General features: G+C 74.7%; 104 protein-coding genes, 4 tRNA genes and 1 pseudogene (2 of these 109 only partly in view). 35 read left to right on the top strand and 74 right to left on the bottom strand.

Translation table 11 applies throughout. The annotated features are described in order from the left end of the window. Both CELF_RS19410 and CELF_RS04970 read left to right on the top strand, forming a co-directional pair. Positions 1-2, top strand: a 2-nt sliver of a protein-coding gene (locus CELF_RS19410; RefSeq protein ID WP_013770152.1) for a trypsin-like peptidase domain-containing protein. Its footprint begins 1855 nt before the window's first position; only 2 of the gene's 1857 nt are visible here; its start codon lies off the left edge, out of view; the stop codon is cut by the window's left edge — 2 of its three bases fall inside, at positions 1-2. A gap of 43 nt (positions 3-45) precedes the next feature. Further along, entirely contained in the window at positions 46-1113 is a 1068-nt protein-coding gene (locus tag CELF_RS04970; protein ID WP_013770151.1) for a phosphotransferase family protein, read from the top strand. 80 nt (positions 1114-1193) lie between these two features. Here the strand turns inward: CELF_RS04970 and rplA are convergent, their stop codons facing one another. The 5 genes from rplA to CELF_RS04945 form a co-directional block, all read right to left on the bottom strand. Next, the gene (rplA, locus tag CELF_RS04965; protein ID WP_013770150.1) at positions 1194-1913 is read right to left on the bottom strand and encodes a 50S ribosomal protein L1; all 720 of its coding nucleotides are present in this window, start codon (positions 1911-1913) and stop codon (positions 1194-1196) included. Between the two features lie 153 nt (positions 1914-2066). Beyond that, the gene (gene rplK, locus CELF_RS04960; protein WP_013770149.1) at positions 2067-2498 is read right to left on the bottom strand and encodes a 50S ribosomal protein L11; all 432 of its coding nucleotides are present in this window, start codon (positions 2496-2498) and stop codon (positions 2067-2069) included. Between the two features lie 90 nt (positions 2499-2588). After that, the gene (gene nusG / locus CELF_RS04955) at positions 2589-3410 is read right to left on the bottom strand and encodes a transcription termination/antitermination protein NusG (RefSeq protein ID WP_013770148.1); all 822 of its coding nucleotides are present in this window, start codon (positions 3408-3410) and stop codon (positions 2589-2591) included. A gap of 88 nt (positions 3411-3498) precedes the next feature. Further along, on the bottom strand, positions 3499-3762 hold the full coding sequence (secE, locus tag CELF_RS04950) for a preprotein translocase subunit SecE (protein WP_013770147.1): 264 nt from the start codon (positions 3760-3762) through the stop codon (positions 3499-3501). A 126-nt stretch (positions 3763-3888) separates the two neighbouring features. Then, positions 3889-3961: transfer RNA gene (locus CELF_RS04945), tRNA-Trp, on the bottom strand. Positions 3962-4151: 190 nt separating this feature from the next. On the opposite strand from CELF_RS04945, the gene CELF_RS04940 reads away from it, so the two are divergent. The 4 genes from CELF_RS04940 (at position 4152) to CELF_RS04925 (ending at position 8831) form a co-directional block, all read left to right on the top strand. Further along, positions 4152-5384, top strand: coding sequence for a pyridoxal phosphate-dependent aminotransferase (locus CELF_RS04940; RefSeq protein ID WP_013770146.1), 1233 nt, complete (start codon positions 4152-4154; stop codon positions 5382-5384). A gap of 108 nt (positions 5385-5492) precedes the next feature. Continuing rightward, positions 5493-7022, top strand: coding sequence for a sensor histidine kinase (locus CELF_RS04935; protein ID WP_013770145.1), 1530 nt, complete (start codon positions 5493-5495; stop codon positions 7020-7022). Then, a complete protein-coding gene (locus CELF_RS04930; protein WP_013770144.1) occupies positions 7019-7696 on the top strand; it encodes a response regulator transcription factor in 678 nt (225 codons plus the stop codon). The genes CELF_RS04935 and CELF_RS04930 overlap by 4 nt, the downstream gene beginning before the upstream one ends. A gap of 94 nt (positions 7697-7790) precedes the next feature. Beyond that, positions 7791-8831: an adenosine deaminase gene (locus CELF_RS04925; RefSeq protein ID WP_041553349.1), complete on the top strand. Its 1041-nt coding sequence runs from the start codon at positions 7791-7793 to the stop codon at positions 8829-8831. A gap of 108 nt (positions 8832-8939) precedes the next feature. On the opposite strand, the gene CELF_RS04920 is transcribed toward CELF_RS04925, so the two are convergent. Together CELF_RS04920 and CELF_RS04915 are read right to left on the bottom strand one after the other, a co-directional pair. After that, positions 8940-10064, bottom strand: coding sequence for a UDP-N-acetylmuramate dehydrogenase (locus CELF_RS04920; protein WP_013770142.1), 1125 nt, complete (start codon positions 10062-10064; stop codon positions 8940-8942). A gap of 9 nt (positions 10065-10073) precedes the next feature. Continuing rightward, complete coding sequence (locus tag CELF_RS04915) at positions 10074-11339, bottom strand: MFS transporter (RefSeq protein ID WP_013770141.1); 1266 nt, start codon at positions 11337-11339, stop codon at positions 10074-10076. A gap of 301 nt (positions 11340-11640) precedes the next feature. Between CELF_RS04915 and CELF_RS04910 the strand changes: the two genes are divergently transcribed. Beyond that, positions 11641-12702, top strand: coding sequence for a LacI family DNA-binding transcriptional regulator (locus CELF_RS04910; protein WP_013770140.1), 1062 nt, complete (start codon positions 11641-11643; stop codon positions 12700-12702). A 49-nt stretch (positions 12703-12751) separates the two neighbouring features. Here CELF_RS04910 and CELF_RS04905 read toward each other — a convergent pair whose 3' ends face one another. The 6 genes from CELF_RS04905 to CELF_RS04880 form a co-directional block, all read right to left on the bottom strand. Further along, the gene (locus tag CELF_RS04905) at positions 12752-14170 is read right to left on the bottom strand and encodes a hypothetical protein (protein ID WP_013770139.1); all 1419 of its coding nucleotides are present in this window, start codon (positions 14168-14170) and stop codon (positions 12752-12754) included. A 215-nt stretch (positions 14171-14385) separates the two neighbouring features. Then, positions 14386-14817: a MaoC family dehydratase gene (locus CELF_RS04900; protein WP_013770138.1), complete on the bottom strand. Its 432-nt coding sequence runs from the start codon at positions 14815-14817 to the stop codon at positions 14386-14388. Beyond that, entirely contained in the window at positions 14814-15263 is a 450-nt protein-coding gene (locus CELF_RS04895) for a MaoC family dehydratase N-terminal domain-containing protein (RefSeq protein WP_013770137.1), read from the bottom strand. Before CELF_RS04895 ends, CELF_RS04900 begins: the two co-directional genes overlap by 4 nt. Before the next feature lie 114 nt (positions 15264-15377). After that, the gene (gene rpmG, locus CELF_RS04890; protein ID WP_013770136.1) at positions 15378-15548 is read right to left on the bottom strand and encodes a 50S ribosomal protein L33; all 171 of its coding nucleotides are present in this window, start codon (positions 15546-15548) and stop codon (positions 15378-15380) included. 84 nt (positions 15549-15632) lie between these two features. After that, positions 15633-15706, bottom strand: a tRNA-Met gene (locus tag CELF_RS04885). A 69-nt stretch (positions 15707-15775) separates the two neighbouring features. Beyond that, positions 15776-15848 (bottom strand) — tRNA-Thr (locus tag CELF_RS04880). Between the two features lie 152 nt (positions 15849-16000). Between CELF_RS04880 and CELF_RS04875 the strand changes: the two genes are divergently transcribed. After that, positions 16001-16462: a hypothetical protein gene (locus CELF_RS04875; protein ID WP_013770135.1), complete on the top strand. Its 462-nt coding sequence runs from the start codon at positions 16001-16003 to the stop codon at positions 16460-16462. A 67-nt stretch (positions 16463-16529) separates the two neighbouring features. Here CELF_RS04875 and CELF_RS04870 read toward each other — a convergent pair. Next, positions 16530-16611: transfer RNA gene (locus tag CELF_RS04870), tRNA-Tyr, on the bottom strand. Between the two features lie 184 nt (positions 16612-16795). Between CELF_RS04870 and CELF_RS04865 the strand changes: the two genes are divergently transcribed. Beyond that, a complete protein-coding gene (locus tag CELF_RS04865; RefSeq protein WP_013770134.1) occupies positions 16796-17293 on the top strand; it encodes a YajQ family cyclic di-GMP-binding protein in 498 nt (165 codons plus the stop codon). A gap of 59 nt (positions 17294-17352) precedes the next feature. Here CELF_RS04865 and CELF_RS04860 read toward each other — a convergent pair whose 3' ends face one another. Both CELF_RS04860 and htpX read right to left on the bottom strand, forming a co-directional pair. Then, positions 17353-18501: an FAD-dependent oxidoreductase gene (locus CELF_RS04860; RefSeq protein WP_013770133.1), complete on the bottom strand. Its 1149-nt coding sequence runs from the start codon at positions 18499-18501 to the stop codon at positions 17353-17355. Between the two features lie 128 nt (positions 18502-18629). Further along, positions 18630-19511, bottom strand: coding sequence for a zinc metalloprotease HtpX (gene htpX / locus CELF_RS04855; protein WP_013770132.1), 882 nt, complete (start codon positions 19509-19511; stop codon positions 18630-18632). A gap of 142 nt (positions 19512-19653) precedes the next feature. Between htpX and CELF_RS04850 the strand changes: the two genes are divergently transcribed. From CELF_RS04850 to CELF_RS04840, 3 genes are read left to right on the top strand one after another with little or no spacing between them, the layout of a single operon-like run. Next, a complete protein-coding gene (locus CELF_RS04850) occupies positions 19654-20499 on the top strand; it encodes an ABC transporter substrate-binding protein (RefSeq protein WP_013770131.1) in 846 nt (281 codons plus the stop codon). After that, the gene (locus CELF_RS04845) at positions 20496-21395 is read left to right on the top strand and encodes an amino acid ABC transporter permease (RefSeq protein ID WP_013770130.1); all 900 of its coding nucleotides are present in this window, start codon (positions 20496-20498) and stop codon (positions 21393-21395) included. The genes CELF_RS04850 and CELF_RS04845 overlap by 4 nt, the downstream gene beginning before the upstream one ends. Further along, entirely contained in the window at positions 21392-22156 is a 765-nt protein-coding gene (locus tag CELF_RS04840; RefSeq protein ID WP_013770129.1) for an amino acid ABC transporter ATP-binding protein, read from the top strand. Before CELF_RS04845 ends, CELF_RS04840 begins: the two co-directional genes overlap by 4 nt. Before the next feature lie 68 nt (positions 22157-22224). On the opposite strand, the gene CELF_RS04835 is transcribed toward CELF_RS04840, so the two are convergent. Continuing rightward, the gene (locus CELF_RS04835) at positions 22225-23610 is read right to left on the bottom strand and encodes an FAD-dependent oxidoreductase (RefSeq protein ID WP_013770128.1); all 1386 of its coding nucleotides are present in this window, start codon (positions 23608-23610) and stop codon (positions 22225-22227) included. Positions 23611-23782: 172 nt separating this feature from the next. Here CELF_RS04835 and rarD point away from each other — a divergent pair, with 172 nt between their 5' ends. Then, a complete protein-coding gene (rarD, locus tag CELF_RS04830; protein WP_013770127.1) occupies positions 23783-24793 on the top strand; it encodes an EamA family transporter RarD in 1011 nt (336 codons plus the stop codon). Between the two features lie 72 nt (positions 24794-24865). Here the strand turns inward: rarD and CELF_RS04825 are convergent, their stop codons facing one another. The 5 genes from CELF_RS04825 to CELF_RS04805 form a co-directional block, all read right to left on the bottom strand. Next, the gene (locus tag CELF_RS04825) at positions 24866-26110 is read right to left on the bottom strand and encodes a S8 family serine peptidase (RefSeq protein ID WP_013770126.1); all 1245 of its coding nucleotides are present in this window, start codon (positions 26108-26110) and stop codon (positions 24866-24868) included. Further along, positions 26107-27453 (bottom strand): type VII secretion protein EccB, encoded by a 1347-nt coding sequence (eccB, locus tag CELF_RS04820; protein WP_013770125.1) that lies wholly within the window; start codon positions 27451-27453, stop codon positions 26107-26109. Before eccB ends, CELF_RS04825 begins: the two co-directional genes overlap by 4 nt. A gap of 10 nt (positions 27454-27463) precedes the next feature. Further along, positions 27464-28807 (bottom strand): type VII secretion integral membrane protein EccD, encoded by a 1344-nt coding sequence (eccD, locus tag CELF_RS04815; RefSeq protein ID WP_013770124.1) that lies wholly within the window; start codon positions 28805-28807, stop codon positions 27464-27466. 136 nt (positions 28808-28943) lie between these two features. Next, the gene (locus CELF_RS19405; protein ID WP_013770122.1) at positions 28944-30206 is read right to left on the bottom strand and encodes an RDD family protein; all 1263 of its coding nucleotides are present in this window, start codon (positions 30204-30206) and stop codon (positions 28944-28946) included. Between the two features lie 67 nt (positions 30207-30273). Then, the gene (locus tag CELF_RS04805) at positions 30274-31662 is read right to left on the bottom strand and encodes a hypothetical protein (protein ID WP_013770121.1); all 1389 of its coding nucleotides are present in this window, start codon (positions 31660-31662) and stop codon (positions 30274-30276) included. A 320-nt stretch (positions 31663-31982) separates the two neighbouring features. Between CELF_RS04805 and CELF_RS04800 the strand changes: the two genes are divergently transcribed. From CELF_RS04800 to CELF_RS04780, 6 genes are all read left to right on the top strand, one after another. Next, positions 31983-32294 (top strand): WXG100 family type VII secretion target, encoded by a 312-nt coding sequence (locus CELF_RS04800; RefSeq protein ID WP_013770120.1) that lies wholly within the window; start codon positions 31983-31985, stop codon positions 32292-32294. A gap of 31 nt (positions 32295-32325) precedes the next feature. Beyond that, positions 32326-32610, top strand: a complete 285-nt coding sequence (locus CELF_RS04795) for a WXG100 family type VII secretion target (protein WP_013770119.1) — start codon at positions 32326-32328, stop codon at positions 32608-32610. A 110-nt stretch (positions 32611-32720) separates the two neighbouring features. Continuing rightward, positions 32721-33227 (top strand): hypothetical protein, encoded by a 507-nt coding sequence (locus CELF_RS21125; protein ID WP_013770118.1) that lies wholly within the window; start codon positions 32721-32723, stop codon positions 33225-33227. 122 nt (positions 33228-33349) lie between these two features. Then, complete coding sequence (locus CELF_RS04790; protein ID WP_083835687.1) at positions 33350-34519, top strand: S8 family peptidase; 1170 nt, start codon at positions 33350-33352, stop codon at positions 34517-34519. Further along, complete coding sequence (locus CELF_RS04785; protein WP_013770116.1) at positions 34512-35969, top strand: hypothetical protein; 1458 nt, start codon at positions 34512-34514, stop codon at positions 35967-35969. Before CELF_RS04790 ends, CELF_RS04785 begins: the two co-directional genes overlap by 8 nt. Before the next feature lie 229 nt (positions 35970-36198). Further along, the gene (locus CELF_RS04780; protein ID WP_013770115.1) at positions 36199-40176 is read left to right on the top strand and encodes a type VII secretion protein EccC; all 3978 of its coding nucleotides are present in this window, start codon (positions 36199-36201) and stop codon (positions 40174-40176) included. Positions 40177-40313: 137 nt separating this feature from the next. Here the strand turns inward: CELF_RS04780 and CELF_RS04775 are convergent, their stop codons facing one another. From CELF_RS04775 to CELF_RS04685, 19 genes are all read right to left on the bottom strand, one after another. Next, a complete protein-coding gene (locus CELF_RS04775; RefSeq protein ID WP_013770114.1) occupies positions 40314-41078 on the bottom strand; it encodes a PP2C family protein-serine/threonine phosphatase in 765 nt (254 codons plus the stop codon). 142 nt (positions 41079-41220) lie between these two features. Next, entirely contained in the window at positions 41221-43209 is a 1989-nt protein-coding gene (locus CELF_RS04770) for an RDD family protein (protein ID WP_013770113.1), read from the bottom strand. Positions 43210-43431: 222 nt separating this feature from the next. Next, positions 43432-44436, bottom strand: a complete 1005-nt coding sequence (locus CELF_RS04765) for a polyprenyl synthetase family protein (RefSeq protein ID WP_013770112.1) — start codon at positions 44434-44436, stop codon at positions 43432-43434. A gap of 88 nt (positions 44437-44524) precedes the next feature. Next, positions 44525-46267 carry an NADH-quinone oxidoreductase subunit NuoN gene (gene nuoN, locus CELF_RS04760; protein ID WP_013770111.1) on the bottom strand — a complete coding sequence of 581 codons (1743 nt, stop codon included), beginning with the start codon at positions 46265-46267 and terminating at the stop codon, positions 44525-44527. Continuing rightward, the gene (locus CELF_RS04755; RefSeq protein WP_013770110.1) at positions 46264-47802 is read right to left on the bottom strand and encodes an NADH-quinone oxidoreductase subunit M; all 1539 of its coding nucleotides are present in this window, start codon (positions 47800-47802) and stop codon (positions 46264-46266) included. The genes nuoN and CELF_RS04755 overlap by 4 nt, the downstream gene beginning before the upstream one ends. 16 nt (positions 47803-47818) lie before the next feature. After that, complete coding sequence (gene nuoL, locus CELF_RS04750) at positions 47819-49819, bottom strand: NADH-quinone oxidoreductase subunit L (RefSeq protein ID WP_013770109.1); 2001 nt, start codon at positions 49817-49819, stop codon at positions 47819-47821. 10 nt (positions 49820-49829) lie between these two features. Continuing rightward, the gene (gene nuoK, locus CELF_RS04745) at positions 49830-50129 is read right to left on the bottom strand and encodes an NADH-quinone oxidoreductase subunit NuoK (RefSeq protein WP_013770108.1); all 300 of its coding nucleotides are present in this window, start codon (positions 50127-50129) and stop codon (positions 49830-49832) included. After that, positions 50126-51103, bottom strand: a complete 978-nt coding sequence (locus tag CELF_RS04740; RefSeq protein WP_013770107.1) for an NADH-quinone oxidoreductase subunit J — start codon at positions 51101-51103, stop codon at positions 50126-50128. The genes nuoK and CELF_RS04740 overlap by 4 nt, the downstream gene beginning before the upstream one ends. Then, the gene (gene nuoI, locus CELF_RS04735; RefSeq protein ID WP_013770106.1) at positions 51100-51951 is read right to left on the bottom strand and encodes an NADH-quinone oxidoreductase subunit NuoI; all 852 of its coding nucleotides are present in this window, start codon (positions 51949-51951) and stop codon (positions 51100-51102) included. Before nuoI ends, CELF_RS04740 begins: the two co-directional genes overlap by 4 nt. Next, positions 51944-53281: an NADH-quinone oxidoreductase subunit NuoH gene (gene nuoH / locus CELF_RS04730; protein ID WP_013770105.1), complete on the bottom strand. Its 1338-nt coding sequence runs from the start codon at positions 53279-53281 to the stop codon at positions 51944-51946. Before nuoH ends, nuoI begins: the two co-directional genes overlap by 8 nt. Then, positions 53278-55917: an NADH-quinone oxidoreductase subunit G gene (locus CELF_RS04725; RefSeq protein WP_013770104.1), complete on the bottom strand. Its 2640-nt coding sequence runs from the start codon at positions 55915-55917 to the stop codon at positions 53278-53280. Before CELF_RS04725 ends, nuoH begins: the two co-directional genes overlap by 4 nt. Next, entirely contained in the window at positions 55914-57254 is a 1341-nt protein-coding gene (nuoF, locus tag CELF_RS04720) for an NADH-quinone oxidoreductase subunit NuoF (RefSeq protein WP_013770103.1), read from the bottom strand. Before nuoF ends, CELF_RS04725 begins: the two co-directional genes overlap by 4 nt. Next, positions 57254-58180: an NADH-quinone oxidoreductase subunit NuoE gene (gene nuoE / locus CELF_RS04715; RefSeq protein ID WP_013770102.1), complete on the bottom strand. Its 927-nt coding sequence runs from the start codon at positions 58178-58180 to the stop codon at positions 57254-57256. The genes nuoF and nuoE overlap by 1 nt, the downstream gene beginning before the upstream one ends. Beyond that, positions 58180-59523: an NADH-quinone oxidoreductase subunit D gene (locus CELF_RS04710; protein ID WP_013770101.1), complete on the bottom strand. Its 1344-nt coding sequence runs from the start codon at positions 59521-59523 to the stop codon at positions 58180-58182. The genes nuoE and CELF_RS04710 overlap by 1 nt, the downstream gene beginning before the upstream one ends. Next, positions 59520-60317, bottom strand: coding sequence for an NADH-quinone oxidoreductase subunit C (locus tag CELF_RS04705; RefSeq protein ID WP_013770100.1), 798 nt, complete (start codon positions 60315-60317; stop codon positions 59520-59522). Before CELF_RS04705 ends, CELF_RS04710 begins: the two co-directional genes overlap by 4 nt. Continuing rightward, positions 60314-60865: a NuoB/complex I 20 kDa subunit family protein gene (locus CELF_RS04700; RefSeq protein WP_013770099.1), complete on the bottom strand. Its 552-nt coding sequence runs from the start codon at positions 60863-60865 to the stop codon at positions 60314-60316. The genes CELF_RS04705 and CELF_RS04700 overlap by 4 nt, the downstream gene beginning before the upstream one ends. Before the next feature lie 54 nt (positions 60866-60919). Beyond that, entirely contained in the window at positions 60920-61282 is a 363-nt protein-coding gene (locus CELF_RS04695; RefSeq protein ID WP_013770098.1) for an NADH-quinone oxidoreductase subunit A, read from the bottom strand. A gap of 54 nt (positions 61283-61336) precedes the next feature. After that, positions 61337-62662, bottom strand: coding sequence for a geranylgeranyl reductase family protein (locus CELF_RS04690; RefSeq protein WP_376698503.1), 1326 nt, complete (start codon positions 62660-62662; stop codon positions 61337-61339). A gap of 230 nt (positions 62663-62892) precedes the next feature. Then, a complete protein-coding gene (locus tag CELF_RS04685; protein WP_013770096.1) occupies positions 62893-63588 on the bottom strand; it encodes a demethylmenaquinone methyltransferase in 696 nt (231 codons plus the stop codon). 113 nt (positions 63589-63701) lie between these two features. Between CELF_RS04685 and CELF_RS04680 the strand changes: the two genes are divergently transcribed. Next, positions 63702-65045: an isochorismate synthase gene (locus tag CELF_RS04680; protein ID WP_013770095.1), complete on the top strand. Its 1344-nt coding sequence runs from the start codon at positions 63702-63704 to the stop codon at positions 65043-65045. 255 nt (positions 65046-65300) lie between these two features. Here CELF_RS04680 and CELF_RS04675 read toward each other — a convergent pair whose 3' ends face one another. The 5 genes from CELF_RS04675 to CELF_RS04655 form a co-directional block, all read right to left on the bottom strand. Continuing rightward, positions 65301-66998, bottom strand: a complete 1698-nt coding sequence (locus CELF_RS04675; RefSeq protein WP_232014305.1) for a trypsin-like peptidase domain-containing protein — start codon at positions 66996-66998, stop codon at positions 65301-65303. A 102-nt stretch (positions 66999-67100) separates the two neighbouring features. Further along, positions 67101-68969: a 2-succinyl-5-enolpyruvyl-6-hydroxy-3-cyclohexene-1-carboxylic-acid synthase gene (gene menD, locus CELF_RS04670; RefSeq protein WP_013770093.1), complete on the bottom strand. Its 1869-nt coding sequence runs from the start codon at positions 68967-68969 to the stop codon at positions 67101-67103. Continuing rightward, positions 68966-69949, bottom strand: coding sequence for an o-succinylbenzoate synthase (locus CELF_RS04665; RefSeq protein WP_013770092.1), 984 nt, complete (start codon positions 69947-69949; stop codon positions 68966-68968). The genes menD and CELF_RS04665 overlap by 4 nt, the downstream gene beginning before the upstream one ends. 65 nt (positions 69950-70014) lie before the next feature. After that, the gene (locus CELF_RS04660) at positions 70015-70563 is read right to left on the bottom strand and encodes a TetR/AcrR family transcriptional regulator (protein WP_013770091.1); all 549 of its coding nucleotides are present in this window, start codon (positions 70561-70563) and stop codon (positions 70015-70017) included. Next, complete coding sequence (locus tag CELF_RS04655; protein WP_013770090.1) at positions 70560-70886, bottom strand: DMT family transporter; 327 nt, start codon at positions 70884-70886, stop codon at positions 70560-70562. Before CELF_RS04655 ends, CELF_RS04660 begins: the two co-directional genes overlap by 4 nt. Before the next feature lie 124 nt (positions 70887-71010). Between CELF_RS04655 and CELF_RS04650 the strand changes: the two genes are divergently transcribed. Then, positions 71011-71997, top strand: coding sequence for a 1,4-dihydroxy-2-naphthoyl-CoA synthase (locus tag CELF_RS04650; RefSeq protein ID WP_013770089.1), 987 nt, complete (start codon positions 71011-71013; stop codon positions 71995-71997). A 43-nt stretch (positions 71998-72040) separates the two neighbouring features. On the opposite strand, the gene CELF_RS20345 is transcribed toward CELF_RS04650, so the two are convergent. The 3 genes from CELF_RS20345 to CELF_RS04640 all read right to left on the bottom strand — a co-directional run bounded on the left by CELF_RS20345 (position 72041) and on the right by CELF_RS04640 (position 74705). Next, a complete protein-coding gene (locus CELF_RS20345; protein ID WP_013770088.1) occupies positions 72041-72196 on the bottom strand; it encodes a hypothetical protein in 156 nt (51 codons plus the stop codon). A gap of 260 nt (positions 72197-72456) precedes the next feature. Further along, positions 72457-73554 carry a DUF3048 domain-containing protein gene (locus CELF_RS04645; protein ID WP_232014303.1) on the bottom strand — a complete coding sequence of 366 codons (1098 nt, stop codon included), beginning with the start codon at positions 73552-73554 and terminating at the stop codon, positions 72457-72459. A gap of 68 nt (positions 73555-73622) precedes the next feature. Beyond that, positions 73623-74705: a DUF3048 domain-containing protein gene (locus tag CELF_RS04640; protein ID WP_013770086.1), complete on the bottom strand. Its 1083-nt coding sequence runs from the start codon at positions 74703-74705 to the stop codon at positions 73623-73625. A 131-nt stretch (positions 74706-74836) separates the two neighbouring features. On the opposite strand from CELF_RS04640, the gene menE reads away from it, so the two are divergent. Together menE and CELF_RS04630 are read left to right on the top strand one after the other, a co-directional pair. Beyond that, positions 74837-76147 carry an o-succinylbenzoate--CoA ligase gene (gene menE, locus CELF_RS04635; protein ID WP_013770085.1) on the top strand — a complete coding sequence of 437 codons (1311 nt, stop codon included), beginning with the start codon at positions 74837-74839 and terminating at the stop codon, positions 76145-76147. Then, positions 76144-77013, top strand: a complete 870-nt coding sequence (locus CELF_RS04630) for a 1,4-dihydroxy-2-naphthoate polyprenyltransferase (protein ID WP_013770084.1) — start codon at positions 76144-76146, stop codon at positions 77011-77013. The genes menE and CELF_RS04630 overlap by 4 nt, the downstream gene beginning before the upstream one ends. 24 nt (positions 77014-77037) lie before the next feature. Here the strand turns inward: CELF_RS04630 and CELF_RS04625 are convergent, their stop codons facing one another. Then, positions 77038-77352, bottom strand: coding sequence for a DUF4229 domain-containing protein (locus CELF_RS04625; RefSeq protein WP_041553345.1), 315 nt, complete (start codon positions 77350-77352; stop codon positions 77038-77040). A 50-nt stretch (positions 77353-77402) separates the two neighbouring features. On the opposite strand from CELF_RS04625, the gene CELF_RS04620 reads away from it, so the two are divergent. Further along, a complete protein-coding gene (locus tag CELF_RS04620; RefSeq protein WP_013770082.1) occupies positions 77403-77741 on the top strand; it encodes a PLDc N-terminal domain-containing protein in 339 nt (112 codons plus the stop codon). A 47-nt stretch (positions 77742-77788) separates the two neighbouring features. Here the strand turns inward: CELF_RS04620 and ccsB are convergent, their stop codons facing one another. The 6 genes from ccsB to CELF_RS04590 are packed head-to-tail and all read right to left on the bottom strand — an operon-like array spanning position 77789 to position 83496. Next, a complete protein-coding gene (ccsB, locus tag CELF_RS04615; protein WP_013770081.1) occupies positions 77789-78829 on the bottom strand; it encodes a c-type cytochrome biogenesis protein CcsB in 1041 nt (346 codons plus the stop codon). Further along, positions 78826-80676 carry a cytochrome c biogenesis protein ResB gene (gene resB, locus CELF_RS04610; RefSeq protein ID WP_013770080.1) on the bottom strand — a complete coding sequence of 617 codons (1851 nt, stop codon included), beginning with the start codon at positions 80674-80676 and terminating at the stop codon, positions 78826-78828. Before resB ends, ccsB begins: the two co-directional genes overlap by 4 nt. A gap of 1 nt (position 80677) precedes the next feature. Continuing rightward, entirely contained in the window at positions 80678-81610 is a 933-nt protein-coding gene (locus tag CELF_RS04605; RefSeq protein WP_013770079.1) for a cytochrome c biogenesis CcdA family protein, read from the bottom strand. Then, positions 81607-82221 carry a TlpA family protein disulfide reductase gene (locus CELF_RS04600; RefSeq protein ID WP_013770078.1) on the bottom strand — a complete coding sequence of 205 codons (615 nt, stop codon included), beginning with the start codon at positions 82219-82221 and terminating at the stop codon, positions 81607-81609. The genes CELF_RS04605 and CELF_RS04600 overlap by 4 nt, the downstream gene beginning before the upstream one ends. Then, positions 82218-82889: a histidine phosphatase family protein gene (locus CELF_RS04595; protein ID WP_013770077.1), complete on the bottom strand. Its 672-nt coding sequence runs from the start codon at positions 82887-82889 to the stop codon at positions 82218-82220. The genes CELF_RS04600 and CELF_RS04595 overlap by 4 nt, the downstream gene beginning before the upstream one ends. A gap of 49 nt (positions 82890-82938) precedes the next feature. Next, positions 82939-83496 (bottom strand): MarR family winged helix-turn-helix transcriptional regulator, encoded by a 558-nt coding sequence (locus tag CELF_RS04590; protein WP_013770076.1) that lies wholly within the window; start codon positions 83494-83496, stop codon positions 82939-82941. A gap of 100 nt (positions 83497-83596) precedes the next feature. On the opposite strand from CELF_RS04590, the gene CELF_RS04585 reads away from it, so the two are divergent. Then, entirely contained in the window at positions 83597-84157 is a 561-nt protein-coding gene (locus CELF_RS04585; RefSeq protein ID WP_013770075.1) for a YceI family protein, read from the top strand. Between the two features lie 140 nt (positions 84158-84297). On the opposite strand, the gene CELF_RS04580 is transcribed toward CELF_RS04585, so the two are convergent. Continuing rightward, the gene (locus CELF_RS04580) at positions 84298-85008 is read right to left on the bottom strand and encodes a redox-sensing transcriptional repressor Rex (protein ID WP_013770074.1); all 711 of its coding nucleotides are present in this window, start codon (positions 85006-85008) and stop codon (positions 84298-84300) included. A 50-nt stretch (positions 85009-85058) separates the two neighbouring features. Beyond that, entirely contained in the window at positions 85059-85349 is a 291-nt protein-coding gene (locus CELF_RS04575; RefSeq protein WP_013770073.1) for a glutaredoxin family protein, read from the bottom strand. 62 nt (positions 85350-85411) lie between these two features. Between CELF_RS04575 and CELF_RS04570 the strand changes: the two genes are divergently transcribed. The 3 genes from CELF_RS04570 to CELF_RS04560 all read left to right on the top strand — a co-directional run bounded on the left by CELF_RS04570 (position 85412) and on the right by CELF_RS04560 (position 87839). Next, entirely contained in the window at positions 85412-86296 is an 885-nt protein-coding gene (locus CELF_RS04570; RefSeq protein ID WP_013770072.1) for an HAD family hydrolase, read from the top strand. A 53-nt stretch (positions 86297-86349) separates the two neighbouring features. Next, complete coding sequence (locus CELF_RS04565; RefSeq protein WP_041553817.1) at positions 86350-86871, top strand: GNAT family N-acetyltransferase; 522 nt, start codon at positions 86350-86352, stop codon at positions 86869-86871. 167 nt (positions 86872-87038) lie between these two features. Then, on the top strand, positions 87039-87839 hold the full coding sequence (locus CELF_RS04560) for a DUF899 family protein (protein ID WP_013770070.1): 801 nt from the start codon (positions 87039-87041) through the stop codon (positions 87837-87839). Between the two features lie 69 nt (positions 87840-87908). Here CELF_RS04560 and CELF_RS04555 read toward each other — a convergent pair whose 3' ends face one another. Together CELF_RS04555 and arfA are read right to left on the bottom strand one after the other, a co-directional pair. Next, positions 87909-89018: an arabinan endo-1,5-alpha-L-arabinosidase gene (locus tag CELF_RS04555; protein ID WP_013770069.1), complete on the bottom strand. Its 1110-nt coding sequence runs from the start codon at positions 89016-89018 to the stop codon at positions 87909-87911. Position 89019: 1 nt separating this feature from the next. After that, a complete protein-coding gene (arfA, locus tag CELF_RS04550) occupies positions 89020-90528 on the bottom strand; it encodes an arabinosylfuranosidase ArfA (RefSeq protein WP_013770068.1) in 1509 nt (502 codons plus the stop codon). Positions 90529-90847: 319 nt separating this feature from the next. Here arfA and CELF_RS04545 point away from each other — a divergent pair, with 319 nt between their 5' ends. From CELF_RS04545 to CELF_RS04525, 5 genes are all read left to right on the top strand, one after another. Further along, on the top strand, positions 90848-92194 hold the full coding sequence (locus CELF_RS04545) for an ABC transporter substrate-binding protein (RefSeq protein WP_013770067.1): 1347 nt from the start codon (positions 90848-90850) through the stop codon (positions 92192-92194). Positions 92195-92273: 79 nt separating this feature from the next. Beyond that, positions 92274-93245, top strand: coding sequence for a carbohydrate ABC transporter permease (locus CELF_RS04540; RefSeq protein WP_013770066.1), 972 nt, complete (start codon positions 92274-92276; stop codon positions 93243-93245). Between the two features lie 16 nt (positions 93246-93261). Continuing rightward, positions 93262-94170 carry a carbohydrate ABC transporter permease gene (locus tag CELF_RS04535; protein ID WP_013770065.1) on the top strand — a complete coding sequence of 303 codons (909 nt, stop codon included), beginning with the start codon at positions 93262-93264 and terminating at the stop codon, positions 94168-94170. Positions 94171-94173: 3 nt separating this feature from the next. Then, the gene (locus tag CELF_RS04530; RefSeq protein WP_013770064.1) at positions 94174-95496 is read left to right on the top strand and encodes an arabinan endo-1,5-alpha-L-arabinosidase; all 1323 of its coding nucleotides are present in this window, start codon (positions 94174-94176) and stop codon (positions 95494-95496) included. Between the two features lie 8 nt (positions 95497-95504). Then, complete coding sequence (locus CELF_RS04525; RefSeq protein ID WP_145965420.1) at positions 95505-96254, top strand: YesL family protein; 750 nt, start codon at positions 95505-95507, stop codon at positions 96252-96254. Positions 96255-96266: 12 nt separating this feature from the next. Here the strand turns inward: CELF_RS04525 and CELF_RS04520 are convergent, their stop codons facing one another. The 6 genes from CELF_RS04520 to CELF_RS04500 form a co-directional block, all read right to left on the bottom strand. Then, the gene (locus CELF_RS04520; protein WP_013770063.1) at positions 96267-97541 is read right to left on the bottom strand and encodes a HipA domain-containing protein; all 1275 of its coding nucleotides are present in this window, start codon (positions 97539-97541) and stop codon (positions 96267-96269) included. Continuing rightward, positions 97538-98068: a helix-turn-helix domain-containing protein gene (locus CELF_RS19400; protein ID WP_013770062.1), complete on the bottom strand. Its 531-nt coding sequence runs from the start codon at positions 98066-98068 to the stop codon at positions 97538-97540. The genes CELF_RS04520 and CELF_RS19400 overlap by 4 nt, the downstream gene beginning before the upstream one ends. 142 nt (positions 98069-98210) lie before the next feature. After that, positions 98211-99272, bottom strand: a complete 1062-nt coding sequence (locus CELF_RS04510) for a LacI family DNA-binding transcriptional regulator (protein WP_013770061.1) — start codon at positions 99270-99272, stop codon at positions 98211-98213. A gap of 231 nt (positions 99273-99503) precedes the next feature. Beyond that, positions 99504-99602, bottom strand: a complete 99-nt coding sequence (locus CELF_RS19900) for a 30S ribosomal protein bS22 (RefSeq protein WP_003792170.1) — start codon at positions 99600-99602, stop codon at positions 99504-99506. A 202-nt stretch (positions 99603-99804) separates the two neighbouring features. Continuing rightward, positions 99805-100026, bottom strand: coding sequence for a helix-turn-helix domain-containing protein (locus CELF_RS04505; protein ID WP_013770060.1), 222 nt, complete (start codon positions 100024-100026; stop codon positions 99805-99807). A gap of 159 nt (positions 100027-100185) precedes the next feature. Further along, complete coding sequence (locus CELF_RS04500) at positions 100186-101388, bottom strand: acetoin utilization protein AcuC (RefSeq protein WP_013770059.1); 1203 nt, start codon at positions 101386-101388, stop codon at positions 100186-100188. A gap of 208 nt (positions 101389-101596) precedes the next feature. Between CELF_RS04500 and CELF_RS04495 the strand changes: the two genes are divergently transcribed. Together CELF_RS04495 and CELF_RS04490 are read left to right on the top strand one after the other, a co-directional pair. Next, the gene (locus CELF_RS04495; protein WP_013770058.1) at positions 101597-102973 is read left to right on the top strand and encodes a TrkH family potassium uptake protein; all 1377 of its coding nucleotides are present in this window, start codon (positions 101597-101599) and stop codon (positions 102971-102973) included. Continuing rightward, positions 102966-103662: pseudogene (locus tag CELF_RS04490) on the top strand (potassium channel family protein). Before CELF_RS04495 ends, CELF_RS04490 begins: the two are co-directional and overlap by 8 nt. Before the next feature lie 92 nt (positions 103663-103754). Here the strand turns inward: CELF_RS04490 and yjfF are convergent. The 8 genes from yjfF to CELF_RS04450 all read right to left on the bottom strand — a co-directional run. After that, the gene (gene yjfF / locus CELF_RS04485; RefSeq protein WP_013770057.1) at positions 103755-104780 is read right to left on the bottom strand and encodes a galactofuranose ABC transporter, permease protein YjfF; all 1026 of its coding nucleotides are present in this window, start codon (positions 104778-104780) and stop codon (positions 103755-103757) included. Beyond that, a complete protein-coding gene (locus tag CELF_RS04480) occupies positions 104780-105817 on the bottom strand; it encodes an ABC transporter permease (RefSeq protein ID WP_013770056.1) in 1038 nt (345 codons plus the stop codon). The genes yjfF and CELF_RS04480 overlap by 1 nt, the downstream gene beginning before the upstream one ends. Next, the gene (locus CELF_RS04475; protein ID WP_013770055.1) at positions 105814-107451 is read right to left on the bottom strand and encodes a sugar ABC transporter ATP-binding protein; all 1638 of its coding nucleotides are present in this window, start codon (positions 107449-107451) and stop codon (positions 105814-105816) included. The genes CELF_RS04480 and CELF_RS04475 overlap by 4 nt, the downstream gene beginning before the upstream one ends. 101 nt (positions 107452-107552) lie before the next feature. Then, positions 107553-108560, bottom strand: a complete 1008-nt coding sequence (locus tag CELF_RS04470) for an ABC transporter substrate-binding protein (RefSeq protein ID WP_013770054.1) — start codon at positions 108558-108560, stop codon at positions 107553-107555. A 241-nt stretch (positions 108561-108801) separates the two neighbouring features. Beyond that, positions 108802-110862 carry a beta-galactosidase gene (locus CELF_RS04465; RefSeq protein ID WP_013770053.1) on the bottom strand — a complete coding sequence of 687 codons (2061 nt, stop codon included), beginning with the start codon at positions 110860-110862 and terminating at the stop codon, positions 108802-108804. Then, on the bottom strand, positions 110859-113135 hold the full coding sequence (locus CELF_RS04460) for a beta-galactosidase (protein WP_013770052.1): 2277 nt from the start codon (positions 113133-113135) through the stop codon (positions 110859-110861). The genes CELF_RS04465 and CELF_RS04460 overlap by 4 nt, the downstream gene beginning before the upstream one ends. A gap of 107 nt (positions 113136-113242) precedes the next feature. Beyond that, the gene (locus CELF_RS04455; RefSeq protein WP_013770051.1) at positions 113243-114184 is read right to left on the bottom strand and encodes a carbohydrate ABC transporter permease; all 942 of its coding nucleotides are present in this window, start codon (positions 114182-114184) and stop codon (positions 113243-113245) included. Continuing rightward, positions 114181-114389 carry the final stretch of a carbohydrate ABC transporter permease gene (locus tag CELF_RS04450; RefSeq protein WP_013770050.1) on the bottom strand. 742 nt of this gene lie beyond the right edge of the window, so the window shows 209 of its 951 coding nt (coding positions 743-951); its start codon lies off the right edge, out of view; its stop codon occupies positions 114181-114183. Before CELF_RS04450 ends, CELF_RS04455 begins: the two co-directional genes overlap by 4 nt.

The raw sequence follows: 114389 nt of genomic DNA, 5'->3' as shown, positions 1-114389 counted from the left end.
AGCCGGCACCGCCGACGACCGACGAGCACACGAGGAGCCCCGACCATGACCGTCCTGGCCGAACCGCACGGCGTCGACCGCGCCCCGCTCGCCCGCGTCATCGCGCTGCGTCCGAGCACCGGCCGGCACGCCGCCGCCGGATCTCCGGAGACGGCCGGTCTGGCGCCGACGGCTCCCGTCCCGACCGTGCACCGCGCCGTGTCGGCGGGGCACGCGACGACCGCGACGGTGACGACGCTGCCGGCGTCGCCCCGTCCCGTGGGGGCGGTCGCACCCGCGGCCGCCCCCACGGGCCAGGTCACGTCGGACGCGCGCCACCGGGAGGGGGCGCACGCCGAGGTACCGGTCGCACGGTCGCTCGTGCGCGAGCTCGAGGAGGTGGCGGCCGCGATGCACGACCACGGGCCGCTCCCGAGCCTGCGGGTGGAGCTGCGCCAGCTCCTGTCCGCGTGGGGTGCGGCGCTCGTGCGGCTGCACCGCACGCCGCTGACCTCGGCCGTCCCGCTCGCCGAGCTGCCGTGGGTGCTGCGCGAGCCGCTGCCACGGTGGCTCGCCGACCTGCCCGGCGACGTCGGACCGGTGTGGGCCGCACGTGCCCACCCGGGCGTGCTGCGGGCGGTCGACGAGGCACGGCGGTCCTGGTCAGCGGTCCAGTGGACCCACGGCGACGCGACCGGCGACGAGGTCGTGGTGACCCGCAGCCGCGGCGTCGCGCGGGCGGTGCTCCTCGGCGTGGCGGACCGGTCGTCGCCCGACGGGACGCTCCCTCCCGCGCCGGCGCACCGCAGCGGACGCGGCGACCCGCGGTGGGACGTCGCGACCGCGCTCGACTGGCTCGCGCTCGCGCTCGGTCCGGCGCTCGACCCCGCGTGGGGGCTGGACCCGGTGGCGAGCTTCGTCGCGCAGTACCGCGAGCTCGGCGGGGACGCGCTCCCGACGCGCGCGACCGCCGTGGCCCGCACGCTGAGCTCCGCGGTCGAGTGGACCGCGCAGCTCACCCTCGGCGCGGAGCCCACGGACGAGGAGCGCGCGTGGCTCGTCGGGCTGTGGCAGCGACCGCTCGAGCTCGTCGCCCGGACCCGTCCGGCGTCGTCGGCGACGCGCTCGTCCTGACGTCCGCGGCGGCACGTCGCCCGGAACGACGAAGGCCCGATCCGCAGGGGGGATCGGGCCTTCGTCGTGCGAGGGACGCGTCAGGCGGCGTCGTCCTCGGACGTCAGGTTCCGGGTCTTGTTCTGGTCGAGCAGGATGCCGGGGCCGTTCGTCGTGGAGATCGTGGCCTTCGTGATGTAGCGGCCCTTCGACGCAGACGGCTTGAGACGCAGGATCTCCTCGAGCGCCGCGGCGTAGTTCTCCACCAGGTTGGTCTCGGAGAACGACGTCTTGCCGATGATGAAGTGCAGGTTCGCGTGACGGTCCACGCGGAACTCGATCTTGCCGCCCTTGATGTCGGACACGGCCTTGGCCACGTCCATCGTCACGGTGCCGGTCTTCGGGTTCGGCATGAGGCCACGCGGACCCAGGACCTTGCCCAGGCGGCCGACCTTGCCCATGAGGTCCGGGGTCGCCACGGCCGAGTCGAAGTCGGTGTAGCCGGCGGCCACCTTCTCGATCAGCTCGTCGCCACCGACCTCGTCGGCGCCGGCCGCGCGGGCCTGCTCGGCGCGCTCACCGGTCGCGAAGACCAGGACGCGCGCGGTCTTGCCCGTGCCGTGCGGCAGGTTGACCGTGCCACGGACCATCTGGTCCGCCTTGCGCGGGTCGACACCGAGGCGGAAGACGACCTCGACGGTCGCGTCGTACTTCGTGGTCGACGTCGCCTGCGCCAGCCGGACGGCCTCGAGCGGGCTGTAGATGCGCCCGGCCTCGATCTTCTCGGCGGCGTTGCGGTACGCCTTGCTGTGCTTCGCCATCTGCTTCTCTCTTCTCAGCAGTCGTGGTCCGTCGGGCCGCACAGGGCCCTGCCACTGCACTTCGACACGTCACGAGGTCTCGGACGTGGGGTGCCGGTCGGCGCGGACGCCGACCGGCGGGGTGAGGACGTCAGCCCCCGAGCTCGCGCTCGGTCAGCCCTCGACCTTGATGCCCATGGAGCGGGCCGTCCCGGCGATGATCTTCTCCGCCGCGGCGAGGTCGTTCGCGTTGAGGTCCTCGAGCTTGGTGCTCGCGATCTCGCGCACCTGCTCGGCCGTCAGCGTCGCGACCTTGACCGTGTGCGGCGTCGGGGAGCCCTTGGCGACCCCGGCGGCCTTCTTGATCAGCTCGGCGGCCGGCGGCGTCTTCGTGATGAAGGTGAACGAGCGGTCCTCGTACACCGTGATCTCGACGGGGATGACGTTGCCGCGCTGCGCCTCGGTGGCCGCGTTGTACGCCTTGCAGAACTCCATGATGTTGACGCCGTGCTGACCCAGCGCCGGACCGATCGGCGGCGCGGGCGTCGCGGCGCCGGCCTTGATCTGGAGCTTGATCAGGCCGGTGACCTTCTTCTTGGGGGGCATGAAGCCGTCCCTCTCTTGTTCGTGGGCCGACGCCGTGGGCGATGACCCGGTTGCAGTGCCGCCCCACGGTGCGGGGCGACAGCGTCAGCGTCAGATCTTGGCGACCTGGCTGAACGACAGCTCGACCGGGGTCTCCCGGCCGAAGATCGAGACGAGCACCTTGAGCTTCTGGTTCTCGGCGTTGATCTCGGAGATCGTCGCGGGCAGCGTGTCGAACGGGCCGTCCGTGACGGTGACCGACTCGCCGACCGTGAAGTCGACCTGGATCTGCGCGGCGCTCTTAGTCGCGGCGGCCGCGGTCGCGGGGGCCTTGGCCTGCAGCGACGGCGCGAGCATCGAGAAGACCTCGTCGTGCGTGAGCGGCACCGGCTGGTGCGTGTGGCCGACGAACGACGTGACGCCCGGCGTGTGACGCACGGCGCCCCACGACTCGTCGGTCATCTCCATGCGGACGAGGACGTAGCCGGGGATCCGGACGCGCTTGACGACCTTGCGCTGCGCGTTCTTGATCTCGACGACCTCCTCCATGGGGACCTCCACCTGGTAGATGAAGTCCTCCATGTTGAGGCTCTGCGTGCGGTTCTCGAGGTTCGCCTTCACGCGGTTCTCGTAGCCGGCGTACGAGTGGATGACGTACCAGTCGCCGGGCTGCCGGCGCAGCTGCGCCTTGAACGCCGCGACCGGGTCCTCGTCGGGGTCCGGGCCCTCGTCCTCGACGGCCTCGTCCTCGACGCCGTCGGTCTCGTCGGCGGGCTCGGCGTCGACCTCGGCGGCGTCGACCTCGACGGTCGCGTCGTCGTCGGCCGGAGCGACCTCGTCACCCGCGGTGCCCTCGACCGCCTCGACCGACGCGAGGGCGTCCTCGAGCTCCGTCTCGGCACCCGGGGTGGGCTCCTGCGACTCGTGCGACACGTGCGAACCTGCTTTCTCCAGCGTGCGGGGCTTGCGGGCGGTGCGGCGGACCTCTCCACCGCGCGGCGGCCACCCGGCCGCGGGGCGGTCAGCCCCCGAAGACCCAGAAGGTCAGCTTGCCGATGCCGAGGTCGACCACCGTGACGAAGGCCATCACGACCGCGACGAACACGAGGACGACCGTCGTGTACGTGATGAGGTCGGAGCGGGTGGGGCGGACGACCTTCTTGAGCTCGGCGACGACCTGGCGCCAGAAGAGCGCGATGCGCGCGAACAGCCCGCGCTTCTTCTCGTCCTTGACGGACTTGGGCGAGCGCGCGTCGGACGCCGCGGCGGGTGCGGTTTCGCTCACGTCAGGCCCCTGTGTCTCGTGGTGGCCACCGGGGCCGTGCGGACCCGGTGGGTGGGGACGGCCGACGCGACGCGCCGGACCGTCCGGCGATCCTGCTCGCGCCCGGCCTGGAGCCGGACACGTGCGCAGGGCAGACAGGACTCGAACCTGCAACCTGCGGTTTTGGAGACCGCTGCGCTACCAATTGCGCCACTGCCCTACGGCGACCCGACCCCGCTCGACACCCGAACCCGCATCTGTCACGACATCTGCGGGCACGGCGCATCATCGCGGAGGTCAACCGCCGGGGGACCACTGTACGCGACGCCGGGCCGTGGGTCGAACCGCGCCGCCGCACGGGCGTCTCCCGGGCCGGAAGGCCGAGCCACGCCCGCGTGACCTCTGCCACTATGGGGGCCGTGAGCGAGCAGACCTCGACCCCCCGCCCCCGCGTGTCCGCCCGTGTCGCCGCGATCGCCGAGTCGGCGACGCTCGCGGTCGACGCGAAGGCCAAGGCCCTCAAGGCCGCCGGCCGGCCGGTCGTCGGGTTCGGCGCAGGCGAGCCGGACTTCCCGACGCCCGCCTACATCGTCGACGCCGCCGTCGCCGCCGCGCAGGACCCCGCCAACCACCGGTACACCCCCGCGGCCGGCCTGCCCGCGCTGCGCGAGGCCATCGCCGCCAAGACGCTGCGCGACTCCGGCTACGAGGTGAGCCCCGCGGACGTGCTCGTCACCAACGGCGGCAAGCAGGCGGTCTTCCAGGCGTTCGCCGCGCTGCTCGACCCGGGCGACGAGGTGCTGCTGCCCGCGCCGTACTGGACGACCTACCCCGAGGCGATCCGGCTCGCGGGCGGCGTCCCGGTCGAGGTGTTCGCGGGCGTCGAGCAGGGCTACCTGGTGTCGGTCGAGCAGCTCGAGGCGGCCCGCACGCCGCGGACCAAGGTGCTGCTGTTCAACTCGCCGTCCAACCCGACGGGTGCGGTGTACTCCCCCGAGCAGACCGCCGCGATCGGCCGCTGGGCGCTCGAGCACGGCATCTGGGTCGTCACCGACGAGATCTACGAGCACCTCACCTACGACCACGCGGTGTTCACGCCCGTCGTGCGCGTCGTCCCCGAGCTCGCCGACACGACCGTCGTCCTCAACGGCGTCGCGAAGACGTACGCGATGACGGGCTGGCGCGTCGGCTGGATGATCGGCCCGCGCGACGTCATCAAGGGAGCCACCAACCTGCAGTCGCACCTGACGTCCAACGTGGCCAACGTGTCGCAGCGCGCGGCGATCACCGCGCTGACCGGCGACCTGTCCGCCGTCGAGGAGATGCGCTCGGCCTTCGACCGGCGCCGCCGCACGATGGTCGAGATGCTCTCGGTCATCGACGGCGTCCAGATCCCTGCGCCGCAGGGCGCGTTCTACGCCTACCCCTCGGTCGAGGGTCTGCTCGGGCGCACGATCCGCGGGGTCACGCCGCGCACGTCGGCCGAGCTCGCGAGCCTGATCCTCGACGAGGTCGAGGTCGCGGTCGTGCCCGGCGAGGCCTTCGGGCCCAGCGGGTACCTGCGGCTGTCGTACGCGCTGTCCGACGCGGACCTCGTCGAGGGTGTCGGGCGGATCCAGTCGCTGCTCGCCGAGGCGCGCTGACGCCCGCGCCGGCCGACGCCGCGGCGCGCTGACGGCTCGCAGCGGCCGTCGTCCGGGCCTGTGAGGGCGGGCTGCAGGTCCGACCTGTCCCGGTCCATACTGTCGGCCATGCGTCCGGACGAGCCACGCACCGCCGCCGGGAGCGCTCCCGTCCGCGCACGCGGACGCCGGCGCCTCACGGTCCGGGTGCGGATCCTCGCGTCGGTCATCGTGCTGGCGGCGCTCACGGTCCTCATCGCGGGAGCGACCGCGTTCTGGCTGCAGTCGCGCGAGACCGACGCCCGCATCGACAACTCGCTGACCCGCGCCGTCGCGGCCCTGCGGAAGGTCGAGTCCGAGCCCGACCCGCGCACCGAGCAGCAGTTCACGGACGTCGACGGGCTGCTCAACGCCGCCGTCCGCAACCGCGTGCCCGGCAAGAACGAGGGCGTCATCACCCTGCAGGGCGACCGGCTCAGCTGGACGGCGGCCAAGGAGACCCACGCGCTGCGCCTCGACGCCGACGAGGAGCTCGTCGCGCACCTCGCCCGGCTGTCCCTGACGACCACGACGACCCACGTCGAGACGTTCCGGACCGACGTGACGGAGTACCGGCTCATGGCCGCGCCGGTCGGCATCCAGCACGACCCGACGCTCGGGCTGTTCGTCGTCGCGTTCGACCGCAGCGCGGAGATGCGTGCGCTGCAGACGACGTTCTGGACCTACTCGGCGGTGGGCATCCTCGCGCTGGGCGCGATCTCGATCGCCGCGTGGTTCGTCGTCGGTCGGATGCTCCACCCGGTCCGGCTGCTGCGCGACACCGCCCGCCGGGTCACGGAGTCCGACCTGTCGGAGCGCATCACGGTCAGCAGCAACGACGACCTCGGCGACCTCGCGCACACCGTCAACGCGATGCTCGACCGGCTCGAGCGGGCGTTCGGGTCGCAGCGCGAGCTCCTCGACGACGTCGGGCACGAGCTGCGGACGCCGCTGACGATCGTGCGCGGGCACCTCGAGCTGCTCGACCCCGACGACCCCGACGACGTGCGGGCCACGCAGGCGCTCGCGCTCGACGAGCTCGACCGGATGCACCGGCTCGTCGACGACCTCATGATCCTCGCGACGGCCGAACGGCCGGACTTCGTGCGGCTCGCCCCCACCGACGTCGGCCGGCTCACCGACGACGTGCACGACAAGGCGCGCGGGCTGGGCGAGCGGCGGCTGCTCGTCTCGTCCCGCGCGGACGTCACGGTGCGCCTCGACGCGCAGCGCATCACCCAGGCGTGGCTGCAGCTGCTCGCCAACGCCTACCGCTTCTCGCCGCCCTCCTCGACCGTGTGGCTCGGCAGCGAGGTCGTCGGCGACCGCCTGCTGCTGTGGGTCCGCGACGAGGGGCCCGGGGTGCCGCCGGAGGAGGAGAAGCGGATCTTCGAGCGCTTCCACCGCGGGCGCGCGGACCGCTCGTCGCACGGTGCCGGGCTGGGGCTGCCGATCGTCGCCGCGATCGCCCAGGCGCACCACGGACAGGCGCGGGTCGAGCGCCCGCCGGGCGGGCAGCGGTGCGGTGTCGTGTTCGTCCTCGACCTGCCGGCCGTCGACCTCGTCGACGGTGCCACCACCGCACCGATCCCCCTCCCCGACCTCGCGGAGCACCGATGACGCACATCCTGATCGCCGAGGACGAGGAGCGGATCGCCGCGTTCGTCGCCAAGGGCCTGCGCACCGCGGGCTACGACGCGACGGCCGTCACGACGGGCGACCAGGCGCTCGCACGCGTGCGCGCGGGCGGCATCGACCTGCTCATCCTCGACCTCGGCCTGCCGGACCTCGACGGGTTCCAGGTGCTGCGGAGGCTGCGCGACGCCGGGCACGCCCTGCCGGTGATCGTGCTCACCGCGCGGTCGTCGGTGACGGACACCGTGACGGGGCTCGAGTCCGGCGCCGACGACTACATGGCCAAGCCCTTCCGGTTCGAGGAGCTGCTCGCGCGCGTGCGGCTGCGGCTGCGGCAGCAGCCCCAGCCGTCCGGGGAGGTCACGGTGCTCACGCACGGGCCGCTGCACCTGGACCTGCGCACGCGCCGGATGCGCGTCGGCAGCCACGAGGTGGACCTGTCGGCCCGCGAGTTCGCGCTCGCCGAGACGTTCCTGCGCCACCCCGGCGACGTCCTGACGCGCGAGCGGCTCCTGTCGGAGGTGTGGGGGTACGACTTCGACCCGGGCTCGAACGTCGTCGACGTGTACGTGCGGTACCTGCGCCGCAAGGTCGGTGCGGAGCACTTCGACACGGTCCGGGGCGTGGGCTACCGCCTCGTGGACGCGACGGCCGGCTGACGGAGGTCGGGCCGGCGACCCGCGCGGCTCTGGGGGCCGTGGGTCGCCGGGTGCCGCGGCGGGTGCTGTGCCGCGCGGCTGGCACACTGAGCCGATGCGTGACCTGGCCCGGCTGCCCAAGGCGCACCTGCACCTGCACTTCACGGGCTCGATGCGCCTGTCGACGCTCGCCGACCTCGCGGCGCGGCACGGCATCCGGCTGCCCGCGGTGCTGCTCGACGACGACCCGCTGCACGTCCCGGCCGACGAACGCGGCTGGTTCCGGTTCCAGCGCCTGTACGACGCCGCGCGGGCGTGCGTGCGGGGCGAGGACGACATGCGCCGGGTCGTCGCGGAGGCGGTCGAGGACGACGCGGCCGAGGGTTCGGGCCGGCTTGAGATCCAGGTCGACCCGACGTCGTACGCGCCGTTCGTGGGCGGGCTGACGCCCGCGCTGGAGATCGTGCTCGACGCGGCCCGTGAGGCGAGCGCCGCGACGGGCGTGGACGTCGGCGTGGTGGTCGCGGCGTCGCGGATGCGGCACCCGCTCGACGCGCGGACGCTCGCACGGCTCGCGGTGCGGCACGCCGGCGACGGCCCGGGCGAGGTCGTCGGGTTCGGGCTGTCGAACGACGAGCGCCGAGGCGACACCGAGGCGTTCGGCGCCGCGTTCGCGATCGCCCGGCGGGCGGGGCTGGTGACGGTGCCGCACGGCGGCGAGCTGCTGGGGCCCGCGCACGTCGAGGAGGTGCTGGAGCACCTGCGGCCCGACCGGCTGGGGCACGGCGTCCGCAGCGCGGAGGACCCCCGGGTGCTCGACCGCGTGGTCGCGGAGGGCGTCGCGCTCGAGGTGTGCCCCGCGTCGAACGTCTCGCTGGGCGTCTACCCCGCGGACCAGGACGTGCCGCTGCGCGCGCTCGTCGCGGCGGGCGCGCGCGTCGCGCTCGGCGCGGACGACCCGCTGCTGTTCCGGTCCCGCCTGCTCGACCAGTACGAGACCGCGCGCACGGTGCACGGCTTCGACGACGCCGAGCTGGCCGCCCTCGCGCGGTCCTCGATCGAGGCGAGCCGCGCGTCGGACGACGTCCGGGCCCGCCTGCTGCGCGGTGTCGACGCGTGGCTTGCGCAGGAGCCGGGGCTCACGGCGGCGTCCTGAACGTCGAGGCGGTCCGCCGGGCGCGCTGAGGCCGGGCGGAGCGGCCCGGCAGGGCGGCGGCCGAGACCGACGCCGAGGACCGTGGCCCGGCGCGGAGCCGGCTCGGTGTCAGAGGCGGACGCCGACCAGGACCGGCTCGGCCTCGAGCTCGACGCCGAAGGCGGCACGCACGCCGTCGCGCACCTCGCGTGCGAGGACGACGAGGTCCTCGGCTCGGGCTCCCCCCCGGTTGGTGAGCGCGAGCGTGTGCTTGGACGACAGCGCGGCGGGCCCCGGCCCGCCAAAGCCCTTGGTGAAGCCCGCGTGCTCGATGAGCCAGGCGGCGCTCGTCTTGGTCAGGCCGTCGCCCGCCGCGAACCGCGGCGCGTCCGGGGGCAGGGCGGCCGCGGCCTGCGCGTCGAGCAGGGGGTTGGTGAAGAACGACCCGGCGCTCCACGTGTCGTGGTCCGCGGGGTCGAGCACCATGCCCTTGCGGGCCCGCAGCTCGAGGACCGCGGCACGCACGTCCGTGATCGGCGCCCGCTCCCCCACGGCGACGCCGAGGGCGCGCGCGAGCTCGGGGTACTCGACGGCGCGGGTGAGCGTGCCCTGCCGCAGCTGGAACGTCACGTCGAGCACGACGTAGCGCGGGGTCGGGCTCCACGGCGCGCGGGGGTCCGCCGGGTCGGTGCTGCGCATCGAGCGCTTGAGCAGCGACGAGCGGTAGCCGAAGCGCAGGTCGACGAGCGGGAGCGTGCGGACGCGGGCGCTGCCCCGGTCCCAGACGCGGACCGTCGAGATCGTCTGGGAGACCTCCTGGCCGTACGCGCCGACGTTCTGCACGGGTGTCGCCCCGGTGGAGCCCGGGATCCCGGACAGCGCCTCGACGCCGACGAGGCGGTGCGCGACCGCGTGCTCGACGACGTGGTCCCACGGCGTCCCCGAGGGCACCGTGTACGTGACGCCCGCGCACGCCGAGTGGTCCGGCACCTCGATGCCCGAGCGCGTGTCGCGGACGACGACCCCGTCGAAGCCCGCGTCGGCGACGAGCAGGTTCGAGCCTCCGCCGACGACGAGCAGCGGCTCGCCCGCGTCGTCCGCGGCGCGCACCGCGTCGACGAGCTCTGCCTCGGTCGTCGTCTCGACGTAGCGGGCGGAGGGGCCGCCCACGCGCAGGGTCGTGAGGTCGGCGAGGGCGCGGCCCGTGCCCGCGGCGGGCGTCGGGACGGTGGGGGCGGTGGTCGTCCGGTGCACGCGACCAGGCTAGACCGCGGCGTCGGGGCGACCGGCGGGCGCCGGCTCGTCGGCCGCCGCGCCGGGCGCGGGCAGCGGCGCCGCGGCGTTGACGACGAGCAGACCCAGGACGACCGGCACGAGGATGACGAGCAGGGCGTTGCGGTAGCCGACGTGCTGCGCGAGCAGGCCGAGCAGCGGCGGGCCCGCGAGGAAGGCGCTGTAGCCGATGGTCGAGACGACGCTCACCCGCTGGGCCGCACGCAGCGGGTCGTCGGAGGCGGCGCTCATCCCGACCGGGAACCCGAGGGCCGCGCCGGCTCCCCACGCGACGACGCCGAGCAGCGCGAGCCACAGGGTCGGCGCGAGGCCGAACGCCAGCAGGCCGACGATCGCGAGGACGGCGCAGAGCCGCAGCACCGCGACGCGTCCGTACCGGTCGAGCAGCGCGGTGCCGAACCAGCGCATGGCGGTCATCGCGGCGACGAACACGCCGAACGCGAGCGCGCCCACGGCGTGCCCGGTCTCGAACCCGTCGACGACGGCGAGGCTCACCCAGTCGTTCGCGGACCCCTCGGTGAGCGCCGCGGCGAGCACGACGAGCCCGATGAGCAGCGTGCGCGGCTCGAGCCATGCGGCGAGGGCTCCGCGCGCACCGCGCGGCGCGTGCGACTCCCCCGCGCTGTGCGGGTGGTGGGGGCCCTCGGGCAGGAAGCGGCGGACGGCGAACGCGACCACGACGACCGACGCCGTGACCGCGACCGGCACGTGCACGACGACGGGGACGTGGAGCGCCGCCATGGCCGCGGACAGCCCGGCCGCGCCGACGGTGCCGAACGAGAAGCCCGCGTGGTAGCGCGGCATGACGGTCCGGCCCAGGCGCTGCTCGACGGCGGCGCCCTCGAGGTTCATCGCGGCGTCCCACACGCCGGTGCCGATCCCGTACAGGACCATGCCGACGCCGACGACGAGCACCTGCCCGACGGCGACGCCGACGGCCGCGAGGGAGAGGCCGAACGCGTTGAGCACCGCGAACCCGAGGACGGTGCGCCGGGCACCGAGGCGCTCGACGACCATGCCCGACAGCGGCAGCGCGACGAGCGAGCCCACCGCCCCGACGAGCAGCATGAGGCCCATCTTCTCGGGCGTGAAGTCGAGCCCGTCGCGGATCGCGGGCAGGCGGGACGCCCACGTCGCGAAGTTGAACCCGTTGAGGACGAAGACGACGAGGACCGCGAGCGACGCGTGCCGGATCGGTGCGGCGGCGTCGGCGGTGGTGGGGTCGGGTGCGGGCATCGTGCCTCCGGTGGTGGTCCGGTCGGTCATCGATCGTGCCCGTTCTCGGGGGCCACGTCACGGGCAGGGGCGGTCACGGGGCTCTCCCAGGGGTGCGGGGGTGGGACGCGGGTCGCGGCCCGAATCGATTCGAGCACGCGCGACGGTGCCGGGTCGAATCGATTTGAGTGGGCTCCTCATTCTGCGGGTACGCTTTCGGTCGCGTCAACACGCGCGCGCGACCGCTCGCACGTGACTCGCCGCACCCGTCGGCCCGCCACCGCGCCGGCCCGTCCTCGGTGCGCCGAACCGGAGGTGGACCCTGTCGCGTCAACGCCCGACCCTGGCGGACGTCGCCTCGGCCGCGAAGGTCTCGGTCTCCACGGCGTCGCTCGCGTTCTCCGGCGCCGGCCCCATCGCCGCCGCCACCCGTCAGCGCGTGCTCGACGCCGCCGTCGAGCTCGGCTACTCCGGCCCGAACCCGCTCGGGCGCCAGCTGCGCCGCGGGCGCTCCGGGATCGTCGGCGTCGTCGTGGGCGACGCGCTCAAGCGCTCGTTCCGCGACCCCGTCTCCGTCCAGTTCCTCGACGGGCTCGTCGGCACGCTCGGCTCGCTCGGGCTCGGCGTCCTGCTCGTCCCGGGGCCGAGCGACCCGTCCCAGCCGGCCGTCGACCCACTCGTGGAGTCGGCCGCCATGGACGTCGCGGTCGTCATGTGGGGCGGGACGTCCGACCACCCCGTGCAGGACGTGCTGCAACGCCGCGGCATCCCGACCGTCGTGGTCGAGGGCCGCCGCGAGGAGGGCGTTGTCACGGTCGGGATCGACGACCGCAACGGCATGGCCGAGGCGACCCGCCATCTGCTCGCGCTGGGGCACGAACGCATCGCCGTGGTCACGCTCCCGTTCGACGCGTCCCGCCGCGAGGGGATCGTGCCTCCTGAGCGCCTGTCCCAGATCGACTGGGAGATCACGCGACGACGACTCGCCGGCGTGACCGACACCGGCCTGCGGCCGACCGCCGTCTACGAGACGCCGGCGTCGCTCGTCGAGCACGGCCACGCGGCTGGCCTCGAGCTCCTGCGCGGCGACGACCGCCCGACCGCCGTCGTCTGCCACTCCGACCTGCTCGCGTCCGGCGTCGTCCTCGCGGCCCGCGAGCTGGGCCTGCGCGTCCCGCAGGACGTGTCGGTCGCCGGGTTCGACGGGCTCGACCTGCCCTGGCTCGCCCCCGACGTGCTCACCAGCGTGGCCCAGCCCCTCGCCGACAAGGGCGCCGCGGTCGCGCACGCCGTCGAGGACCTGCTCGCGGGCGAGACGCCCGTGCACCGCGAGCTGCCCGTGACGCTGCGCGTCGGCACCACGACCGGACCCGCCCCCGCCTGACGGGGACGCGTCCCGGCCGCCTCCGCAGCGGGCGGCCGGGACGCGAGCATCAGCTCCGGCGCAGCCAGGTCATCGGGTTCGTGCGCGTGGCCGCGTAGACGAACCACGACGTCGCGCCGACGTGCTGCACCTGGAAGTACCCGAACCCGAACCCGGTGTCGAGCAGGCTCGACGCCGCCACGACGCCGCCGTCGACGACCGCGCCGCCCAGGTGCTGCCCGGCGCCCAGCACGTCCTGCGCGTGCCGGACCTGCGTGAGCAGGCGGTCGGCCGACTGCCGGTCGCCGCGGGTGCCGCGGTCGAGGAGCGCCGTCGCGAGCTGGCCCGTGCCCTCGAGCCAGACGCCCTGCGGGTGCACCGTGATGCCGTTGTACTGCGCCGTGGACGTCAGGCTCGCGGTGCTGAACGTCACGCCCGACAGCGACTCGCCGTCGGGCAGCTGGGACGTCGCGGCGCTCGCGTCGTCGGTCGTGGCGAGCGCGCTGCCCGCCCAGTCCAGGCCGCGCCGGAACGTCCGGTCGCGCGTCGCGAGCCACGCCCACGTGACCGTGTCGAGCGGCACCGGGTCCCGGTTGATCTCGACGCCGTCGTTGGTCCCCGTCCAGAAGAACCCCTGCGTGGGCTCCCACATGAGGTCGACGAACGCGCGTGCGTGCGCAGCCGCGGCCGACCACTTCTTGTCACGGGTCGCGGAGCGCAGCATGCCGAAGAAGGCGACGCAGTCGATGTTGTGCTCGGTCGAGCCGTTGGGCACCGGGGCGTTCGCGCCGTTCACGCCGAACGAGAAGCCGCCGAGGCCCGTCGTGCGCCAGGTGTTCGCGGTGATCCACTCGCCGATCCGCACCGCGCCGGCGAGGTAGCGGCCGTCCCGCGTGCGTGCCCACAGCTGCAGCAGGGCGATGCCCGGCCACGCCATGTCGCCGACGGCCGTGCCGAGGAACCCGAACTGCCAGCCGATGTTGGCCGAGCCGTCCGGCAGGACGAACCCGTGGGGCTGCGGGGTGCCGTCGTAGAACGTGTACGGCCCGACGTTGTACCCCTGCCGCAGCCGGCCGTCGGCGTAGCCGGGGTCGTGGTCCTGCGCGTGCAGCAGGCCGTCCCCGAGGACGCGCGCGGTGCTCTCGCTGCTGCGGCGGCCGTCGGCGAGCAGGGCGATGATCGCGAGCGCGTTGTCGTACACGAACGCGGTGCTGAACAGCCCGAGCTCGTCGGCGTAGCTCTGCGCGAGCCGCGCGCCGGTGTTGACGGCCGGGTAGGCGTCCGTCGCCGCCTGCAGGAAGCCGATCGCGGCGCGCTGCGCGGACGCTCCGTGACCGTGGCCACCGCCGGCCGGGACCACCGACGCGGTCCGCGCCGAGGCGGTCGGCGCTCCCGCGACCGCCCACCCGGCAGCCAGTCCGGCCCCGGTCAGGGCGAGGAACGTCCGGCGCGAGACGTGCGCCCCTGACTCCGTCGTCGAGTGCTGCATCGGTGCATCTCCTCCGTGGGCGACGAGATGGCCGCGTCGCTGCGGCCGGGGTCCACGGTAGGGACAGAGCGGACCAAACGGAAGGCCTGCTGGACACGTGTCAGCAGTCGGGATCGCACAAGCAGCCGATCAGGTGTCACGTGTCACCGACGCAGGTGTCACGTGACACCGACGAACACCCGCATCCTGGCGGAGGAGCTCGCGGGCCCCGGGCGTCAGGCGACGCGGACGATCGCCTGCGCCTTGCCGAGCACGCGGGCACCGTCGACCGTGACGGTCAGGTCGACCCGCACCGTCCCGGCCTCCACGTCGAGCGCACCCACGGTCGCGACGACCTCGACCGTCGCCGCACCGGGGTCCGGCACCGGCACGGGACGCGTGAAGCGCACCTGGTAGTCGACGACCGCACCGGGGTCGCCCGCCCAGTCCACGACGACGCTCGACGCCGCACCCATGGTCCACATGCCGTGCGCGATGACGCCCGGCAGGCCCACCGCGGTCGCGACCCGGTCGTTCCAGTGGATGGGGTTGAAGTCGCCGCTCGCACCCGCGTAGCGCACGAGGCGCGCCCGGTCGACGGTGACCTCGCGGCGGGCGACCTCCTGGCCGACCGCCAGGTCGGCGAGCACAGGCACAGGCGCGGTCATGCGTCCTCCCCCCGGACGGCGAGCGTCGAGACGACGGTGGCGACGGGCTCGCCGTCCTCCGCCGCGATCTCCGCGCGCGTGGTGATCATCGCGAGGCCGGCGCGCTCGACGATCGCGTCGACGTGCAGGACCGTGACGAGGCGGTCGCCCGCGTGCACGGGCCGGTGGTGCACGAAGCGCTCGTCGGCGTGCACGACACGCGAGAAGTCGATGCCCGCAGCGGGGTCCTGGAACAGCTGCGCCTCCGCGCGCTGCGCCACCACCACGGCGAACGTCGGCGGTGCGACGACGTCGGGGTACCCGAGGGCCCGGGCGGCCTCCGGGTCGGTGTGCGCCGGGTGCGTCGCGCCGACCGCGTCCGCGAACTCACGCAGCTTCTCGCGTCCCACCTCGTAGGGCGCGTTCGGCGCGTACTCGCGCCCCGCGTACCCCGTGTCGACCGGCATGCCGTGCTCCCTGTCGTCGTGCCTCGACCGTTGCCGGTCCTCAACGCACAAGCACGCCCGCCGGCGGAGAGCCGGGGGGCGTGCCTGGAGTCCTGCGGCCCCGAGGGGCGTGGCTCAGCGGGTCTCGCGGTGGACCGTGTGGCGGTTGTCGCGCGGGCAGAACTTCTTCATCTCGAGCCGGTCGGGGTCGTTCCGACGGTTCTTCTTCGTGATGTAGTTCCGCTCCTTGCACTCGGTGCAGGCGAGCGTGATCTTCGGGCGGACGTCCGCGCTCTTGCTGGCCATCGTCGTTTCTCCTCGCGCCGCTGCGGCGCTTGCGATCTTCGTGTACGCGACACGCCGGCCGACGCGTCACCTTGGAACTGGCGGTAGCGGGAGCGGGACTCGAACCCGCGACACCACGATTATGAGCCGTGTGCTCTAACCACCTGAGCTACCCCGCCTGGGCGGTGGACCCCGGTCCCGCACCGCACGGCCTGAACCATGCGCCACGGGACCGAGACACACCACAGAGCCCCGAAAGGGAATCGAACCCTTGACCTTCTCCTTACCATGGAGACGCTCTGCCGACTGAGCTATCGGGGCAGCGCGAGCAAGGTTACACGGGCCGGGGCCGTGCTGCGAAATCGCCTCCGCGACCAGCGCCCGAGCCCCGCCGGGGCGCCCCGCCGACGCGCGCCTGCCTAAACGATTCGCCTCGTCGCACGGGCGGAATGTCCCGTGTGAGGATCCCGGCCATGCGCCAGACACTCCGCAGCACCGCCGCTGCCCTCCTCCTCGCCGGGACGGTCGCGCTCGGCGCGTCCGCGTGCACCGGCTCGGACGACACGTCCACGGACGCCCCCGACGGCGAGGGCACCGCCGTCACCCCCGCATGGCCCACGGCGATCGACCCCGCGACCGCGCAGGACGCCTTCTGGGTCGTCTGGACGGACGTCGCGGACACCGCCGAGGGTGCCGCGAAGCTGCAGCCGACGATCGACGCGCTCGCCGCAGCCGGCTACACCACGCTCCCGTGGGACCCCGCCTGCCAGAGCGGCGCCGAGGAGCAGCTCGGCGGCCTCACCGGCTACGCCGACCCGCTCGGCGTCGGCGTCGCGTTCGCCTCCGCCGAGGAGGCCGGGATGTTCGACACGCTGTACGAGGGCGCCACCGTCTCCGTGACCGAGGGGACCTACACCTGCACCCCCGCGTCCTGACACGTCAGCCCCGAACGCCGAAGGCCGGACCCGATCGGGTCCGGCCTTCGCTGCGTCGTGCGCCGTGTGGCGGGTGAGGGATTCGAACCCCCGTAGGCTGTGCCAGCTGATTTACAGTCAGCCCCCTTTGGCCGCTCGGGTAACCCGCCAGGGCCGCTCACCGTCGGGGAGGTCGCCCCGGGGGCCGACCACCGCGAGCGGCGTGCGGGTGGAAGGATAGCAACTCCCGGGCGGTGCTGACGAAACGGCCCCGGGACGGACGGCCGGGAGCCCGCGAGGGCCCGGCGACGCGACGAGCCCCGGCGGCGTCCGGGGCGGCAGGAGGAGAAGCACATGGCGAGCGAGTCGTCGTTCGACGTCGTCAGCAAGGTCGACCGCCAGGAGGTCGACAACGCGCTCAACCAGGCGGCGAAGGAGATCGCGCAGCGGTACGACTTCAAGGGAGTCGGTGCCTCGATCTCGTGGAGCGGCGAGTCCGTCCTCATGGTGGCGAACTCCGCGGAGCGCGTGCTGGCGGTCCTCGACGTGTTCCAGTCGAAGCTCATCAAGCGCGGCATCTCCCTCAAGGCGCTCGACACCGGCGACGGCGAGCCGAAGCCGTCCGGCAAGGAGTACCGGCTCGCGGCGGCCATCCAGGAGGGGCTGAGCAGCGAGGTCGCCAAGAAGCTCGCGAAGATCGTCCGCGACGAGGGGCCGAAGGGCGTCAAGACGCAGATCCAGGGTGACGAGCTGCGCGTCTCGGCCAAGAGCCGCGACGACCTGCAGGCCGTCATCGCGCTGCTCAAGGGCGCGGACGTCGACGCCGCGCTCCAGTTCGTCAACTACCGCTGAACCCCTGGCGCCGGCGGCGGGACGGGCGACCGTCCCCCGCCGCCGGCGCCGCTCCGGCGTCAGACGGCGGCCGTCGCGAGCGAGAACGTGCTGCGGTCCAGGTCCTCCTCGTCGCCCAGAGGGCGGGGGACGCCGAGGGCGTCCTCGGCCAGGTCGGCCAGGAGCTGGCCGGCACCCGGGGCGAGGGCGACACCGTGCGCCCCGAGCCCCACGCCGACGACGACGCGCCCGACCCGGTCGAGGACGACGGGCCCGACCGCCCGGTTCGACACCCAGGGGCCGTCCGGGTCGAGGACGACCCCGGGCAGGCACTGGGCGGCGTAGGCAGCCAGCTCCTCGGCCACGCGCTCCGCATCCGGAGCGGGACCCGCGCCGGGCTCGGTGCGGTGCACGAGGACGACGCCGTCGCCCGCGGGCTCACCCCGGACCCGGAGCCCGGGGTAGCCGGCGTCGGGCCCGAGCGCGCCGCGGGCCGACCGGTGGGCGTCCGCATCGGCACGGTGCACGAACGCCGGCCAGCCGGTCGGCCCGGACACCGCTCCCCTCGTGCCGCGCACGCGCGTCTCGTGGACGGTGAGCGCCTCCGGCAGCGCGACGAGCCCGCCCGCGAGCGCGGCGGTCGCGGGACCGGCGCACACGACCACGACCGGGGCGTCGAGGACCGTGCCGTCGACGAGCTCGACCCGGGCACCGTCGTCGCCCGCGTGCACCGCGCGCACCTGCGCGCCCCGCACGAGGTCGGCGCCGTGCGACACGGCCTGACGCCGCAGCGCCGCGAGCGTCGCGGCGACGTCCGCCAGCCCGGCCGCGGCCTGCACCACGGCACGGTCGTCGAACCGCATGCCCGGCCAGCGCTGCTCGGCCTCGGGGCCGGTGAGGTACTCGAACGGCACCTCAGCGACCAGCAGGGTCTCGACGAGCGGCCGCAGCGCCTCGACGGGTCCGTGCTCGACGCACCCCGTCGGCTCCAGCAGGCGCTCCCCCGCCTCGTTCTCCAGGACGTTCCACCACTGGTGGCTCAGCAGGGCCAGGCGGCAGCGCGCGACGTCCGCGTGGCCCGGCCGGACCAGGTCGCGACCGTGGGCCGGGTCGTCGTGCGCGCCGTCCAGCAGCAGGACACGACGTCCTCGTCGCGCCAGCGCCCAGGCCGTCGCGGAGCCGGTCGCCCCCGCCCCCACCACCACGACGTCGTACCCGTCCTGCGTCACGAGCCCCCCTCTCCGACCCGGGGCACGGTGCCCCGTCGCGGGGCGATCCTAGGCATTCGTCCCGATTTGCCGGAACGTCGTCCGCAGGCAGAGACCTCGCGGGGACGCGCACCCGCGGCACCCGGCGGTCAGTAGCGGGTGAGTCCTCCGCCGGTGCCGGCCTGCGCCTCGAGCCGCGCGATCCGCTCGGCCATCGGCGGGTGCGTCGCGAACATCCGCGCCAGGCCCTGGCCGGAGAACGGGTTGGCGATCATGAGGTGGGACACGTCGACGAGCTCACGCTCCTGGGGCAGCGGCCGCGCCTTCGTCCCCCGCTCCAGCTTGCGCAGGGCCGACGCGAGCGCCAGCGGGTCGCCCGTGAGGCGCGCCCCGTCCTCGTCGGCGTCGTACTCCCGGGTGCGGCTGATCGCGAGCTGGATGAGCGTCGCCGCCAGCGGGGCCAGGAGCGCCAGGACCAGGCCGGCGATCGGGTTGCCGCCGCGGTCCCGGTCGGAGCCGCCGCCGAAGATCAGGGCCATCTGCGCGAGCGACGTGATGACGCCCGCGACGGCCGCCGCGACCGACGACGTGAGGATGTCGCGGTTGTAGACGTGCATGAGCTCGTGGCCCAGGACGCCGCGCAGCTCGCGCTCGTCGAGCAGGTGCAGGATCCCCTCGGTGCAGCACACGGCCGCGTTCTGCGGGTTGCGGCCCGTCGCGAAGGCGTTCGGGGCGGCCGTCGGCGAGACGTACAGGCGCGGCATGGGCTGGCGCGCCTGGGTCGAGAGCTCGCGCACGATCCGGTACATCGCCGGCTGCTCGAGCTCGCTCACGGGTCGCGCACGCATCGCGCGGATCGCGATCTTGTCGGAGTTCCAGTACGAGTACGCCGTCATGACCACGCCGAGGCCCGCGAAGATCAGCAGCACGCGCGCCGATCCGCCGCCGACGAGCCAGCCGATGCCGAGGAGCACCGCCCACAGCACGCCGAACAGCGCGGCGGTCTTCACCCCGTTGAAGTGCTGGTGCATGGTCGCGTCCCGCTCCTTCCCCGCGTCTCGCACTCGACCAACGCCGGCCGGCGCGCGCGGGTTCCCTCGTATTCTGTGCGCACGTCCCGCCGACGACGCCGACGACGCACCCCGACCACCCCGCTGCCGACCGGAGCCCGCCATGCGCCCTGCCCGTTGGACCGTCCTGACCGCCGTCGTCACCGCCCTGGCGCTCACGGCCTGTGCGCCCGTCGACGAGGAGGCCTCCGCCGACGCGACGGCGTCCGACGGCGGGCTCGCGACGGTCACGGAGGGCGTGCTGACGATCGCCACGTCCGACCCCGCGTACGAGCCGTGGGTCGTCGGCGGGGACCCCGCGAACGGCGAGGGCTTCGAGTCCGCGGTGGCGTACGCCGTCGCCGAGGAGCTCGGGTTCTCCGCCGACCAGGTCGAGTGGACCGTGGCGAGCTTCGACCAGATCATCGCCCCCGGCGCGAAGGACTTCGACTTCGCCGTCAACCAGGTGTCCATCAGCGACGAGCGCCGCGCGAACCTCGACTTCTCCTCGCCGTACTACGAGACGACACAGGCCGTCGTGACGCTCGAGGGGTCGCCCGCGGCCGACGCGACGAGCCTGGCGGACCTGCAGGGGCTGCGGATCGGGGCGATGGTCGGCACGACGAGCCTCACGGCCGCGCAAAAGTCGATCGCGCCGACCAGCCCGGTGTCGCCGTTCAACGACAACGACCAGGTCAAGCAGGCGCTGACGTCGGGCCTCGTCGACGCGATCGTCGTGGACCTGCCCACCGCGCTGTACATCACCGCGGCCGAGCTGGACGGCGGCGTGCTCGTCGGGCAGCTCCCCGACAGCGCGGGCGGTGACGAGTTCGGCCTCGTGCTCGACCTCGGCAGCCCGCTCACGGACGACGTGACCGCCGCGGTCGACGCGCTGCGCGAGGACGGCACGCTCGCCGAGCTCGAGGCGCAGTGGCTCACGGACGCCGCGGGCGCGCCCGTCCTGAAGTGACGAGCAGCCCGGCGGCGGCGCCCGCACGCAGCGGCTGGACGCCGTCGGAGCACCAGCGCGCCCGGGACGCCTACCGGCGGTCCCGGGCGCGCCGCTCGACGGCCGTCGCGGTCGTCTCGACCGTCGCGCTGACGGCCGTCGCGGTGCTCGGGCTCGTGTCGTCCCCGGGCTGGCCACGCGTGCGCGCGTCGTTCTTCGACGCCGACGTGGCGCGGGCGGCGCTGCCCGCGGTGCTCGAGGGCCTGTGGCTCAACGTGCGCGTCATGGCGGTCAGCGCCGTGCTCATCGTGGTCGTCGCGCTCGCGCTCGCGCTGGCCCGCACGCTGCGCGGCCCGGTGTTCTTCCCGCTGCGTGCGTTCGCCACCGGGTACGTCGACGTGTTCCGCGGCCTGCCGCTCATCCTCGTGCTGCTGCTCGTCGGCTTCGGCCTGCCGGGGCTGCGGCTGCAGGGCATCCCGACGTCGGCGGTGCTGCTCGGCGGGCTGGCGCTGGTCCTCACCTACTCGGCGTACGTGGCCGAGGTGTTCCGCGCCGGCATCGAGTCGGTGCACCCGTCCCAGGTCGCCGCGGCACGGTCCCTGGGCCTGACCCGCGGGCAGGCGATGCGGCACGTCGTCCTGCCGCAGGCCGTGCGCCGCGTCGTGCCGCCCCTGCTCAACGACCTCGTCGCGCTGTCCAAGGACTCGGGCCTCATCTCGATCCTCGGCGCGATCGACGCGGTGCGGGCCGCGCAGATCGAGACCGCGCGCTACGCCAACTTCACGCCCTACGTCGTCGCGGGCGTGCTGTTCGTGATCCTCACCATCCCCCTCACGCGGTTCACCGACGCGCTCGCCCGCCGGTCCGGCTGGCTGGGCGCGCAGGGCGCGCTGGCGGGCGGCGGGGCGCTGCGATGACCGCCACCGGGCACCCGCCGGCGGCCGGCGCCCCGCTGCTGCGGGTCCGCGGGCTGCGCAAGTCGTTCGGCGGGCACGTCGTCCTCGACGACCTGTCGCTCGACGTCGACGCCCACCGCGTCGTCGTGCTCATCGGCGCGTCGGGCTCCGGCAAGTCCACGCTGCTGCGGTGCGTCGACCTGCTGGAGGACGTCGACGACGGCGTCATCGAGCTCGAGGGGCAGGACATCACCGACCCGCGCCTCGACGCCAACGCCGTGCGCGCGCGCATCGGCATGGTGTTCCAGTCGTACAACCTCTTCCCGCACCTGCGCGTGCTCGACAACGTGACGCTCGCGCCCCGGCTCGTGCACCGCACGTCCCGTGCGCAGGCCGAGGCGGACGCGCTCGCCGTCCTCGACCGCGTCGGGCTCGCCGACAAGGCGCGCGCCTTCCCCGACGAGCTGTCGGGCGGCCAGCAGCAGCGCGTCGCCATCGCGCGGGCCCTCGTCGGCCGGCCGGCCGTGATGCTCCTCGACGAGGTCACGAGCGCGCTCGACCCGGAGCTGGTCGGCGAGGTCCTCGACCTGCTCGTCGAGCTCAAGGACACGGGCCTGACGATGGTCGTCGCGACGCACGAGATGGGGTTCGCGCGCGAGGTCGCCGACGAGGTCTGCTTCCTGCACGCCGGGCGCGTGCACGAGCGCGGGCCCGCGGCGCAGGTCCTGGGCGACCCGCAGCAGGAGCGGACCCGGGAGTTCCTGCGGCGGCTGCACGCCTGACCCCGCGGTCCGCACGCGACGAGGCCCGGCCCCCTGCGCGGGGTGCCGGGCCTCGTGGCGTCGTGCGGTCAGGCGGTCGGCAGCTCGCGGCCGAGCGAGATCGCGACCATGTCCTCGCGCGGGACGACCTTGACGCGCTCGCGGCCGTGCGGCTCGCCGAGCGACCTCTCCCACGCGTCGAGCAGCTCCCAGCCGGTCCACGTGATGACGTCGACCCCGCGGCCCGCGAGGAACTCGTCGACCGCCTGCGGGTCGCGGTCGGTCGCCGTGTAGAACGCCTCGCCCGCGGCCGCGACGTCCTCGCCCAGGTGGCGGATCGTCTCGGACGCGTCGGACTTGGTGTGGCCGATGAGGCCGACCGGGCCCCGCTTGATCCAGCCGGTCGCGTAGACACCGGGCAGGTGGTCGCCGTCGACGTCGACGACGCGGCCCTCGCGGTTGGGGATGACCCCGGCGACGTCGTCGAACGGGATGTCGACGAGCGGGGAGCCGAAGTAGCCGACCGCGCGGTAGACGGCCTGCACGGGCCAGTCGTGGGTCTGCCCGGTGCCGGTGACGTTCCCGTCGCCGTTGAGCGCGGTGCGCTCGGTGCGGATGCCGACGACCTTGCCGTCCTCGCCGAGGACCTCGACCGGCTTGTGCAGGAAGTGCAGGTGGATGCGGCGGCTCGCGGTGAGCTCCTCGGGCTCCTTGAGCGTCCAGTCCGTGAGCGTCTTGACGACCTGCTTGGTCTGGTTCGAGGAGTGGATCGCGGCCATCGAGCCCTCGTCGAACTCGAAGTCCTCGGGGTAGACGATGACGTCGACGTCCGGCACGTGGCCGAGCTCGCGCAGCTCCAGCGGGGAGAACTTGACCTGGGCCGGGCCGCGGCGGGCGAACACGTGCACGTCCGTGACCGGGGAGGCCTTGAGGATGTCGTAGACGTTGGCCGGGACCTCGGTGGGCAGCAGGTCGTCGGCGTGCTTGGCCAGGATGCGCGCGACGTCGAGCGCGACGTTGCCCGCGCCGATGACGGCGACCTGCTGGTGCTCGAGCGGCCACGTGCGCGGCACGTCGGGGTGCCCGTCGTACCAGGACACGAAGTCCGCGGCGCCGTAGGAGCCGTCGAGGTCGATGCCCGGGATCGGCAGCGCCGCGTCGCGGATGGAGCCCGTGGAGAAGATCACCGCGTCGTAGAACTGGCGCAGGTCGTCGAGCTTGAGGTCCGTGCCGTAGTCGACGTTCGCGAGCAGCCGGATGTCGCCGCGCTCGAGCACCTTGTGCAGCGCGACGATGATCTGCTTGATCCGCGGGTGGTCCGGCGCGACGCCGTAGCGCACGAGACCGAACGGCGCGGGCAGGCGCTCGAACAGGTCGATGCTGACGTCGAGGTCCGTCTTCGACAGGATGTCGGCGGCGTAGATGCCGGCGGGGCCGGCGCCGACGACGGCGACACGCAGGGTCGGGGTGCTCACGGGACGGTTCGCCTTCCGATCGGGGAGCGGTCGTCCGCGCCACGGACGGATGATCCGGGTGCTGGACGTTCCGGGACGCAGCGGGCATGCCGACGCGGCCGTGCGGCGACAAGTCTAGGTCCGGAGGTGAGGGTCGCCTCACCCGTTCCACGATCCGGACGAGGTGTCCGCGATGCAAGACGGGCGTCCGGATCGACCCACGGGCCCGCGCCCGTACGCTCGCCTGGTGCCGCGCACCCCCGCCCCCGCACCCGCCACCACCGCCCGCGGCGGGCTCGCCGCAGGCGTCGCCGCCTACGCGCTCTGGGGCGTCCTGCCCCTGTACTTCCCGCTGCTCGAGCCTGCGGGCGCGGTCGAGATCATCGCCCACCGCGTCGTGTGGTCGCTGCTGTTCTGCCTGCTGCTGCTCCTCGCGACGCGCACGTGGCCCGCCTTCGTCTCCGCCCTGCGCGACCGCCGGACCCTCGGACTGCTCGCGCTCGCGGCCGTCCTGCTGGCCGTGAACTGGCTCGTCTTCGTGTTCGGCGTGCTGACCGACCGTGTCGTCGACGCCGCGCTCGGCTACTTCATCAACCCGCTCGTCACGGTCGGCCTCGCCGTGCTCGTGCTGCGCGAGCGGCTCCGACCCCTGCAGTGGGTGGCCCTCGGTGCCGGCGCGGCCGCCGTCGTCGTCATCACCGCGGGGTACGGGCAGCTGCCCTGGATCGCGCTGACGCTCGCCGCGTCCTTCGGGTGCTACGGGCTCATCAAGAACCGCGTGGGACGCAGCGTCGGCGCCGTCCCCGGCCTGGCCGCCGAGACGCTCGTCCTCGCGCCGCTCGCGCTCGGCTACCTCGTGACGCTCGCCGCCACCGGCACCGGCTCGTTCGCGGCGCACGGCGGATGGCACGCCGTCGCGCTCGCGACGTCCGGCGTCGTGACCGCCGTCGCGCTCGCGACGTCCGGCGTCGTGACCGCCGTCCCGCTGCTCCTGTTCAACACCGCCGCGCGCCGCATGCCGCTCAGCCTGCTCGGGCTGCTGCAGTACCTCGCGCCCGTGCTCCAGCTCCTCATCGGCGTCGTCGTGCTGGGCGAGCGCATGCCCGTCGCCCGCTGGTGGGGGTTCGGCCTCGTGTGGCTCGCGCTCGTCCTGCTCGGCGTCGACGGCGTCCGGAACCGGCTGCGGGTCCGCGCGGCACGCTGACCACCCCCGGCCGGCCGCGGTCGGCGCCGCCCGGGCGGGCGCGCAGCAGGGGCCACCCCGGGGCGGCAGGGGTCAGCGCCGCCGACGACGGCCGACGAGCTGCGCCGCCAGGGCGACGAGGACCAGTCCGGTGCCCCCCGCCCACACCCACCACGCCGCCGCGGGCCGGACCGCGTCCAGCGGGTCCGCGCTCACGGACGTGTCCAGCACCTGCGCGGGCCGCTCGGGCGTCGCCGGGCGCTCGTGCACCGGGCTGTCCGGCCCGGGTGCGGCACCGTCGTCCACGAACAGCAGGGCCTGGTCCGCGCGCACGACACCCCAGCCGACGAGGTCGTCCCGCTCCCCCGGCACGAGCCGCGAGGCCGTCACCATGAGGCGGTGCGCCCACTGCGCGGGCGACTCGTCCGGGTACCGCTGCGCGACGAGCGCCGCCGCCGCGCTGACGTAGGCCGTCGCGAAGCTCGCCGAGACGTTCTCCCCGCCCAGCAGGCAGTCGCCGTCGGCGTGGTACGTCGTCAGCACCTCGGTGCCCGGCGCCGCGACGTCGACGTGCGCCCCGTGGATCGAGTCCGCCGCGGGCGCCCCCGACGCGTCGACCGCGGCGACGCCCAGCACGCCCGGGTACGCCGCGGGGTACCGCAGGCCGTCCGTCTCGTCGGAGCTCGTCGCCCGGTTGCCCGCCGACGCCACGACGAGCGCGCCGGCGGCCGTCGCGCGCTCGACCGCCGCACGCAGCTCCGGGTGGTCCACCGGGGTGCTCATCGAGACGTTGAGCACGCGCGCCCCGCGCGCGACCGCGGCGTCGATCCCCGCCGCCAGGCGCGGCACGTCGGGGCCGGTGCCCTCGCGGCGGTGCTCCTCGGTCGCGCCGTAGTACACCCGCACCGGCAGGATCTCGGCGTCGGGCGCGAGCCCCACGACGCCGGAGCCCGTGATCTCGCGGGCCGCGATCTGGCCCGCGACCGCCGTGCCGTGGCCGTCCGGGTCCGTGCGTCCCGTGGTCTCGACGTCGACGCCGACCAGGTCGATGCCGCTCACCACGGCCGACGTCAGGTGCTCGTTGCGCGTGTCGACGCCCGAGTCGAGGACGGCGACGAGCACGCCCTCGCCGGTCGCCATGGTCCACGCCTCCTGCGCCCCGAGCGTCGCGAGCGCGGGCGGCGTCTGCGTCGAGAGCTGCCGCCGGCCGGGTTCGCACTGCTGGGCGGCGGCGGAGGCCGGTGCGGCGCCGACCGTGGCGAGCGCCACGACGCCCGGCGCGAGGCCGAGCGCGCCTGCCACGACCAGCGCCGCGAACCGCCGCGGCGACGCCGTCACGACGACGCCGACGCGGCACGGACCTCGCGCTGCGCCGCCTCGACGGTCAGGGCCGGGCCCGTCGGCAGCAGGCCGACCCACGCGGGTGCGACGCGGCGCACGTCCTCCGGCTTGTAGCCCAGGCGCGCCAGCACCTCGGCATCCGCACCGGGCAGCGCGAACGCCGTCCCCGTCTCGTCCACGAACCACGTCTCGCCCGCCGCGCCGTCCGCACCGGCGCCCCGCACGAGCGCACCGCCGCCCGGCTCGACCAGGACACCACCCTCGTCGACCGTCGGCGCCCCGACGAACGACACCGCGCCGGCCGGGTCGAGCACGACGCACGGCGCCTCGCCGTCGGCGAGCATCGGCGGGACCTCCGCGGGCCAGTCCGCGGCACCCGCGGGCTCCTCGGCGTTGAGCACCTCGGACAGGTCGGCCGCGGTGAGCGAACGCGGCTCGCCGACGTCCGCACCCGAGCCGAGCGCGTACAGGGCCGCGGCGAGCGGCGACAGGGTCGCGAGCCGGCCGTCCGCGTCGACCGCGTACAGCGCGTCCGCGACACCCGTGCCGCTGGTCTCGACGAGCGAGCCGACGACGAGGTCGAGCGGCAGCCCGGACGCCGCCGGGACGGGATCGCCCGCACCCTCGATCGTCAGGGGCGCGAGATCGGTGCCGGGGCGCAGGAGCGTCAGCCAGCCCGCGGGGACCTCGACGGGCTCCTGCTGGTCCAGACCGAGCGCACGCTCCACCGCGGGGACGTCGCCGAGCGGGATCTCGTACCGGGCGCCGCCCACGACGAGGTACTCGTCGCCCCCGGACGTCACGAGGACGCCGGGCGCGTCGGCCGGTGCGGCCGTCGGCGCGTCCAGGCCGCCGATCGTCACGGCGGTCGTCCCGTCCTGCGCGACGCACGCGCGCCACGCGTCGTCGACGAGCCGGTCCGGTGCGGGCAGCGAGTCCGGCGCACCGGGGATGCCGATCGTCGCACCGCGCGGGGCGTCCGCCACGTCGTCCGCCTTCGCCTCGACCACGTGGAACGCCGACGACGGGATCGCGAGCCGCGCGCTCGTCACGTTGAGCACCGGGTAGAGCGTCCCCTGGCTGCCGACGTACCGCGTGCCGGACTGCTTGACGACGACCAGGGAGCCGTCGTCCCAGCCCGAGGGAAGCACGGGCCGCAGGATGCCCCATGCGATGCTGCCGAGCAGCACGAGGACCGTGAGCAGCACGCCCGCGGCGACGCCGCGCATGGGCTTGGCGGGATCGAGCTCGCGGCCCTGCGGGGCGCCCGACGTGAACGCCGTGAGGAGCCGCCGACGGCTGAAGGACTGCGCCTCGACCAGGTCGCGCTTGGATGCCATGCCGCGCGCCTCAGACGAGCCCGGCGGCGGTGACGCCGAGCGGGAGCAGGGCGGCGAGGCAGGCGATCTCGGCGGCGTCGCCGACGCGTGCGAGGCCCACCCGCCGGCGCGGCGCGACCAGGCCGAGCCCGACGACGAGGAGCGCGGCGCCGCCGCACGCCGCGACGAGCACCGGCCGCCACGTCGGGTGCGCGAGCGCCGCGGCGACCACGGCGGCCCCGAGCGACAGCAGGCCCGACGCGACGACCACGAGCACGTCGGCGCGCGAGTACGACTGCCGGGTGCTCAGCAGCACGCCGCCCGCGGCGACGACCAGCAGGACCGTGCCGAGCACCCCGCCCTGCACGACGGCGGGCGTCGCGAGCAGCGTGAGCACGCCGACCGCGATGCGCAGCGCGACCTGCGTGCGGTGCGCGCGCTCGAGCTGCCGGCGCACCTGCTCCGGGTCGACGGGCGGCGGGTCGAGCAGGATCTCCGCGTCGGAGCGCGGCGAGACGACGCGCAGCGGGGTGCTCGACAGCGCGAGCCACGGCAGCCCGATGCTCGCCGTGACGACGACGGCGACGACCATCGCGAGCACGTGGGAGGCGTCGGCGCCGGACAGCGCGACCCCGGCACCGCCGGCGGCGACCGCCAGTCCGAGCACGACCGGCCCGGCCGCGAGCTCGCGCCGGTCCACGAGCGCGGGGATGCCGAGCAGCCCCGTGACCGCCGCACCGACCCCCGCGGCGACCGCGGGCCAGCCCCACGACGGCGCCGCCGTCCCGAGCGTCAGCCCCGCCACGGCACCGAGCACCGACGCGGCGGGCACGAGGATGCGCGCGGCACCCGGCTCGTGGCCGACGCGCGCGACGACCGCGCCCGCGGCCAGCAGCAGGACGGCACCGGCGGCGGCGACGGCGGGCGGCATGACCGACGCGCGGTCCGCGCCGAGGAGCAGCGCGGCGGCGACGAGCGCGAGCGCGACCGCCGCCCAGGCGGCCCCGAGCGCCGTGTCCCGCGGCGTCCACGGCTCGTACTGGTCCTCGACCGCGTCGGCGACCGCCTCGACGACGTCGTCGTACACGCGCACCTCACGGCGCTGCGCACCGACCTCGAGGGTCAGCAGCGCGCCGTCCTCGACGCCCTCGGCGATGAGGCTGCGGGAGGAGTCGATCGCGCGGCCGTCGGCGCGCACCAGCCGGTACCCGCCGTACACCGTGGACGCGTCGAGCACGCCGAGCGCGCGGGCGAGGCCCGGCACGATCTCGGCGGTCGCGACGGTGCCCGGCACGCCCAGGTCGACCCGGCGGTCGTCGGCCGTGACCGAGACGCGCAGCAGCGTCCCGGCCGGGCTCGTGGTCAGCTCGGTCATCGCGGTCTCGACGTCCTTCCGCGGTTCGGGCGCTCGGGCGCGTGGGCGCCCGGGTCGGTCGGGGTGGCGCGCAGGGCGGTCGGGCCCTCGGGGGCTCCGCGCGTGACCGCCGTCGTCGCGCTTGGGCGGTGGCCGGTCATGCGGGGGGCACCTCCTGCACCGTGAACGCGCGCCCGCCGATGCGCACGGTCGAGCCGCTCGGCACCGTCACCGCCTGCTCGGCGGTGACGGTCACGGCCTGGCCGGACGGGAGCACGAGCACCGTGCCGTTGCCGGAGCCCGCGTCGCGGACCCAGAAGCCGGTGCGGGCGACGCCGAAGACGGCGTGCGTGCGCGACAGGGACCGCTCCGGGTCCTCGATCGCGATCAGGTGGTCGTGCCGCTCGCCCTCGCGCACCTGGGGGGCACGGCCGACGAGCCCCTGGCCGTGCACGGTCCAGACGTCGCCCGTGTCGAGCGTGAGCAGGTAGCGCGACGGGACGGGGCGCGGAGCCGGTGCGGTCGGCTGCGGGACGGCCGGGGCGGCGGTGCCCGCGGGGGACGCCGAAGCCGGGCGCGGTCGCGGCGGCGCGGTCTGCTGCACGGAGCCGTGGGGCGCGGCCGGGTCGGCGGCGGCGTGCTCCGGCATGCGCCGGACGTCGACGACGACCGCGCGACCGGCGCGGTCGTGCCAGCCCTGCCGGCGCGGCGAGGAGTCCGCGGCCACCGAGCCCACGACGACCCACTGGCCCAGCCCGGCGACGAGGTGACCGGCGGCGAGCACGAGCGCCCGCAGCCCGGCCCGGCCGGCACCGAGCGCGTACGGCGACTCGACGCGGGCGGCGCGCAGCCCGAGCGCGAGGTTGCCCAGGGTGCGCCCGGTCCGGGCCTCCCACACGACGAGCCCGACGACGACCTCGGCGGCGAGCAGCCCCGCGAGCGCCGGACGTCCCGTGAGCAGCAGGGTCGCGACCCCGACGACGCTCACGGCCGCCGCGTCCACGAGGTAGGCGCCGAGGCGCGCGCCCACCGTCGCCGCCGGGGCGTCGCCGAACGACGGCCCGAGCCCGACCGCGGCGCGTGCGCCGGTCCGGGCCCGCGCGGGCGCGACGGGCTGTGCCTGGATGACGTGCACCTCGGGCTCGACCACGGCGGTCGCCGCGCGCTGCGCCCGACGGGTCGGTGCGGCACCCGGCTGCGGGGCGGCCGGCGCCGGGGGCTGCGGCGGGGCCGCCCAGCGGGGAGCACCGACCTGGGCGGGCGGCGCGGGCGGCACGGGCGGCACGGGCTGCGCGGGGGCCGGCGGGCCTGGCACCGGACCCGCCGCCAGGGGCGTGCCGCACCCCGTGCAGAACCGTGCGCCGACGCGCGTCGGGCGGCCGCACGCCGGGCAGGCGGTCATCCCTGCGTCCGTGCTCATGCGTCCTCCTGCCGGGTGCGGTGTGCGTCGTCGGTCGCCGCGCGCGGCGGCGTGGGGCGGGCCGGCCTCATCCCGACGCCAGCGCCCGGACCACGTCCACGGCGCCACCCGCGACGGCGGCCGCGGGCAGGACGAGGACCGTCGCGAGCCCCTCGAGCCCGTCGACGGTGCGCGACAACGCGACGGACGACCAGCCGCGCCCGAGCGGCAGCGCGAGGACGGCGACCGTCAGCGCCACCAGCACGAGCCCGAGCGCGAGCACCGTGCCGTCGACGCCGTGCCGGCCGAGCAGGAGCGTCTCCAGCAGCAGCACCGCGGCCGCGACGCGCGGCACGACGCGCGCGACGTCGCCGCGGGACGACCGCGGCTGGGCGAGGAACGCGAACGCGGCCGCGAGGCCGAGGACGAGCCCGCCCCACGCGGCCATCGACCCGACGGGCGCGGCGACGAGCACCACGGGCAGCAGCAGCGGCGGTACGGCGGAGACGAGGAGCACCGCGGTGTCCTTGCGCCGCTCGGCGTGCCCGACGGCGCTCGCCACCTGCGCCGTCGCGACACGGCCGAGTGCCCGGGGGCGCGGCGAGCGCACCGACGGCGCCGTGCGCGACACGTGCGCGAGGTCGACGAGCTGGTCGTCGGGGACCGCGAGCGAGAGGCGGGGCAGCGCGCGCAGCACGAGCGGCCCCGCCCCGACGAGGGCGGCCGCGCCGACGACGGCGGGGACGGCCGCGAGCAGCGTCGCGGACTGCACCACGGCGGCGGTCGCGACGACGGCGAGCAGCACCACCGCGTCGTCCTCCCCCGCCCGCGCGGCGCGCGTCACGAGCACGCGCACACCACCGACCAGCGCGGCCAGCACGAGCGCGACCGTGACGGCCAGCCGGCGTCCCGGCCCGTCCACGGGAGCGACCCCCACGGCACCGGCCAACGCCGCGAGCGCGAGCGCGGCCACCGTCCCGGCGGTCGTCGCCGGCACCCGGGCGAGCGCGACCCCGAGCGCGGTGGCCGCCAGGACGGCGGCGGCGGGCAGCGCGAGGGCGCCGGGGCGAGGGCCTCCCGGCAGCAGGACGACCGCCACGAGGGCGGCCGCGAGGAGGGCGACGACGGCGAGCAGACCGGCCTGCGGCGGCGGGCGCCGTGTGGCGACGTCCGGGCGGCGGGCGGCCCACAGCCCCGCGCGCGACGCCGGTGCGGCACCCACCCGGACGACGTGCACGAGCGAGCCGTCGGACACCTGTGCGCCCGCGGCGCGGGACAGGTCGAGCCGCGTCCCGGCCGAGTCGAGGACGACGACACCCGGGTCGTCGACGGGCACGAGCGCCGAGCGCAGCGCGTCGCCGAGCACCACGTCGGACCGCAGCGCGACGTCCCGGCGCTCCGTCCCGAGGTCCAGCCCGAGCCGGACGTGGGAGCCGGCCCGGACGGGGGGCTCGTGGGTGACGTCGGTCGCGCTCACGCTCCCCCCTCTCCTCGTGCGGTGCCACGCCCACGGCAGCCGTGGACGCGCGACATGGTACGTGGAGCCCCCGCGGCCCGAGCGGCGTCCCGCCCCACGGACGGCGCGCCACGCCGGGTGGCGCGGCGAGATGCACCCGATCGGCGCGCTCCCGCACCGGTTCGCCGCACCCCGGCACTCGCCCGATCAGGTCGGATGTGGACGCGGATCGACGCGAACCGGACATCGCCCGCTATCGTTGCCTGCGGTCACTGGGGCCAGCGTCCGGCACTGCCGTGACGTGCGAGATCGGCGCGGTGCGCCGGAAAGGGGAGGTGGTCATGGCTGCTGAGGTCTCCGCTGCCGATGGCGCTCTCAAGCAGGGGGCGGACGCGGTCTCGCGGTCGCGTGCCGAGCTGCAGCGCGAGCTGTCCTCGCTCGAGGGCAAGCTCGCCGGGATCGGGTCGCACTGGCAGGGCCAGGGTGCGGTCGCGTTCAACGCGCTCATGACGCGCTGGCGCGAGGACGCCACCAAGATCGTCTCGGCGCTCAACGAGTTCGAGCAGAACCTGCTGTCGTCGCAGTCGTCCTACACGGCGTCCGACGACGCGCAGCAGTCCACGTTCAGCCGACTGCAGGGCCGCCTGGGCTGACGCCCGGCCGATCAGACGAAGGAGCGACCCCATGAGCGACCTCAAGGTCAACTTCGGTGGCCTGGCCACCGCGGCCGCCGACATCCAGTCCGGCGCCAACCAGATCGAGTCCCGCCTGAACGACCTGGACTCGTCCCTCCAGCCGCTGCGCGCGAACTGGTCCGGCGAGGCCTCGGCCTCCTACGAGGCCGCCAAGGCCAAGTGGACCGCCGCGATCACGGACATGAAGGCCCTGCTGGCCGACGTCGGCCGCGCGGTCGCCACGTCCGGCGAGGAGTACCAGTCCACCGAGAAGGCCAACGCCGCCCGCTGGTGAACCACCCGGCGCCGCACCCACCTGACCGGGTGGGTGCGGCGCTGTCCGCACCACCACCCCCCGCGCGTCGGCAGGTGCCGCGCTCGGAGACGCAGGAAAGGACCACCCACGTGGCAGGGGACGTCGAGCTCGACCTCGAGGTGCTGCGCAACCGGCTCGACCGGCTGCTGAGCCTCCACGACAACGTGACGACGCTCGCGGGCGCGCTCCAGGACATGCGCTCCCGGCAGACCCGCGCCGTGTGGTCCGCCGCGCCCGACGCGCAGAGCTTCATGAACGCCTTCCGGTTCCGGATCGGGGAGTACAAGGACTCGCTCGACTCCGTGCGTCTTCTCATCGGCGAGTACAAGGACGCGCTCGTCGAGAGCGCCACGGCGCTCCAGCTCCAGGACGAGGCGGTCCAGGAGCGGCTGCGTCGGCTGACCGAGCGGCTCGACGCGCCCTCGACGACGGTGCCGCTGTGCACGCCCGAGAACCCGAGCGGCTCCTCGACGCCGTCCCCCAGCCCGACGCCGTCGCCCAGCCCGAGCCCGACCCCCAGCCCGACCCCGTCGCCGACCCCGAGCCCGGCACCGACGCCGCAGGTGTCGGCGGCCCCGGGTGGAGGCTCGTGGTGAGGCTCGCGTCTCGTGGTCGCACGGCGGGCGCGGCGGCCGTCGCGCTCGCGGTGCTCCTGGCGGTGCCCGCGACCTCCGCCGGCGCCGCCACCACCCCCGACGGCCGCTGGTACATCGACGCGATGCGGCTGCCCGAGATCCACCAGGTCACGCGCGGAGAGGGCGTGCAGATCGCCGTCATCGACACCGCGGTCAACCCCGCCGCCCCCGATCTCGTCGGCACCGACCTGCAGGTGCGCGAGCCGTCGTTCTGCGACCCCGTCGACGGCGTCGACGTGCCCGCAGCGACCACCGCCGTGGAGGCCGAGCACGGCACCGCGATGACCGCCCTCATCCTGGGCACCGACGCCGGCGCGGACGGCCAGCCCGGCATCCTCGGCGTCGCCCCCGACGCGACCGTGCGCTTCTACGCCACCAACGCCCACGGCACGCCGGGCGTCGACGACTGCCCGGGTCTCGGCGAGGACGCCGCGCTGGAGGAGGCGATCGACGACGGCGCGGACATCGTCAGCATGGCGTTCAGCTCCGCCGCGCTCATGCACGACGCGATCGCGCGGGCGCACCGTGAGGGCGTCATCCTCGTCGCGGCCGCCGGCAACGAGCCGGGCCAGGTCGACGCACCCGCGGCGTACAACGGGGTGCTCGCCGTGTCCGGGGCCGACAAGGTCGGCGCCCTCCTGCCCGGCCCGTCGGGTGCCCAGCTGGGGGTCGTCGCACCCGGCGGAGAGATCCGCGTGTACTACGGGCCGACGTGGCAGTACTCCGTCGCCAGCGGGTCGTCGACGGCGACCGCCCTCACCTCGGGCGCGATCGCCCTCGCGATGTCCCGGTGGCCGGACGCGACGCCGAACCAGATCCTGCAGTCCGTCGTGCGCAACACCGGTTCCCAGGCGCACGAGCTCGCGCACACCGACGACTACGGCTACGGCGTCCTCAACGTCGCCCGGATCGTCGAGACCGACCCGACCCAGTACGAGGACGTCAACCCGCTCATCGCGGAGGACACCGAGCTCGGCCCGGACGCCTCCGAGATCTTCGGCGAGGCGAGCGACGAACCCACGGCTGGTGGCGAGGGCGGCGCAACCGACACGCCGGCCGAGGACGCCTCGTCGGGTCTGGGCACGCTGGCCGTCGTCGGCCTCGGCGTGGTGGGCCTGCTGCTCGTCGTGGGCGTGGTCGTGCTCGTCGTCACCACTCGCCGTCGCGGCTCCCGCCAGGCCCCCGTCGCACCTCCGCCCGCCACCGGGCACTCGACCTTCGACGCCGTGAACCGAGGGGAACACCATGGGTAGATATTCGGACGAGCTCAAGACGACGCTCGACGCAGACCTCGGCAGCCTCGACGACGACGCGCGCCAGCTCGACCTGATCGGGCTCGCGTTCGACACGTTCTCGCAGTCGGTCCGGTCCATCTCGGACGACCTCGGGATGACGGGGACCGCCGCCGACAACGCGACCGCGAAGCTCCAGGAGCTCGCGTCCAACCTCGTCCGGCTCGCGGACACCTTCAGCAAGGCCAGCGCGAGCGCGGCGGACGCGCGCACGGCGATCACGACCGCCCGCGACGCCTACCGCGACCTGCCCGACGGTGCTCTGAGCGGCTGGGAGAAGGCGGGGATCATCGGTCTCGGGACCGTCACCCTGCCGGGCATCGGCACGGTCGCCGGCGCCGTCGCGGCGGAGCACATCTCCGACGAGCGTGAGGCGGAGCGCGAGGCGAAGGCGCGTCAGGCCCTGACGGCGATGAGCACCGCGATGTCGAGCGCGGTGTCGACACTCCCGACGCCCCCGTCCTTCGGCTCGGTCCCGCCGCCGCCCCCGCCGCCCCCACCCCCGGGACCCGTCCCGGGTCCCGGGCAGGGGATCGGGGACTACACCCGGCCCGACGGCGGGACCGGGCGCGGCCCTGGGGGTGGGACGAAGGAGCTGCAGATCGACACGGGCGGGCCCGTCGTCCAGATCGGCCAGCCCGTCCCGCAGCCGCCGCAGTTCGTCGTGGACCCCGTCCGGCCGGTGGACCCGGTCGTCGATCCGCCGGTCACCGTGTGGCCGGAGGACCCGGACGGCACCGACCTCACGCCCGACGGTCCCGTCACGGGAACCGTCCCCTCCGGTCCCACCACGGGCATCTCCCCCGGGTGGACCCCGGGTGGCGGCGGCGGTGCGGGCGGCGGGACCGGTTCCGGCGGCATCGGTTCCGGCGGGATCGGCGGCGGGCTGGCGGGCGGCATGCTCGTCGGCGGCGCCGCGCTCGGCGGTGCCGGTCTGAGCCGCCTCGGAGGGGCCGGCGTGCCCGTCCCCGGTGGTGGCATGGCCTCGGTCCTCGGCGCCGGCCCGGCCGGCGGCACGGGGAACGCGGGCGGTGCGCTCGGCGGTGCCCGCTCGGGTGCGGTCGGCGGTGTCGGCGGGTCCGCCGGCATCGGCGGTGCAGCCGGTGCGCGTGGCGGGATGGCCGGCAGCGGCCTCTCCGGCACGGGGTCGAGCCTGGTCTCCGGCTCCCCGGCGGGTGCCGGTGCCGGTGCGGCCGGTGGTGCGCGCCGTCCCTCCGGCGGCGGCATGATGCCGGGTGCCGGCGGCGCGGGGCGCAACGAGCAGTCCCGCCGTCGTCGCGGAGGCGGCCCTCTCGCCCCCGACATCGCCGTGTCCGACGCCGACGCCCCTCGTCTCGGCGCGGCTGGTCGCGCGGGTTCGCGCGACGCGGTCGTGGTCCGCAGCGACGACAGCGACGACGAGAGCTGGTGACCGTCCGCCGTCGGACGCACAGCACGACCCCACCGAGGGCCCGGCGCCGGTCGCCGGGCCCTCGGGCGTCCGCGGGGGATCCTTGTGCCCGGCGGGGCGTGGGCCGGACAGGTCGACATCCCGGGCACCGCCGCCGCGACCCGCGCCAGGACGTTACGGTGAGCGTCGCCGACCGCGCTGCCGACGCGACGACCCGTCGACCGCCGACCCGTCCCAGGAGCATGTCCCGATGACGATCGCCCCCACCCAGGGCCACACCCCTGCCCCGCCGACCGTCCCCGCGGGACAGGTCGTGCTGCAGCCGCCGCCGGAGATCCAGCCGTCGGACGGGGTGAGCGGGCTCCTCGCCAACGTCATCCCCATGCTCGGCTCGGTCGGGTCGATCGTGTTCGTGGCGGTCTCCCAGCCGGGCCCGCGCGGCATGATCGCGGCCGGCATGTTCCTCGTCGCGTCGCTCGGGTTCGTCGGCGTCAACGGCTGGCGGCAGCGGGCGCAGCACCAGGCAGCGGTCGTCGGCGCGCGGCGCGAGTACCTCGCGTACCTGGCCGACCTGCGCGGCACGGTCCGGCAGGTCGCGCGGGCGCAGCGCCGCCGCGCGGAGTGGAACGCGCCCGACCCGCGCGTGCTCGCCGCGGTCGCGGAGGAGCGGACGCGCGTCTGGGAGCGCGGGCCCGACCACGAGGAGTACCTGCGGGCACGGGTCGGCGTCGGCACCGAGCCGCTCGCGCTCGAGCTGGAGCCGCCGCAGACGCCGCCGCTCGCCCAGCTCGACCCCGTCGCGGCCTCCGCGGCGCACCGCTTCCTCGTCACGCACCGCATCCAGCGGGACATCCCGCTCTCGGTGGACCTGCGCTCGACGGCCCGGCTGCAGCTCGCCGGCTCGGAGGAGGAGTGCCAGGCCCTCGCCCGCGCGATCGTCGCGCAGCTCGCGACGTTCCACTCCCCCGACGACGTGCAGGTCGCCGTGCTCGCGTCCGACCGGGCGCTGCCCGAGTGGGACTGGGTCAAGTGGCTCCCGCACGCGCACTCCACGCGGCACAAGGACGCCGTGGGTGCGGCCCGGATGATCGGGACGACGCTCGCGGAGATCGAGGACCTGCTGCCCGAGGGGCTGCGCGAGCGTCCCCGGTTCGGCCCGGCGGTCGCCGGGTCGAACCCGCAGCCGCACCTCGTCGTCGTCGTGGACGGCGGGCAGGTGCCCGCGGGCAACGCGATCCTCACCGACGACGGCGTCATGGGCGTGACGGTGCTCGAGATCCCCGAGCGCTGGGACGACCTCGACGACATGGGCACGCTCCGGCTCCTCGTCGGGACGGCGGTCGAGCGCGACGGCGTGCGTCGTGCGCCCGTCGACGTGCTGCGCCTCGGGGCGGAGCCGTCGCGCCTCGACGCCGACCAGCTCTCCGTGGTCGACGCGGAGGCCGCGGCCCGGCGGCTGCTGCCCATGCACCTCGACTCGCACGACAGCGGCGACGAGGGACCGGCCGTGTCGTCGGAGCTCGTCGACCTGCTCGGCCTCGGCGACATCCGCGACCTCGACCTCGACGTCGCGTGGCGGCCGCGGCTCGCGCGCGACCGCCTGCGCGTGCCGATCGGGCTCACGCCCGGCGGCCAGCCCGTCGCGCTCGACATCAAGGAGTCCGCGCAGCAGGGCATGGGGCCCCACGGCCTCATCATCGGCGCCACGGGCTCCGGCAAGTCCGAGGTGCTGCGCACGCTGGTGCTCGCGCTCGCGCTCACGCACTCCTCGGAGGACCTGAACTTCGTCCTCGTCGACTTCAAGGGTGGCGCCACGTTCGCCGGGATGGCGGACATGCCGCACGTCTCCGCGATCATCACCAACCTCGGCGAGGAGCTCACGCTCGTCGACCGCATGCAGGACGCCCTGCAGGGCGAGATGGTGCGCCGTCAGGAGCTGCTGCGCTCAGCGGGCAACTTCGCGAACGTCGCCGACTACGAGAAGGCGCGCCGCGACGGTCGCACCGACCTCGCCCCGCTCCCCGCGCTGCTCATCGTCGCCGACGAGTTCTCCGAGCTGCTCACCGCCAAGCCGGAGTTCGTCGACCTGTTCGTCGCGATCGGACGGCTGGGCCGGTCGCTGCAGATGCACCTGCTGCTGTCCTCGCAGCGGCTCGAGGAGGGCCGCCTGCGCGGCCTGGAGTCCCACCTGTCGTACCGCATCGGTCTGCGCACGTTCTCCGCCGCCGAGTCGCGGACGGTGCTCGGCGTGCCCGACGCGTACGAGCTGCCGCCCGTGCCCGGTGTCGGCTACCTCAAGCCCGACCCGACGACCATGGTCCGGTTCCGCGCGTCGTACGTCTCCGGGCCGCCCAAGGGCCGCCGACGCTCCGTGTCCACCGCCGGCACGACGTCGGGCCGCGCGCGCATCGAGTCGTTCACCGCCGCTCCCGTGCTCAGCCCCGTGCGCGACGAGCAGCCCGTCGAGGTCGTCGAGACGGACGCCGAGGAGCGCGCCACCTTCGACATCGCGGTGCAGCGCATGAAGGGCCGCGGCCCGGCCGCGCACCAGGTCTGGCTGCCGCCGCTGATCGTCCCGTCGACGTACGACGAGCTCATGCCCGACCTGCAGGTCCACCCCGAGCTCGGGCTCGTCTCGCCCGCGTGGCGGGGCGCCGGGGCGCTCACCGTGCCGCTCGGCATCGTCGACCGGCCGCTCGAGCAGCGCCGCGAGAACCTCGTCGTGCAGCTGACCGGCGCCGCCGGGCACATGGCCGTCGTCGGCGGACCGCGCTCGGGCAAGAGCACGGTCCTGCGGTCGGTGCTCACGGGCCTGTCGCTCACGCACACCCCGCTCGAGGTGCAGTTCTACGTGCTCGACTTCGGTGGTGGCACGTTCGCGCCGCTCGCGCGCGCCCCGCACGTCGCGGGCGTCGCGACCCGGTCCGAGGCCGACGTGGTGCGTCGTGTCGTCGCGGAGGTCGAGGGCATCGTCGACGCGCGCGAGCGGTACTTCCGCGCGCAGGGCATCGACTCCGTCGAGACCTACCGCGCCCGCCGCGCGCAGGGCCTCGCCGACGACGGCTACGGCGACGTCTTCCTCGTCGTCGACGGGTGGAGCACCATCCGCGCGGAGTTCGACGAGCTCGAGGCGCGCCTGCAGACGCTCGCCGGTCGCGGCCTGACGTTCGGCGTGCACCTGCTCGTCGCCGCCGCCCGCTGGATGGACTTCCGCTCGCAGGTCAAGGACCTGTTCGGCACCCGCATCGAGCTGCGGCTCGGCGACACGGGCGACTCGGAGATCGACCGCAAGGTCGCCGCGAACGTGCCCAAGGGACGCCCCGGCCGCGGCCTCGTCGCGTCCAAGCACCACGTGCTCACCGCGCTCCCCCGCGTCGACGGCGACTCGTCGCCCGAGACGGTCGGCGACGGCGTCGCGCACCTCGTCCAGGTCCTCACGCAGTCCTGGACGGGCCGCCCCGGCCCGAAGCTGCGCCTCCTGCCGGAGCAGGTCACGCTCGACCAGGTGCGCGCCGCCAGCCCGGCCGACACGCGCCAGATCCTGCTCGGCGTCGACGAGGCCGCCCTCGCGCCCGTCGGCGTCGACCTGCGCGAGGAGGACCACCTCTACCTGTTCGGCGACGGCGGCTCGGGCAAGTCGGCCTTCCTGCGGTCCGTGGCCAGCGAGATCCAGCGCCTGCACACGCCGGCCGAGGCGCAGATCTTCGCCGTCGACCTGCGCCGCTCGCTGCTCGGGGAGATCCCGGCGGACTACCTCGCCGGGTACCTCACCACGCAGGAGCAGGCGACCTCCGAGCTGTCCGACCTCGCCGCGTACCTGCGGACCCGCCTGCCCGGGCCGGACGTCACGGCCCAGCAGCTCCGCACGCGCTCGTGGTGGTCCGGCGCCGAGGTGTACGTGCTCGTCGACGACTACGACCTCGTCGCGACCAGCATGGGCAACCCCGTCGCCGCGCTCGTCCCGCTGCTCGCGCAGGCCGGCGACGTCGGGCTGCACCTCGTCGTCGCACGCCGCACCGGTGGTGCCGGCCGCGCGCTGTACGAGCCCGTCCTGCAGTCGCTGCGCGACCTCGCGGCACCTGGCATCGTGCTGTCCGGCAGCCCGGACGAGGGCGCGCTCATCGGCGGCGCGAAGCCCGTGCCGTCCGTCCCCGGCCGCGCCCAGCTCGTCACGCGCGACCGTGGCCGGCAGGTGGTCCAGCTCGTCTGGAGCCCGCCGACCACCTGACGCCCGGGCACCGCGCGTCCGCCGCACGCGGGCGCGCGGTCGGGTCGGGCCGGCGGGAGCGCAGACGCGCACGGGTGGGCCGAGGCACCCGCGTGCGGGTCACGTCGGCTCCGCGGTCGAGCAGGAGGTGACCGGCGTCAGCGACGCGGGACGGTCGCGTCCACCACGACGACGGTCACGTTGTCGTGGCCTCCCGCGGACAACGCCGCGGCCACCAGCCGGTCCGCGGCCTCCTGGGCACCGTCGGCTGCGCGCAGCTCCGCCTGGATGCGGCGGTCGGTGAGCTCGTCGGTCAGGCCGTCCGAGCAGGCGAGCATCCGGTCGCCCGGGCTCACGGGGAACAGCCACACGTCGGGCTCCACCTCGCTCGCCCCGCCCCCGAGCACGCGCGTGACGACGTGGCGACGGGGGTGCCGGGCGGCGACGTCGGCGGGCACGAGGCCCCGCGCGACGAGCAGGGCGATCTCGGAGTGGTCCGTCGTGATCTGCTCGAGCACGCCGCCCACCATCCGGTAGGTGCGGGAGTCGCCGACGTTGAGGACGATCCAGCAGGGCAGGCCCTCGTGCTCGGTCAGGACGACACCCGTCACCGTCGTGCCGGGGCGTCGCGACGAGTGCGACGGGAGGTCGCGCACCCGTTCGTGCGCTCCGCGCAGCACGTCGACGACCTGCGACAGCTCGGGGACGGTCCCGACCAGTGCGCGCAGCGTCCCGACGGCCGTCGCGGAGGCGACCTCGCCTGCGTCGTGCCCGCCCATGCCGTCCGCGACGACGTAGACGCCGCCCTCGGCGAGGACCGAGTCCTCGTTGGAGTCCCGGCGACCCGTCGCCGTCGCGACCCCCACGTCGACCCGCACGCCCGCCACGGCCGGCTGGACCGACTCGTCCGACGTCGCCGTCACGACCACCTCGCGCGGGGCTCGCTCCCGACCGGGCCCGCCGTCGGGAGGGCGACCGGGCTGGCCGCCGCGCTCATGCTACGGGTCGGCGAGCCGCCGTGCGTGCCACCGTCCCCCGGCGGGAGACGGCGCGCACAGCCGCTGCTCAGGCGCGCTCGACGCGCGCGCTGCGCTCACCGAAGCGGACGGTCCAGCCCGCCTCGACGACACCCCGTGTCCCCGGCGTCAGGGCCGTGCCGGAACCGTCGGGGCCGACGAGGAACGTGCCGTTGGTCGACCCGCGGTCCATGACCCACAGCCCGCCCGCGGGGTCGACGCCGAACGCGAGGTGCACCTTGGAGACCGACCGGTCGGCGACGGCGACGACGTGCTCGACGCCCGGCTCGGGAGCGGGGCTGCGCCCCACGAGCCCGTCCCCGGTGACGTCGACGCGCTCGCCGGTGTCGAGCACGAGCCGTAGGGCCGCGGCGCGCGGGATCGGGCCCGCGTCGCGCAGCCGCGTGTGCTCGAGGTCCCCGAGCCCGGTCGCGGCGGCGTCCCCAGCGGGGCCTGCCGCGGGTCGGGACCCCTCGAACGAGCCCGCGCCCGCAGGTGCGAGCGGTGCAGGAGGCGGCATCACCGGGTTCGGCCGACCCGCCGCACCCTCCCCGGTTGCGGGCGGGGCGGGCGCGTCGGCGCCCGACGTCCCCGCGGCACCTCCTGCGGCTGCGTCGGGCGCTGCCGGCGCGGTGCTCGGGAAGCCCGTGGCAGGAGCCGACGACGGCCGGTCGCGGCGCGGCGGCAGCTCGACGAGCGGCACGGCGGTGGTGTCGATCGGCGCCTCGGTGCGCTCGCGCCGCACGGCGGCGGTCGGCACCGGTGCGGTGGCGACCGGGATGCTGTCGATGAGCGGCCCCGAGGACGCCGGGGCGCCGGCCGGGGCGCCCTGGGGCGCGAGACCGGGCACGGCGTCGATGAGCGGGTCCTCGGCGGGATGCGGCGCGGCTGCGGGGCCGGCCAGGGCCGACGCGTCGACGGGCGCGGGCCGGACGACGTCCACCGCCTCCGTGCTCGGCGCGGCAGCGGCGTGGGCGCCGCCCGCACGGTGCGCCTCGGGGGCGGTGCCGGGTGAGGACGCCCCCGGGACGGAGGTGACGGGCGGCACGACCGGGCCGGGCGGCACGGCAGCGGACGGCGGCGCCGAGGACGGCATCGGTCCCACGGCGCGCGGCTCGACCGCGCGGGCGACCGCCGAGTCCCAGGCCCCGGTCCCGGCTGCCGCGGGGCGCGGACGACGTGCCGCCGCCGCGCGCAGGACGAGCGTCCCCGCGGCCTTGTCGTGCCAGCCGCGCTGGGCCGGCTCCCGGTCCCAGAGGCCGGACAGCACGACGACGACCTGGCCGATGCCGCACGCCAGCGAGCCGGCGGCGACGACGAGGTTGCGCAGCAGCACCGCGAGGAGGCCCGCGGGCAGCCCCGTCCGTGCGGAGACGGTGCGGATGCCGAGCAGCGCGCCGCCGACGGTCGCCCCCGTGGTCGACTCGGCGACCCACTGGCCGATGCCGATGAGCACCGCGAGCACCGGCGGCAGGAACGCGAGCGGCGACGGACGCCCCGTGGCGTCGACCGTCGCGAGGGCGACGACCGTGCCGAGGCCGTACACGACCCCGATCAGGGCCCCGTCGACGAGGTACGCGAGCAGGCGCCGCGAGACGGGAGCGACGTCGCCGGGTGTCACCGCGACGGACCCGCCGGCCGAGGGCGAGGGCGGCGCGGTGCGGGGCGCCGGCGCGGGCTGCGGCGTCGTCGGTGAGGGCGGGGGCGGCGGCGCGAGGCCCGGCCCCGCGCCGGGCGCGGGCTTGGTCGGCGGCGCGACGGGGACGGGCCCGGGCGGAGCGGCGGTCACGATCGGCGGCGCGACGGGTACGACGGGCGCGCTGGGCGCGACCTGACCGGCAGGGGCAGGCGACGAGGGGACGACGGGAGCGACGGCACCGTCCGTCGGCGCGTACGCCGCGGCGGGCGGCACCGCGCCGGTCGCGGTCGCGTGCGCCGCGGGAATGGGCGCTCCGCACCAGCCGCAGAACTGGGTGCCGGGATCGGCCTGGACGGCGCACACCGGGCACGTGACCGGTGCGTGGGGGGGCGTGCTCACCGTGACCTCCGTCGCGGCCTCGGGCGGGTCCGCGCGGCCATGGTGCCAGATGCCACGCGACCCCGTCCGCACCGTCCTGCGCAGGTCACGCATACCGGGCGACGGCATGCTCCGATCGGGCGTCGGCGACCCGCACGCGCCCGACGACGGAGGGCGCGGCGGGCGTACGACGAGAGCGCGGCGGACGCGCGGCGGCTGAGCCGCCGACCCGCGCCCCGGTGCTCAGGACGCGCGGTCGACGAGCGCGTCGGCGAACGCGACGAGGGCCTCGCGGACCGGTCCCGCGGGCAGCGGCGCGAGCTCGTCGACGGCCTCACGCGCCAGCGCGACGGCCCGCTCGCGCGTCTCGGCGACGACCGGGTGCGAGCGCAGCGCGGCGACCGCCGCGGCGAGCGCGTCGTCGTCGGTGAGGTCGGCGTCGAGCTGCGCGACGAGCGCACGGTCGGCGGGGTCGGCGTCGGTCGCGGCGCGGGCGCGCAGCAGGAGCGCCGGCATCGTCGGGACGCGCTCGCGCAGGTCGGTCCCGGGCGTCTTGCCCGTGAGCGTCCCGTCGGACGTCAGGTCGATGACGTCGTCGGCGAGCTGGAAGGCGACCCCGAGCTTCTCGCCGAAGCCGGTGACCGTGCGCACGACGTCGGGCCGGCAGCCTGCGAACATCGCGCCGAACCGGGCCGACGTCGCGACGAGCGAGGCCGTCTTGTCGGCGAGCACCTGGAGGTAGTGCGCGACGGGGTCCTCGCCGGGGCGCGGGCCCACGGTCTCGTGGAGCTGGCCGAGGCAGAGGCGCTCGAACGTGGCGGCCTGGATCCGCACGGCGTCGGGGCCGAGCCCGGCGACGGTCGCGGACGCGCGCGCGAACAGCAGGTCGCCCGTGAGGATCGCGACGGAGTTGCCCCAGACCTCGTGCGCGCTCGGGGCGCCGCGCCGCAGGGGCGCGGAGTCCATGACGTCGTCGTGGTACAGGGTCGCGAGGTGCGTGAGCTCCACGACGGTCGCCGCGTCGACGACCTCGCGCCGCGACCCGTCGCCCAGCTCGGCCGTGAGGAGCGTGAGCAGCGGGCGCAGGCGCTTGCCACCGGCGTTGACCAGGTGGCGGGCGGCGTCGTCGGCGAGCTGGTCGGCGTGCGTCACGGCGTCGCGCAGCCGCTCCTCGACGAGGGCGAGCCGCTCCGTCAGACGTGCGCTCAGTGCGGGGTCCGCCAGCGAGATGGCGGTCGTGGTCGTCACGGCACGAACCTATCTTCCCCGCGGCGGTGCGCCCGACACGCCCCGCCGGACGGTCGGTCCCGTCGGGGTTGCGTGGGTCTCACCCGCGTCACGGCAGCAGCTGCGACACCTCGGTGACGAGGTCGAGGACGGGCGAGGGCAGCACGCCGAGCAGCACGGTCACCACGGCGCACACCGCGATCGCGACGAGCGCGAACCCCTCGCTGCCGACGACCGTGGTGGTGGTCGCCGTGCGTGCCTCGACGAGCGTCGCGGTCGCGGCTCCCGTCGCCGGCGCGGGCACGCCCGCGGGGGCGGCCGAGGAGTCCGCGAGCCCGACCTCGGCCGCCTCGTCCGGGCCTGCCGCCGTGGCGGCGCCGACGTGCTCCGCGCCGTCGTGCGTCCCGTCGCCCGGGGCACCGCCGAAGAACATGAGCACGATGATGCGGACGTAGAAGAACGCGGCCGCGGCGGAGGAGAGCACACCCACGACGGCGAGCGGCCAGGCGCCGCCCTCGACGGCGGCGGAGAACACCGCGAACTTCCCGATGAAGCCCGCCGTGAGCGGGATGCCCGCGAACGACAGGAGGAACAGCGCGAACGTCACGGCCAGCACCGGGTGGCTGCGACCGAGACCTGCCCACTGGGACAGCCGGGTCGCCTCGCCCAGGACCGGCCCGGGCTCGTCGTCGGTGCCTGCCGCACGCTCGCGCACGAGCCAGACGATCCCGAAGGCGCCGACCGTCCCGGCGCCGTAGACCAGGAGGTAGAACAGCACGGCCGGGATCGCGGAGGAGTCGAGCGCGACGACGCCCGTGAGGATGAACCCGGCGTGCGCGATCGAGGAGTAGGCCAGGACGCGCTTGATGTCGGTCTGCACGAGCGCCGCGACGGTGCCGACGACCATGGTGGCGATCGCGACGGCCCACAGCACGACGGACAGGTCCCACTCGAGCTCGGGCAGCACGACGTAGACGAGGCGCAGCAGCGCACCGAACGCGGCGACCTTGGTGCATGCGGCCATGAAGCCCGTGATCGGGGTGGGGGCACCCTGGTAGACGTCGGGCGTCCACGTGTGGAACGGCACGGCCCCGACCTTGAACAGCAGGCCGGACAGGACGAGGACCGAGCCGACGAGCAGCACGGTGTCGGCGCCGCTGACCTGGAGCGTCTGCTCGGCGATCTCGGAGTACCGCAGGGAGCCGCTGTAGCCGTAGACGAGCCCGATGCCGAACAGCATGAGCGCGGACGCGAACGCGCCCAGCAGGAAGTACTTCATGGCCGCCTCCTGCGACAGCAGGCGACGACGGCGCGCCATGCCGGTGAGCAGGTACAGCGGGAGCGAGAGGACCTCGAGCGCGACGAACAGCGTCAGCAGGTCACCCGCGGCGGGGAAGACCAGCATGCCGCCGACGGCGAACAGCAGCAGCGGGTACACCTCGGTCTGCTGCAGTCCGCGGCGACGCGCGACCTCCTCGTAGTCGGAGCCGGGCACGGCCGCGGCGGACGGCGCGAACGCGTCCTCGCCGGTGTCGGTGCGGTCGGCCACGACGAGGATCGACAGGAGCGCGAGCAGCGCGATCGTGCCCTGCAGGACGAGCGTCGGCCCGTCGACGACGAGCGAGCCGCCGAGCACGGCCGTGCCACCGTCGGCCGACACGCCCTGCCACAGGGCTGCGACCGCGACGAGCGCGGCGGCGGTCGAGCCGAGCGCGAGGGACACCTGGACGGTCCGGCGCACGCGCGCGGGCACGAACGCCTCGACGAGCACGCCGACGACCGCGGCGAGCAGGACGATGAGCGCCGGGCTCAGCAGCGTCCACGGGACGTCGGGCGCGGTGAACTCGTTCACTGGTCGTTCCCTTCCTGGGCGCCGTCGACCGGCATCGGGAAGCCGAGCTGCTGGAGCGTGGTGTCGGCGGGCGGTCGCACGAGGTCGAGGGCCGGGCCGGGCACGACGCCGAGCACGAGCATCGCCGCGATGAGCGGCCCGACGACCCAGCGCTCGCGCGTGCCGAGGTCGGGCGTCGCGCGGAGCTCGTCGCGCACCGGACCCGTGAAGACCCGCTGGTAGGTCCACAGCACGTAGATCGCGGCGAGCACGACACCGAGCGTGGACACGATCGCGGCCGCGGGGTGCCGCGTGAACGTGCCGACGATGACGAGGAACTCGCTGACGAACGTCGACAGGCCCGGCAGCGACAGCGCCGACAGGCCGACGACGAGGAACGTCCCGGCGAGGACCGGCACGACCTTCTGCAGGCCGCCGAAGTCGGCGATCTGCTGCGACCCGCGCCGGGCGGCGAGGAAGCCGACGAGCAGGAACAGCCCGCCCGTCGAGAGCCCGTGGTTGACCATGTAGAACGACGAGCCGGCGATCGACGTCGCGGAGAACGCGAAGATGCCGAGGACGATGAACCCGAAGTGCGACACCGACGTGTACGCGACGAGCCGCATGAGGTCCTTCTGCCCGATCGCGAGCAGCGCGCCGTAGAGGATCGAGACGACCGCGAGCACGATGACCACCGGTGCGGCCCACCGGGACGCGTCGGGGAACAGCGGCAGGCACAGGGTGAGCATCCCGAACGTGCCGACCTTGTCGAGCACGCCGACCAGCAGCGTCGACGTGCCGGCGGGCGCCTGCTGGGCGGCGTCGGGGAGCCACGTGTGCACGGGGAACATCGGCGCCTTGATCGCGAACGCGACGAAGAACGCGAGGAACAGCCACTTCTGCAGGGTCGGGTCGAGCTCGAGGCCCGTGAGGTTGGCGGTGAGGAAGCCGTCGGCGCCGCGCGGGCCGTTGAGGTACAGCGCGATGACGCCCACGAGCATGATGAGCCCGCCCGCGAGCGAGTAGAGCAGGAACTTCACGGCCGCGTAGCGCCGCTGCTCGCCGCCGAACATCCCGATCATGAAGTAGACCGGGATGAGCATCGCCTCGAAGACGACGTAGAACAGGAACACGTCCCGCGCGGCGAACACCACGACGATGAACGCCTCGAGCAGCAGGACGAGTGCCAGGTACTGGCGGAGCCGGTCGGTCGGGGCGTCCACGGAGCCCTGCTCGCGCCACGCCGCGAGCACCACGAGCGGCACGAGCAGCACGGACATGAGGACGAGCGCGAGGCCGACGCCGTCGACGCCGACGGCGTAGGACACCCCGAGCGCGGGGATCCACGAGTGCGTCTCGAGCAGCTGGTGCGTGGCGGCGTCCGCGGTGTCGAACGCCAGCAGCGCGCCGACGCCGAGCAGCAGCTCGGCGAGGGCGAACCCGAGCGCCACGGCGCGCGTCCGGCCGCGCCACCCCGCGGGCAGCGCCCACAGGGCGACCGCTCCGAGGACGGGAAGCACGACCAGCGCGGTCAGCCAGGGGAAGGAGGTCGACATCGGTGGGGGCTCTCCCTCAGCTCTGGGTGACCAGGACGGCGACGACGAGCACGACCAGGCCGATCACGGTCGTCGCGGCGTAGGAGCGGACGTACCCGGTCTGGATGCGCCGGGCGAGGTCGCCGAACCCGACCGTGCCGCGGCCGAGACGGGTCACCGACCCGTCGACGACGGCGCGGTCGGCGAACACGAGCGACCGGGTGAGGTGCTGGCCGGGCTCGACGAGGACGGCGTCGTTGACGGCGTCCTGGTAGAGGTCGACGCGCGCGGCCCGCGTGAGCGCGGTGCCGAGCGGCGGCACGACCGGGACGGTCGAGACCGCGTACCGACGCCACGCGACGACGACGCCGACGGCCACGACGGTGAGCGTGAGCGTGATGAGCAGCCACGGCGGCAGGACCGGCTCGTGGTGCTCGACGTGCCCGGTCACGGGCTCGAGCCACGTGACGAACCGGCCACCGAGGCCGAGCACGAGACCGATGCCGACCGAGCCGACGGCGAGCACGATCATCGGCCACGTCATGAGCGCGGGCGCCTCGTGCGGGTGCTGCGCGGAGCCGTCGGCCTTGGCGGCCCAGCGCCGCTCACCCTCGAACGTCATGAAGAACAGCCGCGACATGTAGAACGCGGTGATCCCGGCGCCGAGCAGCGCGACGCTACCGAACACCCACGCGCGCCACTCCTGGCCGTCCACGGGGACGAACGCGGCCTCGATGATCTTGTCCTTGCTGAAGAACCCGGCGAACGGCGGGATGCCGAGGATCGCGAGCCAGCCGGCCATGAACGTGAGCCACGTGATCGTCATGTACCGCGCGAGGCCGCCGAAGCGGCGCATGTCGACCTGGTCGTCCATGGCGTGCATGACGGATCCGGCGCCGAGGAACATGCCGGCCTTGAAGAAGCCGTGCGTGACGAGGTGGAAGATCGCGAACGCGTACCCGACGGGCCCGAGCCCGGCGGCGAGGACCATGTAGCCGATCTGGGACATCGTCGACGCCGCGAGGGCCTTCTTGATGTCGTCCTTGGCGCAGCCGACGATCGCCCCGAACAGCAGGGTGATCGCGCCGACGACGACCACGACGAGCTGCGCCGTGGGCGCGGCGTCGAAGATCGCCCCGCTGCGGACGATGAGGTAGACGCCCGCGGTGACCATCGTCGCGGCGTGGATGAGCGCGGAGACGGGCGTCGGGCCCGCCATCGCGTCGCCGAGCCAGGACTGCAGCGGGAACTGCGCGGACTTGCCGCAGGCGGCGAGCAGCAGCATGAGGCCGATCGCGGTCGCGGTGCCCTCGGACAGCTCCCCGGCGCTGCCGAGGACCGTGCCGAAGTCGAGCGCGCCGACGTGGGCGACCATGAGCCCCATCGCGACCAGCAGGCCGATGTCGCCGATGCGGTTGGCGACGAACGCCTTCTTCGCGGCGACCGCGTACGGCGTGCGGTGGTTCCAGAACCCGATGAGCAGGTACGACGCGAGGCCCACGCCCTCCCAGCCGACGAACAGCAGCAGGTAGGAGTCGGCGAGGACGAGCAGCAGCATCGCCGCGACGAACAGGTTGAGGTACGCGAAGAACCGGCGCCGGGAGTCGTCGTGCTCCATGTAGGCCACGGAGTACACGTGGATGAGCGTGCCGACGAACGTCACGAGCAGCACGAACGTCAGCGACAGCGGGTCGAGGCGGAAGCCCGCGTCGACGTGGAACGCTCCCGCGTCGAGCCAGCGCCCGAGGTCGACGACGATCACGCGCGAGTCGGCGGGCCGGCCGAGCAGCGCGACGAACGCGACCGCACCGGCGACGAACGCACCGGCGGACGCGAGCACGCCGAGCCAGTGTCCCCAGCGGTCGGAGCGACGCCCGAGGAGCAGCAGGACGGCCGCGGAGAGCAGGGGCAGGCCGATGAGGAGCGGGCCGACGAGGAACACGCCGGCGCGCACCGTCTGGACGGACGGCTCGACGGTCTCGACGGGCAGCGGCCCGAGCGCGGGCAGCGTCACGGCGAGGGTGGTCAGGGTGTGCACGGGCCGCCCCTCAGCTCTTGAGCAGGTTCACGTCGTCGACCGAGGCCGAGCGCCGGGTACGGAAGATCGCGACGATGATCGCCAGTCCCACGACGACCTCCGCGGCGGCGACCACCATGACGAAGAACGCCAGCACCTGGCCGGTGAGCGCGCCGTGGATCCGCGAGAAGGTCACGAGCAGCAGGTTCGTCGCGTTGAGCATGAGCTCGACGCCCATGAACACGATGATCGCGTTGCGCCGCAGCAGGACGGTGGTCGCGCCGATCGCGAACAGGATCGTCGCGAGCACGAGGTAGTGGGTGAGGCTCACGCCCGGTCCTCCTGTCCGGCGACCCCGCCGGGTCCGGTCGACGGTCCGTGCTGACCGCTGTCGCTCACGGCGGCGTCCACGTCGGGCACGCCGACCGGCGCGCCCTCCGGGTGGGCCGCGGGCGGCGGCGTGGGCTCGTCGCCGACGAGGTCCCGCGCGTCCGCCGACCCGCCCGCGAGCACGCGCTCGATGCGGGCGGCGAACTCGGCGGCGTCGGCCTCCTGCCCGCGCACACGCAGCACGCGCGGCACGGAGTTCTCGATCGGCTGCCCGTCGGGCCCGAGCGCGGGGACGTCCATCGCGTTGTGCCGCGCGTACACGCCCGGTGCCGGCAGCGAGACGGGGTGCGCCCCCGCGGCGACACGCGCGTCGGCGCGCTCCTTCTGGCCCACGCGCGGCGTGAGCCGCGTCCGGTGCGTGTAGACGAGCGCGCCGAGCGCCGCGGTCACCAGCAGCGCTCCCACGACCTCGAACGCGAGCACGTACTCGCCGAAGACGAGGTGCGCGATCGCGACGGGGTTGGACGCCTCGTTCGCGCTGTCCAGGCCCTGCGAGGGCCCGTACGCGGCGCGGCCGACGACGCCCGCGAGGACGACGCCCAGGCCGATGCCGGCGAGCGCGCCGATCCAGCGCTGCCCGCGGATCGTCTCGACGAGCGAGTCGGACGCGTCGACGCCGACGAGCATGAGGACGAACAGGAACAGCATCATCACGGCGCCGGTGTAGACCACGACCTGCACGACCCCGAGGAACACCGCGTCCTGCGCGACGTAGAGGAACGCCAGGGAGATCATCACGACGACGACCGCCAGGGCCGCGTGCACCGCCTTGCGCGCGAACAGCAGCCCGAGCGCGGCGAGCACCATGATCGGCGCGAGCACCCAGAACAGGACGGTCTCGCCGGTGCCGGCGAGCCCGTCGGCGTCGAGCGTCGCGGTCGTCAGCGGGGCCGCGGCGAGGGCCAGGGCGCTCACCGCGAGCCCTGCTTCGTCGCGGCGGCGGCGAGCGCGGCCTGGGCGGCGGCGGTCGGGCCGGGCTGGTTGGCCGCGGCGACCCCGGCCCCCCCGGGGAGCGTCGGGTCGTCGGGCCGGTGCTCGGCGACCCACTCGCGCTGCGCGTCCGTCGGGCCGGTGACCTTGCCCTGGTAGTACTCGGTGTCGCTCGTGCCCTCGACCATCGGGTGCGGGGACGCGAGCATGCCCTCGCGCAGCGGCGCGAGGAGGTCCTGCTTCTCCCAGATCATGCCGGCGCGTGTCGGGCCGGCGAGCTCGTACTCGTTCGTCATCGTCAGCGCGCGCGTCGGGCACGCCTCGATGCACAGGCCGCAGAAGATGCAGCGCAGGTAGTTGATCTGGTAGACGCGGCCGTACCGCTCCCCCGGGCTGAACTGCGCGTCGGGCGTGTTGTCCGCGCCCTCGACGTAGATCGCGTCGGCGGGGCACGCCCACGCGCACAGCTCGCAGCCGATGCACTTCTCCAGCCCGTCGGCGTACCGGTTGAGCTGGTGGCGGCCGTGGTACCGCGGCTTGGCGGGCACCTTCTCCGACGGGTACTGCTCCGTGACCGTCGGCCGGAACATGTTCGACAGCGTGACGCCGAACCCGCCGACGGGCGCGAGCACCTCGGACAGGCCCGTGCGCGGCTCGATGAGCGGGCTGTACCCCTCGGGCTCGGGGGACGCGACCTCGCCGCCGCGGGGCCGCGGGGCGACCTCGCGGCCGGGCTCGGCGCCGGCCGGGCGGGCCTGCGCGCCGCCCTCGGCGGGCGTGCCGGGGGGCGTGCCGTCGGGCTCGCCGGCGGCGGGCGTGCGCTGGTCAGCCACCGTGCACCTCCTGGGTGACCTGGGGGACGTCGGTCGAGGCCGCCTGGGCGGCGGCACGCTGCCGGCGCGGCGAGGGCGGCAGCACCTGGCCGGGCAGCGGCGGGACGGGGTACCCGCCCGCGTAGGGGTCGAACGGCTGCGGGCCGGACGGCTTCTCCGGCTCCGCGGGCTTCTTCCGCTCGGGGATCGCGAAGGACACCAGCAGGCCGAGGAGCACGACGCCGGCGAGCACGAACAGCAGGGTCCGCAGCTCGAGGCCCGAGAACTGCCGGACCCCCTGCACGACGGCGACGCACACCACCCACACGAGCGCGGCGGGGATGAGCACCTTCCAGCCGAGCTTCATGAACTGGTCGTAGCGGAACCGCAGGACCGACCCGCGGATCCAGACGAACACGAACATGAGCGCCCAGAGCTTCGCGAGGAACCACAGCACGGGCCACCAGCCCTGCTGCAGGAAGCTGTCGGCGGGGACGAACGGGGCCCGCCATCCGCCGAGGAACAGGGTCGTGGCGACCGCGGAGACGTTGAGCATGTTGATGTACTCCGCGAGGAAGAACCACGCGAACTTCATCGACGAGTACTCGGTCATGTAGCCCGACACGAGCTCGCCCTCGGCCTCGGGGAGGTCGAACGGCAGGCGGTTCGTCTCGCCCACCATCGAGATGATGTAGAGCACGAACGCGGGGGCCAGCGGCAGGAACCACCAGACCTGGGTCTGCGAGCTGACGATCTGCGACGTCGACATCGAGCCGGCGAGGATGAACACGCTGACGAGCGACAGGCCCATCGCGAGCTCGTACGAGATGACCTGGGCCGTCGAGCGCACGGACCCGAGCAGCGGGTACGTCGACCCCGACGACCAGCCGCCGAGCACGATGCCGTACACGCCGACGGACGCGCACGCGAGGATGTAGAGCACCGCGACGGGGAAGTCGGTGAGCTGCAGGGGCGTGACGATCCCGAACATGCTGACCGACGGCCCGAACGGGATGACGGCGAACGTCAGCAACGAGCAGAACACCGCGATCATCGGCGCGACGATGTAGACGAGCTTGTCGGCCGCCTTGACGGTGACGTCCTCCTTGAACAGGAGCTTCATCGCGTCGGCGAGCGACTGCAGCAGTCCGAACGGGCCGTGCACGTTCGGACCGGGCCGGACCTGCATGCGCGCGACGACCTTGCGCTCGAACCAGATCGCGATGAGCACGCTGGTCAGCAGGAAGACGACGATCCCGACGGCCTTGAGCAGCCAGATCCAGAAGTTGTCGTTGCTGAAGTCGGCGGCGACCCCGACGGCGGGGCCGTCCACCGCGGCGAGCAGCCTCATGCCCCGACCTCCTCGTTGGCAGCAGCGGCATCCTGCCCGTCGACGCCGCCCGCACGGGTGACGTCGCCCGGCGCGGCGGCGATCCGGACGAGGTCGCCGGCGTCGGCGTGCAGCGTGTCGCGCACGGCGCACCCGGGCGCGTTCGTCGGCAGCCAGACGACGAGGTCCGGCATGTCGGTCACGACGACCGGCAGCGTGATCGTGCCCGCGTCGGTCGACACGGCGAGCGCTCCCCCGTCGGCGACGCCCACGGACGCGGCGGTGGCGGCGGACACCCGCGCGACGGGCCGCTTGGCCGTGCCCGCGAGGAACGGCTCGCCGCTCTGCAGCCGGCCCTGGTCGAGCAGCTGGTGCCAGGTCGCGAGGACCGCGGTCCCGGCGGCGACGGCGGGCGGCTCGGCCGGGGCGACGTCCGGCGCCGCGACGCGTGCGCCGTCCCACCCGCCGAGCTGGTCGAGCTCGGCGTGCACGGCCGTGAGCGATCCGGTGCCGAGCTCGACGCCGAGCGCGTCGGCGAGCCGGTCCAGCACCCGGTGGTCGGGCAGGAAGTGCGACGTCAGCGCCTGCGTGAACGGGCGCGGGCGCCCCTCCCACGTGACGAACGTGCCGGGCTTCTCGACCGGCGGTGCGACCGGCAGGACGACGTCCGCCCGGTCGGTCACCTCGGAGCGCCGCACCTCGAGCGAGACGAGGAACGGCACGCGGTCGAGCGCCTCACGGGCGATCGCCGGGTCGGGCAGGTCCGCCGGCTCCAGGCCGCCGACGACGAGCCCGCCGAGCAGGCCCGCGCGCGCCGCGGCGAGGATCTCGCCCGCCGGGCGACCGGGCTCGGCCGGCAGGTGCTCCACGCCCCACACGGCGGCGAGGTCGACGCGCGCCGCGGAGTCGGCGACCGGGCGTCCGCCGGGCAGCAGGCTCGGCAGCAGGCCGGTCTCGACCGCGGCCCGCTCCCCGACGCGCCGCGGCACCCAGGCCAGGCGTGCCCCGGTGCGGGCGGCGAGGCGCAGCGCCGCGGAGTAGGCCCCCGGCGCCGTCGCGAGCCGCTCGCCCACCAGGACGACCGCCCCGGCCGCGCCGAGCGCGGTCGCCGTCTCGCCCAGGACGCCCTCGGCACCCGCGACGAGGCCGTCGAGCACCTCGGCCTCCGTGCCGGGCGCGGCGGGCAGCAGCGTGCCGTCGAGCCGCTCGAGCCCGCGGCTCGCGAGCGCGGCGACGGACACGACGCGCGTGCGCTTCTTGACGACCGAGTCGCGCAGGCGCAGGAACGCGATGCCCGCCTCCTCCTCGGCCTCGAGGCCGACGAGCAGCACGGTCGGCGCCGCGACCAGGTCGGCGAACGTCACCTCGAGCGTGCGACCCGCGACGTGGTGCGCGAGGAACGCCTCCTCCTCGGCGGAGTGCGGGCGGGCGCGGCCGTCGACGTCGTTCGTGCCGAGGGCGACGCGCGCGAACTTCGACCACGCGTACGCGTCCTCGAGCGTGAGGCGGCCACCCGGCAGCGCGGCCAGGCCGACCGCGGTCTCGCGCGGGTCCGACGGCGACGCCGCGGCGCGCAGCCCGGCGGCCGCGACGTCGAGCGCCTCGGTCCAGGACGCGGGCTCCAGCTCACCTGCGGCGTTGCGCACCAGAGGCGTCGTGATGCGGTCGGGCGCGGCCTGCCACGCGAACGCGAAGCGGTCCTTGTCGGTGATCCACTCCTGGTTGACCACCGGGTCGTCGCCCGCGAGGCGGCGCAGCACCACGCCGCGCCGGTGGTCGACGCGGATCGCGGAGCCCTGGGAGTCGTGCTCCGCGACGCCCGGCGTCGACACGAGGTCGAACGGGCGCGACCGGAACCGGTACGCGGCGCTGGTCAGCGCGCCCACGGGGCAGATCTGGACGGTGTTGCCCGAGAAGTACGACGCGAACGGGCGGCCCGAGGTGTCCTGCGTCGACGCCCCGACCGGGGTGTCGCCCGCGAAGCCCAGCACGTCGGTGTCGAACGTGCCGATCTGCTGCTGCGCGCCCCGCTTCTGCAGGTCGATCCACACGTCGCCCGCGATCTCCTCGGAGAACCGGGTGCAGCGCTGGCACAGGACGCAGCGCTCGCGGTCGAGCAGGATCTGGGTCGAGATCGCGATGGGCTTGGGGAACGTGCGCTTGACGTCGACGAAGCGCGTCGTCGCGCGGCCGTTCGACATCGCCTGGTTCTGCAGCGGGCACTCGCCGCCCTTGTCGCACACCGGGCAGTCGAGCGGGTGGTTGACGAGCAGCAGCTCCATGACGCCGTGCTGGGCCTTGTCGGCCTCCGCGGACGTGTGCTGCGTCTTGACCTGCATGCCGGGCGTCGCCTCGAGGGTGCACGAGGCCTGCGGCTTCGGCATCTTCGCGAGGTTGCCGTCGCGGCCGGGCGCCCACACCTCGACGAGGCACTGGCGGCACGCGCCGGCCGGGGCCAGCAGCGGGTGGTCGCAGAACCGCGGGATCTGGATGCCGACCTGCTCGGCGGCGCGGATGACGAGCGTCCCCTTCGGCACGGTCGTCTGGAGGCCGTCGATCTCGAACGTCACGGTGTCCGTGGGCTCGGGGGCGTCGGGCGGCGGCGCGGCCGGGACCAGCGGCGTCGCCGTCGTCGGGCCGGAGGACGTGATGGTCATGCGTGCACCCCCGCGAGGGCCGCCCGGTCGTGCCGGGGGACGTAGGCGAACAGCGAGCTGTGCTCGGGCGGGAAGAGCACGTCGGCGGGCGTGTGGGTGCCCGCCTCGAACTCCTCCCGGAAGTACTGCACGGCGGACGTGATGGGGCTCGTCGCACCGTCGCCCAGCGCGCAGAACGCGCGGCCGAGGATGTTGTCGCACAGGTCGAGGAGCAGGTCGATGTCCTCGTGCGTGCCGCGCCCCGCCTCGATGCGCTTGAGCACCTGGACGAGCCAGTACGTGCCCTCGCGGCAGGGCGTGCACTTGCCGCACGACTCGTGCTTGTAGAACTCGAGCCACCGCGTCACGGCGCGGACGACCGACGTGGTCTCGTCGAAGATCTGCAGCGCGCGCGTGCCGAGCATCGAGCCGGCGGCGCCGACGGACTCGTAGTCGAGCGGCACGTCGAGGTGCTCCGCGGTGAAGATCGGCGTCGACGAGCCGCCGGGCGTCCAGAACTTCACCTGGTGGCCCTCGCGGATGCCGCCCGCCATGTCGAGCAGCTCGCGCAGCGTGATGCCGAGCGGCGCCTCGTACTGGCCGGGCCGGGTCACGTGGCCCGACAGGCTGAACAGGCCGTGGCCGGTCGAGCGCTCGGTGCCCATGCCCTTGAACCAGTCGGCGCCGCCGCGGACGATGCCGGGCACCGACGCGATCGACTCGACGTTGTTGACGACCGTCGGCCGCGCGTACAGGCCGGCGACCGCCGGGAACGGCGGCTTGAGCCGCGGCTGGCCGCGCAGCCCCTCGAGCGAGTCGAGCAGCGCCGTCTCCTCGCCGCAGATGTACGCGCCCGCGCCCGCGTGCAGCGTGATCTCCAGGTCGAACCCGGAGCCGAGGATGTTGCGGCCGAGGTACCCCGCGGCACGCGCCTCCTCGATGGCGTGCAGGAGCCGGCGGTACACGTGGAGGACCTCGCCGCGCACGTACAGGAACGCGTGGTGGCAGCCGATCGCGTAGCTCGTGATGATCATGCCCTCGACGAGGTGCTGCGGGCTGGCCATCATGAGCGGGATGTCCTTGCAGGTCCCCGGCTCGGACTCGTCCGCGTTCACCACGAGGTAGCGCGGCCCGCCGTCGGGCGCGGGCAGGAAGCCCCACTTCATGCCCGTCGGGAAGCCCGCACCGCCGCGGCCGCGCAGGCCCGACTCCTTGACCATCGTGACGACGTCCGCCGCCTGCATCGCGAGCGCGCGGCGCAGGCCGCGGTAGCCGCCCGCCCGCTCGTAGGACGTGAGCGTCCAGGAGCGGTCCGCGTCCCAGGTGTCCGTGAGGACCGGGGCCAGGGTCGTCGCCATCACGACTCCTTCGCGTCGTCGGAGGACTGCTTGCGCTCCTGCTGGGCGGCCGACACGTCACGCCCGCCCGTGGGCGTGCGCTGCGCGCTCGACTGCTCCTCGCCGGGGGCCGGGGTCGCGGCCGCGGGGGTCGTCGCCGCGGCGCGGGGCGTCGTGCTGCGCGGCACGCCGCGCGCGGGCGTCCGCGTCTCCTCGGCCTCGCGCGTGCGCTCCTCGTCGGTGAACGGCGGGGCCGTCCAGCCCTCCTGCCGCGCGAGCTCGACGCCCCGCAGCGTCGCCGGGCCGGCGCCGACCCCCTCGTCCGCACGCCCGTCGGAGAAGCCCGCGAGCACGCGGCTCATCTCCTTGAACGTGCACACGTGCTCGGCACCCCGGGTCGGGGCGACCGGCGCTCCCTGGCGCAGCGCGTCGACGACCTCGCGCGCCGAGTCGGGCGTCTGGTTGTCGAAGAACTCCCAGTTCACCATCACGACGGGCGCGTAGTCGCAGGCCGCGTTGCACTCGACGCGCTCGAGCGTGATCGACCCGTCCGCGGTCGTCTCGTCGTGGCCCACGCCGAGGTGGTCGGAGAGCTCCTCCCAGATCGCGTCGCCGCCCATGACCGCGCACAGCGTGTTGGTGCACACACCGACGGTGTAGTCGCCGTTGGGGTGCCGCTTGTACTGCGTGTAGAACGTCGCGACCGCGCTGACCTCCGCCGTCGTCAGCCCCAGCTCGGCGGCGCAGAACGCGATGCCGCGCGGGCTCACGTACCCGTCCTCGGACTGCACCAGGTGCAGCAGCGGCAGCAGCGCCGAGCGCTCCTGCGGGTAGCGCGCCTTGATCTGCGCCGCGTCGGCGGACAGCCGCGCGCGGGTCTCCTCGTCGAAGGCCGTGCGGTGCGTCGCGCCCGGCACGCGGGCGCCCCCGATCTCCTCGACCGACATCAGCGGTCCACCCCTCCGAGCACCGGGTCGAGCGACGCGACGGCGACGACGACGTCGGCCACCTGCCCGCCCTCGCACATGATCGACACGGCCTGCAGGTTGTTGAACGACGGGTCCCGGAAGTGGGCCCGGTACGGGCGCGTGCCGCCGTCGGAGACGAGGTGCACGCCGAGCTCGCCGCGGGGGTGCTCGACGGTCTGGAACACCTGTCCCGCCGGCACCCGGAAGCCCTCGGTGACGAGCTTGAAGTGGTGGATCAGGGCCTCCATCGAGGTGCCCATGATCTCCTTGATGTGGTCGAGCGAGTTGCCCATGCCGTCCGAGCCGATCGCGAGCTGTGCGGGCCACGCGATCTTCTTGTCGCCCACCATGACGGGGCCGGGGCCGAGCTTCTGCAGCCGGTCGAGCGTCTGCTCGACGATCCGCATCGACTGGTAGCACTCCTCCATGCGCAGGATGACGCGCGACCAGGAGTCCGCCTCGGTCGCCGTCGGCACGTCGAAGTCGTACGTCTCGTAGCCGCAGTACGGGTCGGCCTTGCGGACGTCGTACGGCAGGCCCGCCGAGCGCAGGACGGGTCCCGTCATGCCGAGGGCCATGCAGCCCGACAGGTTGAGGTAGCCCACGCCCTGCAGCCGCAGCTTGAGGATCGGGTTGGCCAGCATGAGGTCCTCGAGCTGGCGGAAGTAGTGGCGCATCGACGTGAGCGCCTCGCGGATCGTGTCGATCGCGCCCGGCGGGATGTCCTGCGCGACGCCGCCGGGGCGGATGAACGCGTGGTTCATGCGCAGGCCCGTGATGAGCTCGAAGATCCGCAGGACCTCCTCGCGGGCGGTGAAGCCCACGGTCATGATCGTCGTCGCGCCGAGCTCGTTGCCGCCGGTCGCGAGGCACACGAGGTGCGACGCGATGCGGTTGAGCTCCATGAGCAGCACGCGGATGACGGTCGCGCGCTCCGGCACGTCGTCCGTGATGCCGAGCAGCTTCTCCACCGCGAGGCAGTACGCGGCCTCCTGGAACAGCGGCGCGACGTAGTCCATGCGCGTGCAGAAGGTCACGCCCTGGGTCCAGGTGCGGAACTCCATGTTCTTCTCGATGCCGGTGTGCAGGTAGCCGATGCCCGCGCGGGCCTCGGTCACCGTCTCGCCGTCGATCTCGAGCATGAGGCGCAGCACGCCGTGCGTGGACGGGTGCTGCGGGCCCATGTTGACGACGATGCGCTCCTCGCCGAGCCGGGCCGCCTCCTCGGCGATGTCCGACCAGTCGCCGCCGGACGCCTCGAACGTCGGGACGCCCGTCGTCTCGTCGTCGACCAGGTGCGCGGTCGCGTGGGGGGTGCTCATGAGTAGGACCTCCGCTGGTCCGGGGGCGGCACGGTCGCGCCCTTGTACTCGACCGGGATGCCGCCGAGGGGGTAGTCCTTGCGCTGCGGGTGGCCCGGCCAGTCGTCGGGCATCTCGATGCGCGCGAGACCGGGGTGGCCGTCGAAGACGATGCCGAAGAAGTCGTACGTCTCGCGCTCGTGCCAGTCGTTGGCCGGGTACACCGACACGGTCGACGGCACGTGCGGGTCGGCGTCGGGGATCGCGACCTCGAACCGCAGCCGGCGCCCGTGCGTCACGGAGACGACGTGGTAGACGGCGTGCAGCTCGCGGCCCTGCTCGTGCGGGTAGTGCACGCCGCTCACGCCGAGGCTCAGCTCGAACCGCAGGTCCGGGTCGTCGCGCAGCGCGCTCGCGACCGCGACGACGTGCTCGCGCGCCACGTGCAGCGTGAGCTCCTCGCGGTCGACCACGACCGACTCGACCGCGTTCGCGAAGCCCGTGCCGTTCTCGTCGAGCACCTCGGCCAGCACGTCGACGACCTCGTCGAACCAGCCGCCGTACGGCCGCTCGCTCGGCCCCGGCAGGACGACCGGCACGACGAGCCCGCCGTACCCGGAGGTGTCACCGGTGCCGTGCGCGCCGAACATGCCCTGGCGGACGTCGATCACCTCGAGCGGGGTCCGCGCGGCGGCGGGCACGTTCTGGCCGCCGGCCTCGAGCGCCGCCTCGCTGGTCGCCTGCGCGCCCGTCGTCGCGGCGCCCGGCTTCACGGCCTGCGCCGCGTCCGTCTTCTCGGACTTCTCGTCGGTCATCGCAGCAGGCCCGTCATGTGCGAGGTCGGGGTCGCGGCCAGCGCGGCCGCCTCGGCCGCGGCGGCCGCCTTGCGACGGTTGACGCCGAGCGGCTCGTTCTGGATCTGGTCGTGCAGCGTGAGGATCGCGTTGATGAGCATCTCCGGCCGCGGCGGGCAGCCGGGCAGGTAGATGTCCACGGGGACGACGTGGTCGACGCCCTGCACGATCGCGTAGTTGTTGAACATGCCGCCCGACGACGCGCACACGCCCATCGACAGCACCCACTTCGGGGCGGACATCTGGTCGTAGACCTGCCGCACGACCGGCGCCATCTTCTGGCTCACGCGGCCCGCGACGATCATGAGGTCCGCCTGGCGCGGGGACGCCCGGAACACCTCCATGCCGAACCGCGACAGGTCGTAGCGCGGCGCACCCGCAGCCATCATCTCGATGGCGCAGCACGCCAGGCCGAACGTCACCGGCCACAGCGAGCCCTTGCGGAAGTAGCCGACCAGGTCCTCGACCGTCGTCAGCAGGAACCCCGAGGGTGCCTCCTCGATCCCCATGTCAGCCCTCCGTCCCTCGTCGTGCGCGTACCGCTGCCGTCACCGTCGCCACCCTCAGTCCCACTCGAAGCCCCCGCGCCGCCACTCGTAGACGAACGGCACCGTGATGAGCACGAGGAACGCGAGCATCGCGACGAGCCCGAACACCGCGAGGTCGGCGAACGCGACGGCCCACGGGTAGAGGAAGACGACCTCGATGTCGAAGACGATGAACGTCATCGCGACGAGGTAGTACTTGATCGGGAACCGGCCGCCGCCGATCGCGTGCGGCGTCGGCTCGATGCCGCACTCGTACGCCTCGAGCTTCGCGCGGTTGTAGCGCTTCGGGCCCAGGATCGCGCTCGCGCCGACACCGCCGAGGGCGAGCACGGCCGCGATGCCCATGAGGACGAGCAGCGGGGCGTACGGGTTGTCCATCAGGACGTCACTCCTCTTCGTCGAGGCCGGGCCGGGCGGGACAGCGGGGGCAGGTCATGCGGCGGGCGCGATCCGCGCGAGGCCGGCGATGACCCGGTCCACCATGTCACCACCACGCGGTTCGTAGCAGTCGGACAGGAGCTTGAGCACGAACTTCATGAGCAGGGGGCGCGGCAGGCCGTAGCGGGTGCACACGCGCATGACCTCGGGGTGCTCGATGAGCCGCACGAACACGCGCCCGAGCGTGTAGTAGCCGCCGAGGTCGTCCTTCATGCGGCGCTGGTACGTGCCGAACGCGCGCTCGCGTCCCGCCGCCGTGCCGCGCGCGAGGCCCTGCGCGATCGCGTCCGCCGCGACCCGCCCGGCCTGCAGGCCGTACGCGATGCCCTCGCCGTTGAAGGGGCTGATCATCCCCGCGGAGTCGCCCGCGAGCAGGAGGCCGCCCGCGTACAGCGGTCCCCGGTTGAAGCCCATGGGCAGGGCGGCGCCGCGCACCGGCCCGACCTGGTTGTCGGGCGTGAACTCCCACTCCGCAGGTGCGTTGCGCATCCACGCCGCGAACAGCGACTTGTAGTCGACCTTGGTCGCGGCGGCCGTCGAGCTGACCGAGCCGAGGCCCACGTTGGCGGTGCCGTCGCCGAGCGAGAAGATCCAGCCGTAGCCCGGCATGAGGTTCGAGCGACCCGGCTCGCCGTCCCACAGCTCGAGGTGGCTCTCCATCCACGGGTCGTCGTGGCGGGGCGTGCGGAAGTACGTGCGGACCGCCACGCCCATGGGGCGGTCGTCGCGCTTGGTGCGGCCCGCGGCCGTCGCGAGCCGCGTGGACACGCCGTCGGCGGCGATCACGACGGGCGCCCGGTAGACGACCTCGTCCCCGCTGCGGTGCCCCGCGTCGTCGACGGGCCGGGCCGTGACACCCACGACGCGACCCGTGCGCTCGTCGCGCACCGGACCCGTGACCGACGTGCGCTCGACGAGCTTCGCGCCCGCCGCGCGGGCGTGCGACGCGAGCGTGTGGTCGAGCGACATGCGCGACCGCGCGAGCCCGTACGACGGGTAGGACGACAGCTCCGGCCAGGGCAGCTCGAGGCGGTGGCCGCCCCCGAGCACGCGCAGACCGCGGTTGCGGATCCAGCCGTCCTGCTCGCGCAGCGGAAGGCCCATGCGGACCAGCTCGGCGACCGCGCGGGGCGTCAGACCGTCGCCGCAGACCTTGTCGCGCGGGAACGACGCCTTCTCGAGCAGGAGCACGTCGAGGCCCGCGGAGGCGCAGTGGAACGCGGCGCTGGAGCCGGCCGGCCCCGCACCCACGACGATGACGTCCGCGTCATCGGTCGTCGTCCCCACCACGAGCGGCTCCCCACTTGTGACGCTGTTCACGTGCGATCAGCGCGAGTGTAACCACGGCTCCTGACGGTGTCTCCGAAGGTGTGCCTAACTTGCGACGGCGGGGTGAAGAACCGCCTCTGGCCTGCGGCTCCGCCCAGGACGACGCGCACGCGAGGCGTCCGTGACGCGCCGACGACGGCCCGGACGGCCGTGAGAATCGACGACCACGCCCGCGACCTGCGACGGGGCTCGCGCGGCGGCCTGCGGGCGCCGCGCGAGGCTCACTCCGGACGGGTCCCGCGGTGCAGCGCCACGATGCCGCCCGACAGGTTGCGGTACGCCACCTGCGACCAGCCCGCGCGCTTCACGAGCAGCCCGAGCGCCTGCTGGTCGGGCCACTCGCGGATCGACTCCGCGAGGTACACGTACGCCTCGGGCTCCTTCGACACCGCGCGCGCGACGGGCGGCAGGGCCCGCATGAGGTAGTTCGAGTACACCGTCCGGAACGGCTTCCACGTCGGCCGCGAGAACTCGCACACCACCAGGCGCCCGCCCGGACGCGTCACACGCAGCAGCTCCGCGAGCGCCCCCGGCACGTCGGCGACGTTGCGCAGGCCGAACGACATCGTCACCGCGTCGAACGACGCGTCCGCGAACGGCAGGTGCAGCGCGTCCCCGGCGACGAACGCCAGGTCCGGCCGGCGGCGCTTGCCGACCTCGAGCATCCCGAGCGACAGGTCGCACGCGACGACCCGCACGCCCGCGTCCGCGAGCGGCTCCGCGGACGTGCCCGTGCCCGCGGCGAGGTCGAGCACCGTCTCGCCCGGCTCGGCCCGCAGCGCGGCCAGCGTGGCCTTGCGCCACGCGCGGTCCTGCCCGAGCGAGATGACGTCGTTCGTCAGGTCGTAGCGATGGGCGACCGCGTCGAACATGCGCTGCACGTCGCGAGGGTCCTTCTCGAGGCTGGCGCGGGACATGCGCCCATCGTCGCAGGTCCGCCCGTGCGGGACGAGCCGCGCCCGCGCCGGTGCCGTGCAGGTCACACCGCCGCGGGCGGGCGGGCGGGCCGCCGAGGCCTACCCTGGAGACGATGACCACGCAGACCGCCGCGCCCGCGGACGCGGTCCCCCAGCCGCTCGTGGTGCGGACCGTCCCGCTGGACGACCTCGGTCGCCCCGGCCCGTCGGGCGCCCCGGACGCCGCCGACCTGCTCGACCTCCTGCCGTCGACCGCGCCGCTCGCGTGGGTCCGCCGGGGCGACGGGCTCGTGGCGTGGGGCGAGACGCTGCGCGTCGAGGTGCGCGGCGCCGACCGGTTCGCGCGCGCCGAGGAGGCCTGGCGCGCGGTCCTCGCGCACGCCGTCGTCCGCGACGAGGTACGCCTGCCCGGCACCGGAGCGGTCGCGTTCGCGTCCTTCGCGTTCGACGAGGACTCCCCCGCGGGCGGCGTCGTCGTCGTGCCGCGCGTCGTCGTGGGCCGCAGGGGCGACCGGGTGTGGCTCACGACCATCACGGCGGGCCGGATCGGCGCCGCCCCGGCGCTCGCCGACGTCGTCGGGCCGCGCGTTCCCCCCGTGGCCCCGGGCGACGTCGCGTACCGCGACGGGGCCGTCGCCGCCGACGACTGGCGGGACGTCGTCGCCGCGGGCGTCGCCGCGATCCGGGCCGGCGAGGTCGACAAGGTCGTGCTCGCGCGCGACGTGCACGCCCGCACGCAGCACCCCGTCGACGTGCGGTGGGCGCTGCACCGGCTCACGCAACGGTACCCGTCGTGCTGGACGTTCAGCGTCGACGGGCTCATCGGTGCCACGCCCGAGCTGCTCGTGCGCTCCGAGAAGGGCCTCGTCACGTCGCGCGTGCTCGCCGGCACCATCCGCCGCACGGGCGACGACGCCGCCGACATGGCCCGGGCCGCGATCCTCGCCCACTCCTCGAAGGACCTCGAGGAGCACGAGTACGCCGTCTCGTCCGTCGCGCACGCGCTCGAGCCGTTCTGCTCCTCGACGAACGTCCCCGACGTGCCGTTCGTGCTGCACCTGCCGAACGTCCTGCACCTCGCGTCCGACGTCACCGGCGTCCTGACCGCCCCCGCGGGCGACGCGGCGCACCCGTCGTCGCTCGCCCTCGCCGCCGCGCTCCACCCTACGGCCGCCGTGTGCGGCACGCCGACCTCCGCGGCCCGCGCCCTCATCGCGCGCGTCGAGGGCATGGACCGCGGCCGCTACGCGGGGCCCGTCGGGTGGATGGGCGCCGACGGCGACGGCGAGTGGGGCATCGCGTTGCGCTCGGCGCAGGTCGACGCCGCCGACCCGCGGTCGGTGCGCCTGTTCGCCGGGTGCGGCATCGTGGCCGCGTCGGACCCGGCCGCCGAGCTCGCGGAGTCCGAGGCGAAGCTCGTCCCGATGCGCGACGCGCTCGGCCACGACCCGGCCTGACCCCGAGGTCGCCGGCTGCCCCGGCGGTGCCGCACGGCCCGGTCGTCCCGTCCGGCTCGACCCGGCGTCCCTGACCGTCCCGGTCGGCTCCGTCACTGCCGCGCACGGCGACGCCCCCGGCCGCCAGGGGGTGCGGCCGGGGGCGCTGCGTGCGGTCCGGCGTCGGACCGCGGGCGGCGGCCCAGCAGGGGACGCGAGCCGCCGCTCCGGCGGTCCGCAGGGGGTGTGCGGACCGCCGGTCGTCGGGCGAGGGCGTCAGCCCTGGCCCTGCCCCTGGAACCACCGCCACAGGTCCTCGGGGGTCATGCCGCCGGGCAGCTCGTCCGGGCCCTGCTGGCCCTGGCCGCCCTGCTGCTCCTGCGGCTGCTCGGTGCTCGGCGCCTGCTCCTGCCGCGTCGCGAGGGTCACGTCGACCTCGGTCGTGCTCCCGTCACGGACCACGGTGAGCGTCACCTGGTCGCCCGCCGCGAGCGCACGCACGTACGCCGTGAGGGACTCCGCGCCGCCGACCGGGTCGCCGTCGATCGCGACGACCACGTCGTCCGCCTGCAGGTCCGCCTCGGCAGCGGGCGAGCCGTCCGAGACCTCCTGCACGACCGCGCCGCGCCGGGTCACGCCGTCGGCCGTCGCCGTGCCGTCCGCGAGCGAGACGCCGAGGAACGCGTGCTCCGCGGTGCCGTCGTCGATGAGCTGCCCGGCGATGTTCTTCACGAGGTCGACGGGGATCGCGAAGCCGAGGCCGATCGACCCCGACGCCTGCGACAGCGTCGCGATCGACGAGTTGATGCCGATGACCCGCCCCTGCGCGTCGAACAGCGGCCCGCCGGAGTTGCCCGGGTTGACCGCGGCGTCGATCTGGATCGCGTTGGTGACGGTCGCCTGGCTGCCGTCCTGCGCGGACGTCGAGACCGGCCGGTCGACGGCGGACACGATGCCGGTCGTCACCGTGTTCGCCAGCCCCAGCGGGTTGCCGACCGCCATCACGGACTGGCCGACGACGACCTTCGAGGAGTCCCCGAGGGCCGCGGCCCGCAGGTCGTCGGGCGCGTCCTCGATGCGGACGACCGCGAGGTCCGTCGTCGGGTCGGTGCCCACCACGGTCGCCTCGAACAGGCGCCCGTCGGTCACCGTCACCTGGACCTTGCCGTCCTGCGCACCCGCGACGACGTGGTTGTTCGTGACGACGTGGCCGTCGTCGTCGATGATCACGCCCGAGCCCTGCGCACCGCCCTGGCCGGTCGCGACCTCGATCGCGACCACCGACGGAGCGACGGCCTTCGCGACCGCCTCCCAGTCGGGCGCGTCGTCGGACGATCCCGCGACGGGGACGGCCTCGTTGCGCGACGAGCCGACGTCGGCGAGCGACGCGGCCCGCGGCGCGGCGTCGTCGTCCTGCAGCACGTGCGCGATGCCCGCGGTCGCGCCCGCCGCGACGAGCGCGGTCGCCGCCGCGACCGAGACGACCGGGACCCAGGTCCGACGCCGGCGCGGGCCGGCGCCGCCGGGGTGGGCCGCCGTCGGGCCGTAGGGCGGGACGCCCGAGGCGTCGGCACGCACGGGGCCGTACGGACTCGTGGGGAGCCCGTACGGAGCGGCGAGGTGCTGCCCCGGCGCGTGCGCCGCCGGGTCCGCCGCCGGCACGTGGCCGACGGGCACCGGCTGCGCGGGGGCGTGCGCCTGCTGCGCGGCCGCCCAGCGGGCACGCTCGGCGGCCTCGCGCTGCGCGTGCTCGTGCGCGGCGGCGACGCGGCGCGCCTCGGCCTCGCGGCGGGCACGCTCGGCCTCGGCGTGCACGGGGCCCGGGGCCGCCGGGTGCGGCGGCGTGAACGGGTTGGTGGGGTGCGCGGCCGGCAGCGACGGCAGCGGCTGCGTCTCGCCCAGCGGCGGGATCGGCTGCGTCGGCTGTGCCTGCGGGTGCGTGTCGTCCGGGCGCTGCTCAGGGGTGCTCGTCATCGTCAGGTCCTCCTTCTCGACATCCATGGAAGGACACCGCGCTGGAGGGACGCTCCGACGATCCTGGGAATTCGCTGTCAGTTCGGCATGAAGGCCGCGCGGTCAGCGCAGGGCGACGTCGACCGCGTGCGCGACCTCCGCGGCGACCCGCTCACCGAGAGCGCGGCGACCACCGCGGTCGACGCGCACCTCCACCACGCTGAGGCCCGGACCCGGCGCGGCGAGCGCGGGCAGCAGCCCGTCGGCGTCGCCGACGCGCGTGTGCCGCACGCCGTAGCCCGCGCACAGCGCCGCGACGTCGACCCCGTGCGGGGTCCCGAACACGCGCTCGAACACGTCCGCCCGCTCGGGCTCGCCGGGCTCGAGGGTCGCGAAGATCGAGCCCCCGTCGTCGTTCGCGACCACGAGCTGCAGGTCCGCAGCGGGCTCGAGCGGCCCGCGCAGCAGCCCGCCGACGTCGTGCAGGAACGTGAGGTCGCCGAGCAGCGCGCGCACGCGACGGCCCGGCATGCCCAGCGCGACGCCCGCCGCGGTCGACACCGTGCCGTCGATGCCCGCGAGCCCACGGTTCGCCAGGACGAGCGGCGGGGTGTCCCACCGCGCGACGAGGTCGAGGTCGCGGACCGGGTTGGACGAGCCCACGACGAGCACGTCGCTCGGCCGCAGCACACCGGCGACGGCACGCGCCAGAGCGGGCCCGGTCACGCGGGTGCCGCTGCGCGACCGGCGCGGATCGCCCTCCCCGGGTCCGTCGAGCAGCGCGTCGACGGCGGCGTCGGCCGCCTTGCCCGCGGTCTGCCAGGCCTCGAGCCAGCCGGCCGGTGCCGTGAGACGCCCCCGCAGCATCCGCGCGGGGACCTCGGTGAGCACCTCGGCGGCGTTGCGGGCCGCGTCGGGCCACGCGCCGCCCTGCGGGGCGACGACGACGACCTCGACGTCCGGCCGCGAGAGCAGACGGTGCACCGGACGCGACAGCGTGGGGCGGCCCAGCACCACGACCCGGCGGACCGCGCCGCCCAGGCGCGGGTCGGCGAGCAGCAGCCGGTACGCGGCGACCGCGTTCGGCCCGCCCCGCGCGCCCGACGACGGCTCCGCGAGCAGCGGCCAGCCGCACGCCTCCGCCACGCGCCGCGCGAGCGGCCCGGCGCTGTCGCCCGCGACGACCACCGTCGGCACGGCGCCCCGCCGGGACCGGCCCGTCGACGCGGCCACGGACGACCGCTCCACCACGGCCGGCAGCGCCCCCGTGGTGCCGGGCGCGCCCACCCCCGGTGCGCTCCACGGCGCCGAGCCGCTGCGTGCCCGGACGTGCCCGAGCCCCGCCGCGGACGGCTCCGGCCAGCCCGCCGCGCCCGGCACGAGCGGCTCGCGGTAGGCCAGGTCGAGGTGCACGGGCCCGGGGTCGCCGGTGCGCGCCCCCGTCGCCGCGGCGACCGCCCGCGCGGCCAGGTGGCGCAGGTCGCGGGCCTCGTCCGGCAGCCCCACGGGTGCGGGGACGTCCGCGGCGAGGCGGACCGCAGCCCCGAAGATGCCGGGCTGCACGGTCGTCTGGTTCGCGCCGGTGCCGCGCAGCTCGTGCGGGCGGTCGGCGGTGAGCAGCAGCAGGGGCAGGCCCGCGTGGTGCGCCTCGAGCACCGCGGGGTGCAGGTTCGCCACGGCCGTGCCCGACGTCGTGACGACCGCGACAGGGCGCGACCCGCCGTCGTCGTGCGCCGCGGCGCGCGCAAGGCCCACCGCGAGGAAGCCGGCGGACCGCTCGTCGACCCGCACGTGCAGCCGGACCGCCGGCGCATGCTCCGGGCGCTCGCCGTCGGGGCGCGCCGCGTCCGCGAGCGCGTAGGCGAGCGGGGCGCTGCGCGAGCCCGGTGCGAGGACGACGTCGCGCACGCCGAGCGTCGCGAGCGCCTGCACGAGCACCCGGGCGGCGGCGGTCGCGGGGCTCGGGTCGGGGGTCGTCACGGGCGCCATCATGCCGTCCGCCGCGGGTCGTGCCCGGCGAGGACCGACCGGACCGCGGCGACGCGCGCGGTCCAGCGGGCCGTGAGCGCCGGGTCGGCCGCGTGCCGGTCGAGCAGCGCGGCGTCGGGCTCCGGGCGGCGCACCGGGAGGGCACCGTCGACGGGCAGCAGCGGGTCGGCGACCACGTCGGCCGTCAGGAGGCGGGCCGTGGCGAGGCCGGACGCGAACGGGAGCTCGGGCAGGGCGGCCGCGAGCGCGACGCCCGCGGCGAGACCGACCGACGTCTCGAGCGCCGACGACACGACGACGGGCAGCCCGCACTCGTGCGCGATCCGCAGGCACGCCCGCACGCCGCCGAGCGGCTGCACCTTGAGCACGAGCACGTCCGCGGCGTGCGCGCGCGCGACGGCGAGCGGGTCGGCCGCGCGCCGCACGGACTCGTCGGCGGCGATGCGCACGGACGTGCGGCGACGCAGCGCGGCGAGGTCCGCGACCGTCGGGACCGGCTGCTCGGCGTACTCCAGCCCGCCGGCCGCGCGGTCGAGCGCCGCGAGCCGGGTCACCGCGGTCTCGACGTCCCACGCGGCGTTGGCGTCGACGCGGATCGCGCCGTCCGGGCCCAGCGCGTCCCGCACGGCCTCGAGCCGTGCCTCCTCCTGCGCCTGCGTCTGCCCGGGCTCGGCGACCTTGACCTTGGCGGTCCGGCAGCCGCCCGACGCGCGCACCAGGCGGTGCGCCTCCTCGGGGTCGACGGCGGGCACCGTGACGTTGACGGGCACGGCGTCCCGCACGGGGTCCGGCCACCCCTCGTCGGCGGCCTCCCGTGCGGCGCGCCACCACGCGGCGGACTCCTGCGCGTCGTAGTCCCAGAAGGGGCTGAACTCGCCCCACCCGGCGTCGCCCCGCACGAGCACGCCGTCGCGGCTGGTCAGGCCGCGGAACCGGGTCCGCATCGGCACGGACCACACGACGGGAGAGGACGCGTCAGGCATCCCGCCAGGGTACGTCGCCGCCGCACGCCGTCGTCCGCGGGCGGGCACCGGCGACCCGCGGGGACTCAGCCTGAGACCACGGCGAGCAGCCCGCGGGCGGTGGTCCGCACCGGCCGCCCCTCGGACAGGGCGCTCACGGCGGCGCCGTCGACGAGCGCGACCGCCACCGCGGCGGGCACGCGCAGCCCCACGCGGTCGACGAGCCGCGCGACGACGGCGTCGAGCTCGGCGCGGGCGTCGGCGATGGCGCCGGCGAGCGCGACGTTGCGGCCCGCGCCGAGCAGGTGCTCGTAGTGCGCGCGGACCTGCTCGTCGTCGCCGGGCGGCAGGACGGCGTCGACCACGCGCCCGGCGGCGTCGGCGACCGGGCCGTCGGAGGCGGCGAGCACGCCCTCGGCGTGCGCGACCCACGCGGCGACGAGCGCGCGGCCCGCGGCGGCGGCGAGCTCGTCGAGGTCGGCGAAGTAGTAGGTCGTCGCGGACAGGGACGCGCCCGCCGCTGCGGCGACCCGGCGATGGGTGAGGGCGCCGGGTCCCTCGCGCAGCACGAGGTCCGCTGCTGCCGCCGCGAGCTGGGCCTTGCGGCGCTCGCCCTTGCCGGTGCGCACGGTCATGCGTGCGCCGAGGTCGACAGCTGCAGCCCGACGACGCCGGCGACGATGAGGACGAGCGACGTCACGGCGAGCACCGACAGGCGCTCGTGCAGCAGGACGGCGGCGGCGACCGCGGTGGTGGCGGCGCCGACGCCGACCCAGACGCCGTAGGCGACGCCGACGGGCAACGAGCGCAGCGCGAAGCTGAGCCCGGCGAACGACGCGACGGCGAACACGACGAACCAGATGCTCGGCCAGAGCCGGGTGAAGCCGTGCGACTGCTTGAGCGCAAGAGCCCAGCCCGCCTCGAGCATGCCGGAGACGACGAGGACGATCCATGCCATGGGGATGCACCTCCGTGCGGCCCACCGCCGGTGGGCGACCGCTGCGCGCCGGGTGTCAGGTCCGCCGTCCCGCGCACGGTTCTGGTACGACCGTACCATTCCTGCGACGAACTAGGGTGACCGCGTGAGCGACCTCTCCCCCGTCGAGCCGCCCCTGCCCGCACGCGTGTCCGACACGTTCGACCCCACCCGGTGGCGCACCGTGCCCGGCTTCGACGACCTCACCGACCTCACGTACCACCGCGGCTACGCCCGGCCCGACGCGCAGCAGCGCGCCGCCGGCGCGACCGGACGCGACCTGCCCGTCGTGCGCGTCGCGTTCGACCGGCCCGAGGTGCGCAACGCCTTCCGCCCGCACACCGTCGACGAGCTCTACCGCGTGCTCGACCACGCCCGCACCACGTCCGACGTCGGCACGGTGCTGCTCACCGGCAACGGCCCGAGCCCGCGCGACGGCGGCTGGGCGTTCTGCTCGGGCGGCGACCAGCGGATCCGCGGCCGTGACGGCTACCGGTACGCGGACGGCGACAGCGCCGCCGACGTCGACCCCGCCCGCGCCGGGCGGCTGCACATCCTCGAGGTGCAGCGGCTCATCCGCACCATGCCGAAGGTCGTCGTCGCGCTCGTCGGCGGCTGGGCCGCGGGCGGCGGGCACTCGCTGCACGTCGTCGCGGACCTGACGATCGCGAGCCGCGAGCACGCGCGCTTCATGCAGACCGACGCCAACGTCGGCTCGTTCGACGGCGGCTACGGCTCCGCGTTGCTCGCCCGGCAGGTCGGGCAGAAGCGCGCGCGCGAGATCTTCTTCCTCGCCCGCGAGTACTCCGCCGACCAGGCCTACGCGTGGGGCGCCGTCAACGACGTCGTGCCGCACGACGAGCTCGAGGACGCGGGACTGGAGTACGCGCGGATCGTCGCGACCAAGTCGCCGCAGGCGATCCGCATGCTCAAGTTCGCCTTCAACCTGGCGGACGACGGCCTCGCCGGTCAGCAGGTCTTCGCGGGTGAGGCCACCCGACTCGCCTACATGACCGACGAGGCCGTCGAGGGGCGCGACGCCTTCCTCCAAAGGCGCGAGCCCGACTGGTCCGGCTTCCCCTACGCCTACTGACGCGGTCCCTCCTCCGCATCGGCAGGTGCCGGGGAGCCGGCGTCTACTGCCGCCCGAACATCCAGGCGACGAGGTCCACGACCTCGCCGACGCCCAGGGCCAGCCCCACGAGGAGGCCGACGAGGACGACCCCCGCCGCCACGACGGCGCCGAGCGACGCCGTGCTGTGCTCCGGGGCGGACATGTGCGGTGCGGTCATGGCTCCAGCCTGCCGCGGGCCGGGTCCCGCCGCGTCGGCCCGTCGGCGGGATCCGCGCGGGCCGTGCCCACCCTCGGGCGGAGGCGAAGATCCACCTGCGGGCGGACAACCCTTCGTCGACGCGCGCCGTCCCGCTCGGTCGACGGGCACTCTGCGCCGGTCTGTGCTGGTCCGTGCGGGCCATGCCGGGCCGGTGCCGGTCGGTGCAGCCCGGCGCGCGTCGGTGCGGGTCGGTGCGGGTCGGTGCGGGTCGGTGCGGGTCAGGACACCGTCAGCGAGCCCGACCCCTCCGGGACCAGCTCGACCCACGTGTTGCCCGGGGCCAGATCGGCCGGGCTGCCGTCGGGCAGGAACAGCCGCAGCGGCGCGTCCTGCGCGTCCTTCTGCCAACGGACCGCGACCGTCTTCCCGCCGGTGGCGACGACGCCCTCCCCGGACCCGACCAGCTCGTACGTCGGCACGGGGGCACCGCCCTGCGCACCGAACTGCGTGTTGGGGTGCGGCGCCGTGACCGACACGACGTTGACCGCGGACAGCCGCTGCCCCGAGCGGGCCGTCGCCGGCGACTGCCCCTCCGAACGCAGCCACGTGCCCGTGCCCGCGTCCCACGACCAGCGCGGGTTGGACGCGGCCGAGAGCCGGAAGTCGAGCAGCGCGGCCGGGGTGCCCGAACGGACCGCCGCGGAGCGCTCGGCGGTACGCGCGAACGTGAACTGCTCGCCCGGCGACGCCTGGTGCGAGGAGTCCGCCTGCGCCCAGAACACCTCGGGCGTGCCGTAGACGTTGTGCGGCGCTGCGCGGTCCCGCGTGCGGTACAGGCCGTCGGCGCCCGCATCGTGCGAGATCGCCTGCAGGCCGCTCGCGGGCACGAGCGCGAGGATCCCGGGCTGGCCGCCCGAGAAGACGATGAGGCCGTGTGTGGGCGCGAGGATCACCGGGTCCATCGGGCGCACGGAGCGGATCGGCCCGACCTCGGCCGGCACCTGGGAGTGGAACACCGCGATCAGGCGCGAGACGTCGAACTCGACGATCGTCTCCCAGACGACGTCCGCCTGCTCGAGTCCCGTCTGCGGCCGGGCGACGGCCGTGTTCTCGACCTTGACGCCGAGCGCGGCCCGCTCCACGGGCTCGCCCTCGACCCCGGTCAGCGGCCACGTCGGCGGCACCACGGGGGCCGGCGCAGCCCCCTTGTCGGCACCGACGTCCGCGCGCTGCGTCACCGAGGTCGGCGACGGCTGCTGGGAGCCGTCGCCGCAGGCCGCGAGCGCGAGGACCGCGCCCAGCAGCGGCACGGCCCACCGCGTCGCCGCGCGTGCTCGTCCGTGCCGCCCTGCCGTCGCTCGCGTCGTCCCCGTCACGCGCACCACTGTGGCACGAGGCGTCGGCGTGCCGGCACCCGCCCAGGGGCGAGTCGCCGCAGCAGCGGTCAGGAGACCGTGATGGTCCCGGACGACTCGGGCACGAGCTCGACCCACGTCACGCCGGGCGCGAGCGCGACGGGCGAGCCGTCGGGGGCGGCCAGCGTGAGGACCGCGTCCGTCGACGTCTTGGACCAGGTGACCGCGAGCGAGCGTCCCTGGCTCACGACGACGCCCTCGCCCGAGCCGACGAGCACGGTCTCCGGGACGGGGTTGCCCGCGGGGTCCTTCGTGCCGGAGTCGACGAGCCGGACCTCGAGCGCCACGACGTTCGCCGCCGCGAGCCGCGCGCCCGAGCGTGCGGTCGCCGGGGTGTCCCCCTCGGAGCGCAGCCACGTCCCGGACGCGGTGTCGAACGTCCAGCGCGGGCGCGAGTAGCCGGACATGCGGACCTCGAGCTCGTTCGCCGGCGTCCCCGCGAGGACCGCGCTGGCCCGCTCGGCGGTCCGCGCGAACGTGAACTGCGCGGGCGGCGAGGCCGCGTGGTCCGCGTCGGCCGCGTCCCAGAACGTCTGCGGCGTCGCGTAGACGTTGTGCGGCGCCGGTGCGACGCCCTTCTTGCGGTAGAACCCGGCCGCGCCGCCGTCCTGGCTCATGAGCTGCAGGCCCGCCGCGCCGAGCTCGCGCACGAACGCCTGCTGCCCGCCGGAGAACGCGACGATGCCGCGCAGCGGTGCCGCGATCGCGGGGTCCATCGGGCGCACCGAGCGGATCGGGCCGATCTCCTCCGGCACCTGCGAGTGGTACACCGCGACGAACCGCGTGATGCCACCCTCGACGACCTGCTCCCAGACCACGTCGGCCTGGTCGAGCCCGGTCTGGGGGCGGACCTCCTTGGGGTTCTCGATCTTCACCGCGAGCGCGGGCCGCTCGACGACGGCGTCCGCGGACTGCCCGGTGAGCGGCCAGCGCGGCGGGACGACGGGCGCGGGCGCGGCGGCCTTCGCGACGGCGACGTCGGCGTGCTGCGAGACGGTCTCGGGCTCCGGTGCCGTCGGGCCGCCCGAGCAGGCGGCGAGCGCGAGCACGAGGGCACCGGACAGCAGGACGGCGTGGCGCCGGGACGACGCGCGGATCGGGGCGACGGGCACGAACAGCTCCTTCGGGGGCGGACCGCGGGTCACTCTACGGGGCGACACCCGGCCGCCCGCCAGGGTCGGCGGTCCCTCGTCGTGCGGCGCTCGCGCCGGGCCGGCGCCCGGGTGCCGCCTAGGCTGGGGCGGTGACCCGGCTGCTGCGCGACGTCCCCGCGCGCGCGGAGCTGCTGCTCCCCGCGCTGCGTGCCGCGCTCGACGACGCCGGCCCAGCGGTCGCCCCCGTCGCCCTGGGCGCTCCCGCCGCGCCCGCCGCACCTCCCGGACGGGCCGCCGCCGCCGGGCCTGCCCGACCCGACGAGCCCGCCGAGGAGCGGAGCGGCGCCACCCCGGGGACTCGCGGGGCCGGCGTCCCGGACGACGTCGCCGTCGTGGTGCGGACGTCGGGCTCCACCGGAGAGCCGCGGGGCGTGCTGCTGACCGCGGCGGCGCTGCGCGCGTCGGCCGCGGCCACCGGACGTCGCCTCGGCGGGCCCGGGCGGTGGCTGCTGGCCCTGCCCGCGCACCACGTCGCGGGCCTGCAGGTGCTCGTGCGCTCGGTCCTCGCCGGCACGACACCCACGGTCCTGCCCGACGGCCCCTTCCGCGCGGCCACGTTCCGCGACGCGGTCGCCGCGATGCCGGGCGGTCGCCGGTACACGTCGCTGGTCCCCACGCAGCTCGTGCGGGTCCTCGACGACCCCGACGCGACCGCGGCGCTCGGCACGTTCGACGCGGTGCTGCTGGGGGGTGCCGCGACGCCGCCGGACCTGCGCGAGCGGGCCAGGGACGCGGGCGTGCGCGTCGTGACGACGTACGGCATGACGGAGACCTGCGGCGGGTGCGTGTACGACGGCATGCCGCTCGACGGCGTGCGGGTCGCGCTCGACGAGCAGGGACGCGTGCTGCTCGCCGGACCGGTGCTGGCCGCCGGCTACCTGGGCCGCCCCGACCTCGACGCGCAGGCGTTCGCGGGGACGGGCGACGCGCGGGTGCTGCGCACGAGCGACCTCGGCCGGGTCGACGACGGTGTCCTCACGGTCCTCGGACGGCTCGACGACGTCCTCGTCACGGGCGGCGCGAAGGTCGCCCCGGCGGCCGTCGAGGCGGTGCTGTCGGGGCTGGACGAGGTCGCCGAGGTGTGCGTGGTCGGCGTGCCGGACGACGAGTGGGGCCAGGCGGTCGTCGCGGTGGTCGTGCCGCGCGGCGGTCGCGGCCCCTCGCTCGAGCGGGTCCGGTCCACGGTCGCGGCGCGGCTCGGTGCCGCGCACGCGCCGCGGCGCGTCGTCGTCGTCCCCGCGCTCCCCCTGCGGGGACCCGGGAAGGTCGACCGGGCGGCCGTCGCCCGGCTCGTGCAGGAACGCACCCCGGCGGCGGGCCCGTCCGTCGCCGGCGCCGCGGCCCCCGGGTCGCGCACCGCGGGCGCCGTGCCCGCACCCACCGGAAGGAGCGACGCGTGACCACTGCCCGCGAGTGGCTGGCCGGAGCCCGGCCCCGGACCCTGCCGGCGGCCGCCGCGCCCGTGCTGGTCGGCACCGGGGCGGCCGCGCAGGTCGGCGGTGCGCACCTCGGGCGCGCGGCGCTCGCCCTCGGGGTCGCGCTCGCGCTCCAGGTCGGCGTGAACTACGCGAACGACTACTCCGACGGGGTGCGTGGCACCGACGTCGACCGCGTCGGGCCGCTGCGGCTCACGGCCTCGGGCACGGCCCGGCCGGGCGCGGTACGGGCCGCGGCGTTCACGGCGTTCGGCGTCGCAGCCGTGGTCGGCCTGGCGCTCGTGCTCGCCACGGGCGACTGGTGGCTGCTCGGCGTCGGGGTGCTCGCGATCGGCGCCGCGTGGACGTACACCGGCGGGAAGTCGCCCTACGGCTACCGCGGGCTCGGCGAGGTCGGGGTGTTCGTGTTCTTCGGCCTGGTCGCGGTCCTCGGCACCACGTGGACGCAGGCGGCCGAGCTGCCGTGGACCGCGTGGGCCGGCGCCGTCGCGATCGGCCTGCTCGCGTGCGCGCTGCTCATGGCGAACAACCTGCGGGACGTGCCCACCGACGCCCTCGTCGGCAAGCGCACCCTGGCCGTCCGTCTGGGCGAGCGACGGGCGCGCCGTGTCTACGCCGCGTTCGTGCTCCTGCCGATGCTGCTCGGGCTGGCCTGCGCGGCGGTCGCGCCGTGGGCGTGGCTCGTGGCGCTCCTGCTCGCCCCCGCCGGCGTGCTCGCGGGGATCGTGCTGCTCGGGGCCCGTGGCCGGGCGCTCGTGCCCGTCCTGGCCGGCACCGGGATGCTCGAGCTCGCGTTCGGCGTGCTGCTGGGGCTCGGCCTGGCGCTCTGACGCGCCACGGGTCGCCGCCGCGCGTCAGGCCGTCGTCGTCGGCCCGTCGCCCGCGGCCCGGCGGGCCTGCTCGTCGGCCTCGTCCTCCACGGCCGCGTCGTCGCGCGCCCCGGACCCGAGGCGGCTGCGGAGCCCTGCGCGCTCGCGCTCCTCGGACCGCGCCGCGACCCACGCGACCGCGGCCTCGCGCTGCCGCGGCAGCAGGACGTAGGAGGCCATCCAGGCGAGCAGCAGGGCCACGACGCCGGCGAGCCACGACCGCATCCCCACCCACCAGAGCAGGCCGAGGCAGGCGGCGAAGATCGCGAGACGGGTGGCGGTGTAGCGCACGACAGGCACGGCACCAGGGTAGGACGGCGGGCCGCAGGACCGACGCCTACAGTGACCCCATGGCCCGGTATCTCGGATTCGTGATCCTCGTCGGGCTCGTCGTGTGGTGCGTGCTCGACATCTCCCGGAGCGACGAGGACGAGCGCCTCGGCGTGCACCCCGTGCTGTGGATGGCGCTCGTCGTGCTCGTGCCCGTGCTGGGCGCCGTCGTCTGGGTGCTCGTCAGCCGGGGCCGCCGGGCCGCCCGGCGGCAGGCCGGCGGTCCCGCGCGCCCCTCCCGCCCGGGCGGTCGCCGTCCCGGCCCGGTCGCGCCGGACGACGACCCGGACTTCCTGCGCCGGCTCGACGAGGAGCGCCGCCGCCGGGAGCAGGGCACGAACGACGGCCCGACGGGCTGACCCACCCGTCCGGGGCTGCCCGGCTCAGAGTTCCACGGCCCCGGGGCTCAGAGCCCCGAGTACGCGTGCTTGCCGTCCACGAACAGGTTCACGACCGTGAAGTTCGCGAGCACGACGGCGTAGCCGACGAACACGAAGTACGCGGCCCGCCGCCCGCTCCAGCCTCGCGTCGTGCGCGCGTGGAGGTACGCGGCGTACACGACCCACGCGACGAACGTGCCGACCTCCTTGGGGTCCCAGCCCCAGTACCGGCCCCACGCGTGCTCGGCCCAGATCGCGCCGCCGATCAGCGTGAACGTCCACAGCACGAAGCCGATCGCGTTGAGCCGGAACGCGAGCGCCTCGAGCTCGCGCGGACCGGGCACCTGCTCCAGCCACGCGAAGCGGGGACCGAGCACCCAGCGGCGCAGCGCGTCCGTGCGCCGGGCCGGCCCGTCGACCTCGCGCGGACCCGCCGCCCGCACGTCGCGCAGCACCTGGAGCACGGACGCGGCGAACGCGACCGTGAACACCCCCGTCGCGATGATCGCGACGCCGACGTGGATGATCAGCCAGTAGCTGTCGAGCGCGGGCTGCACCGCGTCCGCCTGCACGAAGAACACGAGCAGCCCGAGGGCCAGGGCGAGCACCGCGATCCCGAGCACGACGACGCCGACGAACGCGATGGGCCGGCGGCGCTGCACGACCGCGAGGACCGAGACGGCGACGAGCACGCCGACGATCGTGAACTCGTACATGTTGGCGGTGGGCCAGCGGCCCGACGCGACGCCGCGCAGCGCGACGCCCGCGAGGAGCAGGAGCGCACCGAGGTACGTGGTCATGCGCGCGATGCCCTGGGCACGCGGCGAGCCCGCGGCGGTCCCGTCCGGGCCGGCCGTCCCCGTGACCGGGGCCGGGTCGGCGAGCGAGTCGTCCGCCGGTTCTGCGGCGCCCACGGCGACGGGCGTGCGGGCCGCGGTCGCCCGGCGGGCGCGCCCCTGCGCGCGCTCGGCGACGGCGGCCAGGTCGACGGTCCACGCGACGAGCGCGATGGTGAGCGCGGTCGTCGCGGCCCACACGAGGAGCGTGCTGAGGTCTCCGGTGGTCATGGGGTGCTTCCTCGGGGGACGGTCGGGGACGGGGTGGCGGCCTCGTCGGCCGTCGGGGTGGTGCTGGTGCGGGTGCCGGCGGGCGCGCCGCCCGCCGGGGCGGTGCTCGTCGGGGCGGTGCTCGTCGGGGCGGTGCTCGTCGGCGTCGTGCTCGTCGGCGTCGTGCTCGTCGGCGTCGTGCGGGTGGGGATGCCGCTCGTGGGGGCGGTGCTCGTCAGGGTCGCGGCGAGGAGGCGGTCGAGCTCGGGCTGCAGCCCCACGTCGTCGCCCCGGGCGAGCCCCGCGGCGCTGACCACTGTACGGCCGGCGTCGTCGCCCGTGCCGGGGGCGGCCCGGACCCAGACGCGTCGACGTGGCGCGAACAGGCTGGCCGCGAGCCCGGCGAACGCGAGCAGCGCGAACACCAGGACGAAGGGCAGCGCGGGGTCGTGGCGCAGGTCGAGGGCGACGAACCGCGGCAGGCCGTCGAACGTGAGCGTGCCGAGGCCGTCGGGCAGCTCGACCGTCTCCCCGGGGCGCACGTAGAGGGTCACCGCGTCGCCCGCCTCGTCGACGGACTGCTCCAGGCGCGACTCGTCGAGCTCGTAGACGTTCTGCGGCACGCCCGTGTCGAGGCCCAGGTTGCCGGACCAGACGGACAGCACGAGCAGCGGGTCGGTCGGCTGCGGGTCGGTGGAGCGCCAGAAGCCGGGCGCCATCTCGCGCGCCGTGGGCAGCAGGTAGCCCATGACACCGACCTGCTCCTGCCCGCCGCTGACGTCGGGCACCTTGATCACGCCGCGCGAGGTGTACACCTCGTCCTCCGGCAGGAACGGCACGGCCCCTGCGAACGCGACCTCGCCCGCGGCGTCGCGCACCGTGACCTCGGGCGCGTACCCGTTGCCCTGCAGGTAGACCTTGGCGCCGCCGGCGGCGAGCGGGTGGTTGACCTTGATGGTGCGCTCCTGCGGCTCCTGCCCGGGCTCGGTCAGGGTCACGTGCGCGGTGAAGTCGCGCGACTGCAGCGTGTCGGGGTCGAACCGGGACTCGAAGTCGTCGAGCCGCAGGGTGAACGGCACGAGGTCCGCGGGGTCGAACGCCGTGCCCTGCTCGAAGGTGTCGTAGTCGACCTGCGCGTTCGCGAAGCCGCGGCCCTGCACGACGATCGCCTGGCCGCGGTAGTGCAGCATCTGGCCGGTCGCGACGGACACGAGCAGTCCGACGAGCGCGAGGTGGAAGACGAGGTTGCCGGTCTCGCGCAGGTACCCGCGCTCCCCCGCGGCGGACCACGTGCCGCCGCCCTCGTCGTGCACGTCGACCCGGTAGGTCGGCACGAACGGCAGCCACGCCCATCCGCGCCGCATCACGGCCGCGGCGCGCGCGGCGACGGCCTGCGGCGTGTCGTCGGAGAGCCCGCCGCCCAGCGCGGGGAACCGGCCGAGCCGGCGCGGCGTGCGCGGCGGACGGCCGCGGACCCCCGCGAGGTGCACGCGCGTGCGCGGCAGGATGCAGCCGACGAGCGAGACGAACAGCAGCAGGTAGATCGCCGAGAACCAGACCGACGAGTAGACGCCGAACAGCCCGAGCCGGTCCAGCCACGGCCCCGTCGTGGGGTGGTCGACCAGGTACTCCGCGACCCCGGCCGGGTCCTGGGCGCGCTGGGGGAACAGCGTGCCGGGCACGGCGGCCACGGCGAGCAGCATGAGGAGCAGGAGCGCGACGCGCATGCTCGTGAGCTGGCGCCACGCCCAGCGCAGCCACCCGACGAGCCCGAGCGTCGGCAGGCGCACGTCGCCCGGGGCGTCGGCAGGTGCGTCCACGTCCCGGGTGAACGCGTCGTCGAGGCCCTCGGGGCGGTAGGTGCTCACGTCACACCACCGGCACGAACGGGTCGTTCCCGGTCAGGACGCCCTGCAGCCACGCCGCCCACGTGCCCCACACGCCGCTGACCAGGGCGAGGCCGAGGACGACGAGCAGCGCGCCGCCGACGCGCATGATCGCGAGCCGGTGCCGGCGCAGGAGGCCGAGCATGCGGGTGCTGCTGCCCAAGCCGAGCGCGACGAGCAGGAAGGGCAGGCCGAGCCCGACGCAGAACGCGACCGCCAGCACCGCGCCGCGGCCGGCAGACCCGCCGTCGAGGGACAGCGTGAGGATCGCGGCGAGCGTCGGGCCGATGCACGGCGTCCAGCCCAGCCCGAACGTGACGCCGAGCAGCGGCGCGCCCCACAGCCCGGCACGCGGCGCGAGGTGCAGCCGCCGCTCCGTCTGCAGGAAGGGCACGAGTCCGACGAAGGACAGGCCGAGGAGGATCACGACGACGCCGAGGACGCGGGTCACGGGGTCCTGCCAGCGCAGCAGCAGGCCGCCGAGCGACCCGGCGAGCGCGCCGTAGGCGACGAAGACCGCGGTGAACCCGGCGACGAACAGGCCGACGCCGAGGAGCAGGCGCGAGCGCGGGGGCTCGACGCGGGCCGCCGTCGCGGTGCCCGCCCGACCGCGGCCCGGTGCACCGGCGGGACCGGCGCCCTGCTCGCGCGCCGCCACGGCGTCCGCCGCGCCGGCTGTGCGCGTGGAAGCCCGCCCGGCGCCCGCACCGGACATGCCGCCGAGGAAGCCGAGGTAGCCGGGGACGAGCGGCAGGACGCACGGGGAGGCGAACGACACGAGCCCTGCGAGCAGGGCGACGGGCACCGCGAGCAGCAGGGACCCGGACGTCACGGCGCGGCCGAACGCGTCGCCGACGTCCGCGGCGACCGGCAGGACGGGCGCGGCGACGAGCGCGGGGACGGCGGCGGGGGTCACGACGCGGCGCCGCCCGGCTGCTCGGCGAGCAGGTCGTCGACGAGGGCGCGCAGCGTGGAGCCCTCGGCGAGACCGAGGATGCGGGCCGCGACCTTCCCGTCCTTGTCGAGCAGGACGGTCGTCGGGACCGCGTTGACGGGGACGACGCCCTGCAGCGCGGCGACGGCCGAGCCGTCGGTGTCCTCCAGGCTCGGGTAGGGGACCTCGAACTGCCGCTGGAAGGCCTCGGCCGCACCTGCGGCGTCGGTGCCGTTGATGCCGAGGACGTGCACGCCCTCGTCGGCGTAGTCCTGCGCGAGCTGCACGAGGTCCGGGGCCTCGGCGCGGCACGGCGGGCAGGCGGCGTACCAGGTGTTGAGCACGACGACGTCGCCGCGCCAGTCCGCCACGTCCTGCGCGGCGCCGGCGTAGTCGGTCCCCGACAGCTCGAGGGGTCCCTTGCGGTCGGCGGCCTGCCACACGGTCGCGGTGCCGTCGCCGGACTGGTACCCCTGGTCGACGACGTCGGCGGGCGCGTCGTCGTCGGGTGCGCCGGTGCACCCCGCCGCGAGCAGCACGGTCGCGGCGAGGGCGGCGAGGACGCGTCGACGCGACGGCCGGACGGCGGTCATGCGCCCGCCACCGCGGACGCGCCGGGCAGCAGCGCGGCGGCGGGCTCGCTGTAGCCGAGGCCGACGAGGCGGTCGTCCTCGTAGCGCAGGCTGGTCAGGGACGCGAGGCTGCACTGACGGCGGCGGGGGTCGTGCCACAGGCGGCGGTTCTCGAGCGCGAGCCGGGTCACCCAGACGGGCAGCTGGTGGCTGACGAGCACGGCCTCGTGGCCGCGGGCGAGCGCACGGGCGTCGTCGACCGCGGCGAGCATCCGCTCGACCTGCTCACGGTAGGGCTCGCCCCACGACGGCCGGAACGGGTTGCGCAGGTGGGGCCAGTGCTCGGGGTGGCGCAGCGAGCCGTCGCCCACGCCGAACGTCTTGCCCTGGAAGTGGTTGTCGGCCTCGATGAGCCGCTCGTCGGTCCGCACGTCCACCCCGAACGCGGCGGCGATGGGTGCGGCCGTCTCCTGCGCGCGCTGCAGCGGGGAGGCGACCACGACCGTGACGTCGTGCCGGGCCCGTGCCGCCCCGGAGTCCGCGGGCTCGCCCGCGAGCGCGTCGGCGACGGCCCGTGCCATCGCGTGCCCGCGCTCGGAGAGCCGGTACCCGGGCAGCCGGCCGTACAGGACGCCGTCGGGGTTGTGGACCTCGCCGTGGCGCAGCAGGTGGACGGTGGTGGCGACCATGGGCCTCAGTGTCGCAAACCCTCCTGGGTGCTCCGGACGGATCGGGCGCTCAGTCGGTGTGGCACGGGCCACCCGCGGCGTCCGCGCACGGCCCGGAGACGATCCGGTCGGACACGACCTGCATCGCGGCCCCGAGCGCGGCGAACTGCTCGGGCGTGAGGACGTCGACGAGGTGGTCCCGCACGGACTGCACGTGCTCGGGGGCGGCGTCCACGAGCCGCGCCCAGCCGCGCTCCGTCAGGGTGCAGTTGACGCCCCGGGCGTCCTCGGCGCAGGGCGTGCGCGCGACGAGGCCGGCGTCCTCCATGCGGCGGATCGTGTGCGTGAGGCGGCTGCGGGAGTGCACGAGGCCGTCGGCGAGCTCGGACATGCGCATCGTGCGGCCGGGACGTTCGGAGAGCCGGACGAGGACCTCGTACTCGTGCGTGGACAGGCCGGTGCGCTCGAGCAGCTCGTGCTCGAGGACCGCGGTGAGGCGGGCGACGCCGGACCGGAACGCGCGCCAGTGCTGCTGCTGCTCGGCGGTCAGCCAGCCGCCGGGCGGGGTCGGCTCGGGTGCGGCGGCGCGCGACGACGTCGCGGTCTGCGCGCTGGTGGTGCTCATCACGTCTCCGTCCTCCGGGCATCTCTTGCGCTCGGCTCCCGAGTGTAGTTCAATTCTCAACTAACGGCAGTAGTTGACAGTTCAACGACTCGAGGAGCCACCCATGACCGCCACCGCCACCGCTCTGCCCACCGGCCTCACGACCGGCACCTGGGCCGTCGACGCCTCCCACACCGAGGCGTCCTTCACGGTCCGCCACGCGGGCATCTCCAAGGTCCGCGGCTCGGTCGCCGTCTCCGAGGGCACCATCACCGTCGGCGAGACGCTCGAGGACACCTCGGTGTCCGTCACGCTCGACCCGGCCACGGTCTCCACCGGTGACGCCAACCGCGACGGCCACCTCAAGTCCGGCGACTTCTTCGACGTCGAGAAGTTCGGCCAGTGGACGTTCGTGTCCACCGAGATCCGCCCCGAGGGCGACGCGTACGTCCTCGTCGGCGACCTGACGATCCACGGCGTCACGCAGCGCGTCGAGCTCGCCACCGAGTTCAACGGCACCGCCGTCGACCCGTTCGGCAACACGCGCGCCGGGTTCGAGGCGACCGTCACGATCTCGCGCAAGGACTTCGGCCTGACCTGGAACGCGGCGCTCGAGGCCGGCGGCGTGCTCGTCGCCGACAAGGTCGCCATCGCGCTGGACGTCTCGGCGATCCGCCAGGGCTGAGCCCGCCCGCCCCGCCGCACCGCGGGGCACCCCACGGACGGCGTCCGCAGGCCCCCTCCCGGCCGGCGGGCGCCGTCCGCGCGTCCCGTCCCGACGCCCACCCGCCCCGCGGGGGAGGTGGGCCGGACGGCAGCCGCGCCTCACGCCTCCCAGGTCCCCGTCCGGCGACGGTCGTGGAACGCGAGGATCTGCAGCTCCGAGGCCACGTCGACCGCGCGCACGTCCACGTGGGGCGGCACGGCCAGCGCCGCGGGCGCGAACGTCAGGATGCCCGCCACCCCCGCCTCGACCAGCGCGTCGCAGACGACCTGGGCCCCCGCGGCCGGCGTCGCGATGACGCCGATGGACGCGCCCGTCGCGCGCACGAGGCCCGGGAGGGCGTCGAACGGCTGCACCACCAGGCCCGCGACGGTCGTCCCGACCACCGCCGGGTCCGCGTCGACGAGCCCGACCACCGCGAACCCGCGGTCCGCGAACCCCGAGTAGTTCGCCAGCGCGTGCCCCAGGTTGCCGATGCCGACGATGACGACCCGGCGCTGCGTCGTCAGGCCCAGCACCACCTCGACCTGCTCCGCGAGGTGCGCGACGTCGTACCCGACCCCTCGCCGGCCGTACGAGCCCAGGTAGGACAGGTCCTTGCGGAGCTGCGCCGAGCCGACGCCCGCGCGCGCCGCGAGCTCGTCCGACGACGTCAGGACCGCCCCCTCGGCCGCCAGCGCGTGCAGCGCGCGCAGGTACCCGGGCAGCCGCGCGACCGTCGACGGCGGCACCGTGCGCGTGCGCCCCTGCCGGGCGGTGCCGGGCTCCGTCGCCCCGCCGCGCGCCCGGGATGTCGTGCGATGCGTGTCCACGTCGACCCCCGCAGGACCCCCTGACGGTCCGGGCGGACCGTCCCGCCAGGTTAGGGCGTGCTCCGGGCGCGGGAAAGGGCCCGCTCGAGGTGCGCGGCGTCGATCCGCCAGAACCCCTGCCGGACCCCGTCGACCTCCACGACCGGCACGAGTTCGCCCAGCTCGGCCACCAGGTCCCGGCCGCCGTCGGCACCCTGCGGGTCGTCCACGTCGACCTCCCGCCACGCCTCCCCCGCACGCGCGCACACCTGCGCGACGACCGCGCGCGCGTCCTCGCACAGGTGGCAGCCGGCGCGGCCGAACAGCACGACACGGGGCGGGTTGTCGCTCACGCACCCCACGCTAGGCGACCGCGACCGGCCGGCCCGTCCACGGGGCGCCGGTGGCTCGTTACAGTGGCGGGGTGCGCCCGGCTGCAGACCCCTCCCCCGCGGCGCGCAAGATCGCCGAGGCCGGCGTCGCGGGCGCCCCCGTCGACGTGCCCGTCCCGGCCGCCGAACCCACCGCCACCGAGGTGCGCGCGGGCGCGTTCTTCGACGTCGACAACACGATCATCCGCGGGGCGTCGTCCTTCCACCTGGCCGTCGGCCTGTGGCGCCGGGGCTTCTTCCGCAAGCTGGACATCGTGCGGTTCGCGGTGCACCAGGTGCGCTACCTCACGTTCGGGGAGAACAAGCGGCAGATCGACGAGGTGCGCTCGCGCGCCCTCGAGATCATGCGCGGCCACTCCGTCGCCGAGGTCACGGCGATCGCCGAGGACGTGTACGACGAGGTCCTGTGCCTGCGGATCTACCCCGGTACGCAGCGCCTCATCGACGACCACATCGCGGCGGGTCACGAGGTGTGGCTCGTCACCGCGACCCCGGTCGAGATCGGCGAGGTCATCGCCCGGCGGCTCGGCGTGACCGGCGCGCTCGGCACGGTCGCCGAGCACGACCGCGGGTTCTACACCGGGCGGCTCGTCGGCGACATGCTGCACGGCCAGGCCAAGGCCGACGCGGTGCGCGCGCTCGCGGAGCGCGACCACATCGACCTCGTCGCCTCGTACGCCTACGGCGACTCGACCAACGACGTGGCGATCCTGTCCGAGGTCGGCCACCCGTGCGCGATCAACCCCGACCGCCGCCTGCGCCGCCACGCGGCGAGCGTCGGCTGGCCCGTGCGCGAGTTCCGCAGCGGCCGGAGCCGTACCGCGCGCCGCGGCATCAACGCCGCGAGCCTCGCGGGGCTCGCCTGGGTCGTGGGGCTCGTGGTGCGTGCGGTGCGCCGGTCGCTGCGCGGCTCCTGACGCGGCCCCCGACGCCCTCCGCCGCCGCGCGGCCGCTGCCTATGCTGGCGCGCATGCCCGTGCGTCCCGCCCTGCCCGCCGACGTCGACGCGCTCGCGGCGCTGGCCGCGCTGACCTTCCCCCTCGCGTGCCCGCCGGGGTCGACCGCCGCCGACCAGCAGGCGTTCGTCGCCGCCGTGCTGTCCGCCGAGCGGTTCGCGCAGTACGTCGCGGACCCGGCGCGTGCGGTGCTCGTCGCGGACGACGACGTGCTCACCGGCTACACGATGCTCGTCGAGGGCGAGCCGGCCGACGGCGACGTGCGTGCCGCGCTCACCGTGCGCCCCACGATCGAGCTGTCCAAGTGCTACGTGCACCCCGACCACCACGGCGCGGGCGTCGCGCACGCGCTCATGGCGGCGTCGCTCGACGAGGCGCGGCGGCGCGGCGCGGCCGGGATGTGGCTCGGCGTGAACCAGCTCAACGTCCGGGCGCGCACGTTCTACGAGCGGTCCGGGTTCGCGGTCGTCGGGACCAAGCACTTCACGGTCGGGTCGCGCGTCGAGGACGACTTCGTGCTCGAACGGGCCCTGTGACCGGGCAGCCGCACCGCGGCCGCCGAGCCGCTGCGTCGTCGTCGGCCGGCGCCGCTCCGTCGTCGCGCGGGTCGAGCCCCGGCCGATGAGTTCCCGCCCTGGCGGCGGTCCTCCCTCCCACACGCCCGCGGCCCGGTCCGCGGGTCCGCGCGCGACGAGGAGGCGCCATGGCGAGCACGACGCAGGGCACGACGACGGGCACGACGGGCACGACGGCCGGCACGACGGGCCGCCCGCCCGTCGTCGACCTGGCCACGTGGGAGGCCGCGCGGGACGCGCTGCTGGCGCGGGAGAAGGCGCACACGCACGAGGGCGACGCGATCGCGGCGGAGCGCCGACGGCTGCCGATGGTCGAGGTCGACGGCGGCGTCGAGGTGGTGGGGGCCGACGGCCCCGTGCCGTTCGTCGAGCTGTTCCAGGGACGCGAGGAGCTCGTCGCGTACCACCACATGTGGCACGACGGTGCGCCGTTCCAGGGCCAGTGCGAGGGCTGCACCGTCTCGGCGTGGGCGCTGCGCGACTCCGTCTACCTGCGCGCGGCGGGCGTCGCGTTCGCCGTCCTGACCGAGGGGCCGTGGGACGAGGTGCCGCCGTACCTCGACTTCATGGGCTACACCGAGCCCTGGTACTCGGTGCGGGGGGTGGCGTGGCCCGTCGGCGAGCACATGGGCCGCATCACGTGCTTCCTGCGGGACGGCGACCGCGTCTTCCTCACCTACGACACGACGGGCCGCGGCGTCGAGCTCGCCAACCCCGTGTTCGGGCTCCTCGACCTGACGCCGTACGGGCGGCGCGAGGCGTGGCAGGACGTGCCCGAGGGGTGGCCGCAGGGGCACCGCCCGTGCTGGTACTGGCGCACGGACGCCGACGGGGCGCCGGGCTGGGAGACGACCCGGCCCACGCCGCAGTGGACGCGGCCGGGTGCGACGCCCGTGACGGCGCTGGGCCGGCACACCCACCACCACTGACGGGCGTCGGGGCCGCAGCCGGCGCGCGTGCCCGGACCGTGACGGGTCCGGTGCACGCGCGTCGTGAGGTCAGTCGGCGGCCTGCTCCTCGCGGGTCGTGGCGACGGGCCAGCCGTCGTCGTCCCACGCCAGCTCGCGCAGGCCCAGGGTGATCTCGCCGCCCTGGGCGGCGTCGTACCAGTGGAACGCGAGGACGCCGTCGGAGACCGACTGCCCGCCCGGTCCGACCATGTCGCCCGTCGTGGTGAGCAGCTGCTCGCCGCCGTCGTCGACCAGGTCCTTCCCGGCACGGTCGACGTAGGGGCCGGTGACGGCGCGCGAGCGCCCGACCGCGACGTTGTACGTCGAGTCCGTCCCCTGGCAGCAGAAGTCGCGCGAGAAGAACAGGTAGTACCAGCCGTCGCGGTGCACGAGGTACGGCGCCTCGATCGGGTTCGGCGCGCCCGTGCGGCTCGCGAGCGTCACGGGCTCGGCGCCCGGGTCGACGGGCTTGCCCGACGGGAAGTCGAGCTCGACGAGCTGCAGGCCGCCCCAGAACGAGCCGAACGCCATCCACCCGCGGCCGTCGTCGTCGACGAGCACGCCGGGGTCGATCGCGTTGTAGTCCGTCTCCCCCGGCTCGGACGCCCACACGAGGCCCTGGTCGACCCACGCGTAGTCCGGGTCGTCGGGGTCGAGCGTGGTGTTCGTCGTCAGGCCGATCGCGGACCGGTTGGAGCCGAACGTCGACGCCGAGTAGTAGAGGTACCAGGTGCCGTCGTGCTCGAGCACCTCGGGCGCCCAGAAGTTCTGCACGCCAGGGACGGCCTCGTAGGCCCAGTCGGGCCGGGTCGAGGCGTCCCACACGGTGCCGACGTACTCCCACGTGCGGCCCTCGTCGAGCGACCGGCGGATCTGCGGTGCACCGAGCCCCTGACGGACGTCCCCGGTGTTGAACACGTACCACGGCTCGCCCTCGTCGCCGACGACCAGTGCGGGGTCGTGGGCGCGCAGGTCGCCCGCCGGTCCGAGGTCGGTCGCGGCGACGACGGGGTCGGGCCACAGCCACCAGGCCAGACCCGTGCCGGCGAGGAGCGCCGTCACGACGAGCACGGCCACGACGGCCACGCCCCGCCGGCGCGCCGGCCGGGCGGGGTTGTCGGCCGGGGCGTCGGCAAGGGCTTCCGGCGCGTCGGGCACGTCAGGCGCCCAGGCGGACGACGTTCCACGACACGGGCGGCACCTGCACGGTGAGGCGCCCGTCGCGGATCTCGGCGGTCGTGTTGGCGCGCGGCGCGACGGACGTGTCGTCGTCGGCGGTCGCGGCCCACGTGTGGTCCGGGTTCGACAGGGTGGAGGCGTCGAGCACGCGCAGGCCGGGCAGCGCGCGGGTGTCGACCTCGAGCAGCGCGGGCTCGGTGAGCGAGCGGTTGACGGCGAACAGGGTCGTGGCACCGGTCTCGGGGTCGCGCGTGGCGACGGCGTCGACGAGCGCGGCGTCGCCGTAACGGGCCGTCTCGTACGTGGGCGCGTCGATCGCGACCTGCAGCACGTCGCCCGCGGCGTACCGCGAGGCCTGCGCGAAGGGGTGGAAGATCGTCTGCTTCCAGGACCGCCCGCCGGGCTCGGTCATGATCGGCGCGATGACGTTGACGAGCTGCGCGAGCGACGCGGCGTGCACACGGTCGGTGTGCCGCAGCAGCGAGATGAGCAGGTTCCCGACGACGACCGCGTCGGCGACGTTGTAGCGGTCCTCGAGCAGGACGGGTGCGACCGGCCAGTCGTCGCCGGTCGGGGGCCGGGACTCGGCGCGCTTCTGGTACCAGACGTTCCACTCGTCGAACGAGATGTGGATGCGCTTGGAGACCTTCTTGTGGGCGCGGACGGCGTCGGCGGTCGCGGTGACGGACTCGACGAAGTGGTCCATGTCCGTGGCGGAGGCCAGGAACGAGCCGAGGTCGCCGTCCTCCTCCCAGTAGTACGCGTGGGCGGAGACGTAGTCGACCTGCTCGTACGCCTCGGAGAGCACGATGCGCTCCCACTCGCCGAACGTCGGCATGACGACGCCGGACGAGCCGCACGCGACGAGCTCGAGCGTGGGGTCGACCATCTTCATCGCGCGGCCGGTCTCGGCGGCGAGGCGGCCGTACTCGTGCGCGGTCTTGGAGCCGATCTGCCAGGGCCCGTCCATCTCGTTGCCGAGGCACCACATCTTGATCGCGTACGGGTCCGTCGCGCCGTTGGCCCGGCGCTGGTCGGCCCAGTACGTCGGGGCGGTGCCGTTGCAGTAGTCGAGCAGGTCGAGCGCCTCCTGCACGCCGCGCGTGCCGAGGTTGACGGCCATCATCGGCTCGACCTCGGCGAGCGCGGCCCAGCGCATGAACTCGTCGACGCCGACCGTGTTGGGCTCGAGCGAGTGCCAGGCCAGGTCGAGGCGCGTCGGGCGCTGCTCGACGGGGCCGACGCCGTCCTCCCAGCGGTACCCGGAGACGAAGTTGCCGCCGGGGTAGCGCACGGTGCTCACGCCCAGCTCGCGGGTGAGCTCGAGGACGTCCTTGCGGAAGCCGTCGGCGTCGGCGGTGGGGTGCCCGGGGTCGTGGATCCCGGTGTAGACGCAGCGCCCGAGGTGCTCGACGAACGACCCGAAGGTGCGCCGGCGGACGGGTCCGACGCGGAAGGCCGGGTCGAGGGTGAGGCGGACGGGGAACATGCGAGCTCCTGTGGTCGACTTGTTCTACATCGTTGTAGACGGCAGGATGCCCGTGGCCCGCACCGCTGTCAAACAGCTCCGCGAGTCCCGTCCGGACGGCCCGCGAGACCGTTACCAGTTCGTGGCTTGACCGAGGCGGATCGTTCGTGTCATGTTGTGCAACGTTGTAGATCAACGTTGTAGGAACGACGTTGGAAAGCTTGAGAGGTCAACGACGACCACGACGGACCACAGCCGCTCCGGCGCCCCGCCCCCGTGCGGACGTGGTCCAGATTGCGACCGTGACCTCACAGATCCTCGGGATATGGGAGGCAGGCAGATGACCAGGAGGAAGCTCCTCGCCGCGGCGGCGTTCGCCGTGGCCGGAACCCTCGCGCTGACCGCGTGCAGCGGCGGCAGCGGTGACGACGCGGCCGGAGACGGCGACAAGACCATCACGTTCATGTTCCGTGGTGGCCCGGACGAGAAGGCCGCCTACGAGGCCGCCATCGCGAAGTTCACCGAGGACACCGGCACCAAGGTGAAGGTCATCGTGACCGACGCCGACCAGTACGCGACGAAGCTCCAGGCCGCGGTCGCCGGCAACAACGTCCCCGACGTGTTCTACATCGAGCAGGCCAGCCTGCAGTCCTACGTGGCGTCGGGCGTCCTGCTCGACATCACGGACCAGGTCGAGGCCAGCGGCGTCGACCTGTCGAACATCTGGGAGTACGGCGTCAACTCCTACCGCTTCGACGGCGAGGTGCAGGGCACCCCCGACGGCGCGCTGTACGGCCTGCCGAAGGACGTCGGCCCGTTCTCGTTCGGCTACAACAAGACCATGCTCGAGGCGGCCGGCATCCCGCTGCCCGACAAGGACACCCCGCTCACGTGGGACGAGTTCGTCGCGATCTGCAAGCAGCTCACCGTCGACAAGAACGGCGACGGCACCCTCGACCAGTGGGGCACCGGCCTCAACGTGCAGTGGAACCTGCAGTCGATGGTGTGGAGCAACGGCGGCGACTGGACCAACGAGGACCACACCGAGGTCACGGTCGACACCCCGGAGTTCGCCGAGGCGCTGCAGAAGTTCGCGGACCTCACGAACGTCGAGAAGGTCACGCCGTCGACGTCGGACGCCGCCACGCTCGACACCTACCAGCGCTGGATGGCCGGCGAGATCGGCTTCTTCCCGGTCGGCCCGTGGGACGTCTCGGTCTACAACGACCTCGACTTCGACTACGACCTGATCCCCTGGCCGACGGTCGGTGACGGCGGCACGGCCACGTGGCTCGGCTCGCTCGGCATCGGTGTCTCCGCGACGTCGAAGCACCCCGACGACGCCGCCAAGCTCGTGACCTACCTCAGCGCCGACCCCGAGGCGCAGCAGACGCTCGTCGACGCGAACATCCAGATCCCGAACCTCATCGACGTCGCCGAGGGCTGGGCGACCGAGGAGGGCGCGGAGCCCGCCAACCGCCAGGAGTTCCTGGACATCGCGCAGGACTACGGCCGCGCCATGCCCGCCGCGTTCACCTACGGCGCCGAGTGGTACGACGAGCTCTGGACGAACATCCAGCCCGTGCTCGACGGCAAGCAGACGGCCGAGGAGTACCTGGCCGAGGTGCAGCCGAAGATGCAGACGCTCCTCGACGAGTCGATCGCGAACGCCGAGCAGGCCGGCTGACCCTGCCGCAACCCCCGTCCCCGCCGCCCGGCACCCCTCCGTCGGGCGGCGGGGACACCCCGGAACGAAGGAGCCTGGGATGGCGCGCACCGCGACCGTCGACACCCCGCCGGAGGCGCCCGGCACGACCGCCGCCTCCCCCGCCCCCGTGGCGCGGTCGAAGCGCGACATCATGCGCCTGCACCGCACCGAGCACCGCTGGGCCGCGACCTTCGTCGCCGCCCCCGTCGTGGGCTACCTGCTCTTCACGCTGTACCCGATCGGGTTCGCGGTCTACGCGTCGCTGACGAGCTGGACCGGCCTCGGCCCGATGCGGTTCGTCGGCCTGGAGAACTACGTCGACCTGCTGAGCGACGAGTACTTCCACAAGGCGCTGTTCAACACGTTCTTCTACATGATCGGCATCCCGATCGGGCTGTTCCTGTCGCTGCTGCTCGCGCTCGCGCTCAACCGCAAGATCCCCGGCCGCACCGCGTTCCGCACGATCTACTACGTGCCCGTCATCTCGTCGCTCGCCGCGATCGCGATCGTCTGGCAGTTCGCCTACAACGGCGACTTCGGCCTCGTGAACCAGGTGCTCTCGTGGTTCGGGGTCCAGGGCCCGGACTGGCTGCAGAACACCGCGACCGTGAAGCCCGCGATCATCATCATGGCGATCTGGAAGGGCCTCGGGTACTCGACGCTGCTCTACCTGGCCGCGATCCAGTCGGTGCCCGCCTCGCTGCTCGAGGCTGCGGCGCTCGACGGCGCGAACGCGTTCCAGCGGTTCCGCTCGATCGTCCTGCCGATGGTGCGCCCCGTGACGTTCTTCCTCGTCGTCACCAACGTCATCGCCGGCTCCCAGATCTTCACCGAGATCAACATCATGACCCCCACGGGCGGCCCCGAGTTCAGCTCCGCGTCCGTCGTCTGGTACATCGTCCGCAAGGCGTTCAAGTACCAGCAGATGGGCTACGCGACGGCCATGTCGATCGTGCTGGGGATCCTCGTCCTCGTCATCACCCTCATCCAGTTCCGCCTGAACCGGCGCAACAGCTTCGCCATCGACTGAGGGCAGGAGACACACCATGACCCAGAACGCCACCCTGCCCCGGCTCGCCCCCGCGCAGGCACCCGCCGAGAACCGCCTGCCGTGGTCGCGCACGAAGTCGCGCCGCACGGCCGACGCGATCACCTTCGTCGTCCTCGTCCTCGGCTCGGCCGCGATGCTCGCGCCGCTGCTGTGGATGCTGTCGACGTCGCTCAAGACGAAGGCCGAGGTCTTCGCCCTGCCGCCCGTGTGGATCCCCGAGGCGCCGCAGTGGGACACCTACCTGCGGATGTGGAGCGAGGCCCCGATCCTGTCGGGCTTCATGAACAGCTTCATCGTGGCCGGCACGGTCACCGTCGTCGGCTCCGCCACGTCGGCCCTCGCCGCGTTCGCCCTGGCGAAGATGCGGCTGCCCTACAAGAACGCGGTCTTCCTGGTGCTGCTGTCGGGCCTCATGGTGCCGTACCCGACGATCATGATCCCGCAGTTCGTCATGTTCTCCCGGCTGCACTGGGTCGACACCCTGCTGCCGCTGATCGTGCCGCTGCTGTTCGGCAACATCATCATGATCTTCTTCCTGCGGCAGTACCTCGAGTCCGTGCCGAACTCGATGATCGAGGCCGCGAAGATCGACGGCGCGTCCTACCCGCAGATCTTCCGCATCATGATCCTGCCGATGATCCGGCCCGCGATCGCCGCGCAGTTCATCCTCTGGTTCATGACGATCTGGAACGACTACCTGTCGCCGATCCTCTACCTGAACACGCCCGAGCGGCAGACGCTGCAGGTGGTCATCGCCAACCTCAACGTCGAGTTCGCCACGCAGCGCGACTACCCGCTCATCATGGCGGCGTCGTTCGTCGCGCTGCTGCCGATCCTCGTCGTCTTCCTGATCTTCCAGCGGCAGATCATCGAGTCGGTCGCACTCACGGGCTCGAAGGGCTGACACGTGACGCTCCTGGAACCCGCCGCCGGACCCGACACCAGCACGTGGGGCGGCCGGCACGCGCACGACCCGACCGCGGTGCGCGACGACGACGGCACGTACTGGCTGTTCTCCACCGACGCGTTCAGCGAGGGACCCGTCCGGGCGGGCGTGCAGATCCGGCGCTCGACCGACCTCGTCACGTGGGAGTTCCACGGCTGGGCGCTGCCCGGCGTGCCCGCCGACGGAGCGGCGTGGACCGGCGCCGAGGGCCTGTGGGCCCCCGAGGTCGTGCGCGTCGGTGACGAGTGGCGCATGTACTGGTCCGCGTCGACGTTCGGGTCCCGCACGTCCGCGATCGGGCTGGCCGTCGCGCCGCACCCGTCCGGGCCGTGGGAGGACCGCGGGCTCGTCGTGACCTCCCGGCACGACGCCGACGGGCCGAACGCGATCGACGCGAACGTGGTCGTCGACGGCGACCGGCACTGGATGGTCTACGGGTCGTTCTTCGGCGGCATCCACGTGCTCGAGCTCGACCCGGCCACGGGCGGGGCGCTCGACTCCCCCGGCCCCGGGCGCCCCGCGTGGGGCCCCGGCTGGCTCGTCGCGCGCCGGCCGCGGTCCGTCGAGGGCGCGATCGAGGGGGCGTTCGTCCTGCCGCGCCCCGGCGGCGGCTGGGCGCTCGTGGTGTCCTACGACTCGCTGTTCTCGACCTACCACGTGCGGGTCGGCGTGTCCGACGCCGTGACCGGCCCCTACGTCGACCGTGCGGGCCGCGACCTGCGCGACCTCGACAGCGACCCGGCCGTCGTCGGCACCACGGTGCTCGCCGGGCACCGGTTCACCGGCGGCCGCACCTGGCTCGCCCCCGGGCACGCGTCGGTGCTCACGGACGGCGACCACCAGCTGCTCGTGCACCACGTCCGCGACGGCGACGACCCGACCCGGCACGAGGTGCAGGTCCGGCGGCTCGTGTGGACCGACGACGGCTGGCCGCTCGTCTCCCCGCAGCCGTGGGCGGGCCTCGTCGAGCCGTCCGACCCGAGCGCGTGGCCGTCCGACGTGACCGAGCTGCTCGGCACGTGGGAGGTCGTCACGTTCGACCCGGCCGGCGCCGGCGGCGTGACCGAGTCGCACGTGGTCCGGGCCGACCGGGCGGCGCTCGCCGAGGTGCGCGCGCTCGGCGAGGGCCTGTTCGTCGGCACCTGGCCGACCGACGGGGGCCCGGGCGTCCCGCTGCACGCGGTCGTCTTCCCCTCGTGGGACGCCGTGCGCGACCGGGCCGCGCTCTCCTTCGCCGCGACCGACGACTCCGGGCGCACCGCCTTCGGCACCCGGACGGCATGATGACCGTCGTGCCCGCCGACGACCGTGACGACACCGCCCGCCGCGCCCTGACCGCGCGGCCGCGGACCGAGGTCACGGACCCGGCGGGCACGACGCGCCCCGGACGCGGGCGGGCCCCGCGGGCCGACCGGACCGACGGCGAGGTCGGCGGCTGGGCCGGCCGGGTCATGAGCCTGCTGCGCGTCGCGACGCAGGTCGTGGGCGTCAACGCGCTCGTCCTGCTCGGCACGCTCGCCGGCGGCGTGGTCCTCGGTCTGTTCCCCGCCCTGGGCGCAGGTGGCTCGCTGCTCGCGCGGCTGGTCGCGGGGGCGCCGTCCGAGCACCCGTGGCGCGAGTTCTGGGCGCAGTGGCGCTCGGGCTGGCGCCGGCACAACGTCCTCGGCGCGCCCGCCTGGCCCGTCGGTGCGCTCCTGTACGTCGACCTCGCGGTCTCGCGGTTCGCGCAGGGGCCGCTCGCGGCCGTCCTCACCGCGGCGGTCCTCGCGCTCGGTGCCTGGTTCGCCGTCGCCGTCGTGACCCTGGTGGCCGTCGCCCGGCGCTACGACGAGCCCGCGGGCCGCACGTGGCGCTTCGTCGCGCTCTTCCCGCTGCTCTCGCCCGGGGTGTCCCTCGCGGTGCTCGTCGTGCTCGCCGCCGTGGCCGTCTCGGTCCTCGCCCTGCCGGTCCTCGGCCCGCTCGTCGGCGTCGCCCTCCCCCTGCTGGTCACGGGCTGGCTCGTCGACCACCGCCTCGACACCCTCGACGCCCGCACCTCCTGACCCGCCGCGCGCCTAGCCCGCGACGAGCGCCAGCCGCCGTCGCGCGTCCGCCTCGGCCCGGTCGAGGACCTCGTGCTCACCGGCGTCCGCCCGCACGCCGTCGGCCGCGGCCCCGATCGCGTCGGCCAGCCGCTCCAGGATCTCCTCGCGCCGCCGACGTGCCGCACGCCGGCCCATGCCCCAGGACTCCGCCTCGTCGTCGATCGCCTGGCCCGAGACGTCCTCGAGCAGCGACTCACCACCGACGGTCAGCGACAACGCCGTCTCGACGCCGAGCGCGACCGTGGCGACGACGTCGTACGCGGGGGCGAGCCGCACCCCGAGATCGGGGTCGAGCAGCATCGACAGGTTCTTCGCGTGCTGGTCGCAGTTGCCCACCACGAGGGAGGCGACCACCTGGTCCAGCAGACGCGGCAGCTCCGTGACCGGCGCGTCCGCGTGGTCGTTGATGACGCCCGCGACGCGTCGGAGCGACGGGGTCAGCGGGTCGGCCGCCTTCTGGTACTTGGCCGTCGGCGGGACACCGAGCGCCTGCCCGAGGTCCTCCTGGTGCACCCGCCGCAGCCCGGTGCCGTCGGCCACGCGGTCGTAGCGCCTGACGAGGATCGCGGGGCGGTCCCCGACGGGCCGGAAGCTCACCTCGGCGCAGTCGATGCCTGCCTCCGCGGCCACCCGCATCCCGAAGAGCTCCGCGTGCACGACGCCTGGCCAACGCTCCCTCCCCAGGTCGTCGAGCGGCGACGGCTTCAGGATGTGGGTCGAGGGTGTGGCGTCCAGCGGCAGGCCGAAGCGCCCGTCGTCGGCGCCGACCAGGACGAGCTTGCTCTGCACTCCGCCGAGCGAGATCCGCACGCGCCCGTCGACGCCCACCCCGAACGGGGCGGTCGCGAGCTCGCGGACGGCTCTGTCGAGTCCGTCCTCGTCGAGCCAGTGCACGCCGCTCTCCACAGGAGGCCCGTCGCCGTTGCGCGTGATCGTCACGGCGCCGGCGCACTCTCGTCCCAGCACCGCGAGCAACCCTGCGGTGTCGTCACCGGCGACGTGGTAGCGGTCCGCGAGCACCGTGCGCAGCTCCCCCTCGGGGAGCAACCCGTCGAGCCACGGCCTCGCGTCGTACGCGCTGTACGGGGCCTCTCGCACGGGGAGCCGGAGGGACAGCGCGAGCCCTCCTCGCCCGAACGTGCGGAGCGCGTCGTCCGTGTACTGCAACGACGCCATGCCGAACGCCGCGGCGTCGTCAAGCACCGCGACGCGGGTGCCGCCGAGCCAGACGTCCAGGAGGCTCACCGGTGGGGCTCCGCGTCTCGGAGCGCCAGCAGGACCGCGCGGACGCTCGGGTCGACCAACGACAGCGCCTCGTCCGACTGCGCGAGGGAGCGCAACGACCGCACGAGGTTCCGCGCTCGCGGGCTCTCCTGGCCCTCGCCCGACCCGTCGGCGAGGACGTCGCGGAGGGCGGCGAAGCGGGCGGCCGCTTCCGGGTCGGACACGCGTGACAGGTCGAGACGCTGCAGGGCGCGGCGCAGCTCGTCGGAGGGCGTGGCCTTCCGGTGCACGGGTGCGAGCGGCCGGCTGCGCTCCTCGCGCACCGCGGGATGGGTCCTGGGCAGCGCGACCAGGTCCAGCCCGACGGCTCCGAGGACGGCCACCAGGCGCCGGAGCTGCGTGGTGGCTCCTGCCGTCTCGAGCTTCGACAGATACGCCTGGGTCAGCCCGAGTCGCTCCGCGAGCTCGGACTGGCTCAGTCCCAGCTCGACGCGCCGGTCGCGCAGGGACTGCGCGATGCGTGCGAGCGTCTCGTCGTCACGGTCCATCGGCGCTCCATACGGATATGCGTGTGTCACTCGGTCAGGACCCCATCATACGCATTTCCGTATGGCCGACCCAGAGGAGGCGGCTATACGGATAACGCGATGATGCGAGCATCCGGACAACGGCGCCGGAGGCGCACCGGCGTCAGCGCGCGACGGGAACCGCGACCTCGGGGGCGGCGTCGCCCAGGGTGGACTCGCGGCCGACGATCGTGAAGTCGGCGACGACGCGCTCGAACGGGCGGTCGACCTCGGGGTCGTCGATGCGGGCGAGCAGCAGGTCGACGGCGGTGCGCGCGATCTGCTCGCGGCCCGGCGACACGGTCGACAGCGTCGGCGAGGAGTAGGCCGTCTCCTCGATGTCGTCCCAGCCGATGACGGCGATCCGGCCCGGCACGTCGACCCGGCGGGCGTGCAGCGCGTGCAGCGCGCCGAGCGCGAGGGCGTCGTTGAGGCCGAACACGGCGTCGATCTCGACGCCCGAGTCGAGCAGGCGGTGCATCGTCTCGGCGCCCGTCGCGCGGTGCCACAGGCCCGCCTCGCCCACGAGCGCGGGGTCGAACGGGATGCCCGCGGCGTCGAGCGCCTCGCGGTAGCCCTGCACGCGCAGCGCGGCGGAGCCGATGGTCTCGCCCTCGTGCGCGCCGATGACGGCGATGCGGCGGCGACCCTGGTCCAGCAGGTGCTGGACCGCGGCGCGTGCGCCGTCGACGTTGCTCATGGTGACGTGGTCGGCGGGGCCGCCGAAGATCCGCTCGCCGAGGAGCACCATCGGGTACTCGACCTTGAGGGCGTCGACGTCGGCGGGACCGAGCTCGAGCGGGGAGAAGATGAGGCCGTCCGTGAGGTGCCGGCGCTGACCGGTGAGCACCTCGAGCTCGCGCTCGCGCACCGATCCGGTCTGCTCGATGAGCACCGTGACCCCGCGGGCCTCGGCGGCGCGGATCACGGAGTCCGCGAGCTCGGCGAAGTACGGCAGCGACAGCTCGGGCACCGCGAGGCCGATGAGCCCGCTGCGACCGCGGCGCAGGTTCCGCGCCGTGATGTTCACCTGGTAGCCGAGGTCGGCGATGGCCGCCTCGACCTTCTCCTTGGTGGCGGGCCGGATGTACTGGTAGCCGTTGAGGACGTTGGAGACGGTCTTGATCGACACGCCCGCCCGCGCCGCGACCTCGTGCATCGTCACCGCACCGGTGCGCCTGCTCATGCCTGCCTCCCGAGCCCCGTCGTCACTGACCGCCCCCGGACACCGATGGTGGCAGAGCGACGCGCGCAGTCCCCTGCGACACCTGCGCACTCGGCATCGTACATCGTTGTACGAACGCCAGGGGCCAGGTCAGGAGACACGTCGGGCCCGGCAGCTGCCGGGCCCGAGGATGTCCGGCCGCCTGGCCGGGGCGCACCGGCCGTCGTCACGGGGACGGCGACCGGTGACAGGTCACTTCTTGTTGCGACGCTGGTGGCGCGTCTTGCGCAGCAGCTTGCGGTGCTTCTTCTTGGCCATCCGCTTGCGGCGCTTCTTGATGACGGAGCCCATGGGTCCTCACTCGCTTCCGGTGGGGGCCCGTGCACGGGCCCTGCTAATGGTCGATCGACGCGCGGTGCCGTCCATCGGCCAACGGCCGCGAGCCCACGCACGGGAAAGTCCGAGGCCCTACCTTACGCGATCCCCGGCCCTCGCCGCGACGCGCGAGGTCAGGGCCGCAGAACCCGTCGGACGGGGCACGCGTGGCGGCAGGTCAGGACGACAGGCGGCCGCGGTCCTGCTGCTCCGGCTCCACCACGGACGTGCGCAGGTAGTGGTCGAGCGCGTCCTGCGGGACGCGGAACGAGCGGCCGACACGCACCGCGGGCAGCTCGCCCGAGTGGAGCAGCCGGTAGACCGTCATCTTCGACACGCGCATCACGTCGGCGACCTCGACGACGGTGAGGAATCGCGTGCGGCCCGGCTGGTCGCTCATCGGCGTGCTCTCTCGTTCCTGGCCCGACGACGCGACGGGCTGCGCGCTCCCCCTGGGTGCCGGACCACCCTAGTGCGGCTGGGACACGTGTGAAAGGGGAGGCACGTGGGACGTCGCCCGTCCGGCCGGTACCGCCCGAGCGGCTCGGAGCGCGGACGCTCAGTCGAGGTCCGGGTCCAGGCCCCAGGACGGGAACACCGCCGAGCGCGTCGCACGGATCGCGCGGTCGACGTCGTCGGCCGGGTCGTAGCCGGCCGACCACGGGCGCAGGCGCAGCGGCCGCCCGTCGGTCATGCGCGCCGGCCCGAGCCGGCCGTAGCGGTCGCGGACCAGCTCGCGCCAGCCCTGCGGCACGTCCGTCGACGGGTCGACCGGCCGGTGCGTCGCGACGCCCAGCAGGTGCGCCCACGACCGCGGCACCACGTCGAGCACCGCGTACCCGCCGCCGCCCAGCGCCACCCAGCGCCCGTGCGCCGCCTCGTGCGCCAGGTCGTGCAGCAGGTCCGCCGCGGCGCGCTGGCCGTCGACCGAGACCCGCAGGTGCGTGAGCGGGTCCATGAGGTGCGAGTCGCAGCCGTGCTGCGTCACCAGCACGTCGGGCGCGAACTCCCGGACCACCGCGGGGACGACCGCCTCGATCGCGCGCAGCCAGCCTGTGTCGTCCGTGCCGGCGGGCAGCGCGACGTTCACCACCGAGCCCGTCGCGCCCGGACCGCCGACCTCCTGCGCGAACCCCGTCCCCGGGAACAGCGCGGCGCCGGTCTCGTGCACCGAGACCGTCAGGACCCGCGGGTCGTCCCAGAACACCGTCTGCACCCCGTCGCCGTGGTGCGCGTCCACGTCGACGTAGGCCACCCGCTCCGCACCGGCTGCGAGCAGCGCGCGGATCGCGACCGCGGCGTCGTTGTAGACGCAGAACCCGGACGCGGCGCCCGGCATCGCGTGGTGCAGGCCGCCCGTCACGTTCACGGCGTGCTCCGCACGGCCCTCCCAGACCGCGAGCGCCGCGTCCACCGTGCCCGTCACCACGCGCGCCGCCGCCTCGTGCATCGACGGGAAGACGGGGTCGTCCGACGTGCCCAGCCCGCGCGCCGGGTCGGGGGTGCCGTGCTCCGAGGCGGCACGCACCGCCGCGACGTAGGCCGGCTCGTGCACCGTCGTGAGCAGCGCGTCCGACGCGGGCGGGGCGTCCACGAGCTCGACGCCACCCCCGTCGAGCAGGCCCAGGTCCTCGGCCAGGCGGATCGTCAGCTCGACCCGCTCCGACGTCATCGGGTGCCCGTGGCCGAAGTCGTAGGCGAGCATGTCGGTGGACCACACCACCCGTACCGGGGCGGGTGGGCGCTGCCCCCGCGACGTCATGCGGACACCGTCGCACCCGCCGCCCGCCCGTGTCGATCCGAGCCGCCGACCGCCCGCGCGCCGCGCGTCCGCCCGTGCGCACCGGCCCGCTCACAGGGCGTCGCCGGCCGGGTCGGGACCACGCCGGTGCCCCGTGTCGAGCGAGCGGCGCACGGCGTGCCAGAGTTGGCCCGTCCGGCAGGGGCCGGCGTGCGCAGACGGAGGTGTGATGGCGCGGCTTGGCCCGGGCGTGCGGTACCACGTGCGCGAGCTCGTCGACCGCGCGGCGCGGCAGTCACCGGCTCGGCTCGCGCTCGGCGTCTTCGGGACCGTCATCGCCGTCATCACGCTGCTGCTGTACGCCCCGTGGGCCACCGTGTCGGGCGAGCAGGCACCGTTCGCAGACGCGCTGTTCACCGCGACGTCGGCCACGACCGTGACCGGCCTCGTGACCGTCCCCACGGGCGAGTACTGGTCGACGTGGGGGCTCGTCGTCATCCTCGTGGCCATCAAGATCGGCGGCCTGGGCGTCATGACGCTCGCGTCGCTGCTCGGCCTGGCGGTGTCCCGCCGGCTCGGCCTCACGCAGCGCCTGCTCGTGTCGTCGGAGACCAAGTTCACCCGGCTGGGCGAGGTCGGGTCGCTGGTCAACACGGTCATCATCACGTCGACCGCGTTCGAGGTCGCGATCGCCCTCGTCCTGCTCCCCCGGTTCCACATGTACGACGAGAGCTGGGGCGAGGCGGCCTGGCACGCGATCTTCTACGGCGTCTCGTCGTTCAACAGCGCGGGGTTCGTGCCGACGCCCGAGGGGCTGTTCCCGTACGCGTCCGACTGGTGGGTGCTGATGCCGATCATCGTCGGCGTCTTCGTCGGCTCGCTCGGCTTCCCCGTCATCCTCAACGTCGCGGGGAGCCTGCGCCGCCCCGGCCGCTGGAACCTGCACTCGAAGCTGACCCTCACGACGAGCGTCGCGCTCGTCGTGTTCGGCTCCCTCATCGTCGCCGCGTTCGAGTGGACCAACCCCGACACGTTCGGCGGGCTCGGCCCGAGCGCCACCGCCCTCGCGTCGCTGTTCGCGGGGGTCATGCCCCGCTCCGGCGGGTTCACGACCTTCGACATCGCCGAGATGCACGAGGGCACCTGGCTGCTCATGGACGCGCTCATGTTCGTCGGCGGAGGGTCCGCGTCGACCGCGGGCGGCATCAAGGTGACGACGCTCGCCGTCATGCTGCTCGCGATCGTCGCCGAGGCGCGCGGCGACAAGGACGTCGAGGCCTACGGGCGGCGCATCCCGCGCGAGGCGCTGCAGGTCGCGATCGCGGTGTCGTTCATCTCCGCGACGTTCGTGCTCGTCGCGTCGTTGCTGCTGCTCGCCATCACCGGGGAGGCGCTCGACGTCATCCTCTTCGAGACCATCTCGGCGTTCGCCACGTGCGGGCTGTCCACCGGCATCACCATGGACATGCCCGACGCCGGGAAGTACGTGCTGACCGTGCTCATGTTCATCGGCCGGACCGGCACGATGACGCTTGCGGCCGCGCTCGCGCTGCGCAACCGTCGTCGCGTGATCCGGCTGCCGGAAGAGAGGCCGATCATTGGCTGACACCACGAAGGACCCGCTGCGCCCCGTCGGGCGCGGGTCGAAGAAGGACGCGGGCGTCCTCGTCATCGGGCTCGGGCGGTTCGGGTCGGCGATCGCCGCGACCCTCGACCGGCTCGGACAGGACGTCCTGGCCGTCGAGCGGGACGCCGACCTCGTCGCGCAGTGGGCCGGGCGCGTGCCGCTCGTCGAGGCGGACGCCGCCAACCCCGAGGCTCTCGAGCAGCTCGGCGCGCGACTTCCCCGTCGCCGTCGTCGGCGTCGGCTCCTACATCGAGGCGTCCGTGCTCATCGCCGGGAACCTCGTCGACATGGGCATCCCGCAGATCTGGGCCAAGGCGATCTCCGCCGAGCACGCGCGCATCCTGCAGCGCATCGGCGCGCACCACGTGATCCTCCCGGAGGCCGACGCGGGCGCCCGGGTCGCGCACCTCGTCTCGGGCAAGCTGCTCGACTACATCGAGGTCGAGGACGGGTTCACGGTCGTGAAGATGCGCCCGCCGCGCGAGACGCAGGGGTTCACGCTCGCGCAGTCGAACATCCGCGAGCGCTACGGCGTGACCGTCATCGGCGTGAAGAGCCCCGGCATCGACTTCGTCTACGCGACGCCTGAGACCCGGATCTCGCAGAACGACATCATCATCGTCTCGGGCCACGCCGAGCTCCTGGAGCGGTTCGCCGCACGCCCCTGACCGGGTCGCGCCACCCGCGTCGTGCGGGGTCGGGCAGGCCGGTGGCCCGCGACGGATCGGTCGTCGCGAGCCACCGGCGGCAGGGGTGCAGGTCAGGTGCGACGCAGCGCCAGCAGGCGCTGGAGGACGACGAAGACGAGCAGCAGCCCGCCGATGACGATCTTCGTCCACCACGACGAGAGCGTGCCCTCGAACGTGATGGCCGTCTGGATGAGGCCCAGCACGAGCACGCCGAGCACCGACCCGAGCACGAACCCCGAGCCGCCCGTCAGGAGCGTGCCGCCGATGACGACGGCCGCGATCGCGTCGAGCTCCATGCCCACTCCCGTGAGCGCGTAGCCGGACCGGGAGAAGATCGCGAACAGCAGCCCGCCGAGCCCCGCGCACGTGCCGCTGATGACGTAGACGAGCACCTTGGTGCGGGCCACGGGCAGGCCCATGAGCCGCGCGGACTGCTCCCCGCCGCCGATCGCGTACACCGTGCGGCCGAACCGCGTGTAGTGCAGCAGCACGAACGCGACCGCGACCACCGCGAGCGCGATGAGTCCGCTCGGCGTGAGCACGAGCCCGTCGTCCGAGCCCCACCGGGTCCGGGCGAGCGCGACGATCGTCGGGTCCGTGATCGGGATCGACTCGGGCGCGACGAGGTAGCACAGGCCGCGCGCGAGGAACATCGCGGCGAGCGTCGCGATGAACGGCTGTATCTCGAACACGTGGACCATCAGGCCCACGGCCAGGCCGATCAGCGTGCCCGTGAGGATCGCCGCCGGGATCGCGACCACCGCGTCCCAGCCGTTCGTCAGCATCCACGCCGCGACGATGCTCGACAGCGCGACCACCGCCCCGACCGACAGGTCGATCCCGCCCGTGAGGATGACGAACGTCATCCCGACGGCCAGGACGACGAGGAACGAGTTGTTGATGAGCAGGTTCGCGAGCACCCGCCCCGTGAGGAAGTTCTCGTAGCGGCTGCCGCCGATCGCGAGCATCGCGACGAGCACGACGAGCGTGCCGAGCACCGGCAGGTACCGGTCGTCGAGCCGCCACCGACGTGGCGCCGCGAGGGCTCCTGTCGCGGCGCCGCCGCGACGCGTGCGCGTGAGCTGGTCCGTGGCCATCAGGCGGGCACCTCCACCGGGACGGGGGCCGTGCGGCGTCGTCGTGCGCGCATCCTGTGCTGCACGACCGGGGACTGCAGGAGGCAGACCGCGATGACGACGATGGCCTTGAACAGGGACACGGCGTTCGCCGGGATGCCCAGGATCGTGATGGACAGGGTGAGCGTCGTGATGACGAGCGTCCCGACCAGCGTCCCCGTGAGCGAGAACTTCCCGCCCGCGAGGGACGTGCCGCCGATGACGACCGCGAGGATCGCGTCGAGCTCGATGAACAGCCCGATGTTGTTCGCGTCCGCCGCCATGGTGTCCGCGCTGCGGATGAACCCCGCGAGGCACGCGAACAGCGCGCACACGACGTAGACGGTCCAGATGATCGTCCGTGCCCGCACGCCCGCGAGCCTGCTGGCCGACGGGTTGATGCCGACGGACTCGATGAGCACGCCGAGCGCCGTGCGGCGCGTGACGAGGGCCGTGCCCGCGAACACGACGCCCGCGATGATCGCCGCGACCGGCAGCGACAGCCAGTAGCCCGACGCGAGCGTCTTGTACGGCTGGCTCGTGACGGTCGTGATGTTGCCGCCGGTGATGAGCATCGCGATGCCGCGGCCGGCGGTCATGAGCACGAGCGTCGCGATGATCGGCTGGATCCCCACCACGGCGACGAGGAACCCGTTGAACAGGCCGATGACCAGCGCGATGACCAGCGCGGTGCCGATCGCGGCGGCCACGGTGGCGAGCGATCCCGGGTTCGGCGACGCCGCGATCTGCGTGAGCGCGACCGCCCCCGCGATCGCCATGACCGCACCGACCGACAGGTCGATGCCGCGCGTCGCGATGACGAGCGTCATGCCCAGCGCCACGAGCAGCAGGACGCTGCTGCGCCGCAGGATGTCGACCGGCCCGCCGAACAGGTGCCCGTCGCGCACCGCGATCTCGAGGAACGACGGCGACTTGAGCGTGCTCGCCACGACGAGCACGACCAGCGCGACGACCGGCCAGAACAACCGGTGCCGCACCACGGACTGCACGGCGCTCATGCGCGGTCCCCCTTCGTGAGCAGGTCGACGTCCTCGGTCGTGACGGCCGCGGGCGGGGCGCCGGTGCCCTCACCCGTGCTGCCCGCGCTCGCGATGAGGTGCACGACGTCGTCGGTCGTCACGTCGTCGGTGTTGACGAGCTCGGCGACCTTGCGGCGGTCCCGCAGCACCGCGATCCGGTGCGAGAGGCGCAGCACCTCCTCGAGCTCGGCGGAGATGAACACGACCGCCATGCCCTGCGACGCGAGGTCCGCGACGAGCCGCTGGATCTCGGCCTTGGCACCCACGTCGATGCCGCGCGTCGGCTCGTCGAGCAGGAGCAGCCGCGGCTGCGTCGCGAGCCACCGTGCGAGCAGCACCTTCTGCTGGTTGCCGCCCGACAGGTTGCCCGCGAGCGCGTCCGGGTTCGCGGGGCGGATCCCGAGCGCCTCGACGTACCGGTCGACCACCTCGTCGGCCTTGCGTCGCGGCACGCGGCGCACCCACCCGCGCTGCGCCTGCAGGCCGAGGACGATGTTCTCGCGCACCGTGAGGTCCGCGACGATCCCCTCGGTCTTGCGGCTCTCGGAGGAGTAGACGATCTTGCGGGCCAGTGCCGCGCGCGGCGTGCGGAGCCGGGCCGGCCGGTCCTCGACGCGCACCTCGCCGCGGTCGGCGTGGTCCGCGCCGTACAGCAGGCGTGCCAGCTCCGTCCGGCCGGAGCCGAGCAGACCTGCGAGCCCGACGACCTCGCCCGCGTACACGTCGAGGTCGAACGGCTCGATCGAGCCCTTGCGGCCGAGGCCGATCGCCTGCAGGTAGGGCCGGGTGTCGTCGCGCGCCGCGACGACCGGCTTCGGCGACTCGTCCAGGCGCTCCAGGACCTCGAGCGAGCGGCCGATCATCTTCTGCACCAGCTCGACGCGCGGCAGGTCCGCGGTGCGGTACTCCCCCACGAGCGTCCCGTTGCGCAGGACCGTCATGCGGTCCGACAGCGCGTACACCTGGTCGAGGAAGTGCGAGACGAACAGGATCGCGACGCCGCGGTCCCGCAGGCCGCGGACCACGTCGAACAGGCGCGCGACCTCGTCCGCGTCGAGGCTCGACGTCGGCTCGTCCAGGACGAGCACGCGCGCGTCGACGACCATCGCGCGCGAGATCGCCACGAGCTGCTGCACCGCGAGCGAGTGCGACGACAGCTGCGAGCGCGGGTCGATGTCCAGGTCGAGCGTCGCCAGGTGCCGGCGGGCCTCCCGGCGGGTCGCGGGCCAGTCGACGACGCCGAACCGGCGCACCTCGTGGCCGAGCATGATGTTCTCCGCGACCGAGAGGTTCTCGCAGAGGTTGACCTCCTGGTACACGGTGCTGATGCCCGCGGCCTGCGCCTGCGCCGGCCCGGTGAACGTCACGGGCGCGCCGTCGACCTCGACCGTGCCCGCGTCGACCGCGTACACGCCCGTCAGCGCCTTGATCAGGGTGGACTTGCCGGCGCCGTTCTCGCCCATGAGCGCGTGGACCTCGCCCGGGAACAGGCGGAAGTCCACGCCGTCGAGCGCCTTGACGCCCGGGAACCCGATGGAGATCCCCGTCATCGTGACGACCGGCCGAGCCTCGGCGCGCGCCTCGGGACGGACGGTGGTCGGGGTGTCGGTCATCGTCGACCTTCTTTCCCTGCCGGTGGCCTCACGCTACCGGCGGACGGCACCCGCTCCCGGGGCACCGTGGCGGGTGTCCCGGGAGCGGGCGTGGACGTCGGTCAGTACTGCCGGTCGGGCAGCGCGGCCTTGGCCGCCTCCTGGTCGAACTCCTCGTCCTTGGTGACGATGCGCTTCTCGACCGTGCCGCCCGAGTCGAGCGTCTTGATGATCTCGGCCAGGTCGGGACCGAGCAGCGGGTTGCACTCGACGATGTACGTGATCTTGCCGTCGGCGAGGGCCTGCATGCCGTCCTTCACGCCGTCGATCGTGACGATCTTGATGTCCTCGCCCGGGACCTTGCCCGCGGCCTCGATCGCCTCGATCGCGCCCAGGCCCATGTCGTCGTTGTGCGCGTAGACGACGTCGATGTCCGGGTACGCCTGGAGGAAGCCCTCCATGACGGTCTTGCCCTCGGCTCGCGTGAAGTTGCCGGTCTGCGAGGCGATGATCTCGACGTTCGGGTTGTCCGCCGTCGCCTCCTCGAAGCCCGTCTTGCGGTCGATCGCCGGCGCGGAGCCGGTCGTGCCCTGGAGCTCGACGACCTTGATCGGCTCGGTCGCGAGCGTCTCGGAGACGTACGCCCCGATGCGGCGCCCCTCCTCGACGAAGTCGGACCCGATGAACGTCACGTACAGCGAGTCGTCCTCGGTGTCGACGGCCCGGTCCGTGAGGATGACCGGGATGTCCGCCGTCTTGGCCTCCTCCAGGACCGCGTCCCACCCGGACTCGACCACCGGCGAGAACGCGATGTAGTCGACGCCCTGGGCGATGTACGAGCGGATCGCCTGGATCTGGTTCTCCTGCTTCTGCTGCGCGTCGGAGAACTTGAGGTCGAAGCCCTCCTCCTTCGTGAGCGCGTCCTTGATGGACGTGGTGTTGGCGGTGCGCCACCCGGACTCGGCACCGACCTGGGCGAAGCCGACGCTGATGAGGTCGCCCCCGCCGTCGCCGCCGCCGGTGTCGTCGCCTCCGCTGTCGCCGTCGCCGCTGGCGCAGGCCGACAGGCCGAGCACCAGGGCGGCGAGCCCGGCCGTGATCGCGCGCTTGTGGAACGTCGTGCTGGCCATGCTTCTCCTCCTCGAGAAACCCACCTCACACACGGCCCGACCGACGCTGGCCGGACCGCGGTCGTGCACGCCCGGTCGTGCCGGGCAGGGTCGGAACGCGCCTTCCACGCGAATCGGACCCCACGGTCATGCGCGATGTTAGCGCTCACAATGGGAGGAAGGGGACAGCCGTTTGGTTGCGATCCGGTCACGGCCGTGACCCGGCCCGCCGCCCGCGAGCGGTGGGCCGGGTCACGGACGGTCAGGCGTGCTCGCGCAGGACCGCCACGCCCCGGGCCGGGACGACGACGTGGTCCGGGTGGTGCCGGCCCGTGACGAGGTCGGTCCCCGTGGCCGCGAGGGGCGCGTCCTCGTCGGTGTGGTTGATCGCGAACAGCCACGACGCGTCGCCGTCCACGCGCCGGACCACCTCGACGCCCGGGGTCGTCGGCACCACCGGCGCGACGCCCGCGGCGTCGAGGACCGTCGCCAGGAACGCCGACGTCGACGGTCCGTCGAGACGCGTCGCGACGTACCAGGCCGCGCCCGCGCCGACGTCCCGCCGGGTCACCGCCGGGTGGCCGGCCGACGGGCCGTCGGCGAACGACGCCACGACCGTCGCGTCCGGCACGGTCATGCGCTCCGACCACACCTCGCCGACCGAGCCGTCGTCGAGCGTCGTCCGGGCCCCCTCGGGCAGCGGCGCGAACTCCTCCACCCGCACGCCCAGCAGGTCCCGGAACGCCCCCGGGTACCCGCCGAGCAGCACGCGGTCGTGCGCGTCGACGACCCCCGAGAAGTACGTCACGACGACGTGCCCGCCGCGCGCCACGACCTCCTCCAGCCGCGGGCCGAGCCCGTCGGGCGCGAGGTACAGCGTCGGCACGAGCACCACGTCGTACCCGTCGAGCGGGCCGCCGCCCGCACCGAGGACGCCACCCGACGGGTCGTCGACGCCCGGCGCCGGCCCGGCGACCGACGTGGCCGGCAGGACGTCGACCGCGACCCCCGCGTCGAGCAGCGCGCGGTGCAGGCGCCGCGCCTGGTCGAGGTAGCCGACGTCGACGGTCGGGTGCGCCTCGAGCTCGGCCGCCCACCACGCCTGCGTGTCCCACAGCAGGGCGACGCGCGCACGCTCGACGACGCTCCCCCGCACCTCCGCGAGCCGGCCGAGCGTCGCGCCGAGCTCGACGACCTCGCGGAACAGCGCGGAGTCACGACCGGCGTGCGGCACCATCCCCGAGTGGTACTTCTCGGCGCCGGCACGGGACTGGCGCCACTGGAAGAACAGCGCACCGTCGGCACCACGGGCCACGTGCTGCAGCGAGTTGCGCAGCAGCTGGCCGGGGCCCTTGGCGAGGTTGCGCGGCTGCCAGTTCACCGCGCTCGTCGAGTGCTCCATGACGAGCCACGGCTGCCCGCCCGCGAGTCCCCGCGTGCGGTCGGCGCTGAACGCGAGCTCGGCCCAGCCCTGCGGGTCGGCGGCCCACAGGTAGTGGTCGTTGGACACGAGGTCGAGCAGCGGGGTCGTCGCCGCGTAGTCGAGGTCGTGGAACTCGCCCATGACCATGTAGTTCGTCGTCACCGGCAGGTGCGGGGCCACCTCGCGGAGCACCGCGGCCTCCGCGGCGAGGTGCTCGACGAACGCGTCCGAGGAGAACCGCTCGAAGTCGAGCCGCTGCCCCGGGTTGGGGATCGTCGTCGTGCGCCGCGGCGGCAGGACCTGGTCGAACGACGTGTACCGCTGGCCCCAGAACGCCGTGCCCCACGCCGCGTTGAGCGCGTCGACGTCGCCGTACCGGGCCCGCAGCCAGTCACGGAACGCCGCGGCCGACACGTCGCAGAAGCAGCGGCCGTTGTGGCACGCGAGCTCGTTCGACACGTGCCACATCCGGACCGCCGGGTGCTGCCCGTACCGCTCGGCCAGCACGCGCGCGATGCGCAGGGCGTGCGCGCGCAGCACCGGGCTGCTCGGGCACCACGTCTCGCGGCTGCCGTGCGTGTACCGCCGCCCGTCCGCGTCGACGGGGAGCATCTCCGGGTGCTGCAGGTGCAGCCAGACGGGAGGCGCCGCGCTCGGCGTGGCCAGGTCGACGCCGATGCCGTTCGCGTGCAGCAGGTCGAGCACGTCGTCCAGCCACCCGAACCGGAAGACGCCCTCCTGCGGCTCGAGCTCGCCCCACGAGAAGATGCCGACGCTCACGAGGTTGACGCCGGCCTCGCGCATGAGCGCGACGTCGTCGTCCCACACCTCGCGCGGCCACTGCTCCGGGTTGTAGTCGCCGCCGAACGCGAGGCCCTCGGTCGGCCAGCGCCCGGTCACCGGGTCACCGCCACGAGGACGTCCCACGCGCCAAGCCGGACGGTGGCGCCCGCGTCGAGCGGGTCACCCGGGCCGTCCGCCGGGGGCGGGTCCGCGGCGCGCTCGCCGCGGGGGACGACGAGCACGTCGAGCGCGACGGGCGTGACGACCTGCGCCGGCTCCCACGACCAGTTGTGCAGCACGTGGACGCGCGAGCCGTCGGGCCGCGAGGACGTGTGCACCGTGACGCTCGGCGGCAGGTCCGCCCAGCCCGCGAGCGGCTGCGGCACGAGCCACCGCGCGAGCGACCGGGCGAACGACGTCCCCGGCACGGTCCCGACGACGGTCACCCGCCCGTCGCCGTACGCCCGCGTGGTCGCCGCAGCCCACCGCCCGTGGTGCGGGTGCTGATAGACGGCGAGCACCTGGGCCCCGTCGGCGTCGCCCTCCCCCGGCCCCGCGTCCCCCCAGTTCGTCACGTCCAGGCCAGTTCGTCTGCCGGAGCTGACGACCTCGACCGGACCTGACGAGCTCGCCGGGGTGGGGTGGGAGGAGGGGGTGGGGGTGAGGGACTCGGCCCAGGCGGTCGCCGTGGCGTCGGGGGCCAGGGTCAGCGGGGAGCCCTCGGGGGCGACGACCGGGACGGGCTCGAGGAGGTTGGCGATCTCGTCGTACCAGGCGCCCGCGGCGTCGCAGAGGCCGCCCGGCTGCGGCGTCGTGCGCGGGCGCGCCTCCGTGTCGGCGTAGCCGGTGCGCGGGCCGACGACGAGGTGCCCGCCCGCCTCGGCGTACCGGCGGAGCCACGCGAGCTCGTCGTCGGACGCGGCGTAGAACCCCGCCGCGACCAGGACGGGGAGGCGGGCCGCGACGTCCGCGGGGTCCTGCGACGCGAGGTGCTGCGGGCGCACGACGCGCACCTGCAGCCCGGCGTCGAAGGCACCCCGGTAGAAGGACGCGACGATCCGGGGGTACGACAGCGGGTCGCCCGAGCCGTCGGGGGCCTGCAGCGGCGGCTGCCCCGCGAGCGCCCACCGGCTCGCGCCGTGGTGCCAGACCGCGACGTCGGCATCCGGGGTCGCGTCCGCGAGCACCGCGCCGGCACGCGCGAGCTCCGCGCCGAGGCCCGCGAGCTCGCGGTACGCACGGCCGGGGACCCCCGAGTGCGGGAGCACCCCGCCCCAGTACGTCTCGGCGCCGTAGTGCAGCGTGCGCCAGTGCCAGTACTCGACCATGCGCGCGCCGCGGGCGACCAGGGCCCACGCGGCCTGCCGCCACTGGCCCGGGTAGGCGGGCAGGTTCGTCGAGGGGCCGCCGATGGCCTGCGCGTCGGTCTCGGTGACCAGGAACGGCTCGTCGCGCGAGGACCACATGACGTCGGCGACCTGGAACAGCGCCCACGTGCCCGTCGCGGTCCACGACTGCGGCACGTCGTCGGCCGACGGGTGCGCGAGGCCGTCCTGCATCGCGTAGTAGGCGTTGCCGCTGGTCACGTCGAGCACGGCGGCGAGGTCGGCGTCCTCCAGGGCGGGCCGCTCGTAGGCGATGCACGTCGTCACCCACTGGTCGGGGCGCGCGAGCTCGCGCACGGCCCGGGCCTGCCAGTCGATCATCTCCGTCGTGAGCGACGCCTGGAACCGGCGCCACGCCAGGTCGTACTGCGGCTGCGCGTTGCCGTCGGGCGTCCACAGGTCCGCCCACGTGGACAGGCGGTGCGACCAGTAGACGAGCCCCCACTCGCGGTTGAGCGTCTCGACGTCGCCGTAGGTGTCGCGCAGGTGGTCGACGAACCGCTCGAACACGCCGCGGTTGTGCAGCAGGTGCAGGCCGGGCTCGTTGTCGACCTGGTAGCCGACGACCGCGGGGTGGTCGCGGTAGCGCTCGACGATCCGACGCAGGACGCGCTCGGCGTACCAGCGGAACACCGGGTGCGTGAAGTCGGCCTCCTGCCGCGCGCCCCAGCCCATCGGGCGCCCGGTCGCTGACTCGCCCGCGATCTCCGGGTAGCGGCGCACGAGCCACGGCGGCACGGCGTACGTCGGGGTGCCGAGGACGACGTCGATGCCGCGCTCGTGCGCGCCGTCGAGCACGGGCTCGAGCCAGTCGAGGTCGAAGACGCCGTCGGACGGCTCCCACGTCGACCAGACGGACTCCCCCACGCGGATCACGGAGAAGCCGGCGTCGGCCATGAGGTCGAGGTCGCGCTCGAGGTCGTCGGGCGTCGGGTCGGCTCCCGGCCCGTGGTACTCGTGGTAGTACGCGGCGCCGAAGCGGACGCGGTCGTGCGGGATCGGCATGAGGCCTCCTCGGCCGGATGACGGGCGGCGGTGACGAGCGGGCGGCGATGACGAGCGGGCGGCGACGCGGCGGGCGGGCCGCCGCGCCGGTGCGGAGCGCGCGCGGCTCAGCCCTTGACGGACCCGGTCGCGAGGCCGGACTGCCAGTAGCGCTGCAGGAACAGGAACGCGATCACGAGCGGGATGATCGAGATGAGCGAGCCCGTGATGACGCTGGAGAACAGCGGCCGGGACCCGGAGCCGCCCGCGGCGGTGGCCTGCCACTGCGCGAGTCCGACGGTGAGCGGGTACAGGTCGGGGCTGTTGAGGACGATGAGCGGCAGGAAGTAGTTGTTCCAGGTCGCGACGAGCGTGAACAGCAGGACGGTGACCATGCCGGGCACGAGCAGCCGCATCGCCACCTGGAAGAAGATCCGCAGCTCGCCGGCGCCGTCGACGCGGGCGGCCTCGATGAGCGTGTCGTCGACCGCGTCGGCGGCGTAGACGCGCATGAGGAACACGCCGAACGGGCTGACCAGCGACGGCAGGATCACCGCCCAGGGGGTGTTCGTCAGGTCGGCCTTCGCGAACAGCAGGTAGGTCGGGATGGCGAGCGCGGTCGTCGGGACCATGATCGAGCCGAGGATGCCGCTGAAGATCGCGTTGCCGCCCGGGAACCGGTACTTCGCGAAGGCGTACCCGGCCATCGTGGCGAGCAGCGCCGCGCCCACGGCGCTCGTCCCCGCGTACAGGATCGTGTTGCGCATCCACAGCAGGTAGACGCCGTCCTGCGTGGTGAAGACCGTCTGGATGTTCTCCCACAGCGACATCGACTGGGCGAACCACAGGCCGAACGACGAGAACAGGTCGGCGTTCGACTTGGTGGACGCCACGACGAGCCAGAACAGCGGCAGCAGGAAGTACACGAGCACCAGCAGCATGAGGACCGTGAGGAGGCGGCTGCGGCGGGGGCGGTCGCTGGAGTACGCGGCGGGACGGCGGCGCGGCGCACGCTCGGCGGGCCCGGTGGGGCGCCGGTCGGCGGGCGTGCGGACGGTCGTGGTCGTCATCGGGCACGCTCCTTGCGCTCCTTGCGCTGCGCCGACAGCTGCACCACGTACGACACCGTCATGATGACGAAGCCGAGCAGGAACGCGATCGCGGCGGCGTAGTTCAGGTCACGGTTGATGAACGAGAGGTTGTAGGCGTAGAGGTTCGGCGTGTAGTCGACGCCGATGACGTTCGGGGCGATGGTCGCGAGCAGGTTCGGCTCGT

Source organism: Cellulomonas fimi ATCC 484 (assembly GCF_000212695.1).
In the GTDB taxonomy this organism is placed as follows: domain Bacteria; phylum Actinomycetota; class Actinomycetes; order Actinomycetales; family Cellulomonadaceae; genus Cellulomonas; species Cellulomonas fimi.
This window is presented reverse-complemented; position numbering and strand designations above follow the sequence as displayed.

Bases quoted from the DNA above. Each gene is read 5' to 3' on its own strand.
- nuoE (WP_013770102.1), bottom strand. From the start codon at position 58,180: ATGTCGGTCGAGGAGATCGGGGGCGCCCGCGTGCCGGGCGCGACGCAC.
- CELF_RS04595 (WP_013770077.1), bottom strand. From the start codon at position 82,889: ATGGTCGCCACCACCGTCCACCTGCTGCGCCACGGCGAGGTCCACAAC.
- CELF_RS04695 (WP_013770098.1), bottom strand. From the start codon at position 61,282: ATGGACAACCCGTACGCCCCGCTGCTCGTCCTCATGGGCATCGCGGCC.
- CELF_RS04620 (WP_013770082.1), top strand. From the start codon at position 77,403: ATGGCCCGGTATCTCGGATTCGTGATCCTCGTCGGGCTCGTCGTGTGG.
- CELF_RS04505 (WP_013770060.1), bottom strand. From the start codon at position 100,026: ATGAGCGACCAGCCGGGCCGCACGCGATTCCTCACCGTCGTCGAGGTC.
- rpmG (WP_013770136.1), bottom strand. From the start codon at position 15,548: ATGGCCAGCAAGAGCGCGGACGTCCGCCCGAAGATCACGCTCGCCTGC.
- CELF_RS04600 (WP_013770078.1), bottom strand. From the start codon at position 82,221: ATGACCGCCGTCCGGCCGTCGCGTCGACGCGTCCTCGCCGCCCTCGCC.
- CELF_RS04500 (WP_013770059.1), bottom strand. From the start codon at position 101,388: ATGACGTCGCGGGGGCAGCGCCCACCCGCCCCGGTACGGGTGGTGTGG.
- CELF_RS04780 (WP_013770115.1), top strand. From the start codon at position 36,199: ATGACGATCGCCCCCACCCAGGGCCACACCCCTGCCCCGCCGACCGTC.
- CELF_RS04790 (WP_083835687.1), top strand. From the start codon at position 33,350: ATGCGGCTGCCCGAGATCCACCAGGTCACGCGCGGAGAGGGCGTGCAG.
- nuoH (WP_013770105.1), bottom strand. From the start codon at position 53,281: ATGAGGCTGCTCGCCGCGGTGGACGGCCCCGCCGTCGGGGTCGCCGCC.
- CELF_RS04710 (WP_013770101.1), bottom strand. From the start codon at position 59,523: ATGAGCACCCCCCACGCGACCGCGCACCTGGTCGACGACGAGACGACG.
- CELF_RS04755 (WP_013770110.1), bottom strand. From the start codon at position 47,802: ATGTCGACCTCCTTCCCCTGGCTGACCGCGCTGGTCGTGCTTCCCGTC.
- eccD (WP_013770124.1), bottom strand. From the start codon at position 28,807: ATGACCGAGCTGACCACGAGCCCGGCCGGGACGCTGCTGCGCGTCTCG.
- CELF_RS04895 (WP_013770137.1), bottom strand. From the start codon at position 15,263: ATGCCGGTCGACACGGGGTACGCGGGGCGCGAGTACGCGCCGAACGCG.
- CELF_RS04800 (WP_013770120.1), top strand. From the start codon at position 31,983: ATGGCTGCTGAGGTCTCCGCTGCCGATGGCGCTCTCAAGCAGGGGGCG.
- CELF_RS04795 (WP_013770119.1), top strand. From the start codon at position 32,326: ATGAGCGACCTCAAGGTCAACTTCGGTGGCCTGGCCACCGCGGCCGCC.
- CELF_RS04460 (WP_013770052.1), bottom strand. From the start codon at position 113,135: ATGCCGATCCCGCACGACCGCGTCCGCTTCGGCGCCGCGTACTACCAC.
- CELF_RS04510 (WP_013770061.1), bottom strand. From the start codon at position 99,272: ATGAGCAGGCGCACCGGTGCGGTGACGATGCACGAGGTCGCGGCGCGG.
- CELF_RS04900 (WP_013770138.1), bottom strand. From the start codon at position 14,817: ATGACCGCGCCTGTGCCTGTGCTCGCCGACCTGGCGGTCGGCCAGGAG.
- CELF_RS04480 (WP_013770056.1), bottom strand. From the start codon at position 105,817: ATGAGCGCCGTGCAGTCCGTGGTGCGGCACCGGTTGTTCTGGCCGGTC.
- CELF_RS04535 (WP_013770065.1), top strand. From the start codon at position 93,262: ATGACCCAGAACGCCACCCTGCCCCGGCTCGCCCCCGCGCAGGCACCC.
- arfA (WP_013770068.1), bottom strand. From the start codon at position 90,528: ATGTTCCCCGTCCGCCTCACCCTCGACCCGGCCTTCCGCGTCGGACCC.
- CELF_RS04545 (WP_013770067.1), top strand. From the start codon at position 90,848: ATGACCAGGAGGAAGCTCCTCGCCGCGGCGGCGTTCGCCGTGGCCGGA.
- CELF_RS04680 (WP_013770095.1), top strand. From the start codon at position 63,702: ATGACCACGCAGACCGCCGCGCCCGCGGACGCGGTCCCCCAGCCGCTC.
- CELF_RS04655 (WP_013770090.1), bottom strand. From the start codon at position 70,886: ATGGCATGGATCGTCCTCGTCGTCTCCGGCATGCTCGAGGCGGGCTGG.
- CELF_RS04540 (WP_013770066.1), top strand. From the start codon at position 92,274: ATGGCGCGCACCGCGACCGTCGACACCCCGCCGGAGGCGCCCGGCACG.
- CELF_RS04585 (WP_013770075.1), top strand. From the start codon at position 83,597: ATGACCGCCACCGCCACCGCTCTGCCCACCGGCCTCACGACCGGCACC.
- CELF_RS04660 (WP_013770091.1), bottom strand. From the start codon at position 70,563: ATGACCGTGCGCACCGGCAAGGGCGAGCGCCGCAAGGCCCAGCTCGCG.
- CELF_RS04915 (WP_013770141.1), bottom strand. From the start codon at position 11,339: ATGCCCGCACCCGACCCCACCACCGCCGACGCCGCCGCACCGATCCGG.
- CELF_RS04685 (WP_013770096.1), bottom strand. From the start codon at position 63,588: ATGTCCCGCGCCAGCCTCGAGAAGGACCCTCGCGACGTGCAGCGCATG.
- CELF_RS04700 (WP_013770099.1), bottom strand. From the start codon at position 60,865: ATGGGGATCGAGGAGGCACCCTCGGGGTTCCTGCTGACGACGGTCGAG.
- menD (WP_013770093.1), bottom strand. From the start codon at position 68,969: ATGATGGCGCCCGTGACGACCCCCGACCCGAGCCCCGCGACCGCCGCC.
- CELF_RS04940 (WP_013770146.1), top strand. From the start codon at position 4,152: ATGGGGGCCGTGAGCGAGCAGACCTCGACCCCCCGCCCCCGCGTGTCC.
- CELF_RS04455 (WP_013770051.1), bottom strand. From the start codon at position 114,184: ATGACGACCACGACCGTCCGCACGCCCGCCGACCGGCGCCCCACCGGG.
- CELF_RS04565 (WP_041553817.1), top strand. From the start codon at position 86,350: ATGCCCGTGCGTCCCGCCCTGCCCGCCGACGTCGACGCGCTCGCGGCG.
- CELF_RS04865 (WP_013770134.1), top strand. From the start codon at position 16,796: ATGGCGAGCGAGTCGTCGTTCGACGTCGTCAGCAAGGTCGACCGCCAG.
- CELF_RS04905 (WP_013770139.1), bottom strand. From the start codon at position 14,170: ATGCAGCACTCGACGACGGAGTCAGGGGCGCACGTCTCGCGCCGGACG.
- CELF_RS04475 (WP_013770055.1), bottom strand. From the start codon at position 107,451: ATGACCGACACCCCGACCACCGTCCGTCCCGAGGCGCGCGCCGAGGCT.
- CELF_RS04785 (WP_013770116.1), top strand. From the start codon at position 34,512: ATGGGTAGATATTCGGACGAGCTCAAGACGACGCTCGACGCAGACCTC.
- CELF_RS04705 (WP_013770100.1), bottom strand. From the start codon at position 60,317: ATGACCGACGAGAAGTCCGAGAAGACGGACGCGGCGCAGGCCGTGAAG.
- CELF_RS04935 (WP_013770145.1), top strand. From the start codon at position 5,493: ATGCGTCCGGACGAGCCACGCACCGCCGCCGGGAGCGCTCCCGTCCGC.
- CELF_RS04560 (WP_013770070.1), top strand. From the start codon at position 87,039: ATGGCGAGCACGACGCAGGGCACGACGACGGGCACGACGGGCACGACG.
- CELF_RS19900 (WP_003792170.1), bottom strand. From the start codon at position 99,602: ATGGGCTCCGTCATCAAGAAGCGCCGCAAGCGGATGGCCAAGAAGAAG.
- CELF_RS04665 (WP_013770092.1), bottom strand. From the start codon at position 69,949: ATGCCTGACGCGTCCTCTCCCGTCGTGTGGTCCGTGCCGATGCGGACC.
- htpX (WP_013770132.1), bottom strand. From the start codon at position 19,511: ATGCACCAGCACTTCAACGGGGTGAAGACCGCCGCGCTGTTCGGCGTG.
- CELF_RS04725 (WP_013770104.1), bottom strand. From the start codon at position 55,917: ATGACCATCACGTCCTCCGGCCCGACGACGGCGACGCCGCTGGTCCCG.
- CELF_RS04970 (WP_013770151.1), top strand. From the start codon at position 46: ATGACCGTCCTGGCCGAACCGCACGGCGTCGACCGCGCCCCGCTCGCC.
- CELF_RS04850 (WP_013770131.1), top strand. From the start codon at position 19,654: ATGCGCCCTGCCCGTTGGACCGTCCTGACCGCCGTCGTCACCGCCCTG.
- CELF_RS04925 (WP_041553349.1), top strand. From the start codon at position 7,791: ATGCGTGACCTGGCCCGGCTGCCCAAGGCGCACCTGCACCTGCACTTC.
- CELF_RS04930 (WP_013770144.1), top strand. From the start codon at position 7,019: ATGACGCACATCCTGATCGCCGAGGACGAGGAGCGGATCGCCGCGTTC.
- eccB (WP_013770125.1), bottom strand. From the start codon at position 27,453: ATGGCATCCAAGCGCGACCTGGTCGAGGCGCAGTCCTTCAGCCGTCGG.
- rplA (WP_013770150.1), bottom strand. From the start codon at position 1,913: ATGGCGAAGCACAGCAAGGCGTACCGCAACGCCGCCGAGAAGATCGAG.
- yjfF (WP_013770057.1), bottom strand. From the start codon at position 104,780: ATGGCCACGGACCAGCTCACGCGCACGCGTCGCGGCGGCGCCGCGACA.
- rplK (WP_013770149.1), bottom strand. From the start codon at position 2,498: ATGCCCCCCAAGAAGAAGGTCACCGGCCTGATCAAGCTCCAGATCAAG.
- CELF_RS04875 (WP_013770135.1), top strand. From the start codon at position 16,001: ATGCGCCAGACACTCCGCAGCACCGCCGCTGCCCTCCTCCTCGCCGGG.
- rarD (WP_013770127.1), top strand. From the start codon at position 23,783: ATGCAAGACGGGCGTCCGGATCGACCCACGGGCCCGCGCCCGTACGCT.
- CELF_RS04840 (WP_013770129.1), top strand. From the start codon at position 21,392: ATGACCGCCACCGGGCACCCGCCGGCGGCCGGCGCCCCGCTGCTGCGG.
- CELF_RS19405 (WP_013770122.1), bottom strand. From the start codon at position 30,206: ATGAGCACGGACGCAGGGATGACCGCCTGCCCGGCGTGCGGCCGCCCG.
- CELF_RS04470 (WP_013770054.1), bottom strand. From the start codon at position 108,560: ATGGCCAGCACGACGTTCCACAAGCGCGCGATCACGGCCGGGCTCGCC.
- CELF_RS19400 (WP_013770062.1), bottom strand. From the start codon at position 98,068: ATGGACCGTGACGACGAGACGCTCGCACGCATCGCGCAGTCCCTGCGC.
- CELF_RS04675 (WP_232014305.1), bottom strand. From the start codon at position 66,998: ATGACGAGCACCCCTGAGCAGCGCCCGGACGACACGCACCCGCAGGCA.
- nuoF (WP_013770103.1), bottom strand. From the start codon at position 57,254: ATGGCGACGACCCTGGCCCCGGTCCTCACGGACACCTGGGACGCGGAC.
- CELF_RS20345 (WP_013770088.1), bottom strand. From the start codon at position 72,196: ATGACCGCACCGCACATGTCCGCCCCGGAGCACAGCACGGCGTCGCTC.
- CELF_RS04495 (WP_013770058.1), top strand. From the start codon at position 101,597: ATGGCGCGGCTTGGCCCGGGCGTGCGGTACCACGTGCGCGAGCTCGTC.
- ccsB (WP_013770081.1), bottom strand. From the start codon at position 78,829: ATGACCACCGGAGACCTCAGCACGCTCCTCGTGTGGGCCGCGACGACC.